At 41.4% G+C, this 115,343-nt stretch carries 109 protein-coding genes, 2 pseudogenes and 2 CRISPR repeat arrays (1 of these 113 running past the window's edge); of the genes and pseudogenes, 52 read left to right on the forward strand and 59 right to left on the reverse strand.

Translation table 11 applies throughout. The features are described 5' to 3' along the window. Both V7K27_RS35545 and V7K27_RS35550 read right to left on the reverse strand, forming a co-directional pair. On the reverse strand, positions 1 to 1,481 hold a 1,481-nt coding region (locus V7K27_RS35545; protein ID WP_334953553.1), incomplete at its 3' end, for an aspartate kinase. A 119-nt stretch (positions 1,482 to 1,600) separates the two neighbouring features. Next, the gene (locus V7K27_RS35550; protein WP_334953554.1) at positions 1,601 to 2,170 is read right to left on the reverse strand and encodes a Uma2 family endonuclease; all 570 of its coding nucleotides are present in this window, start codon (positions 2,168 to 2,170) and stop codon (positions 1,601 to 1,603) included. Between the two features lie 425 nt (positions 2,171 to 2,595). Between V7K27_RS35550 and V7K27_RS35555 the strand changes: the two genes are divergently transcribed. Together V7K27_RS35555 and V7K27_RS35560 are read left to right on the forward strand one after the other, a co-directional pair. Next, on the forward strand, positions 2,596 to 2,790 hold the full coding sequence (locus V7K27_RS35555; RefSeq protein ID WP_334953555.1) for a type II toxin-antitoxin system VapB family antitoxin: 195 nt from the start codon (positions 2,596 to 2,598) through the stop codon (positions 2,788 to 2,790). Positions 2,791 to 2,994: 204 nt separating this feature from the next. Further along, the gene (locus V7K27_RS35560; RefSeq protein WP_334953556.1) at positions 2,995 to 3,240 is read left to right on the forward strand and encodes an AbrB/MazE/SpoVT family DNA-binding domain-containing protein; all 246 of its coding nucleotides are present in this window, start codon (positions 2,995 to 2,997) and stop codon (positions 3,238 to 3,240) included. Between the two features lie 29 nt (positions 3,241 to 3,269). Here V7K27_RS35560 and V7K27_RS35565 read toward each other — a convergent pair whose 3' ends face one another. Continuing rightward, positions 3,270 to 3,458 carry a type II toxin-antitoxin system HicA family toxin gene (locus V7K27_RS35565; protein WP_334953558.1) on the reverse strand — a complete coding sequence of 63 codons (189 nt, stop codon included), beginning with the start codon at positions 3,456 to 3,458 and terminating at the stop codon, positions 3,270 to 3,272. A 2-nt stretch (positions 3,459 to 3,460) separates the two neighbouring features. Continuing rightward, positions 3,461 to 3,754, reverse strand: coding sequence for a type II toxin-antitoxin system HicB family antitoxin (locus V7K27_RS35570; RefSeq protein WP_334953559.1), 294 nt, complete (start codon positions 3,752 to 3,754; stop codon positions 3,461 to 3,463). Positions 3,755 to 3,913: 159 nt separating this feature from the next. Here V7K27_RS35570 and V7K27_RS35575 point away from each other — a divergent pair, with 159 nt between their 5' ends. Beyond that, complete coding sequence (locus V7K27_RS35575; protein WP_334953560.1) at positions 3,914 to 4,213, forward strand: type II toxin-antitoxin system HicB family antitoxin; 300 nt, start codon at positions 3,914 to 3,916, stop codon at positions 4,211 to 4,213. A 496-nt stretch (positions 4,214 to 4,709) separates the two neighbouring features. Here the strand turns inward: V7K27_RS35575 and V7K27_RS35580 are convergent, their stop codons facing one another. The 4 genes from V7K27_RS35580 to V7K27_RS35595 all read right to left on the reverse strand — a co-directional run bounded on the left by V7K27_RS35580 (position 4,710) and on the right by V7K27_RS35595 (position 9,032). After that, positions 4,710 to 7,049, reverse strand: a complete 2,340-nt coding sequence (locus tag V7K27_RS35580; RefSeq protein WP_334953561.1) for a tetratricopeptide repeat protein — start codon at positions 7,047 to 7,049, stop codon at positions 4,710 to 4,712. A 60-nt stretch (positions 7,050 to 7,109) separates the two neighbouring features. Next, a complete protein-coding gene (locus tag V7K27_RS35585; protein ID WP_334953563.1) occupies positions 7,110 to 7,550 on the reverse strand; it encodes a hypothetical protein in 441 nt (146 codons plus the stop codon). A gap of 244 nt (positions 7,551 to 7,794) precedes the next feature. After that, positions 7,795 to 8,727: a lysylphosphatidylglycerol synthase domain-containing protein gene (locus V7K27_RS35590; protein WP_334953565.1), complete on the reverse strand. Its 933-nt coding sequence runs from the start codon at positions 8,725 to 8,727 to the stop codon at positions 7,795 to 7,797. Between the two features lie 98 nt (positions 8,728 to 8,825). Beyond that, a complete protein-coding gene (locus V7K27_RS35595) occupies positions 8,826 to 9,032 on the reverse strand; it encodes a hypothetical protein (RefSeq protein ID WP_334953567.1) in 207 nt (68 codons plus the stop codon). A gap of 68 nt (positions 9,033 to 9,100) precedes the next feature. Here V7K27_RS35595 and V7K27_RS35600 point away from each other — a divergent pair, with 68 nt between their 5' ends. Together V7K27_RS35600 and V7K27_RS35605 are read left to right on the forward strand one after the other, a co-directional pair. Beyond that, positions 9,101 to 10,078 (forward strand): alpha/beta hydrolase, encoded by a 978-nt coding sequence (locus V7K27_RS35600; protein ID WP_334953568.1) that lies wholly within the window; start codon positions 9,101 to 9,103, stop codon positions 10,076 to 10,078. A gap of 138 nt (positions 10,079 to 10,216) precedes the next feature. After that, entirely contained in the window at positions 10,217 to 11,119 is a 903-nt protein-coding gene (locus V7K27_RS35605; protein ID WP_334953569.1) for an alpha/beta hydrolase, read from the forward strand. Here V7K27_RS35605 and V7K27_RS35610 read toward each other — a convergent pair. Continuing rightward, entirely contained in the window at positions 11,116 to 11,304 is a 189-nt protein-coding gene (locus V7K27_RS35610) for a hypothetical protein (RefSeq protein WP_334953570.1), read from the reverse strand. The genes V7K27_RS35605 and V7K27_RS35610 overlap by 4 nt on opposite strands. A gap of 7 nt (positions 11,305 to 11,311) precedes the next feature. On the opposite strand from V7K27_RS35610, the gene V7K27_RS35615 reads away from it, so the two are divergent. The 4 genes from V7K27_RS35615 to V7K27_RS35630 all read left to right on the forward strand — a co-directional run bounded on the left by V7K27_RS35615 (position 11,312) and on the right by V7K27_RS35630 (position 15,375). Then, the gene (locus V7K27_RS35615) at positions 11,312 to 12,982 is read left to right on the forward strand and encodes a phosphatidylglycerol lysyltransferase domain-containing protein (RefSeq protein WP_334953686.1); all 1,671 of its coding nucleotides are present in this window, start codon (positions 11,312 to 11,314) and stop codon (positions 12,980 to 12,982) included. Continuing rightward, the gene (locus tag V7K27_RS35620; protein ID WP_334953571.1) at positions 12,983 to 13,486 is read left to right on the forward strand and encodes a class I SAM-dependent methyltransferase; all 504 of its coding nucleotides are present in this window, start codon (positions 12,983 to 12,985) and stop codon (positions 13,484 to 13,486) included. Positions 13,487 to 13,511: 25 nt separating this feature from the next. Further along, positions 13,512 to 13,742 carry a hypothetical protein gene (locus tag V7K27_RS35625; RefSeq protein WP_334953573.1) on the forward strand — a complete coding sequence of 77 codons (231 nt, stop codon included), beginning with the start codon at positions 13,512 to 13,514 and terminating at the stop codon, positions 13,740 to 13,742. A gap of 241 nt (positions 13,743 to 13,983) precedes the next feature. Further along, positions 13,984 to 15,375 carry a hypothetical protein gene (locus tag V7K27_RS35630; RefSeq protein WP_334953574.1) on the forward strand — a complete coding sequence of 464 codons (1,392 nt, stop codon included), beginning with the start codon at positions 13,984 to 13,986 and terminating at the stop codon, positions 15,373 to 15,375. Positions 15,376 to 15,955: 580 nt separating this feature from the next. Here V7K27_RS35630 and V7K27_RS35635 read toward each other — a convergent pair. After that, positions 15,956 to 18,010, reverse strand: a complete 2,055-nt coding sequence (locus tag V7K27_RS35635) for a serine/threonine-protein kinase (RefSeq protein ID WP_334953575.1) — start codon at positions 18,008 to 18,010, stop codon at positions 15,956 to 15,958. Between the two features lie 73 nt (positions 18,011 to 18,083). Next, a complete protein-coding gene (locus V7K27_RS35640; protein ID WP_334953577.1) occupies positions 18,084 to 19,772 on the reverse strand; it encodes a serine/threonine-protein kinase in 1,689 nt (562 codons plus the stop codon). Between the two features lie 440 nt (positions 19,773 to 20,212). On the opposite strand from V7K27_RS35640, the gene V7K27_RS35645 reads away from it, so the two are divergent. Further along, positions 20,213 to 21,757 carry a phenylacetate--CoA ligase family protein gene (locus V7K27_RS35645; RefSeq protein WP_334953579.1) on the forward strand — a complete coding sequence of 515 codons (1,545 nt, stop codon included), beginning with the start codon at positions 20,213 to 20,215 and terminating at the stop codon, positions 21,755 to 21,757. 48 nt (positions 21,758 to 21,805) lie between these two features. Here V7K27_RS35645 and V7K27_RS35650 read toward each other — a convergent pair whose 3' ends face one another. Beyond that, on the reverse strand, positions 21,806 to 22,174 hold the full coding sequence (locus tag V7K27_RS35650) for a transposase (RefSeq protein ID WP_442947677.1): 369 nt from the start codon (positions 22,172 to 22,174) through the stop codon (positions 21,806 to 21,808). Positions 22,175 to 22,188: 14 nt separating this feature from the next. Beyond that, a complete protein-coding gene (locus V7K27_RS35655; protein ID WP_334953702.1) occupies positions 22,189 to 22,437 on the reverse strand; it encodes a hypothetical protein in 249 nt (82 codons plus the stop codon). A gap of 53 nt (positions 22,438 to 22,490) precedes the next feature. On the opposite strand from V7K27_RS35655, the gene V7K27_RS35660 reads away from it, so the two are divergent. From V7K27_RS35660 to V7K27_RS35670, 3 genes are all read left to right on the forward strand, one after another. Further along, positions 22,491 to 22,796 carry a hypothetical protein gene (locus V7K27_RS35660; protein WP_334953580.1) on the forward strand — a complete coding sequence of 102 codons (306 nt, stop codon included), beginning with the start codon at positions 22,491 to 22,493 and terminating at the stop codon, positions 22,794 to 22,796. A gap of 66 nt (positions 22,797 to 22,862) precedes the next feature. Next, positions 22,863 to 23,141, forward strand: coding sequence for a hypothetical protein (locus V7K27_RS35665; protein ID WP_229486677.1), 279 nt, complete (start codon positions 22,863 to 22,865; stop codon positions 23,139 to 23,141). Further along, entirely contained in the window at positions 23,134 to 23,289 is a 156-nt protein-coding gene (locus tag V7K27_RS35670) for a type II toxin-antitoxin system RelE family toxin (protein WP_223265139.1), read from the forward strand. Before V7K27_RS35665 ends, V7K27_RS35670 begins: the two co-directional genes overlap by 8 nt. Positions 23,290 to 23,552: 263 nt before the next feature. Here the strand turns inward: V7K27_RS35670 and V7K27_RS35675 are convergent, their stop codons facing one another. Continuing rightward, positions 23,553 to 26,603 carry an NACHT domain-containing protein gene (locus V7K27_RS35675; RefSeq protein WP_334953581.1) on the reverse strand — a complete coding sequence of 1,017 codons (3,051 nt, stop codon included), beginning with the start codon at positions 26,601 to 26,603 and terminating at the stop codon, positions 23,553 to 23,555. Positions 26,604 to 26,757: 154 nt separating this feature from the next. On the opposite strand from V7K27_RS35675, the gene V7K27_RS35680 reads away from it, so the two are divergent. The 5 genes from V7K27_RS35680 to V7K27_RS35700 all read left to right on the forward strand — a co-directional run bounded on the left by V7K27_RS35680 (position 26,758) and on the right by V7K27_RS35700 (position 28,842). Then, positions 26,758 to 27,018 (forward strand): hypothetical protein, encoded by a 261-nt coding sequence (locus V7K27_RS35680; protein WP_334953582.1) that lies wholly within the window; start codon positions 26,758 to 26,760, stop codon positions 27,016 to 27,018. Between the two features lie 183 nt (positions 27,019 to 27,201). After that, a complete protein-coding gene (locus V7K27_RS35685; RefSeq protein WP_334953584.1) occupies positions 27,202 to 27,555 on the forward strand; it encodes a hypothetical protein in 354 nt (117 codons plus the stop codon). A gap of 122 nt (positions 27,556 to 27,677) precedes the next feature. Beyond that, the gene (locus V7K27_RS35690; RefSeq protein ID WP_334953586.1) at positions 27,678 to 28,070 is read left to right on the forward strand and encodes a hypothetical protein; all 393 of its coding nucleotides are present in this window, start codon (positions 27,678 to 27,680) and stop codon (positions 28,068 to 28,070) included. A gap of 135 nt (positions 28,071 to 28,205) precedes the next feature. Continuing rightward, on the forward strand, positions 28,206 to 28,514 hold the full coding sequence (locus tag V7K27_RS35695) for a hypothetical protein (protein WP_334953587.1): 309 nt from the start codon (positions 28,206 to 28,208) through the stop codon (positions 28,512 to 28,514). A 187-nt stretch (positions 28,515 to 28,701) separates the two neighbouring features. Next, positions 28,702 to 28,842, forward strand: a complete 141-nt coding sequence (locus V7K27_RS35700; RefSeq protein ID WP_334953588.1) for a hypothetical protein — start codon at positions 28,702 to 28,704, stop codon at positions 28,840 to 28,842. Positions 28,843 to 29,119: 277 nt separating this feature from the next. On the opposite strand, the gene V7K27_RS35705 is transcribed toward V7K27_RS35700, so the two are convergent. Then, a complete protein-coding gene (locus V7K27_RS35705) occupies positions 29,120 to 29,707 on the reverse strand; it encodes a Uma2 family endonuclease (RefSeq protein WP_334953590.1) in 588 nt (195 codons plus the stop codon). 153 nt (positions 29,708 to 29,860) lie between these two features. Between V7K27_RS35705 and fni the strand changes: the two genes are divergently transcribed. After that, positions 29,861 to 30,910 (forward strand): type 2 isopentenyl-diphosphate Delta-isomerase, encoded by a 1,050-nt coding sequence (gene fni / locus V7K27_RS35710; protein ID WP_334953592.1) that lies wholly within the window; start codon positions 29,861 to 29,863, stop codon positions 30,908 to 30,910. A gap of 131 nt (positions 30,911 to 31,041) precedes the next feature. After that, complete coding sequence (gene sppA, locus V7K27_RS35715) at positions 31,042 to 32,877, forward strand: signal peptide peptidase SppA (protein ID WP_334953593.1); 1,836 nt, start codon at positions 31,042 to 31,044, stop codon at positions 32,875 to 32,877. Between the two features lie 290 nt (positions 32,878 to 33,167). On the opposite strand, the gene cas6 (V7K27_RS35720) is transcribed toward sppA, so the two are convergent. From cas6 (V7K27_RS35720) to cas3, 9 genes are all read right to left on the reverse strand, one after another. Beyond that, on the reverse strand, positions 33,168 to 34,352 hold the full coding sequence (gene cas6 / locus V7K27_RS35720) for a CRISPR-associated endoribonuclease Cas6 (protein WP_334953595.1): 1,185 nt from the start codon (positions 34,350 to 34,352) through the stop codon (positions 33,168 to 33,170). A 114-nt stretch (positions 34,353 to 34,466) separates the two neighbouring features. Then, a CRISPR array of direct repeats spans positions 34,467 to 36,190; the repeat unit is 37 nt; unit sequence GTTTCAGTCCCCGTGAGGGGATTTTGCGAGTAGAAAC. 221 nt (positions 36,191 to 36,411) lie between these two features. After that, positions 36,412 to 36,705, reverse strand: coding sequence for a CRISPR-associated endonuclease Cas2 (cas2, locus tag V7K27_RS35725; protein ID WP_334953596.1), 294 nt, complete (start codon positions 36,703 to 36,705; stop codon positions 36,412 to 36,414). A gap of 467 nt (positions 36,706 to 37,172) precedes the next feature. Beyond that, complete coding sequence (gene cas1d, locus V7K27_RS35730; protein WP_334953597.1) at positions 37,173 to 38,150, reverse strand: type I-D CRISPR-associated endonuclease Cas1d; 978 nt, start codon at positions 38,148 to 38,150, stop codon at positions 37,173 to 37,175. Between the two features lie 313 nt (positions 38,151 to 38,463). After that, positions 38,464 to 39,063, reverse strand: coding sequence for a CRISPR-associated protein Cas4 (gene cas4 / locus V7K27_RS35735; protein ID WP_334786192.1), 600 nt, complete (start codon positions 39,061 to 39,063; stop codon positions 38,464 to 38,466). Between the two features lie 258 nt (positions 39,064 to 39,321). Further along, positions 39,322 to 40,128 (reverse strand): CRISPR-associated endoribonuclease Cas6, encoded by an 807-nt coding sequence (cas6, locus tag V7K27_RS35740; protein ID WP_334953598.1) that lies wholly within the window; start codon positions 40,126 to 40,128, stop codon positions 39,322 to 39,324. Next, positions 40,097 to 40,822, reverse strand: a complete 726-nt coding sequence (cas5d, locus tag V7K27_RS35745) for a type I-D CRISPR-associated protein Cas5/Csc1 (RefSeq protein WP_334786190.1) — start codon at positions 40,820 to 40,822, stop codon at positions 40,097 to 40,099. The genes cas6 (V7K27_RS35740) and cas5d overlap by 32 nt, the downstream gene beginning before the upstream one ends. Positions 40,823 to 40,890: 68 nt before the next feature. Further along, positions 40,891 to 41,883 (reverse strand): type I-D CRISPR-associated protein Cas7/Csc2, encoded by a 993-nt coding sequence (gene cas7d, locus V7K27_RS35750; protein WP_334953599.1) that lies wholly within the window; start codon positions 41,881 to 41,883, stop codon positions 40,891 to 40,893. Next, complete coding sequence (cas10d, locus tag V7K27_RS35755; protein ID WP_334953600.1) at positions 41,880 to 44,840, reverse strand: type I-D CRISPR-associated protein Cas10d/Csc3; 2,961 nt, start codon at positions 44,838 to 44,840, stop codon at positions 41,880 to 41,882. Before cas10d ends, cas7d begins: the two co-directional genes overlap by 4 nt. Before the next feature lie 43 nt (positions 44,841 to 44,883). Next, positions 44,884 to 47,025, reverse strand: coding sequence for a type I-D CRISPR-associated helicase Cas3' (gene cas3, locus V7K27_RS35760; protein ID WP_334953601.1), 2,142 nt, complete (start codon positions 47,023 to 47,025; stop codon positions 44,884 to 44,886). A gap of 51 nt (positions 47,026 to 47,076) precedes the next feature. Here cas3 and V7K27_RS35765 point away from each other — a divergent pair, with 51 nt between their 5' ends. After that, positions 47,077 to 48,024, forward strand: coding sequence for a WYL domain-containing protein (locus V7K27_RS35765; protein WP_334953602.1), 948 nt, complete (start codon positions 47,077 to 47,079; stop codon positions 48,022 to 48,024). Positions 48,025 to 48,179: 155 nt separating this feature from the next. Next, positions 48,180 to 48,809, forward strand: coding sequence for a Uma2 family endonuclease (locus V7K27_RS35770; RefSeq protein WP_334953603.1), 630 nt, complete (start codon positions 48,180 to 48,182; stop codon positions 48,807 to 48,809). Positions 48,810 to 48,887: 78 nt separating this feature from the next. Here the strand turns inward: V7K27_RS35770 and csx2 are convergent, their stop codons facing one another. From csx2 to V7K27_RS35810, 8 genes are read right to left on the reverse strand one after another with little or no spacing between them, the layout of a single operon-like run. Next, entirely contained in the window at positions 48,888 to 50,120 is a 1,233-nt protein-coding gene (gene csx2 / locus V7K27_RS35775) for a TIGR02221 family CRISPR-associated protein (protein WP_334953604.1), read from the reverse strand. Between the two features lie 24 nt (positions 50,121 to 50,144). Next, complete coding sequence (locus V7K27_RS35780) at positions 50,145 to 52,472, reverse strand: TIGR03986 family type III CRISPR-associated RAMP protein (RefSeq protein WP_334953605.1); 2,328 nt, start codon at positions 52,470 to 52,472, stop codon at positions 50,145 to 50,147. Next, on the reverse strand, positions 52,472 to 53,029 hold the full coding sequence (gene csx19, locus V7K27_RS35785; protein WP_334953606.1) for a type III-D CRISPR-associated protein Csx19: 558 nt from the start codon (positions 53,027 to 53,029) through the stop codon (positions 52,472 to 52,474). The genes V7K27_RS35780 and csx19 overlap by 1 nt, the downstream gene beginning before the upstream one ends. Continuing rightward, positions 53,029 to 54,522 (reverse strand): RAMP superfamily CRISPR-associated protein, encoded by a 1,494-nt coding sequence (locus tag V7K27_RS35790; protein ID WP_334953607.1) that lies wholly within the window; start codon positions 54,520 to 54,522, stop codon positions 53,029 to 53,031. The genes csx19 and V7K27_RS35790 overlap by 1 nt, the downstream gene beginning before the upstream one ends. Then, on the reverse strand, positions 54,512 to 57,022 hold the full coding sequence (locus V7K27_RS35795; RefSeq protein ID WP_334953608.1) for an RAMP superfamily CRISPR-associated protein: 2,511 nt from the start codon (positions 57,020 to 57,022) through the stop codon (positions 54,512 to 54,514). The genes V7K27_RS35790 and V7K27_RS35795 overlap by 11 nt, the downstream gene beginning before the upstream one ends. Then, positions 57,006 to 58,724: a Cas10/Cmr2 second palm domain-containing protein gene (locus tag V7K27_RS35800; protein ID WP_334953609.1), complete on the reverse strand. Its 1,719-nt coding sequence runs from the start codon at positions 58,722 to 58,724 to the stop codon at positions 57,006 to 57,008. Before V7K27_RS35800 ends, V7K27_RS35795 begins: the two co-directional genes overlap by 17 nt. Before the next feature lie 56 nt (positions 58,725 to 58,780). Then, the gene (locus tag V7K27_RS35805; protein WP_334953610.1) at positions 58,781 to 59,725 is read right to left on the reverse strand and encodes a CRISPR-associated protein Csx3; all 945 of its coding nucleotides are present in this window, start codon (positions 59,723 to 59,725) and stop codon (positions 58,781 to 58,783) included. A gap of 44 nt (positions 59,726 to 59,769) precedes the next feature. Next, positions 59,770 to 60,075, reverse strand: coding sequence for a CRISPR-associated protein Csx3 (locus tag V7K27_RS35810; protein ID WP_334953612.1), 306 nt, complete (start codon positions 60,073 to 60,075; stop codon positions 59,770 to 59,772). Positions 60,076 to 60,093: 18 nt separating this feature from the next. Between V7K27_RS35810 and V7K27_RS35815 the strand changes: the two genes are divergently transcribed. Then, positions 60,094 to 61,551: a TIGR03985 family CRISPR-associated protein gene (locus tag V7K27_RS35815; RefSeq protein WP_442947678.1), complete on the forward strand. Its 1,458-nt coding sequence runs from the start codon at positions 60,094 to 60,096 to the stop codon at positions 61,549 to 61,551. An 8-nt stretch (positions 61,552 to 61,559) separates the two neighbouring features. Next, positions 61,560 to 62,138 carry an HD domain-containing protein gene (locus V7K27_RS35820; protein ID WP_334953613.1) on the forward strand — a complete coding sequence of 193 codons (579 nt, stop codon included), beginning with the start codon at positions 61,560 to 61,562 and terminating at the stop codon, positions 62,136 to 62,138. 74 nt (positions 62,139 to 62,212) lie between these two features. Then, positions 62,213 to 63,364: direct repeats of the CRISPR family, unit length 37 nt; unit sequence GTTTCAGTCCCCGTGAGGGGATTTTGTGAGTAGAAAC. A 239-nt stretch (positions 63,365 to 63,603) separates the two neighbouring features. Here the strand turns inward: V7K27_RS35820 and V7K27_RS35825 are convergent. Beyond that, positions 63,604 to 63,870 (reverse strand): annotated as a pseudogene (locus tag V7K27_RS35825) (D-alanine--D-alanine ligase family protein); the annotation flags it as partial. A gap of 139 nt (positions 63,871 to 64,009) precedes the next feature. On the opposite strand from V7K27_RS35825, the gene V7K27_RS35830 reads away from it, so the two are divergent. The 4 genes from V7K27_RS35830 to V7K27_RS35845 all read left to right on the forward strand — a co-directional run bounded on the left by V7K27_RS35830 (position 64,010) and on the right by V7K27_RS35845 (position 70,949). Beyond that, a complete protein-coding gene (locus V7K27_RS35830; protein WP_334953614.1) occupies positions 64,010 to 66,466 on the forward strand; it encodes a dynamin-like GTPase family protein in 2,457 nt (818 codons plus the stop codon). A gap of 186 nt (positions 66,467 to 66,652) precedes the next feature. Further along, positions 66,653 to 67,678 (forward strand): S66 peptidase family protein, encoded by a 1,026-nt coding sequence (locus V7K27_RS35835; protein WP_334953615.1) that lies wholly within the window; start codon positions 66,653 to 66,655, stop codon positions 67,676 to 67,678. Positions 67,679 to 68,590: 912 nt separating this feature from the next. Continuing rightward, positions 68,591 to 69,811, forward strand: a complete 1,221-nt coding sequence (locus V7K27_RS35840; RefSeq protein ID WP_334953616.1) for a phosphotransferase family protein — start codon at positions 68,591 to 68,593, stop codon at positions 69,809 to 69,811. Positions 69,812 to 69,830: 19 nt separating this feature from the next. Beyond that, the gene (locus V7K27_RS35845; RefSeq protein WP_442947679.1) at positions 69,831 to 70,949 is read left to right on the forward strand and encodes a T3SS effector HopA1 family protein; all 1,119 of its coding nucleotides are present in this window, start codon (positions 69,831 to 69,833) and stop codon (positions 70,947 to 70,949) included. Here the strand turns inward: V7K27_RS35845 and V7K27_RS35850 are convergent. Together V7K27_RS35850 and xth are read right to left on the reverse strand one after the other, a co-directional pair. Continuing rightward, positions 70,941 to 71,111 carry a hypothetical protein gene (locus V7K27_RS35850; RefSeq protein WP_334953617.1) on the reverse strand — a complete coding sequence of 57 codons (171 nt, stop codon included), beginning with the start codon at positions 71,109 to 71,111 and terminating at the stop codon, positions 70,941 to 70,943. The two genes, V7K27_RS35845 and V7K27_RS35850, sit on opposite strands and share 9 nt — an antisense overlap. A 16-nt stretch (positions 71,112 to 71,127) precedes the next feature. After that, positions 71,128 to 71,910 (reverse strand): exodeoxyribonuclease III, encoded by a 783-nt coding sequence (gene xth, locus V7K27_RS35855; RefSeq protein WP_334953619.1) that lies wholly within the window; start codon positions 71,908 to 71,910, stop codon positions 71,128 to 71,130. Between the two features lie 459 nt (positions 71,911 to 72,369). On the opposite strand from xth, the gene V7K27_RS35860 reads away from it, so the two are divergent. The 6 genes from V7K27_RS35860 to V7K27_RS35885 all read left to right on the forward strand — a co-directional run bounded on the left by V7K27_RS35860 (position 72,370) and on the right by V7K27_RS35885 (position 78,756). Beyond that, complete coding sequence (locus V7K27_RS35860) at positions 72,370 to 73,440, forward strand: glycosyltransferase family 4 protein (protein WP_334953620.1); 1,071 nt, start codon at positions 72,370 to 72,372, stop codon at positions 73,438 to 73,440. Between the two features lie 55 nt (positions 73,441 to 73,495). Continuing rightward, entirely contained in the window at positions 73,496 to 73,681 is a 186-nt protein-coding gene (locus V7K27_RS35865; protein WP_334939347.1) for a hypothetical protein, read from the forward strand. Between the two features lie 97 nt (positions 73,682 to 73,778). Next, complete coding sequence (locus tag V7K27_RS35870) at positions 73,779 to 74,801, forward strand: zinc-dependent alcohol dehydrogenase (RefSeq protein WP_334953694.1); 1,023 nt, start codon at positions 73,779 to 73,781, stop codon at positions 74,799 to 74,801. Between the two features lie 144 nt (positions 74,802 to 74,945). Next, on the forward strand, positions 74,946 to 75,308 hold the full coding sequence (locus tag V7K27_RS35875) for a hypothetical protein (protein WP_334953621.1): 363 nt from the start codon (positions 74,946 to 74,948) through the stop codon (positions 75,306 to 75,308). 181 nt (positions 75,309 to 75,489) lie between these two features. Then, positions 75,490 to 76,443, forward strand: coding sequence for an MDR/zinc-dependent alcohol dehydrogenase-like family protein (locus tag V7K27_RS35880; RefSeq protein WP_334953622.1), 954 nt, complete (start codon positions 75,490 to 75,492; stop codon positions 76,441 to 76,443). A 351-nt stretch (positions 76,444 to 76,794) separates the two neighbouring features. Then, complete coding sequence (locus tag V7K27_RS35885; RefSeq protein WP_334953623.1) at positions 76,795 to 78,756, forward strand: ABC transporter ATP-binding protein; 1,962 nt, start codon at positions 76,795 to 76,797, stop codon at positions 78,754 to 78,756. Positions 78,757 to 78,846: 90 nt separating this feature from the next. On the opposite strand, the gene V7K27_RS35890 is transcribed toward V7K27_RS35885, so the two are convergent. Further along, positions 78,847 to 80,040 carry a Coenzyme F420 hydrogenase/dehydrogenase, beta subunit C-terminal domain gene (locus V7K27_RS35890; protein ID WP_334953624.1) on the reverse strand — a complete coding sequence of 398 codons (1,194 nt, stop codon included), beginning with the start codon at positions 80,038 to 80,040 and terminating at the stop codon, positions 78,847 to 78,849. 211 nt (positions 80,041 to 80,251) lie between these two features. Between V7K27_RS35890 and V7K27_RS35895 the strand changes: the two genes are divergently transcribed. Together V7K27_RS35895 and V7K27_RS35900 are read left to right on the forward strand one after the other, a co-directional pair. Further along, positions 80,252 to 80,734 carry a DUF2243 domain-containing protein gene (locus V7K27_RS35895; protein ID WP_334953625.1) on the forward strand — a complete coding sequence of 161 codons (483 nt, stop codon included), beginning with the start codon at positions 80,252 to 80,254 and terminating at the stop codon, positions 80,732 to 80,734. 98 nt (positions 80,735 to 80,832) lie between these two features. Continuing rightward, on the forward strand, positions 80,833 to 81,438 hold the full coding sequence (locus V7K27_RS35900) for a DUF4129 domain-containing protein (RefSeq protein ID WP_334953626.1): 606 nt from the start codon (positions 80,833 to 80,835) through the stop codon (positions 81,436 to 81,438). A gap of 194 nt (positions 81,439 to 81,632) precedes the next feature. Here the strand turns inward: V7K27_RS35900 and V7K27_RS35905 are convergent, their stop codons facing one another. Beyond that, a complete protein-coding gene (locus V7K27_RS35905; RefSeq protein WP_334953627.1) occupies positions 81,633 to 82,913 on the reverse strand; it encodes an aspartate aminotransferase family protein in 1,281 nt (426 codons plus the stop codon). A 346-nt stretch (positions 82,914 to 83,259) separates the two neighbouring features. Next, positions 83,260 to 83,637 (reverse strand): hypothetical protein, encoded by a 378-nt coding sequence (locus V7K27_RS35910; protein ID WP_334953629.1) that lies wholly within the window; start codon positions 83,635 to 83,637, stop codon positions 83,260 to 83,262. 127 nt (positions 83,638 to 83,764) lie between these two features. Here V7K27_RS35910 and V7K27_RS35915 point away from each other — a divergent pair, with 127 nt between their 5' ends. The 4 genes from V7K27_RS35915 (at position 83,765) to V7K27_RS35930 (ending at position 87,350) form a co-directional block, all read left to right on the forward strand. Then, positions 83,765 to 83,944, forward strand: coding sequence for a hypothetical protein (locus V7K27_RS35915; protein ID WP_292798616.1), 180 nt, complete (start codon positions 83,765 to 83,767; stop codon positions 83,942 to 83,944). 299 nt (positions 83,945 to 84,243) lie between these two features. Beyond that, the gene (locus V7K27_RS35920) at positions 84,244 to 85,260 is read left to right on the forward strand and encodes a potassium channel family protein (RefSeq protein WP_334953630.1); all 1,017 of its coding nucleotides are present in this window, start codon (positions 84,244 to 84,246) and stop codon (positions 85,258 to 85,260) included. 93 nt (positions 85,261 to 85,353) lie between these two features. After that, the gene (locus V7K27_RS35925; RefSeq protein WP_334953632.1) at positions 85,354 to 86,385 is read left to right on the forward strand and encodes a leucine-rich repeat domain-containing protein; all 1,032 of its coding nucleotides are present in this window, start codon (positions 85,354 to 85,356) and stop codon (positions 86,383 to 86,385) included. A 203-nt stretch (positions 86,386 to 86,588) separates the two neighbouring features. Then, positions 86,589 to 87,350: a leucine-rich repeat domain-containing protein gene (locus V7K27_RS35930; RefSeq protein WP_334953633.1), complete on the forward strand. Its 762-nt coding sequence runs from the start codon at positions 86,589 to 86,591 to the stop codon at positions 87,348 to 87,350. 136 nt (positions 87,351 to 87,486) lie between these two features. Here the strand turns inward: V7K27_RS35930 and V7K27_RS35935 are convergent, their stop codons facing one another. The 3 genes from V7K27_RS35935 to V7K27_RS35945 all read right to left on the reverse strand — a co-directional run bounded on the left by V7K27_RS35935 (position 87,487) and on the right by V7K27_RS35945 (position 89,203). Then, on the reverse strand, positions 87,487 to 88,053 hold the full coding sequence (locus tag V7K27_RS35935; protein ID WP_334953634.1) for a GNAT family N-acetyltransferase: 567 nt from the start codon (positions 88,051 to 88,053) through the stop codon (positions 87,487 to 87,489). Between the two features lie 97 nt (positions 88,054 to 88,150). Further along, positions 88,151 to 88,708, reverse strand: coding sequence for a methylmalonic aciduria and homocystinuria type D protein (locus V7K27_RS35940; protein WP_334953635.1), 558 nt, complete (start codon positions 88,706 to 88,708; stop codon positions 88,151 to 88,153). A gap of 288 nt (positions 88,709 to 88,996) precedes the next feature. Then, positions 88,997 to 89,203: a glycogen debranching protein gene (locus V7K27_RS35945; RefSeq protein ID WP_334953636.1), complete on the reverse strand. Its 207-nt coding sequence runs from the start codon at positions 89,201 to 89,203 to the stop codon at positions 88,997 to 88,999. A 94-nt stretch (positions 89,204 to 89,297) separates the two neighbouring features. On the opposite strand from V7K27_RS35945, the gene V7K27_RS36670 reads away from it, so the two are divergent. Then, the gene (locus V7K27_RS36670; RefSeq protein WP_442947680.1) at positions 89,298 to 89,531 is read left to right on the forward strand and encodes a DUF6888 family protein; all 234 of its coding nucleotides are present in this window, start codon (positions 89,298 to 89,300) and stop codon (positions 89,529 to 89,531) included. 326 nt (positions 89,532 to 89,857) lie between these two features. Next, positions 89,858 to 90,046 carry a DUF6887 family protein gene (locus V7K27_RS35950; RefSeq protein ID WP_334953637.1) on the forward strand — a complete coding sequence of 63 codons (189 nt, stop codon included), beginning with the start codon at positions 89,858 to 89,860 and terminating at the stop codon, positions 90,044 to 90,046. Positions 90,047 to 90,059: 13 nt separating this feature from the next. On the opposite strand, the gene rsmH is transcribed toward V7K27_RS35950, so the two are convergent. Further along, positions 90,060 to 91,004 carry a 16S rRNA (cytosine(1402)-N(4))-methyltransferase RsmH gene (gene rsmH / locus V7K27_RS35955; protein WP_334953638.1) on the reverse strand — a complete coding sequence of 315 codons (945 nt, stop codon included), beginning with the start codon at positions 91,002 to 91,004 and terminating at the stop codon, positions 90,060 to 90,062. 559 nt (positions 91,005 to 91,563) lie between these two features. Here rsmH and V7K27_RS35960 point away from each other — a divergent pair. After that, entirely contained in the window at positions 91,564 to 91,842 is a 279-nt protein-coding gene (locus tag V7K27_RS35960) for a hypothetical protein (protein ID WP_334953640.1), read from the forward strand. Here V7K27_RS35960 and V7K27_RS35965 read toward each other — a convergent pair. The 6 genes from V7K27_RS35965 to V7K27_RS35990 form a co-directional block, all read right to left on the reverse strand. Then, positions 91,791 to 92,879 (reverse strand): AAA family ATPase, encoded by a 1,089-nt coding sequence (locus V7K27_RS35965; RefSeq protein ID WP_334953642.1) that lies wholly within the window; start codon positions 92,877 to 92,879, stop codon positions 91,791 to 91,793. The two genes, V7K27_RS35960 and V7K27_RS35965, sit on opposite strands and share 52 nt — an antisense overlap. Positions 92,880 to 93,074: 195 nt before the next feature. Further along, positions 93,075 to 93,968: a hypothetical protein gene (locus tag V7K27_RS35970; protein WP_334953643.1), complete on the reverse strand. Its 894-nt coding sequence runs from the start codon at positions 93,966 to 93,968 to the stop codon at positions 93,075 to 93,077. A gap of 272 nt (positions 93,969 to 94,240) precedes the next feature. Further along, positions 94,241 to 94,858, reverse strand: coding sequence for a Uma2 family endonuclease (locus V7K27_RS35975; RefSeq protein WP_334953644.1), 618 nt, complete (start codon positions 94,856 to 94,858; stop codon positions 94,241 to 94,243). Positions 94,859 to 95,031: 173 nt separating this feature from the next. Further along, positions 95,032 to 96,840: an ABC transporter ATP-binding protein gene (locus tag V7K27_RS35980; protein WP_334953696.1), complete on the reverse strand. Its 1,809-nt coding sequence runs from the start codon at positions 96,838 to 96,840 to the stop codon at positions 95,032 to 95,034. A 247-nt stretch (positions 96,841 to 97,087) separates the two neighbouring features. Beyond that, positions 97,088 to 97,195, reverse strand: a complete 108-nt coding sequence (locus V7K27_RS35985) for a hypothetical protein (RefSeq protein ID WP_334953697.1) — start codon at positions 97,193 to 97,195, stop codon at positions 97,088 to 97,090. Between the two features lie 90 nt (positions 97,196 to 97,285). Further along, positions 97,286 to 97,705, reverse strand: a complete 420-nt coding sequence (locus V7K27_RS35990; RefSeq protein ID WP_334953699.1) for a phage integrase N-terminal SAM-like domain-containing protein — start codon at positions 97,703 to 97,705, stop codon at positions 97,286 to 97,288. A 118-nt stretch (positions 97,706 to 97,823) separates the two neighbouring features. On the opposite strand from V7K27_RS35990, the gene V7K27_RS35995 reads away from it, so the two are divergent. From V7K27_RS35995 to V7K27_RS36005, 3 genes are all read left to right on the forward strand, one after another. Continuing rightward, the gene (locus V7K27_RS35995; protein ID WP_334953646.1) at positions 97,824 to 98,552 is read left to right on the forward strand and encodes a hypothetical protein; all 729 of its coding nucleotides are present in this window, start codon (positions 97,824 to 97,826) and stop codon (positions 98,550 to 98,552) included. Between the two features lie 435 nt (positions 98,553 to 98,987). Next, positions 98,988 to 99,224: a hypothetical protein gene (locus V7K27_RS36000; protein WP_334953648.1), complete on the forward strand. Its 237-nt coding sequence runs from the start codon at positions 98,988 to 98,990 to the stop codon at positions 99,222 to 99,224. Further along, positions 99,221 to 99,634 carry a type II toxin-antitoxin system VapC family toxin gene (locus tag V7K27_RS36005; protein WP_334953649.1) on the forward strand — a complete coding sequence of 138 codons (414 nt, stop codon included), beginning with the start codon at positions 99,221 to 99,223 and terminating at the stop codon, positions 99,632 to 99,634. The genes V7K27_RS36000 and V7K27_RS36005 overlap by 4 nt, the downstream gene beginning before the upstream one ends. 93 nt (positions 99,635 to 99,727) lie before the next feature. Here the strand turns inward: V7K27_RS36005 and V7K27_RS36010 are convergent, their stop codons facing one another. After that, positions 99,728 to 99,883, reverse strand: a complete 156-nt coding sequence (locus V7K27_RS36010; RefSeq protein WP_334953651.1) for a hypothetical protein — start codon at positions 99,881 to 99,883, stop codon at positions 99,728 to 99,730. A 121-nt stretch (positions 99,884 to 100,004) separates the two neighbouring features. Here V7K27_RS36010 and V7K27_RS36015 point away from each other — a divergent pair, with 121 nt between their 5' ends. Together V7K27_RS36015 and V7K27_RS36020 are read left to right on the forward strand one after the other, a co-directional pair. Beyond that, positions 100,005 to 100,307 carry a hypothetical protein gene (locus tag V7K27_RS36015; protein WP_334953653.1) on the forward strand — a complete coding sequence of 101 codons (303 nt, stop codon included), beginning with the start codon at positions 100,005 to 100,007 and terminating at the stop codon, positions 100,305 to 100,307. Further along, positions 100,304 to 100,756, forward strand: a complete 453-nt coding sequence (locus V7K27_RS36020; protein WP_334953655.1) for a hypothetical protein — start codon at positions 100,304 to 100,306, stop codon at positions 100,754 to 100,756. The genes V7K27_RS36015 and V7K27_RS36020 overlap by 4 nt, the downstream gene beginning before the upstream one ends. A 254-nt stretch (positions 100,757 to 101,010) precedes the next feature. On the opposite strand, the gene V7K27_RS36025 is transcribed toward V7K27_RS36020, so the two are convergent. After that, positions 101,011 to 101,412: a type II toxin-antitoxin system VapC family toxin gene (locus tag V7K27_RS36025; RefSeq protein ID WP_334953656.1), complete on the reverse strand. Its 402-nt coding sequence runs from the start codon at positions 101,410 to 101,412 to the stop codon at positions 101,011 to 101,013. Beyond that, complete coding sequence (locus V7K27_RS36030; RefSeq protein WP_334953657.1) at positions 101,409 to 101,654, reverse strand: type II toxin-antitoxin system Phd/YefM family antitoxin; 246 nt, start codon at positions 101,652 to 101,654, stop codon at positions 101,409 to 101,411. Before V7K27_RS36030 ends, V7K27_RS36025 begins: the two co-directional genes overlap by 4 nt. A 596-nt stretch (positions 101,655 to 102,250) precedes the next feature. Between V7K27_RS36030 and V7K27_RS36035 the strand changes: the two genes are divergently transcribed. Then, entirely contained in the window at positions 102,251 to 102,970 is a 720-nt protein-coding gene (locus tag V7K27_RS36035) for a PPC domain-containing protein (RefSeq protein ID WP_334953658.1), read from the forward strand. Positions 102,971 to 103,363: 393 nt separating this feature from the next. Here the strand turns inward: V7K27_RS36035 and V7K27_RS36040 are convergent, their stop codons facing one another. Further along, positions 103,364 to 104,494, reverse strand: coding sequence for an aldo/keto reductase (locus V7K27_RS36040; protein WP_334953659.1), 1,131 nt, complete (start codon positions 104,492 to 104,494; stop codon positions 103,364 to 103,366). A 182-nt stretch (positions 104,495 to 104,676) separates the two neighbouring features. Continuing rightward, positions 104,677 to 105,174, reverse strand: a complete 498-nt coding sequence (locus V7K27_RS36045; RefSeq protein ID WP_012406891.1) for a bifunctional nuclease family protein — start codon at positions 105,172 to 105,174, stop codon at positions 104,677 to 104,679. 340 nt (positions 105,175 to 105,514) lie between these two features. On the opposite strand from V7K27_RS36045, the gene V7K27_RS36050 reads away from it, so the two are divergent. After that, complete coding sequence (locus V7K27_RS36050; protein ID WP_334953660.1) at positions 105,515 to 106,195, forward strand: riboflavin synthase; 681 nt, start codon at positions 105,515 to 105,517, stop codon at positions 106,193 to 106,195. 113 nt (positions 106,196 to 106,308) lie between these two features. Here V7K27_RS36050 and V7K27_RS36055 read toward each other — a convergent pair whose 3' ends face one another. Continuing rightward, positions 106,309 to 107,889: a M23 family metallopeptidase gene (locus V7K27_RS36055; RefSeq protein ID WP_334953661.1), complete on the reverse strand. Its 1,581-nt coding sequence runs from the start codon at positions 107,887 to 107,889 to the stop codon at positions 106,309 to 106,311. A gap of 77 nt (positions 107,890 to 107,966) precedes the next feature. After that, positions 107,967 to 108,785 (reverse strand): biotin--[acetyl-CoA-carboxylase] ligase, encoded by an 819-nt coding sequence (locus tag V7K27_RS36060; RefSeq protein WP_334953662.1) that lies wholly within the window; start codon positions 108,783 to 108,785, stop codon positions 107,967 to 107,969. A gap of 78 nt (positions 108,786 to 108,863) precedes the next feature. Between V7K27_RS36060 and pgeF the strand changes: the two genes are divergently transcribed. After that, positions 108,864 to 109,649 carry a peptidoglycan editing factor PgeF gene (gene pgeF, locus V7K27_RS36065; RefSeq protein WP_334953663.1) on the forward strand — a complete coding sequence of 262 codons (786 nt, stop codon included), beginning with the start codon at positions 108,864 to 108,866 and terminating at the stop codon, positions 109,647 to 109,649. A gap of 401 nt (positions 109,650 to 110,050) precedes the next feature. Here the strand turns inward: pgeF and V7K27_RS36070 are convergent, their stop codons facing one another. Continuing rightward, the gene (locus V7K27_RS36070; protein WP_334953664.1) at positions 110,051 to 110,269 is read right to left on the reverse strand and encodes a hypothetical protein; all 219 of its coding nucleotides are present in this window, start codon (positions 110,267 to 110,269) and stop codon (positions 110,051 to 110,053) included. 133 nt (positions 110,270 to 110,402) lie between these two features. Continuing rightward, the gene (locus V7K27_RS36075) at positions 110,403 to 111,869 is read right to left on the reverse strand and encodes a glycosyltransferase family 87 protein (RefSeq protein WP_334953666.1); all 1,467 of its coding nucleotides are present in this window, start codon (positions 111,867 to 111,869) and stop codon (positions 110,403 to 110,405) included. A gap of 33 nt (positions 111,870 to 111,902) precedes the next feature. Between V7K27_RS36075 and V7K27_RS36080 the strand changes: the two are divergent. Next, positions 111,903 to 112,175, forward strand: a pseudogene (locus V7K27_RS36080) (laccase domain-containing protein); the annotation flags it as partial. Between the two features lie 251 nt (positions 112,176 to 112,426). Here the strand turns inward: V7K27_RS36080 and V7K27_RS36085 are convergent. Together V7K27_RS36085 and csaB are read right to left on the reverse strand one after the other, a co-directional pair. After that, positions 112,427 to 113,902: a glycosyltransferase family 87 protein gene (locus tag V7K27_RS36085; protein WP_334953667.1), complete on the reverse strand. Its 1,476-nt coding sequence runs from the start codon at positions 113,900 to 113,902 to the stop codon at positions 112,427 to 112,429. A 529-nt stretch (positions 113,903 to 114,431) separates the two neighbouring features. Further along, positions 114,432 to 115,343 carry the 3' portion of a polysaccharide pyruvyl transferase CsaB gene (csaB, locus tag V7K27_RS36090; protein ID WP_334953700.1) on the reverse strand. The gene runs 132 nt beyond the window's last position, so only the last 912 of its 1,044 coding nucleotides appear in the window; its start codon lies off the right edge, out of view; the stop codon is at positions 114,432 to 114,434.

Consider the following 115,343-nt stretch of genomic DNA (forward strand, 5'->3'; position numbering starts at 1 on the left):
GGGGATGAGGGGGATGAGGGGGATGAGGGGGATGAGGGGGATGAGGGGGATGAGGGGGATGAGGGGGATGAGGGGGATGAGGGGGATGAGGAAGATGAGGGGGATGAGGGGGATGAGGGGGATGAGGAAGATGAGGGGGATAAGAAAATTAATTTGTCTCTTCCTACTCCCTCATCTCCCCTTGCTTCCTCATCTCCCTCATCTCTTTTTGCCTCGCCTGCCTCTATTTCAAAGGCGGTGCGGAGTGCGGCGACAGCGCGATCGCATTCGGCGGCATGGACTACACAACTTACTTTCACTTCGCTGGTGGAAATCATCTGGATGTTTACGCCTGCTTCGGCTAAGGTGGCGAACATTTTTGCCGCTACACCGGGACGGCCAATCATTCCCGCGCCAGCAATGCTGACTTTGGCAATGTTATGTTCTATCATTACCTCCGCTTCGTCCAATTTGGGGTTAGATTGACTCCTCAGTGCTGGAGCGATCGCTGTTGTTACTGCTTCTGCCCGTTTTAATATTGGTGTGGTGACAGTAAAGGCAATGTCATTACTGTTACCTTCATGAATTGACTGAATAATCAAATCTACGTCTACTTTTTGCCGAGAAATTTCACCAAATAACCTTGCTGCTACGCCTGGTTTGTCGGGTACGCGCAACAAAGCTACTTTTGCTTGGTTAGTGTCAAATTCTACAGCATCTACTGGACGGGCAATTTCGAGATTGATTAGCGATCGCCCTTGGGGTTTGGCTGATGTTACCCAAGTGCCGGGGGCATCTGTCCAACTAGACCTGACCACCAGAGGTACACCATAGTTACGCGCAATTTCCACAGCACGGGGATGCAACACTTTTGCGCCCAAGCTAGCTAGTTCCAACATTTCATTGCAGCTGATGGCATCAATCAACTGAGCTTCGGGAACTAAGCGGGGGTCTGTAGTTAGAATCCCTGGAACATCTGTATAAATTTCGCAAAAATTCGCTTTTAATGCGGCTGCGATCGCCACTGCTGATGTGTCGGAACCACCACGCCCCAAAGTCGTAATTTCTATCTCTTCAGTGCTAGATGTGCCTTGAAAGCCAGCTACTACAACTACTTTACCTTCATTTATGTGGCGAGTTAGGCGAGTAGTTTCAATATGCAAAATTCGAGCGCGGCTGTGTTCGGCTTCGGTAACAATTCCTACCTGAGCGCCAGTCATCGAGATTGCTGGTTGTCCGAGTTCCTGCAATGCCATACTGAGTAAAGCGATCGTTACTTGTTCGCCAGTGGAAAGCAGCATATCCATTTCCCGGCGGTTAGGATTTCGAGAAATTTCATTAGCTAGTTTGACGAGTCCATCGGTGGTTTTCCCCATTGCCGAAACCACTACGACCAGAGAGTTTCCAGCTTTAACCGTTTTATAAACACGCTGTGCAACAGCTTGAATACGTTCGACTGAACCAACAGATGTACCACCGTATTTCTGAACTATGAGCGCCATAACTTTTTTTAATCAATTGTCCCTGCTTTGATCAATGCCCCCACCGGGTCAGGAAGCTTTGAAGGCTTATTAGTTACATAGTTTACTAAATATCGTGTAGCATACCGCATTATAATTGATTATTCAAAAACTACATCTTCGTAAAGTGCCGCCATTGTTTCCTCAAAATCCACGCTATTGAGTCGAAATGATTGATGCTCTGATGTGTAAGATTGTAAAACCCAGAGCCTCTGCTCATTGCGTCGAAAACACTCAACTCGCTGACGTTTTGTATTAATTAAAACATACTCTTGCAGACTTTCCAGTGTTTGATAATCGGCAAATTTGTCGCCCCGGTCAAAGGCTTCAGTAGAATTAGATAAAACTTCGACAATTAAACAGGGAAATCTTTTATAAGCTGGCGTTTCTTGATCTCGTTGGTCGCAAGTAACCATAACATCGGGATAATAAAAGCGATTCAGAGATTCAATTCGGGCTTTCATATCAACGATGTAAACACGCCTTCCAGAGCCGCGTACATGATTACGGAGGAGAGATGCAAGGTTAAGAGCAATAGTAACATGTGGGTCAAGCGCCCCAGCCATTGCGTAGATGTAGCCGTCGATGTATTCATGTTTGACAGGGTTTTGTTCCTCCATTTGGAGGTACTCTTCAGGAGTGAAGTAGTTTTGTTGGGGCGAGGCGATCATAGTTGAAACTTCAAGGTTTGAGTGAAGCTGATTTCTAGGGTAGCGTTTGCTGTTGATTGAAGTTGGTTTTTGAGAGAGAATTTTATAAGAAGAATTCAGAACTCAGGAGTCAGAATGAGCGTATGAATTCTGTACGAGTGGGTGATGAATATTGGTCAAAACCTCGCCACTAGTGGGCGAAAAACTGGTGGGCGAAAAAAATTAAAATATTCTCGCCTTAAAACTCTATCCCTTTATGGGTACAGTATTCACCAATTCTGAATTCTGAATTCTGACTCCTGACTCCTGTTTTATGTTAGGTCTAGACAGAATTACATTTGACCCTAGCATTATGGGTGGACAAGCTTGCATTTGATTGACGAACTCAATGCATACTAAATAGGATTAAATGATATGCTATTTGAATACAAATATCTAAACCTACCATGAAAACTGATTTTTTTATTGATGAAAAGCTCATAGATGAAGCAATTAAAGTAACTGGGCTTAAGACTAAACAAGAAGTAATTGAACTTGGACTGAAGACACTAATTAAACTAAAGCAACAAGAAAAAATAAAAGCTTATCGAGGTAATCTCCAATGGGAAGACAACCTTGATGAGATAAGAACAAATTCATGATTATTGTAGATTCAAGTGTATGGATAGACTATTTTAACGGTAGGGAAACCCCAGAAACAAATAAGCTAGATAGACTTTTGGGAGTAGAACCGCTTGCGATTGCTGATCTGATATTGACTGAGGTACTGAACGCTTTCTTGATGCTTTCTGGATTAGTCAATAGACGTTATCCTTAAGTAAGGAACTGATGTAAGGAACGTGCGTATGGCTAGCGCTACCATCACCAGCAAAGGACAGGTAACTATTCCCAAAGAAATTCGGGATTATCTTAACCTTGATCCAGGTAATAGGGTTGATTTTGTTATTGATGAAAATGGAACAGTTAAACTAATTCCCCTAAATATCCCTATCCAAAGTTTATCCGGGATTTTACACCGTCCGGGGATGAAAAGCGCAACTTTGGAAGAAATGGAAGCCGCAATCCAAGAAGGCTCAAGTGATTGGACTTGATACAAATATTTTAGTGCGCTAAATGGCACTTAAAAATTAGGTAATAAACCAGCTTGTTTACAAATCTCATTAGCAGTAATCCGATCAATGGTAGGATGCCGTTTTACCGGAATAGTTTTTATATCATTAGTATAAATAGAATGATTTCCTCCTTCCCTTAATAAATAAAAGCCATTTTCTTCTAAGTATTTAATTAGCTCCTTTCGTTTGACTGACACACTCAAACCTCTATAGGAATTTGTTCGAGCAAATAACCACCTGTGGGAATTTCTTTATTTTGTTGACGATAAGCAATAACCATTTCTTTTGTTGCGTCTTGCAACATAGCTCTGCATTCTTCTATGGTTTCTCCTTCTGTGATGACTTCTTGCCATTCAATGAGTTGTCCCATATATCCGCTATTAGTTTTTGTATATTTCGCAGTGTATGTAATTAACATTGCTGTGTTTGTGAAGATAATTATATGATTGATCGTAGCTGATTTTTTGTTGTGGGGGCAATTGCTCTCTATCATTCACAACCACATAATAGCGTAGGCGTAAGACATCGCTTGTAGATTTACGCTTTAAACTAGAGCGATCGCCCTGACAACACCATCATTCAACAGGGGTAAAGCGTCAGAGAAATCAATTTTTTAACGTAAGATTAAACTGGTAGCACAACACGAGATTTCATGGTGATAAGGTTTATTCTGAGCGACTATGTTGACCGAGCGATGTCTGGCGACAAGCCGCTTTGCGTCTACGCCCAGGCAATTTATGACAAGTTAGAAGATGGTACATTTACAGGTAGAATTCCTGTTTGCAAAGGAGTGATAGCCTTTGCATTGACTTTGCGCGAGTGTGAGGATGAATTACGCTCAACGTTGGAAGACTGGATTTTGCTTGGGTTAAAGCTGGGACATTCTCTACCAGTAATTGATAATATTGACCTCAACAAGGAGCCAACCCTTGAGCCGATGGATACCGTGTAAGCGTCGGGATTCATCTCTCAACTCTCACAAGCGATCGCTTGTCAATTTACACTATAAACTAAAGCGATGTCTCCGACGGGCGTAGCTGCGGCCAGCTTTCGGCTCAACGATATACCAAAATGAATGCGTGAATTACTCAAATGAGAAAGCAAACTGGGGTTTGAGTAAGTAAAAACTGCTTTTGCTTGTGGAAAACACTAAAATGCGAAAGTAAAAGCTGCTTTTGTTTGTGGAAAACACTAAAATGCGAGATTAAAAGCTGCTTTTGTTTGCGGAAAACACTAAAATGCGAGATTAAAAGCTGCTTTTGAAGAAGTAAAAGCTGCTTTTGTTTGTGGAAAACACTAAAATGCGAGATTAAAAGCTGCTTTTGAAAAAGTAAAAGCTGCTTTTGAGTAAATAATCAGGTATTTTTACTTAATTGAATATGAATTTTAGTCTAGGCGATCGCTTATTATAAGTTTTAGCATGGTATGCTTTGCCCAGAAGTCAAATTTTACTGTGGTGGGGAGAGGCGATCGCGCAAATATGCTAAATTTCCACGCACAGTAACAGTATTAGGATGATTCACCCCTAACCGTCGCTCCAAAATATCTAAAGCTTGGATGTAAAGGAGTTCGGCATCCCTGTATCTGCCTTGGGAGTCGTAGAGTCCCGCTAGGTTGTTGAGGCTAGTGGCGACATCTGGATGTTCTTCTCCCAGCAGCTTGCGCCTGAGTGCTAAAGCTTGGATGTAAAGGGGTTCGGCTTCGCTGTATCTGCCTTGGGAGTCGTAGAGTCCCGCTAGGTTGTTGAGGCTAGTGGCGACATCTGGATGTTCTTCTCCCGGCAGCTTGCGCCAGAGTGCTAAAGCTTGGATAAAAAGGGGTTCGGCTTCGCTGTATCTGCCTTGGAAACCGTAGAGTCCTGCTAGGTTGTTGAGGCTAGTGGCGACATCTGGATGTTCTTCTCCCAGCAGCTGGCGCCTGAGTGCTAAAGCTTGGATGTGAAGGGGTTCGGCTTCGCTGTATCTGCCTTGGGAAAGGTAGAGTCCCGCTAGGCTGTTGAGGCTTTGGGCGATATGTGGATGTTCTTCTCCTAGCAGCTTGCGGCTGAGTGCTAAAGCTTGGATTAAAAGGAGTTCGGCTTCGTTGTATCTGCCTTGGGAACGGTAGAGTCCCGCTAGGTTGTGAAGGCTTTGGGCGACATGTGGATGTTCTTCACCCAGCAGTTGACGCATGAGTGCTAAAGCTTGGATGAGAAGGGGTTCGGCATCGCTGTATCTGCCTTGGGAGTAGTAAAATAACGCTAGGTTGTTAAGGCTTTGGGCGACATCTGAATGTTCTTCTCCCAGCAACTTGCGCCTGAGTGCTAAAGCTTGGATGTAAAGGGGTTCGGCTTCGCTGTATCTGCCTTGGGAGTCGTAGAGTCCCGCTAGGTTATTGAGGCTTTGGGCGACATCTCGATGTTCTTCTCCCAGCAGCTTGCGCCTGAGTGCTAAAGCTTGGATGTGAAGGGGTTCGGCATCGCTGTATCTGCCTTGGGAGTTGTAGAGTAACGCTAGGTTGTTGAGGCTAATGGCGACAGATGGATGTTCTTCTCCCAAGCGCTTTTTAGTGACTTCTAGACATTGTTTAAACCAGGGTAAAGCTTGGTTATATAAACCTTGACCATTGTAAAATCTAGCGTTACCGACGAAAGGCCAAATCAAATCATCATCGCTGACGTATTGAATGAGATAATTAGCCACTTCAGCCAGATGAGGTATGGCGGGAGAAACGGCGGTGATTTGCTCAAGGGTGGGCGAGTCAGGAATATCTTGGGCGATCGCTACCATTATCTGACAAAGCGATCGCTTTAATTCTTCTGCTTGAGATAACCCTTTCAACTTCAGTTGGAAAAATTCTCGCAGCAGTGGATGAAGTTGGTAGATTTCCTCACCTTTGCGTTGGAGTAAATAGAACTTTAACAAATTGCGTCTGGCTTTTTTTTGCTCTTTAGCTTCATTTTGCTCAACCAAATTCCAAGGAATCGGAGCCAAGGCAAATAAACTCAGGAGACAACCTAAAACTTGAGCGTTTTCCTGCAAACGCCGCCAACTTAATTCAAAGGCAGCAGCTACGCCTAGTTTAGCGGTCATTTCTTGTGGAGCTTCGTCTACCGCTTCATTTGTCAGACCTTCATCTTTCAATTGTTGCAAGATTTCTGCTAGAGATAAATCCTCATCAAGTGCTAGATACCTCCCGACTAATTCCAAACCCAAAGGTAAATAACCGAGATGCTTACAAAGTCTTCTAGCAATCCAAGGCTCACGTTGCAGTCGTTCTCTACCCACCAACAATTTTAATAGCTTCATTGCCGCCAATGGTTTCAGCAAATCCAAGTCTAATCGCACTATGGGCGGCTGTAATTTTTCCCTTGTGGTCATCAGCACTTTAAACCGAGAAGATAGCGACTGGAAGTAGGGCTTAACTTCCTTGTATTCCGCGACATCATCCAGCACTAGCAGCACATCACCCCCCTCACGCCAATGCCGCCAGCAATATTGGACTTGCGCGAGTAATTTGTCTTGAGAATCTTGTGTTAAATACTCTGGTAGGTTTAAATCAAGGTGAGTTCTGGCAAACTGCACAATTTGAATGCCCACATCTTCAGTTGTTGCCAGCAACCAGCAAATTCCACCTTTGTAATTTTCACGGTGAGCGATCGCATATTGTAAGGCCAGTTCTGTTTTACCCAGTCCACCCATGCCTGCGATCGCTGCGATCGCAACTTGTTTATTATCCTGCAAAAGTTGGTGAAGATTTTGCAATTCTTCCTCACGCCCGACAAACTCCAGTACCCCACTCAGGGGCAAATTTTGCGGTATTTCAGTAGTGGGATTTAACTTTGCCCGTTCCCCTTCAGGCGACTTTAGTCAATCAGGGGAATTCTGATTGTAATTGATAGTAATGGGGCTATTGTCTACGCCTTGAAAAGTGGGAGCCTTACTATCAATGCTTTGAAAACCTTGGCCATCGTAAACATTCTGGACATTTTTACCTTGAACCTTGCCAATATTAATTTCGTGGTGAATTTCTTGAGCAAGGCTTTGAACTTCTTCACGAAATTGGGTGTCGGTGTCCATTTCGACCTGTAGTTCGGTAGAAACCAAGTCTAAATCTTCCTTAGAACCTTGTTCAGCCTTTGTTAAGGCTTCTTGCACTTTCGGCTTACCCTGGAACTTATCCCAAATTTTTTGACGTAGCAGTTTTAGCTTGTCCAGTGTACCTTCAGTTATCTTCTCTACGGTTTTTTCTATAGCTTTGGTGATTACCAAGGTTGCGATCGCAGCTGCTGTGAGTGATACTGGCTCCATAAGTTTGCCAAAATACACGATATTTTATTTATGGTTATCAGTTTAACAGCCTCTAAACACGTAATGGAGAGCAAATAGCATAATAATCATAAAACTAATTTAAGATATGAACCTCACAGCTTATAGCGTTTCCTAATCATACAAGGTACATCATAGTCCCCTCCTCGCTTGCGGGGAGGGGAGACAAAGCGTAGCTTTGGCGGGGTGGGGTTCTTATTTTTGATTTATGCAAGAGGTCTATGTTTTAAATTCCCCGTTTAAATCTAATTTCATAAAGTCCTAGCAAACCTGCTGCTAATAGCAAAGGTAAATAATAGTAGACTCCCCGATAAACTAGCATTGATCCCAAAACTGCCGCAGCCGAAACTTTTGAAGAGAGAATCAGCAAAATTATAGTTTCAAATACTCCCAAACCACCGGGGACATTACTAACAACACCTGCAAACATCGCTAGTAAGTAGATTCCCAAAAAGTCTAGATAGGACAAAGATATATTAGTAGGAAGCACAACATAAAGAACCGCCGCCGCCAGAATCCAGTCAAAACTAGAAATTGCGATTTGAGCCAGGGATATTTTCAAAGAAGGAAATCGAAATTCTTGTCCCCGAATTATTAATGGTTGTTGAATAAAAATACTTCCTAGCAAATAAGCAGCAACCAATAACAGAAAAATCACGCCGATGGGACGCACCGTGGCAAAAGGTAAATGTAATTGAGTGGGAATTTTGAGGGGGTTGATGAGGAACAAGCAACCTGCAACGGCAAACATTCCCAACCAAAAAGTAAAATTGGCGAAAGCAATTACTTGAGCGATCGCTCCTGCTGACACTCCCCAACTAGAGTAAAATCGATAACGGATAGCACTGCCAGTCAGCAAGGCAAAACCGATGGTATTACTAAACGCAGAGCTAATAAAGCTAGTTAGAGCAATCTTGTTCCAACTTAGGGAACGATTAATGTAGCTAAAACCTAAGATATCGTACCCAACCATCACTAGATAGCCCAAGGCTGTCAGCCAAACTGCCCAGCTTAAGCGACTTTTGGGAATAGCAGCTAGAGAGTTGAGGATATCACGATAATTATACTCATGCAATTCGTTAGCGATCGCCCACACAGAAAGCACCAGCAGCGATAAACCCAACAGTGTGCTAAATTTGAGTCGCAACTTTTTAAGCATTTTAAATGACTCCTGAATTCTGACTTCTGTAGGACTTACGCATCAAGTACGAAATGTAGGGGCAATTCATCAATTGCCCCTACAGTAAATTAAGGCTTTCACTGCCTTTTTGCGTAAGTCCTGAATTCTGAATTCTGACTCCTGACTTCTGACTCCTGACTCCTGACTCCTGAATTCTGAATTCTGAATTCTGACTCCTGAATTCTGACTCCTGACTCCTGACTCCTGAATTCTGACTCCTGAATTCTGAATTCTTCTTCAATAGCAGTCGCAAAATTTTCATCAGGTTGACACATAATTGACATATCATTTGCATAAGCTTTTGAAGATAAACACCAGCTACCAAAGTTGTTTTTATAGTGATAACTGATTAATGAACTACAAAAAATCTAAAATTCTCTTGCTAGTTTCAGTATTAACTCTAGTTGGCTGTAATTACAGTCAAAGTGTAACAGCAAAACCACCTCAACCGCAGGATTTACAAACAACGCCTTCCCTTATTTCAACCCAGCCCAATACTAGCGATTTAGCTACTCCTCTAACTTACAAGATTGAAACCTACAAGAGTCAAGTAATGGGCGCAAGTCGTACCTACGGCGTTTCTTTACCACCGGGCTATAAACAAAACCTAAAACAAAGTTATCCTGTAATCTTTCTCCTCCACGGTGGACATGGTTATCCCAGTGATTGGTTTATTCAGAACAAGGGACAAGCTCTCAAGACTGTGGAAAAACTTTATACTACAGGTAAGTTGCCACCCAGCATCATCATTACACCAGATGGCAACGACAAACGTGGCTCTAGTCGCTACTGGGACCCCCAATATATCGATGGCCCTAACGGTAAAGTCTCTACAGCCGTGGGGGATGAGTTAGTAAAAGTTGTGCAAAGCCGTTATCGGACACTAACTAATCCAGATTTTTGGGCGATAGGTGGTTTATCTTCTGGCGGTTGGGGAGCAATGAATGTGGGATTACACAACCTGGATCATTTCTCGATTTTATTTAGTCATAGTGGTTATTTTCAGGATAAAAGCGGTCCGAAGAATAGCCCAATATCTTATATCAAAACCATTCCCACACCAGCTAAAAGAAGATTGCGAATATACCTAGATTCAGGTAAATCAGATATTGAAGAACTCGGCGAAGCCAAAGGATTTACTGAAGTCCTAAATAATCTCAAAATTTATAATTCGTTTCGTCAGTTTCCTGGTAGTCACACTTGGCAATACTGGCGTGAACACTTAGCGGATTCTTTGACATTTGTGGGAAAACAATTTAGAGCTTCTGAGATAGCTCATAGAGATGAAAATTTAGGTTTTAATCGGGATAAAAATACTCGAAGTTATTAGAACTTTCAATGTAAATAAGGCGATTTTGCCAAAACGTTGACCAATGGATGTCAACGTGGAAAGCTTTGGTGCAATTTTTCAGCATATTCACTATAGTAAGTTCTAATGGAGGTGATTTTTTTTAACCGCTAAAAAAATATGAAGATTTCTAAATTTTTAATTGGCTTGGTAGGAGCGATCGCACTTCTCACGACCGCCGGTTATTATTATGTATTCATCTTAGGTGCGCCACAACTAGACCCGCCCCCAGAAGAGGCAGATACTGGGCTAAAGTTTCAATTAGCAACCTTCAACTCCCAAGCAATGGGTGCAGTCCGTAACTACGGTGTGATTTTGCCCCCTGGCTATAACAAAAATCAGCAAAAGCGCTACCCTGTGATATTCTTATTGCACGGTGGTCATGATGATGCTCGTGCTTACGCTGATAAATACGCACTTTTAGACGTACTGCATGAACTTTATCAAAGTGGAAAATTACCGCCATCGATTGTGATTACACCTGATGGTAATGATAATCGCGGTTCCAGTCCTTTGTATGATCCTGATTATTTTGATGGGCCGAATGGCAAAGTAGGGACTTTGATTGGTTCAGAATTAGTACAAATTGTCAAGTCGCGCTACCGCACTGTGGAAGAACCCCAGTTTTGGGCGCTGGGAGGTCTGTCTTCTGGGGGATGGGGGGCTTTTAATATTGGGTTACGCTATCTCAACAACTTCCAGATTTTGTTTAGCCATAGCGGTTATTTTACCGATAATAGTGGTTCACAAAATAGTCCCCAACAAATTGTGCAACAGCTACCAGTTGAAGATAGGAAGCGATTGCGTGTTTACCTGGATGCAGGTCTGAACGATACTAATTTGCGAGCTTCTACCAAAACCTTCAGCGAAACCTTAAAGAAATTAGGCATTGCTCACGTATTTTATGCATTTCCTGGAGGTCATGGTTTGTCTGGTGCAGATATAGGCTGGAACTACTTTCACAAACATCTCAAAGATTCGCTCTCGTATGTAGGTGAACAGTTTAAAAAAGTTAAGAATTAGGAGTGGGGAGTGGGGAGTGGGGAGTGGGGAGTGGGGAGTAGAGACGCGATTAATCGCGTCTGTACTGGAGTTAGGAGTTTTAACGCCAAAACAAATGACAAATGACAAATGACAAATGACAAATGACAAATGACAAATGACAAATGACAAATGACAAATGACAAATGACAAATGACAAATGACAAAGAACAAATGACTAATAATTTAAAAACTCAGATTGGACTTTGGAGTGCAGCTTTCCTTACAGGTTTAGTCGGAGTAGTAAATTTGTTGTCAGCAGTGACACCTACGCTATACGGGCGAAATCACTGGTTGAAGGAATTTTTACCATTTGAAATTCGTGCCAGTGGTCATATATTTGCAGCGTTGACTGGGTTTGTTTTACTAGCACTTGCTACTAACTTATTACGCCGAAAAAGAATCGCCTGGTTACTGACGATTACTTTACTAGTGATTTCCATTTTCAGCCACTTGCTGAAGGGATTGGACTATGAGGAAAGTCTACTCTCTGGAGTTTTGCTGGTGCAATTAATCTTGATGCGCCATTTTTTCACGGCGCAATCAGACCGTCCTTCAATTGCACGGGGAGTTCGAGCGCTGATCGGCGCTTTATTATTTACTCTGGCATACGGAACTATTGGATTTTACTTGTTAGACGGCAAGTTTTCCGAGAATTTTAATTGGCGGGAAGCGATAGTTCAGACTTTAGCGATGTTCTTCACCGAGGATAATTGGGGACTGCAACCAAAAAGCCGATTTGGAGATTTTTTTGCTAATTCTATCTATATTATTGCCGCAGTTACTATTACTTATGCAATAGTAATGCTATTGCAACCTGTGTTTTGGCGGAATCTCGCAACTACACATGAGCGACAAAAAGCTAAACAAATTGTTGAGCAATATGGATGTTCTTCTTTAGCAGCGTTCACACTTTTAAATGATAAAAGTTATTATTTCAGTCCTTCGGGTAATAGTGTAATTGCTTATGTTCCTAAAGGACGAGGCGCGATCGCTTTAGGAGATCCCATCGGCCCAATTGAAGACCGCAAAGAGACAATTATTGCTTTCCAGCAGTTTTGCCAGCGCAACGACTGGTATCCTGGGTTTTACCAAACGATGCCCGATGATGTTGAGCTTTACAAGTCGTTGGGGTTTAAGGTACTCAAGATTGGAGAAGAAGCGATCGTTGATCTAAAAAGTTTTACGTTACAAGGTAAAGCCGGGAAAAACTTTAGACCATCAATTAGTCGTTTAACTAAGCTAGGATACCAAATCGACTTTTATCAACCACCCATCGCCGATGCTTTGTTGCACCGACTCAAACCTGTCAGTGATGAATGGCTGAAAATGGTACAAGGTTCAGAAAAACAATTTTCTTTGGGTTGGTTTGAAGAAGCTTACCTGCGAGAGTGCGAGATTGCTGTGGTGCATAATCCTGAAGGTGAGATCAGCGCCTTTGCCAACATTCTCAGCGAGTATCAACTCAACGAAGCCACTATTGACATGATGCGACACCGCCCGTCGATTGAAAATGGCACAATGGACTTTCTATTTATTTCCCTACTCCAACATTTTAAAGAGGGTGGGTACGACAGCTTTAATTTCGGTCTTTCTGCCCTTGCGGGAGTTGGAGACTACCCAGAATCGCGCCGCTTGGAGAAAGTATTGCACTATCTTTATGGGCATTTGAATCGCTTCTATAATTTCAAGGGACTGCACGCCTACAGAGAGAAGTTTCGCCCCCGTTGGGAACCACGTTATTTGGTTTACCCCAGTTTAACCGCCTTACCCGATGTAGTTGTGGCATTGATTCGCGCAGATTCAGGCGATCGCCTTTTCGATTATTTCAAACCTGGAGCTTAAATGTGGACTCAAAAAATTCGGAATGATTTTGACCGAATTGCTTTGCATGAGCAACAAGGTTGGAATCACAACAGTCACTATGACAATTTTCTACTCAAACAGTTACCATCGCACTGTGAAAATGTTCTGGATATTGGGTGTGGAACTGGTTCATTCTCTCGTCTTTTAGCTCAACGCGCTGATAGAGTTATTGCAATAGATTTATCTCCCAAGATGATAGAAGTTGCTAAACAAAAATCTCGGCAGTATCCGAGAATAGATTATCAAGTTGCTGACATTTTGCAGTGGGAGTTTCCAGTAAAGCAATTTGACGCAATTGTGTCTATTGCAACTCTTCATCATTTGCCATTGGAGAACTTATTGCCCAATTTGCAAGCTGCCTTGAAGCCGGGTGGTAAGCTTGTAATTCTAGACTTACTAGAGCATGAAAGTATACAAGATAGATTGAGCGATTTCCTTGCTCTTCCCCTGAATTGGATATTTCAGGCGCTTAGGAACAGTTAAGCGATCGCCAGAAGCAGCGATCGCAATGAAAGAACATCTTCGCACAGACAAGTATCTGACTCTCTTACAAGCACAACGAATTTATACCAAGTCACTCAAGGTGCAATGGTTACAAAGCATTTATTCTGGCGTTATTCAGCAGTATGGCAGAAGTCGTCAGCAACACCATAACACCTCATTGCAGGGCAATATCTATCACGGGCGTAGCTGCAACAACTTGATATTTTTATGGTACAATTGTACTATAAAAGTCTGAATATCCGGTGAGTATGCAACGCGAAGTTTATCAGGCGATGCCCAAAGTTTGTAGTAATACCAATTCTGTATGAAGATGCGCTAAACCATATTTAAGCACAAGAAAGAAAAACAAAAAATTGAATTTGACAAAGAGTTAAGCCTTAACTGAATCGTATTGGGTTGTAACAGCTTTTCTGGAAGAATAATAGACTTCAGTAACCGTGGCTTGAAAATATTCTTGACCTTTATAAGGTGGCAATATGACAAATAATCAAATTTCTCTTGTAGAACTAATCCAAATTTTTGCAGAATATCGCCATAATATTATCGTCAATATCAAACACCTGCAAGAACATTATCAAAGAACAGGTATCAAGCGTGTTAAAGGTGTTAGAAACGAAAATGGGGAACTGCTTCAACCTTGGTTGAGAACAGAATATATGGATAATGCTGAGTATGTTGGTATGGGCGAGTTTCAGTTTAACCGCAATACTGCTACTATCAATATGCTTATAAAACGTAAAGTCAAACTTGCCAAATTTGAAGACCAAACCCCCACTCTTGAAGTAGCAGGTTTGTTGGTAAATGACCTCAATAGCTTTAATAACTACACGATTGTAAGTGACGGCAAAATCAATATAAAGTCGTTACAAGTCAAAATCAGCAGTAAAAAAGCCTTTGACTTACTAAAAGAAAACGGCATACTGGATGTAGAAGAATTTGACTTCAATGCTGAATATACCATTCAGTTAGATAACTTGCCGCTTGTAGCTGCTAATAGTTGTTATAGCAGTATTGATGGACTATTTAATGAACTAGCAGAAATTAAAGTACTGACTAGTATTATTTGCGCGCACTTAAAAAAGGAGTCAGATGTATTTATAGCGGCACAGTTAGATGAGTTTCAAAAGCACTATCTGTCTAAGAATATTTACATCAACTTTCCTACAACTAACGAATACACTGATATCAATGAAAGTTTAATTAGTGGAACTATTGACTCAAGGTTGAGCTATAAAATCGACATCGGTAGTCAAGATATTCTGAATCTCAGTAAGTTACCTTCGGCTAACAAATTTCTGAATAGAATGTATCGTCTTTATGACAAAGAAACTGGAGAAATTATCATAAAGGCGAGTTTTGAAATGGCATTTGATGAGAATCTCGCTGTTAGGCACAGGTTACTTTCATCACGCACCAAGATTACGAAAGTTGACGAGTTTATGAAACCAATTTTTGATGATTTTCTTGGGCTTGAGCAAAATGGCATAGTTGCAGGTATTCTTAAGAAAGTTGGTGCTGATAGTTTGGCGCAGTTATTGCAGGATAAACAAACTGGTAAGCAGATTAGCAAAGAAGAAATGGTTGCAGCTTTAACGACGGCAAATAAGAAGCTAGAACAATATGCAGAAAATATCTACCAAGATAAGATATCTCCCTTAGTATTTTATATTGGTTGTACTGGACTATTGCCAGATCAAATGGAAGCAAAAGCCATGACTGCTGAAGAAGCTGCTGCTAAATACCCCGATTTGCAATTTTCTAAAGATGAGCAAGAAGGTACTTTTTTTGCAGTCGGTGATAGTATGATCGGCATCTATGCAAAAACTGAATATTACAGCAAACTTACTTCTGTCTGTATTGACAATTAGATTGCATAGCAATTCTACTTTTTGGCCAATTTTGTAGGGTGTGTTAGCGCACAGAGTACGACCAGAGCTATTTGATTCTAGACAGAAACCGCCCAGAACTGAAGTTTAGGGCTTTTAGCTAAAGTCCGTTAAAACGGACTATAACCCAATACGCTTGGGTTAAGGATAATCGTAGGTTGGGTGGAACGTAGTGAAACCCAACAAACCCACGAAAATGTTGGGTTTCGTTCCTCCACCCAATCTACGCAGATGAAGGGTTTTTGGCGCTAACCCAAGCGTATTGGACTATAACCTATAACCTTTTCTTAGTCGTCTTTAGACGAATGAGTGCTATTAGACTCAGAATTCATTCTGAGGCGGACTAGATGAGAATGAAATAGCCCTGAGAGTACGACACCATCTTTAACTGTTGCGGTGCGTTAAGCTAAAACACATCTAAGAAAGCATATTGCAATTTTCTAAATATCTTGTGGGGTGGGCATCTTGCCCGCCTTAACTATGCAGCTTCAATGCCGATTAGCTTAGATGTTCCCTCTAACGCATCCTACGATTAATGGATCATCGGTTCCCTAAAATATAGCTAGAGCTTGGACTTTGTTTCTTGCGTCGGTGTCGGTTCAGGTGTGGCGGTTTCTGTGGGAGTGGGTGTGGGAGTTGGTGTAAGCGTGGGAGTTGGCGTTGGCGTGGGAGTTGGTGTAAGCGTGGGTGTTTCCGTGGGCGTTGGCGATGGGGGAGGAGTGGGATTTTCCACTGTAATGCTGAGTTGATAATCTACTGGTTTCGATGCTGTCGAAACCACGACAAACTCGTAAAATCCCTTTTCTGGTAATTTAGTTGACAAACTACGCTGGGTAGAATCTTCTAAAAATTGAATTTTGCCAGAGGGTGAATAGACTGATAACAAAACTTGGGAATTTGCTTCTAGCTTCAATTCCAGAGATTGCTCTTTGGCAAGTCCAGCAATAAATACTTTACCACCACCAGGTTGGAGAGTACCGCTAACTATTTTCCCAGTAGCGCCGGGATCAAAGACAAGTTTCTCGAAAGCGCTACCGGCGAGGATAGCACTAAGCCGATCGCTAACAAAACCGTACCAAACTTGTCCAATGGGCTGTTCTCGGAAATCTTTACCACGCTCATCAGGGAATACACTTAAGAAAGCAGCATTTCCCAAATCAGCTAAAGAACGACTACCAACGTTGATTTTGTTGACTTGTAGTTTCCAGCGATCGCGTTCAGCAGTTGTGTAAGTTCCCAATTTTTGACGTGCTTTGTTACTCAATGGTGCTAGTTTTTCTAACAATTCTGAGGCTGTTTGATCCCATTCTGCCCGCAAACTCTCATCTTCAGTAGCGTTGCTGAGAGTGCGTCCCCGTAAACTGGGGTTTCTGTCCCAAAAAACTTGATTCACCAAGTTAATATAGAATTTCTCATCAATACCCAATTGTTGACGGCGATCGCTTAATCTTTCTTTGCGTTCCCGTTCTGCTGGTGAATATTGCGCTAAGGGATCGGTTGGTTCTTCAGTTGGAATTGGGCTGGCTGTGGGTGTAGGTTTGACTTCCACTACATCGCGGCTGCTATTCATTCCCCACCAAATTAATCCAACACTACCAGCTAACGCCACCGCCGCAAGGAAGGTTTTTGTAGGTGTCCACCAGGGGGATGAGGGGGATGAGGGGGATGAGGGGGATGAGGGAGAGATGGCGACGGTGGCGGATGTGGGTTGTGGTGGGGTGGGATATTGAGTTGGGGGATAGTTAGCTGGGAGTGGGTTGAGGGCTTGGAGTACTTGACGGGCTGATTGATAGCGATCGCCTGGTCTGGGAGATAACATTTTATCTAGTACTTGTGCCAAAGTTTGACTCAGGCTAACTTCTCGGCGCCACTGCCAACTGAGAGTGTAGGCATCAATTAATTCTTGGGGTTGTTTTCCTGTCAGTAAAACCAGCATTGTTGCGGCCATTGCATACAAGTCGCTGTGGGGAGATACCATCCCAGTTTGCATCTGTTCTGGGGGTGCAAATCCTACTTTACCCAATAGGGTTGGTGCTGGGGGAGGTGCAACGACACCGGGTTGGTAATATTGGGAAGCAACGGTTGCTACTACTTGTTTGACACCGCCAAAATCAATTAACACTGGCAGTTGGTCAACAGTCCGAAGCATTAAGTTATCTGGAGAAATATCTCGATGAATTACTCCTAGTGAGTGGATGTATTCCAACACTGGCAAAATTAAAAGCAACAATTGGTGTACTTCCGCCTCTGTAAAGCGCAAACCCCTTTGTATCCGGGCATCTAACAACGAATTGTAAGTTTCCCCTTCGACATAATCTTGCACCAAAAACAGATATTCTTTGCCCCCTAAATTCATCCTCAGCAGTTCCCGGAAGCGGGGAATTTGGGGATGTTGCAGTTTATAAAGAACACTCGCTTCTCTCTCAAACAGTTCTTCAGCTTTTTGAACAACGTAAGCGGTTTGAACTTGGGGAGAAAATTCCTTTAAAACACAAAGTTCGCGGAAACGGTTGATATCTTCAGCTAAATAAGTGCGTCCAAAGCCACCTTGACCAATTTGACGCACAATTAGATAGCGATCGCCTAAAGTTAGTCCCGGTTGAATACTATAACTCATGTTTGTTATTTGTCATTTGTCATTTGTCATTTGTTATTTGTTATTTGTTATTAGTGACTCTTCCCCAGTCCCCTTATTTGCCAGATTGTACTTTACTGATTTGATCGGCTGCGATCGCATACCAAATTTGACCAAAAGTCTGTTGATTCAGTTTCCCACGCTCCTCACCAGGAAACAACCGATCAAATTTTTCATTTGTGTCTTTGTTCAGTTGATCAATTGTATAATTCCCAAACTGCCCCGATCGCGCAAGTCGTCTCCATGTTTCGTAATTTTGTGCAGTATATTTACCCAGTTTCCGACGTGCTGCTGTACTCAGATCAGCCTGTTCTAGTTTATTCAATAAATCGTCAGCGATACTTGACCATTCATCTCGTAAACCAGCATCTTCAGGTTTAGATGTCAAGCTACGTCCCTTTAATTCCGGTTTTTTTGTATAAAATAAATTATCTACAAAGGGAATAAAAAACCCTTCAGTAATTTCTAGCTGTTGACGACGACTGTTAATTTGTTGGAGGTCGTGATTTTTTCCTTTGTCGCTAACTGGTTTTCCGCTTGGATTTGGAAACTTGGGAATTTGCGGTAATGAAATTGATGGAATGGTGATTGAAGTTACAGTCCGAATGACTGCATTTCCTGCCGCCAAAGTTAATCCAACTAAAGCTGTCCCCCCTAAACTGATTACAAAAGGGCGAATCCAAACAGGCCAAGATATTGGTTTAGCGAGTGCTTGCGTTTGACTCTGGAATCTACTCACAATAGCACTGGCGCGTTGTCTTCCTGGAGCAACTACCATCGTCTTGATCTTGGTGGTAATATAATTACTTGGGGATTTTGTAGCAGTTGGCGATGGTAAATCTTTGAGGATTTGATCGGCTCGTTGGTAGCGATCGCTCGGTTTATAAGCCAGCATCTTTTTTAACACCGCTTCCAGTTGGGGACTAACTCGAATTTCCTTTCCCCATCCCCAAATTCCCTGATAGCTGTCGTATAATTTTTGTGGTTCTTTACCTGTGAGCAACACCAATGTCGTCACCGCCAAAGAATATAAATCACTACTTAAAAATACTTTACCCTGCCGTAGCTGTTCCTCTGGAGCGTAGCCCTTTTTACCTAGCAAAGTGTTATTTCCAACCAACTTAGTCCGCCAAAAACCTTGAGAAGCTGGCAATTGCTTGACACCACCAAAATCAATTAACACTGGCAGATGATCAGAACGTCGCCAAATTAGATTATCAGGAGTGATATCGCGGTGAACTACATCTTGTGAGTGGATGTAGGATAACACGGGTAAAATCTGTTGCAGAAGGGTGATTACTTCCTCTTCACTGAAGGTTTTTCCTTGACTTTCGCGCTGTTCTAATAATTGGTAATAATTGTCACCTTCCACATAATCTTGCACCAGAAAGAAAAAATCTTTAGTACCTATCTTCACTTGTAGCGAGGCGTGAAAACGCGGAATTTGCGAATGCTGGAGTTTTTTCAGAACATTTGCTTCTCGTTCAAATAACTCTTTAGCTTTTTGTAAATCTTGCTGTTTTTGTACTTGGGGTGCAAATTCCTTCAGCACACATGTTTGATCGGACTTATCTCTATCTTGGGCCAAATAGGTGCGTCCAAAGCCGCCCTGCCCTAGAAGACGGATAATCTGATAGCGATTATCCACAATCTGCCCCACAGCAAGAGGTAATGGTTCACCACAATGGGTACAAAAGCGGTTACTGCCATTATTTGTGTGTTGTTTACTGCAATAGAGCTGCATGGTGCCCAAGGATAAATTAAGGTTTTATTGACTAACTACAACGCGCATACCCTCATTTTCGGATATCCTACGAATTACGAATTATTTTAACGGTGTTGGTTCGACTTCAGGATAAACAACAAGCGTCGTAACCATTCCTCAACCTGAAGGTACGAGGCTTTGTCCCCCTCCCAACACTACTAACAATCGCTTGTTCACTTATGTTGCTTGCGGAACTTACGGGCGCGGTTACGTTTGACCAGAGGGTGTACTCACCCCCACACCTCGCGACTCAATTTACGTGGATACTCGCTATCTCACTTGGTTACTGCTTAAGCTTTGGAAACGAGTCAATTTCCTGCATTTAGCAATTTCACCGTATGCTAATTTTACAGTAAAGCCGTCCTCTAAGGCGTTGCCCTGAGCTTGCCGAAGGGACGGGGTTTCTACCCAAATTTCTGATGAACTGCAAACCACGACAGCAACAAGTAATTAAAGCATTTGAAGATTTTTTGTCTACCCCCCTAGAAACGGTACTGCAACGGCATCTCAACACTCCAACTTCAGCAGCTTTGAGTTTATTTCACGATGTGGCGGCTAATGTACCAGCTTACAAGGCTTTTTTAGCAGAAAGGGAAATTAATCCCGCAACTATTCAAAGCTTAGAGGAGTTTCAAAAACTACCAGCGATCGCTAAACAAAATTATATCCTGCGTTATCCCTTAGCTGACTTGTGCCGCAACGGACAATTAGAAGAGTGTGATATGATAGCTGCTTCATCAGGTTCCAGTGGTAAACCCACATTTTGGCCTCGTTTTTTCACAGATGAACTCCAAATCGCCACACGTTTTGAACAGATTTTTCACGATAGTTTCTATTCAGATACCAGACGTACCCTAGCAGTGATTTGTTTCACTTTAGGCACTTGGGTAGGTGGAATGTTTACTACTAATTGCTGTCGTTATCTTGCTAGCAAAGGTTATCCCATCACTGTAATTACTCCTGGTAACAACAAAGAAGAAATCTTGCGAGTTGTCCAAGAACTAGGTTCAGCATTTCAGCAAGTGGTGTTATTGGGATACCCGCCATTTTTAAAAGATGTGATTGATACTGGTATCGCTTGTAGTGTGGAGTGGCAGCAATATCAGATTAAATTAGTGATGGCGGGAGAAGTATTTAGTGAAGAATGGCGGAGTTTAGTTGGTGAAAGAGTTGGTTCACAAAATCCCTGTTATGATTTTGCATCACTTTACGGCACTGCGGATGCAGGAGTTTTAGGTAATGAAACACCGTTAAGTATTTGCATTCGCCGTTTTTTGGCAAAAAATCCCGATGCAGCTAGAGCTTTATTTGGGGAATCGCGTTTACCCACGTTAGTACAATATGATCCTTGCAGTCGCTTTTTTGAAGTTGAAGATGGCGGATTGCTGTTTTCGGGAGATAACGGTATTCCCTTAGTGCGTTATGACATCTTGGATACTGGCGGGATAATTAGTTATGATGCCATGCTGCAATTTTTAGCAGAATGGGGATTTAACCCTGTTGCAGCGTTAGAAAACTCAGCACTCCCCACTCCCCACTCCCCACTCCCCACTCCCCACTCCCTTAGAGGTATTCATCAGCTACCTTTCGTTTATGTCTTCGGTCGTTCTAACTTTACAGTTTCCTACTTTGGCGCAAATATCTATCCAGAAAATGTGACGGTGGGATTAGAACAACCAGGAATTCAAGAATGGGTGACGGGTAAATTTGTGTTGCAGGTGAAGGAAGATGCAGATAAGAATCGATTTTTATCTGTGGTTGTGGAGTTAGGAGCAGGGGTAGAGGGTAGTGAAGATCGAAGAGAAGCGATCGCATCTTCTATTCTTTCACAACTGCTACGTTTAAATAGCGAGTTTGCAAATTATGTTCCCGCAGAATATCAAACACCACAGGTTACATTAGCGCCAATGGGTGATTTTGAATATTTCCCCATTGGGGTGAAACATCGTTATACGCGTCAATAGTACTAGGCGCGATGAATCAAATACAAGAAGACGCGATGAATCGCGTCTCTACAAGGGGGGATGGGGTGGTTGTTCGCGATCGCGTTCCCAATTGATTGGGTTATTGATAATATATTGTCTAATTTGATCGAGGGCAAATTCATTACGAATTATGTTGTCATGAAACCTTCCTTCCCATCTAAAACCTTGAGAGATTTGATTAATTTCAAATGTACATCGTCCTTTGTACCACCTAACAATTTTAGAAAGAGAATTTTTAGACAACATCGGGTTAAATAACCCAGTAACCCCACCCGGTTCACCATCCCCCCTTGTAGAGACGCGATTCATCGCGTCTTCTTCCTGTGTTTGAATCGTTTGAATCGCGTCTTCTCGTATTTGATTAATAACCAAAATCCCGTGAATATGATTAGGCATGACGCAAAACGAATCTATCCGGCAATTAGAAAAATGATTAGGAATCTCGTACCACAATTTCTGAGCAATTTCTCCAATTGGCGATCGCTGCATTTCACCCTGCACACCTCACCAAAAAAGTATTTTTTACCGTCGGTGCAAATAGTAATGAAATATCCACCATCACTAGCATAATTCCATGCTGGCAAACGGGTTGAATCAATTCGATATTTACCTTTGTATTTGGGTTTGTTGTTTTCTGGTTGAGGCTCATCATTATTCATGATTACATCTTTGATATAAAAATTTATGCAATTATTGCTTTGCATTGATGTAATTGCCAACCGAAAAAACTCGGAATTATTTGCGCTATGTAAATGATGGGAAGGAAGAAGACGCCATGAATCGCGTCTCTACAAGGGGCGATCGCAAAAACGATGCCTGCGGCGGGCTACGCCTACGCATTCCCATTCTGTTTACAATATCTGTTTTACTAGGGGCGATCGCCTCTGCCACAGTTTCCCCTAAGATAACCAAAGCACCTGGAAGAATTTTGATAGCTTTGGTTCACAACGCAAGTTCGTTTGAATTTATAGTTGGTAGCTTAGGCACAATGAAGTTAAAAATCAAGTATAAAAGCTAGTTACTTCCATTATCTCCAGCGATCGCGGCATAATAAAAACTAAACCTTGAAATTATGAAGTAGGCAATGAATACTACCGATAATTCTCCGATGGATGATGGGTCATCAGCAGATTTGATCTCTGTCGCAGAGTTGCAGCAACAGCTTAATGACTTACTCCAGCAACTATCTCCAGAGCGATTACAGGTGCTGACTGATTTTGCTGCTTATTTGGCAAATGCTGAAAGCGAAGCTGCAACCCAAGAACTTTTGGCAATTCCTGGATTGTTAGAGCGAGTTAAGCAAAATCAAGTAACGCCTAAAGCCCAATACACCGCCTGGAGAACTCTTCGCTCTGATGTATGAAGTTATTCTTCATCCCGATGTCCAAGAAGTTTATGTCAATGCTGACAAAGCTTTTGCTAAGAAAATTGCCCGATGTTTGCAGCAGCTAGAACAAACTCCTCGATCGCACCCCAACATTAAAGCCCTGAAGGATCGCTCATCGCAGTGAGGTATATAAACCGTAAAGGCGATCGCTTAATCAATTCATCGCGGCGATCGCAAAAACGATGCCTGCGGCGGGCTACGCCTACGCATTTTCATTCTGTTTACAATGTCTGTTTTATTAGGTGCGATCGCATTCCCTGGATTGCGGAAATATCAGACGCGATAGATTTACGAGACGCTTACGAGATGCGATTCATTGCGTCTTTACAAGGGATTGCTACTTCTACATTTCGCTTATGTTTTGACTGGAGGAAGTATTTTTATTTCCTACTCTCCATCTTTCACTTTCTCTTGTTGATGCCAAGCTTGATAAAAAGCTGGGTAGGGCATATTTTCGGCGCAATGGTAAAGTGTCCAATAGCAATGAAAGTAGAAAGCACGATTATTTTGACAAACTGAATCTTGTAAGTAGCAACTTAACTTGGTAACTGCTAAAGAAAATAAATTATCTTTAAGGATTATTCCTAAACATGCAACAAGACTAACAAATCCAACTAAGCCATCATTGTCTATTAAATTAATGATAAACTTAAATACATTTTCATTGCCAATACCAATAGCTGTTAAAGCCGAGATAGCATGTTCTTTAATTGCATAATTTTCACGATATGCATGATTATTGATGATTAAAATCAGAATACTTATTAACTCTGGATTACCACTTCCAATTCTTCTTACATATTCAAGAGCCTTAAACAAAAGGTAGCGATCAGAGTCTTCGTTGGAACCCAGCGATCGCTTAATAACTTCAAGAATGGGAGAAATAGCCTCTGGATTACCAGTAATTATTTTCTCTAATCTCAACATTGTCTCACCCTTTTGTGAATTACTATCCTCAATATTGTTTAGGGAGTAAATTAAATCTATTATTTCTTCTCTACTACTCTGATTTTCTTCTTCGAGTGCCTCAGACAGCATTTCAATAGGTCGTGAATCCGAAAACACATGCTGTCTTATAACTTCAACTTGTTCATTAAATTCACGATTATTCAACCAAAAAAGTGGAACAAAGTAATCATCACTATTGTTAATTAGTTCCTTCAGAACTTTGCAAGCTTCAAAATTATCAGGAGAAAAATCTAATAAAGTTAATGCAACTTTACCAAGGATTTCTTTATCTTGACATAAGTGCAACAATTTAATGAGTTCAATAACAACTTTGCTGTGGTCAGTATCTCGAATTATTGTTTGAGCTTTTTTCTCAAGTGGAAAGAAAGACTGCCACGCTTGTTTAGTACTATCAAAGCAACCAAAAGCCCATTGAACTATCTGTGCTACTATTTCACCAGCACAACTACAATCCCTAAATTCTGCAATACCATTTGCTGCTAAAAAGTAGGCTTGAAACCAATAAAGTTTGTAAAAGCCATCATCAAATTCCACCAACGCCTGAATAAACTCTTCTTTTTCCTTCCTCCCCACATCCTCACGTCCCAACCACAGCAAAATCACTTCTTTCCACTGCGGGGCAAAAATGCGATAAACCCCTAGTGCGGGGTTGTCGGGAACATGATTCAGAAACTCGTGCCAATCAGCGATCGCCAACGCTGCAAAATATTCCTCAAATGTGGGATGGTAGAAAGCGTAAACTTTCTCTTTCGTTGCTGATTCCGCAGCCAGTCCAACTTCATTTAGCCATCCCAACTTTAACGCTAACCAAAATAAAGAATTTTGCTGTTTTGGATCACCTAATTCCTCACCCACAAACTTATGTGCTAGCCGAAACCGTGACGTTTCTTGATCAATTGCCCGTTTTGCCAAACGTCCCAACGCAGCGTTTAATTCGTCTTGCTGCTGTTCGGTGGTAGGGAAGCGGTTTTCTTTCCACTTGTAAACCTCTTCCACAAACTGCTGATAAAGTCCGGCTTTAGTTTCCGGTAAACCTTTATCTGAACCTTGCCAAGTGCTACACAACAGGGCTAACCGCAAAGGATTTTTAACTAAATCTTGGATGCGCTGACGTTCAGCTTTATCTAATTCCTGCCATAATTTTTCGCCTTTGTTACTCCCCCTCTCCTTAATAAGGAGAGGGGGCTGGGGGGTGAGGTTCCGAGGTTGAAACCAACGCTCAATAAACTCTTGCACTTGTTGCGGATATTCAAAATTGAGTAACCGATACGTCTCAAAATTTTCTAAAGCGCCCCCGTTTGCTTCCCAAACATTCACCCGACAAGTCAGCACAACCCGCGCATATTTCACCCATCCCGTCAACTGCTGGGAAATCTCAGTTAATGGTTGGAGTGAAGACATTTCATCTGCTGCATCCAACAACAACCACACACGATTATTCTTGAATAATTTCTCTAAAGTGTTTTCCTGTTCTTCTTTTACACGCACCACTCCTAAAGCATTCTTCAGCCAATCTTGCAACAGATAATTTTCTACACTCTTTCCTTGCAAGTCTGCCAAAGAAATCCAAATTGGTAAACCCAGATTATTGTTTAATATCCAAAAAGCTATAGTTTGCAACTGAGTAGTTTTTCCCGCACCCGGTTCCCCAATTAAAGCGATGCGCTGTCCTTGAGTTTTACCAACACCATCACGGATAATTTTCTCTAAAAAAGCCTCATGTTCAAATCGCTGCTTCTCTTCATAACTCGGTTCGTAAAGTTGCGAACCTTGTTCTGCGGAAATATCCTCGTTGCACTTCTTCGGTTTAGTACGCTCCACCAATGCTAAAGGTACATGAATTGCCTCTAGGTCAAATTTCATCTCTTCATCAGCAAACAGCAACTCATTTGTGGTGAGACGCTTGTGCTTTTCCAGCATAGCGCGGCAGATTTCTTGCCAATCCAAGCTATTATCTGTTGCTTGTACCTGGGGTGTTTCTTTTAAATTCGTCTTTTGGTATTCCTTCCACTTCTGCTTAACCACCTCCAGATTCTCTTTTATCGTCGCTGTCTGATGTTTTAGCGTCAGGGTAAATTTCCAATAACCTTTATTATTCGCGGCGTCTTTGGGTTCTCGCACTCTTAACTCCCCTAGCCAGTCAAGTGCAGTTTGAATCTCTTGCAATTCTCTATCTTCCTGAGAAACGTTAGATTCTGCTTTTTGCCGGGGAAGTTTTAAAATTTTGCCAGCATCTTTAATCTGTTTGAGTAAATATTCCTGCTTTGTACCAACTTCAGTTGTTTTGCTTCTGTTTCCTTTTGTCTGTTGGCTTTTATATCCGGTAATTCGCAGCTTATCAGCTTCCCAGACAACGCAAAGTGGAAGTTTTGACTCACAATCTTGCTTTTGTGACTGTTGCAGCAATGCTTCTACCAGACTGAGTAAATTTTCTAAAGCTGATTCATTTTTACGAATATTTCTTGACATCAGTCAAATAATTTTTAATTACCCAAACAAACAAGCTTACCCAAGCTGCAAAACCTGACGATACAAGCATTATAGACGCTGTGTGGGGGATTTGTCTGGGGAAATACCCAAAAAAATAATTGACCTTGTAAACGCAAAAATAAGGTGAATTCAGATGTCAGCTAAAAAACGTGGTAAAAGTGCAAGTCAAAGAGCGATGTCTACGACGGGCTACGCCTACGCATTCTTGCTAATTCTGCAAACTATATTAATTGGCGTAAATGCCGAAAACCGCCTTCAGCAAGGAGACTCCCCAATCGAGGTTTTAATCTGGATGATTAACCAGTGTATTCCAGTCCTGAAACAAGCCAGCAATTTGCAAGAAAAACAGAAAAAGAGCCTGTTACCCACACATCGCCCTTCTGAGGATAAATAATAGAGCTATAGTGTACGCACAAGTCGAATTACCCCCCTTAATCCCCCCTTATAAAGGGGGGAAACAAGAAATCTCCCCTTTATAAGAAAAAACTAACTGGCGTTCCGACTGCTGGTAGCGAGGGAAAACAAGAAATCTAGTTCCCTCCCCTTTACAAGGGGAGGGTTAGGGTGGGGTAAAACCTTGGTTAATCAGCTATTTCAGACTTGTGTGTACACCGTAGCCTTAGCAAGGCGCGGGGTGGGGTTCTTTGGGTTTAAAGCAGACAACCCCGTTGGTTCACAACACAACCCCGTTGGTTCAGAACACAACCCCATTGGTTCAGAACACAACCCCATTGGTTCAGAACACAACCCCATTGGTTCAGAACACAACCTCATTGGTTCAGAACACAACCCCATTGGTTCACAACACAACCTCATTGGTTCACAACACAACCTCATTCGTTCACAACACAACCCCATTGGTTCAGAACACAACCCCATTGGTTCACAACACAACCCCATTCTCAATCATTTGTTCTCTAGTGTCGTATAATTACTGAGCTAGCAATCAAATCTTATTGCAAAAAACACCTTATTTTGCCAGTTTTACTGAACCACTTTATTGTCCCATTGAGACATCCTAGAAAGATAAAGTTTAGTAAAAACTATCCATTAATGCCACGCCAACAAAAAAGCTCTCTCGTGCTAGAAAAAACCGAACAGAAAGTAATCGGCTTTAAATCGATTAATTCTAACCTCGATTTTGGTGATTCCATCAGCTTAAACCATTTAACCCAGTTAACTGGGCAACTCCGCAACCAGATAGACGAGTATAATATGATGCTAACTGCCCTTGACTCGGCAAAGGCAAAAATAGAAACCCTTGAAAAGGCCATTCGAGAAACTTCAGAACGCTTGGTTAGTGGTGTGGCGTTCAAGTATGGCAAAGATAGCCGGGAATACGAAATGACAGGCGGAGTACGCAAGAGCGATCGCATTCGTAAAGCCACCATCACACGGTTAAAATCCACCGCAGACTTAAAAGCGGCTGCTACACAAACGGCGTAACCAGCAACAAGTAGGCATTATTCACCGTGAATGATGCCCATGTTTTGCGTAGGCGTAGCCCAACCCACGCCTAAGAATAAGTCGCACACTATAATGGATAGGCTGATCGAATGCTTTAGTTGAAAGCTTACGTGTATGTCTTATCCAAAACTAAATGACGAAGAAATTATCCGGCGTGGTAAAGAATTATACGATAAACATATCCGTCCCAAAGTTGAGACAGCAGAGAATATTGGCAAATTGATTTCCATCAATGTTGAAACAGGTGAATATGAAATTGGCGATGATTTGTTGGTAACAAGCCGTTGTTTGCAAGCTAAACAGCCTGATGCTGCAATTTGGGCAGAAAGAATTGGTTATGATGCCGTGTATGCTGTTGGTGGTTCATTAGTTAGGACGTTAGAGTCATACACGGGACGGTGGTTGGGCTTCAAGCACGAATGAGTGTTTTGGTTTGTTTGGAAGACAAGTCAGATGTAGAAATTGAGTTTGTTATTGATACAGGGTTTGAAGGTTTTTTACCTTACCACCTGATCTGGTCGCAAAACTTAGCTTGCCGTATATAGCTAAAATTCAAGCAAATCTTGCCGACAACTCCAGGACTGCAACAAATGCTTATGCAATAAAGATTATGTGGAAGGGTGCGGAGCGAGAAGTTATTGTGTTGGCGATGGGTCGCCGTCCTCTCCTGGGAACTGCACTACTTACAGATTCTCATCTCAGCATTGATTTTTATGAAGGTGGTACTGTCTTGGTTGATGAAATTTTGTAATCTTGCCAAAGTAAAGGCATTCGTAAAGCCACCATTACGCGCTTAAAATCCACCACAGACTTAAAAGCAGCTTCTACACAGACGGCGTAACCAGCAACAAGTAAGCATCATTCACGGTGACTCCACATCTTGTACTTAGCCCTGGCGATTAGAAATCGCGGCTATACAAACAAAGTCCACCTCCGTGGACTAAGAGAAAATCAAAGGTTTTTAACCCACGGAGGTGGGTTTTGCCTGTGTAGCCGTGACTTCTAGTCGCCTGGTGCAAGAAGAAGTTTTATTCCTCAATCAACTCAAAATCAACCCGTTCGTAAATATCACGCAAGGCAATTTGAAATTCAATAGAATCTAAGACTAAAATTGCATCTTCACCTTCATATTCCTTAAAAATCCATTGACCTTCTGCTTGCTTTGCAAATTGTTCGACAGCAAAACTATACTGGTCAATCATAATATATTCTTGAAAACCAGGAATTGAACGATAATATTTAAATTTATCTATTTTGTCATAATTTTTAGTTGAATTTGATAAGACTTCAACAATTAATAAGGGATTAGTGATAATTGTTTTACCTGTTCCCTCATAAATAGGCTTACCTTTGATGACCATAACATCAGGATAAGTATTAATGCGATAACGAGGTATTGATAATTTAACATCAGCCATATATATGTCATAAGCTTGACCTTGGACTGTCAAGGGAAACTTGCGACAAAAATTAAGTGCAATTTTATTGTGGTTGGTTGTTCCCCCTGTCATAGGTATAATTTCTCCGTCTCTGTATTCATTTTTATATTCAGCTTTCTCTTCTAATTCCAAATATTCTTCTGGGCTGTAGTAGCGCTTTTCTGTTTGTAAAACCATATTAATTAACTCACAAAATGGGGAAATGAGTATGTTATCAATAGCGTAACGTACCCTGAAGATTGCGAAAATAAATATCTTTGTTGTCAAAAGACGGTTGCAGACAATGTAACAATAGCGATCGCAAGCAAATACTTTTAGCCATACCCACCAGTGAACGCCCCCACTAATATCTCTGCACAAACTCAGAATCGCAAAGCCGATCACATTCGGATCTGCTTAGAGGAAGATGTTCAGTCTGATCAAATCACTAATGGACTGGAACGTTATCGTTTCACCCATTCTTGTTTACCCGAACTAAACCACAATGATATTGATATCAGCACAACTTTCTTGGGGAAACACCTAGCCGCACCCTTGTTAATTTCTTCCATGACTGGCGGAACAGAACAAGCCGGAATCATTAACCAACGTTTGGCTCAAGTCGCGCAACATTACAAAATTGCAATGGGTGTTGGTTCCCAACGAGTAGCGGTAGAAAAACCCCAGGTGGCTGATACTTTTGCTGTCCGCAAGTATGCCCCCGATGTTCTGCTATTTGCAAACTTGGGGGCTGTGCAACTTAACTACAAGTACGGCTTAGATGAATGTTTGCGGGTAGTTGATATCATAGAGGCTGATGCTCTGATTTTACACATTAATCCTCTACAAGAGTGCATTCAATCTAAAGGTGATACTAATTTTCGGGGTTTGCTTGACAAGATATCTAAAATATGCTCTAAGCTTCCAGTGCCCGTGATTGCGAAGGAAGTTGGTAACGGCATTTCAGCAGCGATCGCCGAGAAACTCATTGCTGCTGGGGTAGCAGCAATTGATGTAGCTGGTGCGGGGGGAACTTCTTGGGCAAAAGTAGAAAGTGAACGGGCAGAAAATCCCTTACAACGTCGCTTAGGGAAGACTTTTGCCAATTGGGGTTTACCGACGGCAGAGTGCATTACAACTATTAGAGCAATCGCACCAGATGTGCCTTTAATAGCTTCGGGAGGTTTGCGTCATGGATTGGATGTTGCAGCTGCGATCGCCTTGGGAGCCGATATAGCTGGTTTAGCAATGCCTTTCCTGCAAGCAGCAGCAACATCAGAGACAGCAGTTTCCGAACTGGCTGAGGTATTAATCGCCGAAATCACCACAGTTTTATTTTGCACTGGCAACGCTACCTTGTATCAGTTAAAGCACTCTGGCAGTTTACAACGCATAGAATAGGTAAATGGGGCATTAGTCATTTGTCATTTGTCATTTGTCCTTTGTCATTAGTCATTAGTCCTTTGGTTATAACCAATGCCCAATGCCCCATGCCCCATGCCCAATGCCCAATGCCCAATAACTAATAACTAATGCGTAATTTTATCAAACAAACTTTTGCTAGTTTAGTTGGCACCTTACTAGGACTAATTATTTTCGGTGGTCTGGGAACCACTGGATTGTTTTTGCTGATATTGGCTGCTACCTCTTCTAAAGATATTGGGCCAAATGTGAAAGATAAGTCAGTGCTGGTTTTTGACTTGTCAATGAAAATTACTGATAGCGAACCTAGTTCCGGCGAAGTCTTTCAAAGCACAATATCAGGTGTGGATGACGAGAGAATGGCACTCCGCAAAATTGTGGAAACTTTGGAAAAGGCGCGGCGCGATCCGCGAATTGTCGGAATTTATCTGGATGCAAGTAGCACAAGCCAAATTAGTAGCGTTGGCTATGCCTCTCTGAAAGAAATTCGGAAAGCGCTTGAGGAGTTTCGCGCTGCGGGGAAAAAGATTGTGGCCTATGGCAGTGATTGGAGTAAAAAGGAATATTACCTTTGTTCTGTGGCAGATTCGATTATTGTTAATCCTCTGGGAATGATGGAAGTCAATGGTTTGAGTTCACAGCCGATGTTCTACGCGGGTGCATTACAGAAATATGGGATTGGTGTTCAAGTCGTGCGAGTGGGGAAATTTAAGGGAGCAGTTGAACCGTTTATCCTCACAAAGTTGAGTCCAGAAAACCGCGAACAAACTCAGAAATTGTTGGATGATGTTTGGGGAGAATGGCGCACTACTGTGGGCGCAAGTCGGAAAATTGAACCACAACAGTTGCAGGCGATCGCAGATAATCAGGTGCTACTAGAAGCTACACAAGCGAAAACTAGCGGTTTAGTTGATCGAGTAGCATACCCCGATGAAGTGGTAACTGACCTGAAAAAGTTAACAGATAGCGATAAAGATGACAAAACATTCCGACAAATTAGCTTGAATAGTTACGCCCAAGTTTCCGGCAAATCTTTGGGTGTAGAACGTAACTCAAAAAATCAAATTGCCGTTGTTTATGCTGAAGGCGAGATTGTCGATGGTAAAGGAGAAGATGGGCAAGTAGGAGGCGATCGCTTTGCCAAAATCTTTAACAAACTGCGGCAAGATAAGGATGTGAAGGCTGTTGTATTACGGATTAATAGTCCTGGTGGTAGTGCTACCGCAGCCGAAGTCATGCAGCGAGAAGTGAAATTAACTCGTGAGGTGAAACCAGTTGTAGTGTCAATGGGTGATGTCGCCGCCTCTGGTGGTTATTGGATTGCTAGCGACTCTAATCGCATTTTTGCCGAACCAAATACCATTACAGGCTCAATAGGGGTGTTTGGGATGCTATTTAATGGGCAAAAGCTGGCCAATGATAATGGCATTACTTGGGATTCGGTAAAAACTGCACGCTATGCTGATAGTCAAACAGTTTCGCGTCCGAAATCGCCTCAAGAGTTGCTACTTTATCAGCGCAATGTTAACCGCATTTATAATATGTTTTTGAATAAAGTTTCTCTAGGTCGGAAACTGCCAGGACAAAAAGTAGCAGAAATTGCTCAAGGAAGGGTTTGGTCGGGTGTGGCGGCCAAAGAAATTGGTTTGGTAGATGAAATTGGTGGTTTGAATAGTGCGATCGCTTATGCTGCTAACCAGGCGAAACTAGGAGAAGATTGGGAAGTTCAAGAATATCCTCGCACTAGCAGCTTTGGAGAACGGTTTTTTGGGCGTGCAACAGAAGAAGCGCGGACTGCTTTCGGGATTGAGAAAGCGCAACTCAAATCAGCGAATCCTCTCATTGATGAATTCCAGAAATTGCAACAGGAAGTAGGGATTCTGCAAAAGATGAATGATCCACAGGGGGTTTACGCCCGCTTGCCTTTCAACTTGAAGATTGAGTAGATGCTTTTTCTTAACCGAGTAGTATTGGAGCATTTACCCCCCTTAATCCCCCCTTATAAAGGGGGGAGACAGGAATTTCCCCTTTACAAGTCCTGAAATCAGGAAAGTACCACGCTTGGGCGTGGGAGGAGAAACAAGAATCTAGTTCCCTCCCCTTTACAAGGGGAGGGTTAGGGTGGGGTAAAACTGACGTGAAAAACCAGGTGAGTAAACTATTTCAGACTTGTGTATACAGCGTAGTCCGGCGGGGTGGGGTTGGGCGTGGTATGGGTAATTTGGCGGACATGATATTAGTCCCCGTTAGCGGAATTAGTTATTAGAAACTGCTCGTTGCTTTGCTGTTTGAGCGATTTTCTGGCTAATTTCACATAAGTTTTGACAGTCAACATCGGCATCTCTAAATCTTCAGCGATCGCCTTTAATGATTCCCCCATCTCCCGCCGTGCTAAAATCGTTGCCCAGGTGACAGCTATTTTATCAGCTCGCTCCCCTCCTGTGCGTTTGCGTTGGGCAGTGAATATGCTTGTTAGTTCCTCAATTCGCTCTGCTAGCAGATTTGTTAGCAACTGAGTTGATTTATTTGCCTGTTGCTCTACCCAATCTAACCGAGTTTGTCCTAGCCCGAAAGTGGTTTTATGTCCTGTGCCGCAGTAAGGAGCAAGTTGTACTAAAGCATAAAATAACTCGCTAAATTCAAAGTTAGCTAAAGCTGCTTTATTTAAACCAAATGAGATTGCGCCTGTGAAACCTGTCACCGATCCACGCTTACCAGCTGCCACTTTTTCTGATTGCAAGCGGTGTTGATGAATAATTACCCCTTCATCTATCCATTTGAGAAAAGATTCTTGTTCTATTGCGATCGCTGAAAAGTCATTCCAGCGACGTAGGTAGCTATGAAAAAGATTTTCTGGCACTGGCAAAGGAAAATGATTACCTTTGCGACGAAAACTTGTAGGTGAGATAAAACTCAGACTGATTGTAGAGGGTCTATCTGTAGATGATTGCAGTAGTTGTCTGTAGGTAGTGGGTATATGGGCAATGCTCACCTGTTTTATCTGTAGAGATGCACCTTTTAAATCTAAGCTTGGCGGTAGTTGGGTTAACCAGTGTTTGAGAAACTGTGCTACTCGTTGAGATAGAGCATTGACGTGCCAGTAGTAAATTTGGTTGGCTTCCAGTTTTAGTTGTTTGCCACTAGCTACAAATTGGCCTGACAGCGCTGAGATATTGAAGGGCTTTTCTGACTCTCCATCATGGAGATAGGCGGATAGTTGTGGGTCGAATTGTCGCACCTGGTCAAGAAACCACGCGTGGAGTCCGATTGTGTATTGCGAGTAAAGCAAAGCAGCAGCAGTTGACTCCAGTTCAAATACTAATCCTACCAATTCAGTCTCATCTGCCCATGTAAAAACAGAAGCTGGAGATTTTTGCTTCGACTTTAGTTTGCGAGTAGTGGATGTAGCTGCTCTTGGCATTGCTTAGGGCTATGCGAATAATCTTGAATATTGTACGCAATTTCCATCATCTTGGAGAAATTAATAAGTCTACAAAAACCTATTCTGAGCTATGAGAAAAAATAGCACTTCAACATTTCAGTCCCCGTGAGCGGATTTTGTTCGTGGAAACCTTTTATCAGGAGATAAAGTTAAGGAGACAGTTGTAATGTTTCAGTCCCCGTGAGGGGATTTTGCGAGTAGAAACTATTTCACTAGAAAGTTGAGCGCAAGTATCAGCCATTTTGTTTCAGTCCCCGTGAGGGGATTTTGCGAGTAGAAACCAAGAAATCATCGCCCAAATTAAAACTCTTGAAGTTCTGGGTGGTTTCAGTCCCCGTGAGGGGATTTTGCGAGTAGAAACAATCCGGGCATGATAGCTACTTCGGAACTAGAGAGTTTCAGTCCCCGTGAGGGGATTTTGCGAGTAGAAACCAGCAAGGAATGAAGAATAGTAAGTAAAGTTTATCGTTTCAGTCCCCGTGAGGGGATTTTGCGAGTAGAAACTTGAGTATTCTATAAAGCGCAATGCACACGACTGTGGGTTTCAGTCCCCGTGAGGGGATTTTGCGAGTAGAAACTAAGGGCAAATCACAATTCTCTCTCTTCTATGCAAGTTTCAGTCCCCGTGAGGGGATTTTGCGAGTAGAAACTATGACCCTATAAACTCTAGTGTCACCAGCTAAATGTTTCAGTCCCCGTGAGGGGATTTTGCGAGTAGAAACATATTGCTGTGGCAGTATACCCATTTCTGATTGCTAGTTTCAGTCCCCGTGAGGGGATTTTGCGAGTAGAAACCGCATATAAAAAAGCGGGACATTAAGCCCCGCCAGAAGTTTCAGTCCCCGTGAGGGGATTTTGCGAGTAGAAACTTCCTCTGGCTAATACCTGGATGGAAGCGGCAGCTGGTTTCAGTCCCCGTGAGGGGATTTTGCGAGTAGAAACACACAACTTCGCGGATAGATAAGCGGTTGTTCGCTATGTTTCAGTCCCCGTGAGGGGATTTTGCGAGTAGAAACCTTTTTTCAAGCTAGATGTCAATTTTGTTTTAGCTTTGTTTCAGTCCCCGTGAGGGGATTTTGCGAGTAGAAACTTTAATATGGACTCCTGCTAACCCTATAGAGTTCTTGTTTCAGTCCCCGTGAGGGGATTTTGCGAGTAGAAACCTAATTATTCTAGCTGGCAAGAAAGCTAATTGTGGTTTCAGTCCCCGTGAGGGGATTTTGCGAGTAGAAACAGAGGATATTCAAGCAACTTCAGCCAACTTTTGCCGCGTTTCAGTCCCCGTGAGGGGATTTTGCGAGTAGAAACGCGCGATCGCCACTGGTTTGCTGCATCAATACAAGCAAAGTTTCAGTCCCCGTGAGGGGATTTTGCGAGTAGAAACCAAAAAATTGGTACATCCCTCATAGAAATTTTGGTTTCAGTCCCCGTGAGGGGATTTTGCGAGTAGAAACTTTATGATGGGGGGATATTGCAAACTAGCTAAATGTTTCAGTCCCCGTGAGGGGATTTTGCGAGTAGAAACGAAATCAGCACAGGTAAGTCGTATCATTATGAAAAGTTTCAGTCCCCGTGAGGGGATTTTGCGAGTAGAAACGGTAAAAATCATTCTGAAAAAATGAACCCGTAAAATGTTTCAGTCCCCGTGAGGGGATTTTGCGAGTAGAAACCAAATCCATGAACCGATACTGAAAATGATAGCCAAAAGTTTCAGTCCCCGTGAGGGGATTTTGCGAGTAGAAACATAGCCACCTAAAATCTGACCTCCAGGTGGCTAAGTGTTTCAGTCCCCGTGAGGGGATTTTGCGAGTAGAAACCGCTCGGTGCTGAAACCTTTACAGAGCAAGCTTCCTGGGAGGCGTTTTGGCAGATCGAAAATTTTGGTCATTTTCAGCCTGCCTTATTGCAAGTAATTTGCAACATTCTGAATTCTTGAAACGCTGTAACTATTGATTTGTCAAGGTTCTGGCGATTTTGGCAGATCCCCCAGGGTTTTAGCCCCCGCTTCGACTTGCCAAACATCAAGCTGATACACTAATCATAATACTATTGTTTGCTCTTGTCGAGGAATTTCTGAACCGTATGTAATTGTTCGCTTGATTGCTCCAGCATCAAGTACATACAATCGTATCGAATCTTCTTCAGGCTTAACCAGTTTTTCTATCTTGGTTTGCAGTGTAGCAAATTGTATCGCAGTTAAAAAACACTCAAAAACGCTGTATTGTGTCCATTTCCCGTAACCAGACAACATCTTATGTAAACGAGTGCGACGTTTATTTGCAGCTTTGTTATCAGGTAGATCATAAATAATCAAATACAACAGGGTAGTCACGTCGCTTCGCTCCGAATTCAAAATTCAAAATTAATAATCCCCATATAGCCTTTCCTAATCACAGAGGTACATCATAGCCCCCTCCTCGCTTGCGGGGAGGGGGTTGGGGGTGGGGTTGAGAAGCGCTATAAATAAATTTAGAGGCTTCTATAAACTGAGGAGGAATTGCGATCGCGCCTTCAGGCACTAGGTTGAGAAGCGCTATAAATAAATTTAGAGGCTTCTATAGGACTAGTATTTGATTTATGAAAAAAATCAGTACACCCCGAAAAGGCTTCTTCCCCACTCCCCACTCCCTGTCAAGAGATCATGCAATCAATAATTAGGATCGCTCAATCTTCCCCACTCCCCACTCCCCACTCCCCACTCCCCACTCCCTGTCCACGCAAATAATTTCAAAAATCAAATATGATTCCTATATCATGAGTCTGTTTCCGTCATTGTCAAGATTTTTTGAGAAATGATAATCAACGTAAAGCTAAAGCTTTATAAGGAATCCCTTCTTGCAAATGGCGACTCAGTAGCCGCGCTTGTAGTTCAATGGCTCGCCGATAAGTGCATTTGTATTCAAAAACCGGATGTTTAAATTCATCATTCATTTTGCGCTCGAATGCCTCTAAGAAAGTTTTCCTAGCAGTATCCTTGAGCCGATATGCACCTAAACTTTCGTTAAAATCGTCAGGTTTAATTTCATGTTTATGTAATACTGCTAATACTACATTGTCAGAAATCAAAGCACGAAACTCTTCCATTAAGTCGAGAACCATTGCAGGCTGACCATGATGGACTTCGTGTAAATATCCAATATAAGGATCTAGCCCAGCAACATGAACCGCAGCTGTTACTTGAACTCGCAACAAACCATAGGCAAAACTGAGAAGTGAATTTACGGGGTCAGTAGGTGGACGACGATTTCGACCAGCAAAAGTCCAATCTTTTCCAACCATCCGTGGCCAGCAGGCAAAATATTCTCGTGCAGCTAAACCTTCAATTCCTCTGACCTGCTCTAGAGTTTTTTGGCTTTTGACGAGACTTTTACGTTCTTTGAGAGGATTATCTCGTTCATTATGACGATACAAAACCTGATATTGATTGTGAATTTTCGCTGCCACAATTGTTTTGACTAATTCTAAACGTCCGACGGGATGGTTATAAAGTTTATATTGTGCTAGTCGCAATTGACCGTTGCGTGAATAACCCGGAAGTGCGGAACCCAGATATTTACCAAAGCTGGAAAGATAGTGAATAGGCATACCCAATTCCAAAGCATAAACTAGAGCATCTCCTGTGACTTGAGGGTTGCCCATCAAGACAACTTGTTGGACGGTTTGTGCTGCAACACTCTGTTTTTTCCAAGAACCATCTGATTGTTTGAGAGCAACATTAAAAGCTTCGTAATTCTTGCTTAAAACGGCATCAGGTTGAGTGACGTAAAGAATTGTCATTTTAGAGTTGTGGTAATTAGTAGTGAATAAAAGTAAATACGGTTGGTGTTAGTGATATTTCGCCCCGGAAGATCCCCCCTTAAAAAGCTACTGTGTACACGCAAGTTTCTCTTGACGCAATTTATGGTTTATCGAATAGCCCCAAGAAACCTCACCCTGGTTCTGCTACGCAAAACCTGTCCCTCTCCTTAGTAAGGAGAGGGATGTTTGTCAGGACGGGTTGAGGGGCTAATTCGATGACTTGTGTGGACACCCTAGCCTTAATCCAAGGGTATTGGGATAAAAGTGATCAGGAAATTTGCTTCCGATGAATTCAATCATCAATTTCAGCAGTGGTTGACGCTCGTAACTGTTTAACTTCAAAAGGTAAACAAATGCCTTTTAGACTGCACGAAAGACATTTTTTGGTGTTGTCAATTGGTGCAGGCATAGGTTTATGATCTGCAAGTTGAGCAAGAGCGATCGCTTGCTCGGTCATTTGCCGTAGTTGAGGTGTAAGCTCTACTCTCTGTCTTCTGCGGTTAGCGTGATAAAATATTTCTCCGTAGGCGATGCTGCGATCGGTACGTTCTTCTATACACAAAGCAGCTGCACACAGTTGAAAATGGTCGTTTAGATGGTGTGCCATCTTTCCCTTTTTATATTCCACTGGGACAAGCTGGCGATCGCATTCTTCAACAGCATCAATTATACCTGCAATTTTTAGGCGATCGCTCCAGACCCATTGTTGTTGATGAATCAGCGTTTCCCCTTCCTGAATAGTTCCTTCTTCATTAATATTGCGGTGTATGTGGCGACCCAAGATAATATGTTCATTATCTTCCATTTCGCCTAACACATATTCCAGATAAAATCTGCGTGGGCAATATTCCCAAGCATTTAAATATGCCAATGGTAAGTAATCTTCAATCATTGTTTATCAATTCTTTCTTAAAGAATGTTTGAAAAGCCCTGGCGACTAGAAGTCACGGCTACATAGACAAAACCCACCTCCGTGGGTTAAAAAACCCTAAATTTTGCATTAGTCCACCTCCGTGGACTAAGCTTTGCGTAGTAGCAAATTCTATTCGCCTATAGCGTTTACTAATCACATGAGGTACATCATAGCCCCCTCCTCGCTTGCGGGGAGGGGGTTGGGGGGTGGGGTTCTTGTACTTCACTCAATTACGAATTACGAATTAACTAAACAGGTTTGACCCATACCCATCGCTGTTTTGCGTCCAACACCTGCAAAGTTAGCAAAATAAGCTAAAGTTGTCGCAATTTTCGCCTGTTCAGCATCTTGAAAGCGATATCTTACCCAACCTTTAGCACCTATTTCTGAACTACTTTCCAACTTCAAAGCATGAGTTTTTAGTTCATAAGCAGAAACTAAAGCTTTCCACTCCACAGATGCAAACTTCAGTTCTTCCGGTGTAAAAACATTCCAGCGCCGCAAGAGACTACCAAAAACCAATTCTGGTAAAGGGAAAAGCTGAATTTCTCGCTTCTGTTTAAAACTTGTAGGGGACAAAAATTTGAGGGTGATATCATCAGAGATTTTATCCATATTTGCCAGAATAGCGTAATCTGATAAATCTGCTAAAGGATGAGTTCCTGGTAAAGTATAGATATTGCGAATAACAAAAGAACATTGTCCCAAAAACAGAGGTTTATTACCCCATTGTTCTATACCCTTCAATAGTGGATCGATTAAATCACCATCAAGTAGAGAGATGCGAAAAGTAAAATCATCTCCCGGTTGTGTTCCTCGTTGGCGACGGTATCCCATCAATTCTGAGAGGCTGAAAGGAGTATCTTGACTATGATAAATCGCATCTGCAATTTGGGGATCTCCCAAACTCAGCCAGTCCATCACTTGAGTATGGAGCGCCCAGCTTGTAGCATCAATAATTTGCTGATTTGCAGCACCCAGTTGAATCACCAAAGCATATAAACTAGTGGATTTAGGAGGCGATGACAACAGTGCTGGCTCCATAAAAAACTCCAACAGGTAAACAGGTTTTATCAGGTAGTTGCCAATAGTTACCAGACAGTTGCGCCTGACTAACTAAACTCACAGGCGGCATCACAATTCGGTTATATAGTAACAATCTGGATGAGGTTGGCAAATCCAACGGATTTAAAGGATGCTTGGTGATATACTGTCCAGTTCGCTCTTTCAAATCTGCAATTTCTGTTGCTTCAACTCGCACCTTCGCTGCCCATTTACCTAACCTGATCCAACGAGGAATTTTGATAGATTCACGGCTGACAATATAGGTTTTATACTGACTGCCTACTGCTAATTCTTTAGCACGACCATAGTTAATTGGGTAATTGCGTTTTGCTCCGTCACCTCCAAATTGCACAGATTTACCATAGTAAGCAACTTGTGCTGCTTTGAAGGTATTCACCTGATAAGACCAAATTAGAGGTAATGCCGGAAATACATAGATTCCTGCTTTGTTAAGGTGCAAAAGATTTTGCTCTTGAGTAGCATCTAAGTAACTGGGTTTTTGAGCATTTACTCCCTTAAGTCGATAGAGTTTAGGAATGTACTCGATTTCAAATAAGGCAAAGCTCAATGCCCAATTGTGCAGATATTTTTCGGTTTCATAGAGAATACCCATTTCACGAGTTGCAAAAAATACGTTATCGTGGAGGGTTAATTTGCATTGGTAAAGAATCATAAGCTGGCGATTATGGATTAGGAAAGTAGTGTAAGCATTGCCTACACTACAAAATTTATCTTGTCAACCTATTTGCTTTTAGCTTTTTTACCAGCGATCGCACCATAGGTTTCAGCGTATACTTTAGTTTGCTGATACAGACTTGTGAGTGTATCCCGCAAGCGAGTTTCATCTTGATAAATTGCTGTCACTTCACCCAAAAAATCAGTTAATTGTGAACCGCTAATTACCTGAGTTTTGCGAATTGGTTCTTGATTAAGCAAGTTGGTTGCCACTTCAGTTGCTTTGATGATAATATCTGCTATGGGTGCATTTAAATCTGATTTTAAAGCATCATAAAGTGACTGGGTAAAATGTAAATTGCTGAAGATTTCACCATCACAAAGTACAATACCAATAATGTGATTCGCCATTGTCCCGGTGCGTGATTCTTGTGCGCCATAGCGACGAGTTCGCATCAAGTTACCCAACACATAAAGGAAACCTTCAAAAGTAGGGTCACGCAGAGTTTCAACAGTGGGGAAGGTAACTTCTGGTAATACATGATCTAACTCATTGATAGCACTCCGCATTTCCCCTTTCTCGCTCATAGTGCCACCTTCAAAGGGCGCATTAAAAGTAAAACTACGGTGAGATTGTTCGTAGGGACTTAGAGAAAAAGCTGAATCTGAGTAAACTTTAGATCGTTCTGAGCCACTATCACCGATCGCAAAACCATAGATAATACAATCGGGACACTTTTTACAGGAGTTTTCGCCATTATATTCACAGAATTTTTCCTTATCTGCGATATTGGCACTAGTTAATTCTAAAGAACGTAATAACTCACGACCTGAAAGACGTTCTGGTGTCACCTGCTTGCGCTTGAAAATCACCAAGCGACTTATAAAGTCTGGGTTCTCTAAACCAGCTTGAGTCCGGGCTGTATTCAAGACTCCATCAGTTTGAAAGACGGGAAAAGATTGGCTATGACGCACCATTAAAAAGTGGACATATTTACCAGATGCTAAACGGGGGAAAACTGTTTGAAATTCTGATTTTAAAGTGTTGATAAGGCTCATGCTACTTCTCCTGATAATTGAGTTTTTTCAGATTGTTTTTCTTGTAAAGCTAGCCAACGATAGGCAAATTCAGCACCAGATTTAATCCGGTTGCGGTTTTCTTGGAGTAAGGCGCGATCGCCTTTATAAAGTCCCAAGAATAACTCATCAACACAGGTAGTTATAAAGGCATGAATTGCCATCAATTCCTGTGCTTGTCGAGTCGGGAAATCTACTGATTTATCTAGCAAATACGGACGTTTATAAACTTCTTGCCGTTCTAAAGCATCTTTGAGTTGTCCCGCCGCTTGTAAGATCAAGTCTTCCCGATCTATTTGCTCTGGAACGGTGAGAATCATCTCTAAAGCTTTAGAGATAGGTAATAAAACTGCATGACTAGATTCATTAACTCTCACCTGATAAAACTGGCGATATTCTGTTACCAGTCGCTCAATTAACTTCAATTTTTCTTGCATATTTACGTTTCCTTTTACCCAGATTTGGGCATAATTCCAAATTCGTTTGACATCTTCATTACTTGGTTTGGTTTCACGAAATCTCTCATTTGCGATCGCAAACACATTTAATACATCGGTTGCCAAATCCCTCACCGTACCACTCAAGGCTTGCCAACGCGCATCTGGTGGTGAACTGCGGCATTCTAGATGTAAACTATAAGCCACAAGTAGCCGTTCTAATGTAGGTGCTAAATCCTGCAATCTTAGGCACGGTTTTACACCCAAAAGATTCCAAAACCCCGCCGGGCCATCAAGAATCACTGAATCGGGGAACTCTTGATCGCTGGCATAAAGCGGATCAGGGCTGCTAGTTGCCACAACTTTTACACCGAGAAGTATGGGTAAAGCTAATGCCAAAAAAGCGGGTGCTACCCAAGCATCTGTAGTGGTTTTACCTCTAGTAGTTGTATAAGTTATTGCCAGAAACGGCAAGTCTTTAGTAGAGTAACTGTCACCATATCGCCCTGCTTCTGCTTCATTTTCATCTCGCCAAGGCAAGTTTTGCAATCCGTTGTAATTCATCCCAGCATCTCGCCACTGTCTGCAAACTTCCCAGAGGTTAACTCTTTTGAGTTCTTTCACCAGTCGCCTAACTGCAACAGCAATTTGAGGCGAGTAGACATAAGCAGGAAAGATGTAGAGAAAAACAGGCTGTTGTTCTTCTAACTTTCCTGAAGGTACAGCCCAAAAAGCTTGACGCAACAACATTTCTAAAGACCAAATTTTCGATATACCGCGTTTGATTCGTCCGCCTCCCAAGCTGTTTTTATTACTATATTGTTGAGGTTTAAATAGCACCACAGTATCTAGTTGATCCTCTGCCTTTGACTCTCCTGAACTTAAAGAACAAATAGGTTGATTATTAACTTTTGCCTCCGAATATGCAGCTAATTCATTCTCAAAGTCAGTGGTTTGATGGCGAAGTCCTGAAACTTCCAAATACTGGGCTAAATAGTTAACAAAAGCCTCATGAGTGGGGCTAGTTATTCCCTTGAGTAAATTATTTTCTTCTGCCCAAATTGCCAAGCGATCGCCTAAATCTTTCAAAAAATTCCTAACCTGTTCTTCGTCTAAGGTGGCATGAGTTGCAATGTAATGAGCCGCAGCTTGATACCAACCATAATTCACACCTCCAGACTGCACTTGTGTTTGTTCTGGAGATATTTGATTTTGCAATTCCAAAGTTGTCAGTATCCAATTCGTATACTCTTGACAACCTTCAAAAAACTCTCGCTGTGCTAGGATAATAAACTCTGCTAGCCGATCAGCCCGGATGTCTGCGCCCTGTAACAAAAATTTTTGTTCTTCATCAGTTAGAGTTAACTTCTCCAACCGCTTGGGTGTAGCTGGAACTTTAACATTAGCGACTTTAACTTGCACCACATCAGGAAGTAGCCGAATCAAATCAGCAGGGGTAAAAAGTTCTAAAGTTTGGGGAGCAACTTTGAGTCCTTTACCATCACGGACAAATCCCACATCGCCACTTTTAAAATAGTCCGCTAATCCCTTTTGATTATTTTCAATATCTCCTTGGATTAGATTTTCCCATATAGATGTTTGAATGTCTGCGAAGTCCGGCGCATCGTAATTTTTAGGAGTCAAATACACAGCACCCTGAGCAAAATAGAGAATTGGTTCCCAATCAAGCTGACGAGCAAAACTCACGACTGCATTGTGGATTTGGTTCGTGATTAAACCTCGACAATCTCGGAGGCGATGGTAAGTTAGTTTTTTAGGAATAGTCAGCCAATCCAGATGATCTTGTAAGCGATCGCCCTTGGTAGTGATCGCAACATCTGCCGGATCGCCCATATGAACCGCCACATCCCCAAATGCCAGTAAATGCCGTAAGACATCATTTAAGCGGCGGTCATCTAGAGTGAATTCTCGCTCGTCATTTTCCCAGTTAGAAATAATCGGATTACTATCAATGCTAAATTGAGTATTCTGAGCTAAAAAAGCAATTTCTAATAAATATTCCTGCCATTGATGACAAAATTCTTGAAAATTTAGCTTCTCACCTAACTCTCGGCATAAGTTAAGAATTGCCTCAATCTCATGGGCTTTTGGTGGCGGTTGATCCTCTCCATGACCACGCACATATTTGTTATAATCGTGTAACGTTAAACCTAAACAAAGTAGTCGTTTTTCAACTTCTTCTAGTTGCAGATGTTTCGGTAAATGTCTACTCAAATTCCAAGCTGTTAAAAGTCCATTGAGGACATGAACTAATAAGCTTTGGTCGGGTTTAGCAGCCCAGCGTTCGGCATTTTCTTTGGCATAGCGATCGCCTTGTTTGACTAAAGTTTGATAATGGGCTGCTTCCGAACCGCCTAAAGCTGGTATTAATCCAAATTCTCGTTCCATTGCAGGTAGCACTGTATTGATAAACGAATACAAAATTGGGTCTGTGTCAGACGGAAGAGTTTCTATTAGTAGTGTTTGTAGTAGTGTTGGCATGGTGTTTAAAAATTACGAATTACGAATTACGAATTACGAATTATTAAAAGATGTAAGGTTTGGTGCGATCGCAGCGTGGAATTCGCCATTTCAGGGCTTCCAAAAGTAAAGCATCTTGGTTAAAAGCGCAAGCATGAAATTGTTCATCAGCATCTTCGAGGCGATATAGCCCAAAAGTGGGACTGAGATGAAGGGCGCGGCTAATATCCCAATGGCTGTTGGGTTGACTACGATTTACCTGCACTAGGAAAGTGAGTAATTTTTGTTTACCCAGACAACGAGTTACTTCAGCTTGTGGGTGTCCGGTAATGCTAAGTTTCTCAATGAGAGAGAGGGTACATTGTTTGAGTTCATCAGTACCGCGATCGCATACTAAGCTAATAGGAAATCGTTCATCTGACCATTGCCGAATTCTGAGGTAAACTTGAATATATTTCTCTGGAAATTCTGTAGTTGAATGATTCGCTTGTTTTGCAGCTTGTAAAAATCCTTCCCGGTTAATTACTTCGACTTCAGCATAAGGTAATAATCTCAGCAAATCGTAAGTATAGAAACGTCCTTCATCCCAAACAGCTGCTTGCAAATCCGAACCACCCCGAAACCGTAAAAGCTCCTGTTGGATTGCTTCACCTGTCTTAGTTTTGTCTTGTCCGAGAGCAAACCAATGTCCGCGTTTTTTATCCAGTTGCTCACCGTAAACATGGCGTAAATCCTCAGCCATACTATCTTTCAACTGCTGCATGACTCCATTTTTCTTAGGACTCATACTAAATAACATTCCTTGAGCTTGGAGAGCGCCCCAATGGTTGCGGTATTGCTCAAATCCTTTAGGAGGATCAAAAGCTTCTGCAATTATCTCTGTTAAATCTAACTCTTCATTTTTAGATTTAATTCGGCTGATAGTTTGTCCATCTTCTAGCTTTTCTTTTAGCCTCGCCATAATCCAAGGAGTCCGACTTGGTAATAAAACAAATGCTTTGTAATTCAAAAAACCAGCATGACGACCCAAGCGACCTAGACGTTGCATAAAGGTAGCAGAATCGCTAGTTTCAAAAATCAGCAGATGAATTTTGAAATCTACACCCACATCAACAGCACTTGTACCAATCACCAAAACAGGTTTAAGAGAATTCTGCAAATCTTGCTGTGCTAATGCTCTTTCTTGACGGTCAATTCGACCGCTAATTTCTCGGACAATAACATCAGGAAGTAATGCTTGCAATTGACGCACTGACCGACTAACAAGAGCTACAGAATTGAGAATAATTAATCCTCGTCCTTTTGGTTGCAAAATAGTGCGAATGGTTTCTACTTGCTGAATTAACCAAGCTAGGGAATCAGTATCTTGGTCTAATTGGACGAACTCCAAATTTACAGCTTGGGATATTTGCCGAAATCCTGGGGTACACTGACTAACGTAATTTCCTCCGACCTCTGCAACTTTAAATCCAGAAGTTTTGAGCATCTTGATAAACTCTGGTTTAGGAGTAGCGGAAGTAAATAGAAACCGCATCGGACGTTTCCGGGGGCGATTATGGCGAATTAATAACATAGCGTTGAGAATTGCGGCTTCTTGATGCACCCCAAAAATGTGAAACTCATCAGCAACGTATAAATCGGGGTTTCTAGCGAGGGTGAGCGGTAATTCCACCCCCCGATTGTAGGCGGGGTTATAGTAGCGAAAGTGAGCCACTAAATGAAAGATATCTGGGTTTGTCAGAATAACGTATTTTTGCTTAAATGATAGTAGCAGTTCTTTAAATTTGTTACCTTTATTTGATTCTTCAACTCGACGGGCTAATTCGGCTCCATAGAAAGTGTCTACCCATGTAATCCCCTCTGGTTGAAACTTTTCATAGTAGCCAATAACTTGCTTTTCTTGGTCAGTCACCAGTTCAATCGTTGGATATAGCCCAATAATCCGAAACCCAGGATTGAGCAACGCCACCAAATAAGCTGCCAAGGATTTTCCATCACCAGTAGCAGAGGTATTAAATATGACTTCTACCGTTCCACTGAGAATTTTTGCATAAGTCTGCGCTTGGTGAGAAGAGAGGGGACAGTCAGAACCGGGTGCAAAGTTGGGAGCTTGCTGTTTTACCTTGCAAATTTGCGTACATCCGAGAGGACAAGCACCGATTCCAAGATTGAGTTGAGAATAGAGCGGCAGTATAGAAACTTTCACAGTACCCTAGTGATGTAACTTTGCATCAATGTAACACTCGATAAAATAGAGATGTCATCAAAAAATGATGTTAACTCTAACCAGTTTCGGTTTGCCCTAGAAATTTTGAAGCTAATAGCTGAAAAACCTCGAAAAAAAGCCGAGTTAGAAAACCTGTTGTGCGATCGCGGCTTCTATTGTGGCGATTTATCTCAGAAAATTAGTCGCGTCATTGGTAAACTTAAAGACTGCGGTTTCGAGATTCAAGGTGTACCAAATCGTCCTTATAAACTAGTAGAGTCCGTATTTCCCGTAATCCTTTCAGCAGAACAGCGACAAGCCTTAGCAATGGCAGCAGACTTACTTGCAGACTTGGGATTTTCTGCCCCAGCCAGCCAAATTTACCGAATTGGCAATTTTAGTAAAAAAACTCAATCTCACAGTCTGACGGTAGACTTTCATCCCCCTGCTGATTACAGTGAATCCGGGCTGTCTGAAATTGTCCGCCAGTTGGAACAACGCTTTCAAGAGAAACGCCGCTTTGTGATTTGGTATCACAACAACAAAGGGAAAGAGACAATCTGGGATTTAGACAAATCAGAACTGAGATTGCACAATGGCACACTCTATTTATTCGCTTTGGCTCCAGACTTTCGTAGCTATCATATTGAAACTATTCCAAATATTGAGCAGAACTGTACATTTAGAGTTGATCGGATCACCAGAATTGGTGCAGCTTCCCAAACCCCTTGGACTTATAGCAAATTCCCGACCTTGGACATTATCTATCGACTTACGGGCGCTTTAGCAACTTACCAACCCCGTAGACCTCATGAAACAATCATTTCGCCAGAAGAAACTACAGACTACGTTGATATTTTGACCAAAGATGACTGTATATTTTGGTTCCACCAAAGAATGCTGCAATATGGTTCCAGTGCTAAAGTTTTAGATCCGCCTTGGGTTGCTAAACAAGTTAGAGACGTTCTTAAAAAAGCTCACGACAATTACTGTGGGTAATAGAGTTAGAGGGTTTGGAAATATTCATCAACTATCATTGATAGAATAAATCAGGATGAATTTTGATTGTCTTCAGTTATCAGTTGTAAATTTGATAAATTATACCAAATTTCTTACTGATTGCTGTTTATTACTCATTGATTTTGTGAGGAGTTATGCTGCCAACGGAACATCGCGCTGATCGGGTAGTTCTCTATAATATCAGTTGGCAACAATTTGAAAATTTATTAGTAGATTTAGGTGAAAGCCGTGCAACTAGGGTGGCTTATGATGACGGCACGTTAGAGATAATGACACCATTATCAGAACATGAATATTACAAAGAAATAATTGGTGACATCATCAAAGATACGGCTGAGGTTTTAGAACTAGACTATGAATGTTACGGCTCAAGTACCTGCAAACTAGAGCTAAAAAAGGCAGGGATAGAACCTGATAATTGTTTTTATTTCCAAAATGAAGCCTTAATTCGAGGTAAGCTCAAGTTTGATTTAAATCAAGATCCACCTCCTGATTTAGCTTTAGAAATTGATGTTACTAGTAAATCATTAGATCGCTTTCCTATTTATGCGCGGTTAGGTGTGCCTGAAATCTGGTGTTATGATTCTGGAGAAATCAAAATTTACCGGTTACAAGGTGAGGAATATTTCCAAAGAGAAAGGAGTTTAGTGTTTCCTAATTTAAAAATTCAAGAGATTCCCTCACTAATTGAAAGATATCGTATGGTAGGAAGACGGGTTTTCCGACAAGCAATCAGAGAGTGGGTAAGGGGACAGATGAGTTAGATAAGATACTGGGTGGAGGGTGCGATCGCTGTTTGGATATTCAATTATGAGTAAGCAGAGAATAGTATCTTGACAGTTCTATATGCTCTCAAAACAGTTTTCAAAATCCCAAGTTTTTGCAAGAGCGCAAAGAAGTGGTTTAATTTTCTCATTAGCTGTCTTGACAATTTTACTAACAGACATTGCTCCTTCTTGATGTCCGGCATGATCTAAGCCATTTCGCACAGGTCGGAGAGCATTCCATAACTGAATCAATTTATCCTTCTCAGCCCATGTATCATGGATTATTCTGCCGTACTCATTTAGTTCTTCAACAGTAAGATCATTACGGCTAACCATCTCAACACCAGATATGGCTCTGGCAATTAGATTTTCACGAGTACTAATTTTCAGGGTAAATGGCAAACCGAGACGGTGAGTTACTGCATTTATTAGCCACTCACGAGCTAAACTCATCGCCTCAATTAAACGATTGTTATTGTGATACCACATAATCAAACGGAATTGCGCCTCTAATGCTTTTTTAGTATCTTGCTGAAAGTCACCGATAAAATTACCAAAGGTATCAGTAATACGCTGTCGTAGCATTTCAAATGGTGGCGCTGTAAGCTGCAATTGTTCTTGTGCTTTTAGCAAATCAGACTCAAGACTTTGAGCTTTGTTTGCTAACTGTAATGGTTGACAAAGAAGGGTAGCAAGAGATACATCTGATAGTGTTGTTGCTGCTTTCTTCGTTATATTACTAGCTGCGCCATCTGGATTAAGTAGTTTAGCAAGTCTTTGTGCGTCACCAGTTTGAATGAATTGATCAGTAGCTGTAATCCAATCAAGCATTCCTACAAATTCTGATAAATCAATTACAGGTGCAGGTAAACCAGTTTTAAAATTACCTAATTCTAATGCACCATAGTAAATAGCATCAATAGTAACATTCTTACCTGCTTTCAAGTAAGCAGCGAATAAGAATACAAGAAAAGGTAAAGATCGAAGTCCATGAGTTATATCAAAAATAACATGATCATTTTCATTAACTTCTCCTGCAATTATTTTAAATGTTTGCCACATCTCTTCAGTGCTTCTGCCAGTTGGAATATCAATTGGTTTAATGCGTGAATCTCCCAAAGCCTCTAGAACAGGCCAAGTATTTTCTCTAGCCTTTTCTGTGACGCAAACTAACATTGTGTCATATTGGCAAAATTGTCGTAAGACCTCTGCAAAAACTCCGCCGACATATTCCTTTTTGTTATGAATATAGGTAGTTTGCAACGCACCGCGATCGCCTAAAAATGTGATAATATTTATTTTGCTCATTTTTTCTGTTCCTTATAATTGTTACTAAGGTAATAAGGGTAAACCAGTTTCATTCCAAAGTGCAGGTAATGAAACTTTAAGTCCACCAGTGCGTTCATTTTCAACAAACCATTTAAAAGCTTCTCCATCTGGATGAGGAGGTACAGGATTTTGTCCTGGTTGTTGACGTTTTCTAGGATAATGAACAGGTTTATTGTCATTAAACCCTTGACATCCACAACAAAATGCCTGAATAAAACGAACTTCTTCAAAAGATTTGCCCTTACCATAAACTTCAGTTACGGTATCTTTGAAAAGTTTTATTGATGTTTCTGCTTCCTTTGGGGATGAATTAGGAATTGAAGTTAGGTAAGAATAGAACTCGCGCCAATGTTCTCCTTTACGAAGGTCAGTTTTATCCCAATTAATAGCTAACTTTATGCTGCCAAAACCTAGCGGTTTTCCACCTCCTAAACGATTAGAATAATTTTCAGGAAGAGATAACAACCAAAGCAATGCGCCAAGTTCAACATCCGAAAGGTTAGTTACGTCAACATTAAAACTGAAACTGGTATTGGGTTTTACCCAAGCTTTAATAGAACGATTTTGATCATCTCTTTGTTCTATATTATTTTTTTTAGGTCTACGATATTCTTGGAAATGCTCCTCTTGTGGTTTTTGTGTTCTATCATCAACAGGATTCTTCCAATATTGTGCAGGTAAATTACTATGGTGAGGATAAACTTTGCGTCCTCTTAAAGCATAACTACTTTGATAAGTATCTTCTTTTGATATTCCTTTATCAAGTGGTGTTCCTTTGTTGTCTTTAGCTATGTAAAATCTGGCTTGTTGTGGTTTAGGTTCTCCAAGAATGGCGAGGGGAAAACCGTTATCTCCAAATGATTCTACAGAAGCATCTGAATTGCATTCTACTGAATTAACTCGTAAATTGCCTTTATAAGAACCTTGACCATCTTGATTAACCCAACCAAATACTCTATCTGCTGGAGAAAGAGAATTAATTTTAGTTGAAGGTTTGAGATTGCTGTCTAATAATTCATCAGGAGATACATTATATAATCGTCGAGAAATAGATACAGGAAATAACGCTGTAACTTTATTATTTTTAAGTTCTATATAACATAAAGTACCTTCTTCTAGCTCTAGTTCACTAGCTTCATAGATATGACGCGACCATCCTGTTTTTCCTGGTGTACCACCAAGATAATCTTGTGGGGTTTGATTATTCTTACGACGATTGTCTAAATCTTTGGCATGAGTTTCTTGATAATTATTGATAAGTTCTCGCCAGAGAGATTTAATGTCATCTGTAATAATTATTGTTTCATTGTCATTCCTCTCGACAAAAACTCGCTCATATTTTTTACCATTAATATTTGTACCTGTTACTAATACCCATCCTTTCAACCATTCACCCTCACCTGGATAAGTTGCATCCCATTTTCTAATTCGCGTTACTATCCCTTTATTAAGCCTTACCCAAACTTCATCACCATATTGAGGTAATTCGTTTGAGTCATCATACCTAACAGCTTCTCTACTCTCACCTTTATCTCGTAAATTACTACTTTTTTGATAGCGTGGTAATCTGGCTGTATTACCTAGCAGATCAGGTGTTTCCATTAGTCTTAAAACTAATTGATTATTTTTGCATTCAACTCTAGCAGGGATAAGATCATTTTTGGTAGACATCCTCAAAGCTAAACGGTCTTCATGCTTGGCAAATATTGAAAGTCGAGAATTAGTTATAGCTTCATAAGCCGATCGCAACATTCCTTTAATTGAAGTCGGTGGTAAATATGGTTTACCATCCGCATCTAGTCGAATTGGATAAATTTTGTGATCTGTTCCTTGTGCTTTTGCTGCATCAGGAATCAGTAAGGGTGTAACTGTGGTTAAGGTAACGGAAATTCTACCACTCCAGTAATTATCTAGATAAGAACTGTGTCCGCAAGGAGTGCGATCGCCTAATTCCCCATCTACGTTACGTGGAAGTGCAGGAACAAAGTTATAGGGGTTGTGAAAGTCTCCTGGTGTATTATTTTTAGGTGAACTATGAGATGAACGAACTGGTTGTGGTAGTGCTGTTACTTCTTTTTTTACTGTGGGAGTGACAGTTTGAGCAGATTCAAAAGGCTTACCTTTTTCGCGTATATTTTTTGGTTGTCCACCAATTTCTTCTAATTCAACTTCTACATTATTGAGTTTAGCGATCGCTGCTTTTTTAATTTCTAATAAATCTGTTGATAATGCAGAATCGGCAACTACACAACTACTGAATGCACCTTTACTATTAGTAAATTGCAATTGAACTTTTCCATTCTTGGTAACACTTAATTTTCCTGTTAACATTATTCCACCACCAATTTTAGTAATCTTTCTTCTACAACTGATACATTCCCATATTCCTCATCAGCTTTTAGATATTCAACAGCCTTCAAATAAACTCGTTGATTAGTAGTTAACCCTGTGACTGGAACATCTATAGAACCGATACGAGCAGTGGCTAGTTTTCCCCATCCCGAAGTTGATACCGTTTTAACTCCTTTACCCCATAAAATATATTGTTGCTTAACAGTATCTAATACCTCTATTTCAGAAATATCTTCATCTAAATAATTTGAAATATTTTGTTCAGAAATCAAAACTGCTTTACCTTCACCGTTCCATTCATTTAACCAACGTAACTCAAAATTTTGATTAAATGCTCGGAATTCAAAAACTTTATCAAGGGATAAAGACTCATTTTTTGCATTTTTTAAATCTCCATTTTGTTCAACTTTAGCAAATTGACAGCAAGTAGGAGAGTAAATAATAGCGACTCCTTCAGACAATGCTGTTTTACACTCTTCTATAGCTGATTTGAGAGTAATCTTGTCTTTTGTACATCTTCCGTATAAAATTACCATTAATTACCTGCCTTATTTTGTGCCTGAATCCAACTTTTCCAATCATTATTTAAAGTATCTAAAAATTCAGTATCTAAGCCAGTTAGACTACCATTTAGTAGAGTTAAATTTGTGAATTTAGTTAAATCAGATGGCAAATTTTTACCATCAATCACAATACTATTGACTTTAATTGAACCCATACCTCTATTTGTTCCATATCCTAAAGGAATACGACCATCTGCTAAATCACGTAAGCATAACAAAAGTAGAGAAATAGCAGATAATCTATTTTCATGAAGACGATTAATATCTAAAGTAAGATATATAGGTTGCCAGTTTATTTTCATCAAGTCTAAATTGCTGTATAACATACCATCAGCAGCGCCTCCAGTCCATCTATCTACTGCTACATGAAAAGCTTGTTGGACGTTTTGAAGATTAGCATTATCTAGTGCTTCTCTCAGATTTTTTTCGTTAGTAGCAGCTTCTATATTCCCCCAATCTGAAGGAGTAATAGGTTTGTTAGCATAGCAATCATCAATAAATAGTGAACTAATACCTTTTCTAGTTTCGTGATTGGCTTTTGCTCTTGTACCAAATAAATACTCAACCAAAGGAGCCTCGATTTGCTCCATAAAATTAGAAGATTCCTTTATTGATAAAGCACAAACAGTTCTAATAATACGTTCTGCTTGAAAACGTAAAGCACCTTTAATTGAACTACCTGGTAAAACAAAGGTAAGGCTATTTTCAACAGCACTAACTAAAGGAAGAATATCTACAGCAATGCCATTACCTTCAGCTTTTACCATTAACGGACTTTGTGGTTGCCAGTTAATTTCAAAAGTTAATTTTGGCTTTTGAGAAGGAGTGATCTTGCTTTGTAAAAAGCTATTAGTAACGATATCATCATTACCCTGCAATGCTTTTAATATACCGTCGCGTTGACTCAGCTTAGATTCATGGATGCTGAAATTAAGTAACTTGACTTTCCCTAATCCTCTTGTTTTTGCAGCACCTAACCGAATTTCCCCATTTTTCAAAGATTCAACCAATAAAGCCAAACTATTTTTATATTCTGTTGCCTTTTCAGATTCTAAAGGTACTTCCAAGGTGATATTTAATGGTATTTTAGAGCCTTTAGGTAGTATTGCACGGTCATATTTAACTTGTTCTGCGGCTGTACCCCATTCTCTGTTAATACCTACACCATCTCTAATTTCAGCATTTACACCCTGGATAGGTGCATCTTCAACAAGAATAAAACTAGCATGACCATCAGAATCTTCTTGTTCTTGAGAACCCCATACCTTATTTCCTTGCTGAGACTCTCCTATCCAACTACGAAAAGCCCCAGCTAAACTTGTTCCTGGAATGTAATATTGACCTTGACCATTAATAGCTAAAGGCAAATCTATTTGAGGATTACCGCCAACTCCGCCTACATGAATAGGACTTTGGGCAATTAATATACCACTAACTTTAATTCGAGATGATATTTTACGCGCCATAGAATTTTTCTCTTTGTTTTTGAGTGTTTTTTTGCTGATTTTCAAGCTTACGTTTATGAGCGCGGATACAAGCATCCATCAGAATTTGTACCGCTTCTGACCACAATTCTTGTTTCAGTTTTTCTTCTCCTGTTTTAGTCAGGGTAAATTCAGCAAATCCTTGTTTATGTCCTAATTTTGTTAAAGCTGATGATAGATGTTCCCAAGTTTCTGTAGGATTGGTGATTAATTGACGAAGTTTATCTAAACTACCACTTGGCCATTTATCAGCACGATTTTTAGTTTCCTGTAAATGTTGAATCCATCTTCTTATATCTGCATCTTCTGGTGATTCTAGGCGAGTCATAACTGAGCGTAAACTTCCCAGTTGACTCATAGGGGGTTGACTTTCTCCATTTTCAATTCTTATATCTAAAATTTGAGTACGAGAAGTATCGTCAGAAGCTAAAAGTAAAGATGCTCGATGAATAATTTCTCTCCAGGCTGCTTTTTCAATGATACGAGCATAATCAATAATATCTTGCTCATCTTCAAGATAATGATTGGAATTATTCGGAGAATCTTCTGGTTGATTATCTATTGCTTTTTCTTGTTGCTCTAGTGTTGAGATTGGTTTTATTAAGATTGGATCGTTAAAACAAATTTGACCATAGCCTTCTGCTCTCCGTTCACCGATACCTCTTGATTGAATCTGAGTTAATAATTGTGGCTCAAGTGTTTCTGTAAATTTAAAAACAACACAAGTTCCCGCAGCAAGTCCAACTAATGAAGGTCGAGGTAATCCCCAGCGTACTTGCCAAGAATCTATTCGATGTGTTCTCGCTATAAATGAAAGTTTTTTATCTTCACAAGATTTACGAGCGAGTTTAACTTGTAGATGAGTTTCTAACTCTTTTTGGAGATACTTTATGTCAGTTGTTGGTCGTAATCTTTCATCTCTCAACAATACATCAGAAAGTAACCATACGGTTAATTCATCATCGGTAGTTTCTAGGTCTTGGTGTTTAGATTCTTGATGATTTAGCAATGTTAAACATATCTCGCCATAATCATCTTTTTTTGATTGTCCAATACGATAATTACCATTTAAAGAATTGCGCCAATTTTTGGTATCTTTATCTAGAACATCTGCGATGGTTTTACTCAACTTCAATTTAGCTTGTAACTTAGTTCCTGGTTGAATAGCTTCATAACTATAAATGCCTCCTAAATCACTGGTAGGACGTTGAACTTTATCTTCAATAGTGTTATGAGTTCCCACAGTCATTTGGACTGTTTTATGTTTAGGCAGATCGTTTCCATCTGTAGAGCCAATATACCCTGCTCGATAACCTTTTAATTGTCCTTCTGGTTCATTTTCACAAAAGCGGTTATAGACTTTACCTCCTTTATCTAATCCACCTCCTAATTTTTCATAGAAAAGTGCTAAAGGAACAGGTCTTCCTTGCTGTTCATTTACTTCTAAAGTAGCGTTAGTTAGGATTATCTCACCATGAGCGATAGCATTACCTAAATCTACTCCTAGACCACTTATTTTTTTGACAATTAATCTTAGTAAATGAGTTCCAGGAATATAATCGAGTGTTTCAACTACGTTACCAACAGTTCGATTGGAAATAATCAAAGGAGATTTAGTAGTAATTCCTAAGCTGACTTCCACCCATTCTTTATTTTCAGTGTTGGGAATATTTTCTGTATTTGTTGCATCTTCTTTCTCTGATAAATCAGGAATTGATGTTGCTTGAGGATATTTTTGAATACAATTAATCCAATTAGTAAGCGTTTTGACACTTTCCTTAATTACTACTTGGCACTTTCCTGTTCCTCTGCGACGTTTACCACCTAGACGTTCTACAAACTTAGTTCCGGCAACTAACAAAGAATAAGCAACTTCTTTTTGGTCTTTACTTGCCGGCAAATTGAGTTCACATTCTGCTTCAAGTACAGTCCCACCTCTAACTACTTCTTCAAACCTGAGAAATTTTTCAATAGCACAGCCAGATTCAGCATCTATGCTAATTCCTGGCTTCACAAAAGTTACAGCATTTTTGAGACTAGGTTTACTGTTCAGAATTGCTCTTAAAGCCTTAGAAAAATATGCTGGACGTATTGATAAAGCCGCAGGACGAGGGGCTATTTCTATTGCTTCTTCTGCTAAAGCAGGTTGTTCTCCAAATAAATAATCTACCCACTGTTGCCAAGCACCATTTTCAATACCATTATCTAAACCAAAAGCTACTAATTCACAAGCATCTCGCAAAATCCCTGTAAGACTTTTAGCTGGTATATAGGGAAGTCCATCTTGGTCTTTTTGCACTAAGCTGTCAATATCTCCAGGTATTCCTGTACCAGAACCAATGTGCCAATCACTGGTAAATTTTATTTTAATAGTTAATTTTTCTAGTTTCAAAGGTGCGGTAGTAAATTTATTTGCTATGATGTTATTTGATGTTTGAGATGGGTTTATATGACTTTTTTTATATTTATCCTTTCTGCTCATTATTTTTCTCCTCTACATTTAAAAACTCTGCTGCATCTATAGCATCTAATAATCCAGTAATGTAAATTTCTGAATCTGTTTCTTCTTTTTGAAATAAAGAATCTTCGCTACCTGCTAGCGTAATAATTCCCTGCTCAATATAACGATTTTTTATTAATAAATACCTAGCATCAGCTATACTTTTACCTAAAAACAATCCTGCTCTAAGGTCGTGGATTTGGCTATTAGGTAATTGTCGCTTATTGTTATTATTCTCATCTTTAGCTAAAAGAACTTGTATTTTCTCTTTTAACTTATAAAATTGATGAAATCTAGCCCATTTTAAATCTTTTGCTCCTTGAATATCAGCTTCAGCAGTAACTACATAAGGACGGACGTGTAATTTTTGACCTTTGCTTTCTAGCTTGCTACGGATACTTTTGAAATCAATATTACTAGAATCATAAAGTATATGGAAATCAAAAGCAGAACAAGGATAAGGTTTCTCTGTTTCTGGATGAGTTACTTTTTTCTTAACTTCTTTGGCAGACTGCATCAATGATTCAGCTAATTTATAAGCTACTGAAAATGGAAATTTGGGTTTAATAATTGCTATTCCTGCACAAGCAGAAAGACGATTAACGCCTAATGCTTTTTCGGCAATTGCTGAAATAATTTTATTTTCACGAGTTTCTTCTTCAAAACTTTTTAGGAATATTTGAGTAAATTTGATAGCATTTTTACCATCACATACTACAGTTAAATCATCGCCTCCTAAGACTAATGGTATTACCATAACTAATTTTTTATCAGGAGAGTCAAAAGCATGAATAGCTGAATTAAAAGCCTTTTCTGTACAGATATCTAAAGCAATAGAAAATCTTCTTAATTTATCTACATAATTTCTATTGGCTTCTGCACAATTTTGATTGCAAATTTCTATATGCTTATTAAAATTTATAAAAATTTCTCCTAAACCATTTCCATCTGCATGAATAACAGATAACCATCTTCCCTCTTTATCGGGATATGCAATTAATTCTCGAATACTACCAGGAAAATTTATACCAGGGTTCTCTTTTTTTATTAATTCTCTAATTCGTTCCAACCCTTTTTCACTATAGTTGACTTTACTGCTACTAACTACAGACCTAATTACAGGCTTATTTTCAAAATCAAAGCCTATTTCAGAAGCAGGTAAGCCACTCGTAGAACATTCATCTATTACTGGTAAACGCAAAAACCGTAAATCAGGAGCGGGTCTTTGAGAGCGAAATGTTGCAAATTCTTGATGTATTTTACGATTGGCTTCTCCTAAAGTCTCCTGATACCAATCAAATCCATGTATAACACCACAGATATCTAAACCTGGTGCTTCAATTAGGGCTTTATGAGTGACATATTGAATAATTCGTTTAGCAGTTACCTTGTCTTTTATTAATAACAGTGCTTTACCTGAAGTTGCAATAATAACTTCAACCTTAACATCATCAGATGAAGTAATAGGTTTATTTAATGTTTCATCTAGTAGTTTATTTATGAGTTGATAATTATCTGCCCATAGCGTCCAAAGTGCAGAATTAGTTACTTGTTGAACAGCTTCTAAAACCCATTTTGTACCAGCTAGATATGTTAATTCAGAAGCACCAATGTTTTCCTTGAGCTTGTTAGTTGAAAAAATGTAGTTTTGATTTCCAGATGTCTCAATTAATACTAATTGCATAATCTATTTTTAGTTTTTAGAGATTGAATTTACAAATTTGTGTCAGCAATAAATCCTCAGATGGCGGATTTTTCTGATAACCCACCACACAACCCCACCAAAACCCGCGCCAAAGCCTGCACCATCGGACGAGAAGAAACATCCTCTCCCCGTGCGAGGTAATGAACGCTACCAGTTAATAACGGTGATTGGCTAACAATCTCATCTTCGTTACCGTGATAATCACTGTGAAGATTCGCAATGATATGTATATTCAAATCCCGACAAAACTCTTCCCATAGCGGAACTTCTTCCTTGCTGCGATCGCCAGCTAAAATTACTGCATGAGTCGCCTCACGCATGATGACTCGATTTTGTTCCGTGATTTTCCCGCCCACATCAATGATATTGAGTGGTGTATTAGCACTCCGTACCCAACCCGCAGCTTTGTGTGCAAACTCTGGGGTGAACTTGACTTTATACTCATCCTTCAATCGTCTTGCTAAATCTGGATCTCGCCGTGCGGCATCAGAAAACCATGCACCTTCGCCATCTGGACAAGCTGTAATCACATAAGGATACGGTGCGCCTTCAATCTGAGAGATTGCTTGCTTTAAACCTTCACGCAGACATGACTTACCAGACTGTGGCGGACCACAAAGTACAACTTTGAGAATTGGTTTACTCTTCTGGGGTTCATCCGTTTCAATTAGTTCGCCTATCTTGTATGCCGGAGTTTGTGTAGCCGCAACTATATAAGTTTTGTATCCTGGCCTACCAATCTTAGGATCAAAAACAGCGATCGCACCATAAAGCTGAGATATCTTATGGCCTATCAGATAACTCACAGCCACAGATGCTGGGCCATCAATCTTTAGTAGTTTTCCTCCTGAAAGTTCACCCGATACGACCATTTCATCTAAACGTGCTGCTGCATCCCGTATTACTTGATCGCCATTAGCATCTTTACCAAACTTGACTTTCAAAACGTCGCCTTCCAGACTTATGTGATACGCTGTCATAGAACTTATTAGTAACTACATTTACCTCCTCTATCAGTCAAATATCAATCAATTAAGTCTCCTAGTTTATACGATGGATTGTGTGTGATACAAATGACATATTTACCTAATTTCGGATCGTAAAAAGCAACTGCTCCGTAAATATGAGCAAGCTTATGTGCTAAAACGAATGCTACAGGAATAGAAATAGGCCCATTAATTTTGAGTAACGACCCTCCTGTGAGTTCTCCTGATGTTGCCATTTCCTCCAATCGGGCTGCTGCATCACGCACAATCTGGTCATTTTGAGCAGGTTCACCGAACTTAACACTTAGAATTCCGTCTTTTAGCTCAATTTTGTAAGTACTCATTACCTTTAGATTTATTTGATGGCTACATCATACACGCACCTGGAAGAAGTGTCTTCCAAGACGCTGTATCTTAATATTGTTATTTTTATCGAGATTCGGCTGGTGTCTGAACTAGTTTTTCAAGATATTCCCCAAGTAGAACTATTGCAGTGTTTAGGACGCGGATATCTCAAACAAAACCTGCTGCGGGCAATTCGGTTGTGGGTGTGGCTACGATCGCTCTACGCTGATAATCAAGACCGTGTAGTTTTAGATGATTCTTTCTCTTACGCAAACTGGCGCGATGCATTCTTTACTCCCACACATCCTAAAGGAGAAGAAATTCCTCTAATACATGACTCTGATTGCCCCTGTATCAAAACCACAGCTCAATGGTTGTTTAATGAAAAAACCGGAATAGTTGCTAGCCAGTGGCAGAAATCAATACTTGCTTACACTGGTATCGATGCATCGGCTTTAGACAAACTGTTGCAGCAGCGTTTGTTTGGCGTAACTCGGCGTTCGTTGCAAGCTGATTTGGAAATTCTCGCTCAACTGGGTTGGCTGGTATACAAATACCAGAAATATTACCGAGTGTACGAGTTTCCACCACGTCCCATAACTGCTAAAGATGACGTTACCGCTACCAAAATTGGTGCTTACGAATTGAACTTCATGCATGAAGATTTAGCAGCGATCGCAGAATATCATTCTCAAAAAATCAATGGTGTTCAACGCTTTTTTTTGAAACTCGATTATGTGATTCCCCATAGTACCCTGGATGCAGTTGAGGATTTGGAATGCGAGTTAAGACAACTTTGGGCTAAAACTCCAGTTCCACCGATTGAACTAACTTATGGTAGTGCCAGACTTAGGGATAAGGTTGATTGTATCGTTTATCCCGTATGCATCTACTACGTACAGAGGGCAGTTTATCTGTGTGCCTATGGTCAAAGCCCGCAAAAACAAAGTGATTGGTATAACTTTCGCCTTGACCATATTCAAAGTATGACTTGTTTAGAGTGGACAAACCTCAAACTACCTTTAAATCTACTACGGGACTATCAAAAGACATCTTTACCTACTCCAGATTATATTGCTTTAGAAATGTCTAAAGCTTGGGGATTTGATTTCTACTTGCCTTCGCAATTGATGTTACTGCGATTTGAGAGAGAGTTTTGCGATCGCTATATTAAAGGCACTGAACGCCACGAAACTTTTAAAGAAATCAGTTACGACGAAGTAAAGCGTCTAATTCAATGTGAAATCAAACAGCCTCAACAACAGCAGGCTTTACTAACAATTCTTAGCAAGCGATCGCCAACAGATGCTTACTATCAAGTATTCATCCGCTATCAAGATCACCAACACAGAGACAATAACATCGTCATGCGTTTACGAGCATGGCAACCAAAAGTTGAAGTCTTAACACCTTGGGATTTGCGACAAAGTTTTGCTGTTGATATCGCCACCCAATTTCAGATGTATCACAATTAACAATCAGTATGACAATACCAAAATTGACCGAAAGATTTGAAGCAGCACTAGTCTACGCAACCCGTCTCCATGCCAGCCAAACCCGCAAGATTAGCGGTATTCCTTACGTAGCTCACTTACTGAGTGTAGCAGCATTAGTACTAGAAGCTAGAGGAACTGAAGAAGAAGCGATCGCAGCTCTTTTGCACGATAGCATCGAAGATCAAGGCGGAAAATCCACTCGTGAAGAAATACGTCAGCGTTTTGGGGAGATAGTCTTAGCAATAGTCGATGGTTGCACAGAGTGGGATACACCACCCAAACCTCCCTGGCTAGAACGTAAACAGCGATATTTAGAAAACCTGCGCGATGCTTTGCCCTCTGTTCGACTAGTATCTCTAGCAGATAAATTACATAATGCTAGGTCTTTGCTTGCTGATTGGCAACAACATGGTGATGTCATCTGGGCTGATTTTAGCGCTGGGAAAGAGAAAACTTTGTGGTTCTACCAATCTCTAGTGCAGGTTTATCAAGAAACAGGCTCTGATTGGATGACAAAGGAATTAAAACGGGTTGTTAGTCAATTGTGCCAGGACAATCTTGTTTAAATTTTTCAATCCTATTTGAAAATTTGTTTGTCGAAACTTCGAGCCATCCATATATAATGACGACGATATAGAATGTTTCAGTCCCCGTGAGGGGATTTTGTGAGTAGAAACTTTGTGGAGTGTCACTCGTTACGGTGCAGCCGAAGTAGAGTTTCAGTCCCCGTGAGGGGATTTTGTGAGTAGAAACTTGGACTTAAATATGGATGCCCAACCATTACTGGTTTCAGTCCCCGTGAGGGGATTTTGTGAGTAGAAACCCCACCAAATCGAAGCTCAAAACATCTACAAGCTTGTTTCAGTCCCCGTGAGGGGATTTTGTGAGTAGAAACTCCCCTGGAAGCTACGACTAATCAAGAAGAGTATCTTTTAGTGTTTCAGTCCCCGTGAGGGGATTTTGTGAGTAGAAACGTCAGAACTATCTGTTGATGCTCGTAGACGAAAATGTTTCAGTCCCCGTGAGGGGATTTTGTGAGTAGAAACAATTTTAAATTATATCCGCGCAGCGGGTAAACGCATGTTTCAGTCCCCGTGAGGGGATTTTGTGAGTAGAAACTTTTAATTTATGTAATCATGAGCAAAAAGCAAGAAGATGGCAGTTTCAGTCCCCGTGAGGGGATTTTGTGAGTAGAAACTGATAAAAATCAATTTTTTAAATCAATTTGATAAAAAGTTTCAGTCCCCGTGAGGGGATTTTGTGAGTAGAAACCTGGGGCGATATGGCGAAGGCGCGTGTTGGTAATTTTATGTTTCAGTCCCCGTGAGGGGATTTTGTGAGTAGAAACCATCCTGGTAAAATTTCTCAAACCACTCAATCAGGGTTTCAGTCCCCGTGAGGGGATTTTGTGAGTAGAAACTTTTCAGGAATGCTCACATCTGCCGACATGGATTTGTTGTTTCAGTCCCCGTGAGGGGATTTTGTGAGTAGAAACGGCAATATTGGTCAGCCTCGTGGAAAAATGTCCACAAGTCATGTTTCAGTCCCCGTGAGGGGATTTTGTGAGTAGAAACTTGATTAGCAAACTAACTTTGCCTCAGTTAGTATATTGTTTCAGTCCCCGTGAGGGGATTTTGTGAGTAGAAACGCGGCCCTGGCAAATTTGCGGACGACTTTTTAATTGTTTCAGTCCCCGTGAGGGGATTTTGTGAGTAGAAACTTATCTGTCAAGCAAAAATATAAAAAGCAGTGAAAGTTTCAGTCCCCGTGAGGGGATTTTGTGAGTAGAAACCGCTCCATGCTGAAACTCTTATGGAGCAAGCTTCCTGGGAAGGGTTTTGACGGATCGAAAATTTTGGTCATTTTCAGCCACTCTTATTGCAAGTAATTTGCAACTTCCCGAATTATTGAAACGCTGTAATTATTTACTTGTCAAGGTTCTGGCGATTTTGGCAGATCCCCCAGGGTTTTAGCCCCCGCTTCGACTTGCCAAACATCAAGCTGATTACCTAATCATAAGACGCCTATCTATTATTGTCTAGAGTTTCTAGAATTTAATTTAACATTGCCCAACGTTTCATTAATAGCCGTTATTAATAACTCATTTAGAGGGATTCCGGCTGCTTTAGCCATAGAGGAAATCACACTTTTGGGGGCAAAAGAACAATACAACCCGGCTTCTAAGAACCAAGGTTGTCCTTTTGGGTCGATGGGGAAGTCAAATAAACTGTAGTGACGACAACCCAAAGCCTGATGACACTTCTTAGCCACTTGCTGAACCTTTTGGGTGATCGGGTCCTTTTGGATTTTAGATTATAAATCTAAAATTCGGTGATATCCAGCAGCCAAACCATATCAAACATCTCGGCAATTATACTGAGCCTCCAAGACAATAAATATTAATAATATATACATAAATATTGTCAGGATGCTAAATATGTCAGATTTACCGCTTCAGTGCCAAAATTTGAAAGAGCAGGTTGAGTCGATATTACAACTTTTACAGCAAGAACCAGCGCTACGTTCCCAAGATATTACACCTATACAAAGTTCCTTAAGTAAGGCAATTTCTCCCAAGTTTGAGATTGTGTTTGCGGGTGTGTTTAGTGCTGGGAAATCAATGCTAATCAATGCATTATTGGAGAGAGAATTACTCTACAGTGCAGAGGGACACGCTACAGGTACAGAATGCAAAATTGAGTATGCAGAAGTAGATAAAGAACGTGTTGTTTTGACGTTTTTAAGTGAAGCAGAGATTCGGGAACAAGCAGTTTCTTTGTGCCAGCAGCTAGGATTTAAGACAGTACCTAATATCAACCAAGCTGATGTAATTAACTTGCTACGTCAAGGTTGTGAAGTGATTATTCAGCAGGAGGGTGGTGAGAGTAAATCAGAACGTGCAAAACAGGCGAAAGCGTTAATCTTGTTGCTAGAGGGATATATAGCAAACCGCGATCGCATCAACACGGTTAATAATGCTACATACTCGATGGAGCAATTTAACTTTTTTAACCTGAAGGAAGCTGCTGGATATGCCCGCCGTGGTAGTAATAGTGCAGTATTGAAGCGGATAGAATATTACTGTAATCATCCACTGCTAAAAGATGGTAATGTTATTATTGATACGCCGGGTATCGATGCACCAGTAGAGAAAGATGCACAGCTAACTTATGCTAAAATTCAACATTCTGATACTTCGGCGGTGGTATGTGTGCTAAAACCGGCTTCGGCGGGTGACATGACAAAAGAAGAAACAGAACTTTTGGAATTAATGCGGGAGAATGGGGGAGTACGCGATCGCGTCTTCTATATCTTCAATCGCATCGATGAAACTTGGTACAATACCGAACTCCGACAACGATTAGATGATTTAATTAGTGGGCAATTTCGCAATACAAACAAGGTTTATAAAACCAGTGGATTATTAGGTTTTTACGGTAGTCAAATTAAACAGACAACTCAACGAGATAGATTTGGTTTAGATTCTGTTTTTGCAGAGAATCTTAAAGGTTTAGATGGTAAAGAAGAAACACCACAATTTGTCTATGCGTTTAACAACTATTGTGTAAATTCAGGAAAGCTGTCTTCCACTAAATTCCGTGTCTCTGTTAACGCCTTTGAAACCCCAAATGAAAATTATGTGCGGATTATGGGAGATTGGGGAAATGAACTTATAGAAAAGCTAATTCAAGATAGTGGTACTGAGGAATTTCGCACAGCGATCACTCGATATCTTGCTGAAGAAAAGCGTCCACAATTGTTTAAAAATCTTGCTGATGACTTGGAAGATGTTTGTATTAAACTGAAAAAACATTATCAGAGTGTACAACGTAATTTAGATAGTCAGCCCCAAGAAATTGAGACTATGAAGGCGCAAGAGTTGCAACGCCTAAATCAGCAACTCCAGCAAATTGGGAAAGAATTTAATCAGCATATCACAGAAGAAGTTAACCAAATAATTAATAATTCCTGTGATGCTTTTGAAGCAGATTTTAAGCAATTGCAATCACGAATGATTCGCCGTCTAGATGAGTTACTAGATAGTTTTTCTGTAGCTGATGCTTATCGACGTGCAACCATCAGCCATCCTCGCAACGCTACCGCGCCTTTAATTGCTATTTTAGTAGAGGCATTTTATTACTTAGCAAATCAATTAGAAGATATATTGATTGAATCTTCTCAGCAAGTAGTTGCAAATTATTTCCAGAGGTTGATTGAAAAGATTCGCAAGTCAGAATATTATCGCCAGTTATATCGTTTATTAGATCATGATGGCGGAATTGAACAACAGATCAGAATTTTAGAAAAAGGAGTTACTCAAGCATTGGTGAGTGCAGCTAGTGTAGAGTGCGATCGCTTTGTGCGAGAAAGTCCCAGATTTTATGATGAAGGCACTTTTTCTATATATCAATTTCGCCAAACTTTATTACAAACTTCTCAAGGTTACGACGCTGAAAGTATTGTAGAAGCAGAGCCAGCAATTAGGCAGTTATTGAAGTTAGATTTTGAGCCAAAAGTATCCCAAACTATTCGTAAATCTTTCCGTCAAACCATCAACCAAACCTTGAAAACTCAGTTGTTACCAATGGCAGATCAGCAAGCGGATGAAATTTTGCAGCTATACCCGCAGGCGCGTGCTTATTTAGAGAAAACATTGGAACAAGAGGCTGAAGAAAAAATTGCGAATAATCGCCGATTATTGAGTGTTGTTGAAGAAAATATGGAAGCATATAACTCAGCAGCTTCTAGTATCAATAGTTGTTTACAGGCGATGCAATTATATGACCATTTTTTGCCTGTAATTGGTAATGCAGATTATGGTACCCCTGGTTTATTAGACGCTGATGGTAAATTTGCTATTAATGGGTTAGTTAATGAGGTAGCAGAAGTTTAGTATTAATGTCAGTTAAACACAGATAATTTTGGATTTTTGTAGCTTGTAGTTAGTAACTTTCGCGGTGTCCAGATCCCCGACTTCTTTTAGAAGTCGGGGATCTAACTTTTTATGAATGATTTAGGCGTTGCTATAACCTATTAAAATTCGTTACTATCCCAATCCCTAATCCCCAACTCAATGATTATGACTATCAAACGCCGGGAATTTCTTACAACCTGTGGACTAGCTACCTTAGCCACCCAAATACCAGCATTTAGCGCCCAAGGTAAGCTATCTCCAAACACCATCCGCAAGCCACCCCGCCTGCAAGTGGGCGACACCGTAGGATTAATCGCCCCTGCGGGTATCGTTGATGCCAAAGACATCGAAACAGCGCAGCAATCAATTTCACAGTTAGGGTTAAAAGTCAAGCTGGGGGCACATATTTTAGATCGTTACGGCTATTTAGCAGGTAAAGATAGCGATCGCGCTGATGATGTAAACTTGATGTTTAGCGATCGCACCATAAAAGCAATTATTGCTATGCGTGGTGGTTGGGGTTGTAATCGCATTTTACCTCTACTCAACTACTCGCTGATCCGCTCCCATCCGAAAATTCTCATGGGGTACAGCGATATTACGACGCTGTTGTTAGCAATTAATGCCCGTAGTCAAGTGATTACTTTTCATGGGCCAGTTGCTACGTCTACTTGGAATCAATTTACAGTGGATTACTTCAAGCGCATCCTATTTAATGGTGAAGCGGTGACGATGCAAAATCTCAACCCTAGCGAAGTGCGAGTGGAGGCGATCGCACCGGGAAAGGCGAGAGGTAAACTTGTGGGTGGAAACTTATCAGTACTATCAGCAATGGTAGGTTCGCCTTATCTACCTTCCTGGAACAAAAGCATTCTGTTTGTGGAAGAAATTGGCGAGGATGTTTACCGTATAGATAGGATGCTGACACAGTTAAAAACTGCTGGGATACTTAATCAAATTGCTGGCTTTATCTTTGGGCAATGCACTAATTGTAGTCTTGGAGATGAACCGTCATTTACCTTAATGCAAGTATTGCAAGATCATATACTTCCTTTAAGGATTCCTGCTTGGTATGGTTCAATGATTGGTCATATTAAAGATAAATTTACCTTGCCAATCGGTGTGGAAGTGGAAATAGATGCTGAACTTGGGATAATACGAATGTTAGAGGCGGCTGTCAGTCTTGTTTAACGTGAGTTCGACAGGTTGTATCTTATCTGTCTAATTAGCCATTATAGAAACCATTTGACATCTTTCTTATGAGGTTTTGAATTAAGGTACTCCTCAGCATCTAAAATCCAAGCAGTTACGTATGAGGGGTTTCTACTGAAGCTAGAAGCATTTATTTTTGCATTTACTCTGAAACAAGCGAGGTATATTTATTCAAAGAAATGCGATACGAGTTTATCAACTTCTTTGGTTATGAAAAATTTATCAACGTTTTTATGAACAGGGACACTCATGTAGCCGTTGTCTACGATCGCCTTTAGTCATCTACAATTTGTAGGTGACACAAATAACGTAATCACAAGGTTTCCAGACTTAAATTCTGAAAATTAAAGAAAAAAATCATCACTAATTGCCTAAAAAGTCCGGTTTTTTTGGCCTTGTGATGATAAATAAAAATAATAGCGTTGAATGTCATGCTTCCGATCGCTAAGGATTACTGAAATTCTTCGCTGCTTTCATGATGACTACTGAACATCAAATTTTTGCTGGGGATGCTTCTTTACCACAAAAAAGTAGATGGAGCTACATCAAAAGGCTGAACTACAAAACTTACTCTAGTACAGCACGGCGTAAATAAGCCACCCATTTGTAATATCTGAAACCCTTGCTAAAACGTAATTACGAATTACGAATTACGAGAAGTGGTACTAGATGTATTTGTAAAGATGTCACGCTATCTAGGAGCAAATTTTAAAGGAATTGTAAAAGACTTGGTGCCATTTTGGCAGGTTTCTACCCAAAATATGGGATATTAGTAGATTGTACAAATCTTTATTGTTATTTACACATCAGTTACTATCTACCGAAAGCTGCTAAGACCAAGTAAATTTGACACAGATAAGTTTAAGTAATTCATGAAGTAGGAAATAATACATGGTATTATCACTGTCTTCTCATAACGTTATCCAGTATCTGCAAGACGCGGGTCTGTGTAGCTCAGAAGATGGCGCATCAGATAAATCTGAGTTGCCAGGAAGTAGTAAGAACAATTTCGATTTACTAGTGACTCTAGCAGATAATCGTAAACTGCTCGTTAAACAAGAACGTAACGTTAATAATAATGACGCGCCGCCTCATGAATTGTTTCAGGAGTGGCTATTTCACCAGTTGCTCCAGCAGTTTCCAGTTCTCGGCAATATTTCAGCGATCGCACCGTTGGTAGTGCATTTTGACGAAGAAAATTCTATCCTCGTCCGCAATTACCTGAGTGAATATCAAGAGCTTGCGATATTCTACCACAACAATGAGATTTTTCCACAAGAAATTGCTTCTGCGATCGGCACTACTTTGGCGGGACTGCATCGCGCAACCTTCAACCGCCGAGAATATAAGGATTTTATGGCAACTGCTCCCCAAGGAGAGTTTCGCTATGGCTTTTACAATCCGGCGCAAGGGGTTGGCTCAATTGAGCCGGAGATTTTTGGGACTGTTCCCACAGATGCACTGAAATTCTATGTTCTCTATCAACAATACGAGAGTTTGGAATCTGCGATCGCAGATTTGGCATCTAACTGGAATCCTTGCTGCTTGACTCACAACGACCTGAAATTGAACAACATTTTAGTTCATTCCAGGTGGGAGAAACTAGACAATTGTCTAGTACGACTAATTGATTGGTCAGCTTGTTCTTGGGGAGATCCAGCTTTTGATTTAGGAACTTTATTAGCAAGCTATTTAGGAATTTGGCTCAAGAGTCTGGTAGTAGACCCCACCATTGAGTTAGAAGAATCTCTACATTTAGCGTTGACACCGTTGGAGATTTTACAACCTTCAATTATTGCCCTAATTAGGGCTTATATAAATGCTTTTCCCATGATTTTGTCATACCGCAGTGATTTTATTTCGCGCGTTATCCAGTTTGCGGGACTGGCACTGATTCATCAAATACAGGAGATGATTACGTGTCGCAAATACTTTAATAATGCTGACATTTGTATGCTCCAAGTTGCTAAAAGTTTACTCACTATGCCGGAGCAAGCTGTGCTGACTATTTTCGGGATATCAGAGTCAGAAATCCATAAACTTCCTCAACCTGTAAAAGAGCCGCAGTTACTTCGCATTTATTACGAAAAAACTCGGCTTCGCGGTTGTTAATGGCAGGGAGCAGAATAATTTGAAGAAGAACACAGAATACAGAATTCAGAATTCAGAATTCAGAATCAATCAACCGCTAACTTCTCTATTGGACATTGCTAAGAATATCCAGATTGAGTCAAATTTTTGTATTTACCATCCTAATTATCAACCCTTTGCTCTGCCGAATAAAATAGCCGATAGATTTCAGCACAATTCTGTAGATTTACAACAGAAGTATCTCACTCTATTGCTGCGAAACTTTCTCTATGGAATCTATTACAATGGCTCGCTGCAAAGTACTTTAGTGGTCAATACTAATAGTACTAATCGCCCGCCAAAGCATAATTTAGCAGATAATTCCATTTTGGAGATTGATTGGAACTTTTACGAACAATTGCACGCCAGTAATCAGGGACTAGGTTACTTTGACCCGCAATGGCAGGTATTGCGGAAAGAACCTGATGGGACGATGGCGGTGACTAAAGGCGGTTTAACACTTTATGTTGAGCCAGACTGCCATCTAGAATCTAGTCAGAAATCTACGAAAGTGGGTGAGATGGTAGCAATCTGGATGCCCAAAAATCGTCTGCAAAATGGCTGTTATTTGGCAGTTAGTAATGTTGGACAGGAACGCCAGAGCAACCCTGATGCTGATTTGGGAGCAGGGCGAATTTACTTTAATTTTACGGCATTTGGTGCGATCGCTCTCATGGAAAGCTTGACACTGCGATTGAATGCAGCCTCGATTCCCTTTAGCTTTCAGGTTCTCCACAACCCTTCTGCATACGGACGCTATGATTCCGGGCTACTCTACTTTGAACTCCCCGACTATCCAGCAATCCGCGCAATCCTTCAGGTTATTTATCCAGAAAATCAATCCCATTTTCAGCCCGAAATTCCTTTGTTTACCAAATTTTTAGCACCAGGGTTAGGTTTCGCCGAAGAACCAACCCAAAAATTTGCAGCACAAGAAAGTTTTGGGATGAACCGTTGCCAAATTGTCGCTAATGCTTTGTTAGAAGCTTGGCAAAAAGGTAAGAATACGATGGAGGAACGGATGAGGGTTATTGAGCAACACTTTACGCGACACCTAATAGATTTGCGGCGTCCTTATCTCAATCCCAGTTCTGAGGATATATATAAGCCGTTAAATTGATGGGGAGTGGGGAGTGGGGAGTGGGGAGTGGGGAGTGGGGGATGAGGGAGATGGGGGAGATGGGGGAGATGGGGGAGATGGGGGAGATGGGGGAGATGGGGGAGATGGGGGAGCAGGGGGAGAGTTTCTGACAAATGACCAATGACAAATGACAAATGACAAATGCCTAATGCCCCATTCAAAATTCTACAATTACTGGCACATGATCGCTGGGTTGGGTTAATTTTCTGGGTGCGACATCGATGATGCAACTTTTAGCACGTTCATATAGTACGGGTGTGAGATAGTGATGGTCAATCCGCCAACCTAAGTTGCGACGGAAGGCGGCGGCGCGATAATCCCACCAGCTAAAATTTCCGCCTTCTGTAGTGAATTTGCGAAAAGCATCGGCAAATCCCAGTGCCAGAATAGCTCGTAAGGCTTGGCGCTCTGCTTCTGTTGCCATAATGTGATTTTCTGTACTCACTTGCTCGTGAATATCTTTGTCTTCCAGTGCGATGTTGAAGTCTCCACACACACAAATTTTAGGTTCTGACAGGACGAGCAATCGCAAATACTCGTGTAGCGCTGTCAACCAGCGCAGTTTGTATTCGTATTTTTCAGTTCCGACTGCTGCGCCATTGGGAACATATAAGTTCACAATCCGAACACCATCAATTACACCTGTAATCACCCGCTTTTGGTCATCCCATTCGTGGTGTAAATCTGGCAAAATCGCCCGAAACCCACTACTTACGTCTAGGAGTGGCTGGCGGCTAATCAGAGCTACACCGTTATAAGATTTTTGTCCTGATATATAAAGGTTATAGCCTAACTGCTCAAAAGGCGATCGCGGAAACTCGGCATCCACAACTTTGGTTTCTTGCAAGCAGAGAACATCAACAGGATTTAGGGTTAACCAATCGATAACCTGTTCAAGGCGAGTGCGAATTGAGTTGACGTTCCAAGTAGCGATTTTCATTCGTTAGTTATCAGAATTTTTGTAAATTACTAATTACACATCATGTAATTTTTGTACAATTACTTAATACTTATAATTTCTGTTCCATTTCCCAATTACGTTTAAACTAAGCTTTAATGACTTGATCCCATTCAGTATTTTAGTATTCTCAGCTACAAATTCTCCCATTTTGTAAGTTCTGCTACAAAAGATTTTACCTGATTATGATCCCCAAGACAGATGCAATAAGTAATCGATTAGCGATACGGTTATAAATGTAGCTCAGGGTTCACTTTTGCCGATAGTCGGTTAGATTTGTCGGTAGAAATTTTGGGGTACGGTTAACCGTTATTGCGCTTTTGGTAGCCCGTTAGGTTAATTTAAATGTCAAAAGAGTAAGTATAAATCCTCTTTACTCATAATATAATGATGTTGCTCATTATATAGAGGACAATTTCAGAGACTGAACCAAAACAACTTATGAAAATCGCTCAAGTCGCCCCCTTATGGGAAAGAGTTCCACCTCCTAATTATGGAGGAATCGAACTGGTAGTGAGTCGCTTGACTGATGAACTTGTTCGTCGCGGTCATGAGGTAACTTTGTTTGCTTCTGGCGATTCTCAAACTTTAGCTCACTTAGAAGCAGTTTATCCGCAGGCATTGCGCTTAGATCCAAAGATCAAAGAGTATGCAGTGTACGAAATGCTGGAACTGAGCCAAGTTTATCAAAGTGCTGCCCAATTCGATATTATCCATTCTCATGTAGGAATTTCGGCATTAGCTTTAGCGAGTTTGATAACAGCAACTTCTACAGTCCACACCCTGCACGGTAACTTTACAACAGACAACCGTCACGCATTTAGCTACCACCAAAATCAACCCTACGTCAGCATTAGTAACTCTCAGCGTCAAATCGATCTCAATTATATTGACACGGTTTATAACGGTATTGAGCTAGCAGATTATCCATTCGTAGCCCAACCGTCAGAACCTCCATATTTGGCGTTTCTAGGCCGTTTTTCGCCAGAGAAAGGGCCACAATATGCGATCGCTATTGCGAAACAGAGTGGTTGGCGCTTGAAGATGGCAGGAAAGGTTGATTTAGCAGACTCTAAGTTTTTTGAACAAGAGATTGCCCCCCTGATAGATGGTCAGCAAATCGAATATCTAGGCGAAATTAGCCACGCCGAAAAAGCTGAACTTCTGGGGAATGCTGCCATAACTCTTTTCCCCATTAACTGGCAAGAACCTTTTGGCTTAGTAATGATTGAATCAATGGCAACTGGTACACCAGTGATTGCCATGAATTTCGGCTCCGTACCAGAAGTGATTGCCCACAATAAAACAGGTTTTATCTGCAAAAGCTATGCAGAAATGGCGGCAATGATTCCACTAGCTTTGGAACTGAATCGTCAAACCTGTCGAAAATATGTGCAAAACAACTTTAGCGTTAGCCAAATGGTTAACGGATATGAAGCTGTTTACAGACAAATTATAAAAGACCGCATAGAATCGAATGGCCGCATTCGTGCTGCCAAAATCCAGTTTTAATCAACTGCTTTTTTATCCAGCTTAAACAATAACTTTTTTTAAGGAGCACATTGGTATGAGTACGAGAACTAACACCTGCCCATGTTGCGGTGGTTCCCTGCTGCGTCATGCCCGTCATGGTGAACTATATTGGTTTTGCCTGTCGTGCCGACAAGAAGTACCGCTATTAACTGCTACTCGTTTGCCTAATCTGGAAACCCGAAACACCGGAGTGGTTCCCCAGCCAGTGGTGAATACTTAGTTTTTTGACATATAAAGCCTAATAAAAATCGAGTTTACACCTATCAATTAGCTCCAACTGATAAAATCGGATGGAGCTAATTGATAGGTTTAAAATTTTGTTAGCAGCGTTACTTTATGGCCAAGAAGATTTACGCTTAGAGGAAGTTGCTGACCCCACTCCGGCGGCTGGTGAAGTTGTGATCCGAGTGGGGGTAGCAACAACTTGTGGTACAGATTTGAAAGTCTGGCGGCGTGGTGGTCATGCCAAGATGCTGAAACCGCCGTCGCTGTTTGGTCACGAAGCTGCTGGGCGAATAGTTGCCTTGGGTGCAGGTGTCACTGATTGGCAAGTAGGCGATCGCATTGTCGCTAATAATTCCGCCCCATGCTGCCGGTGTGTTTTTTGTCAACGTCAAGAGTATTCATTATGTCCGAACCTGACGTGGAATAATGGAACTTTTGCCGAATACCTGAAAATTCCCGCACCAATAGTACAGCATAATTTGTTACAAATTCCCGATGAGTTGCCGTGGGAATTGGCAGCGATGACGGAACCCTTAGCTTGTGTGTTGCATGGTATAGCCCGTTCTGATGTCAAAACCAAAGATCAAGTAGTCGTCTTAGGAGATGGGGCGATCGGGTTGATGTTTGTGGCGGCGTTGAGTGAGAAAGCTGAGGTTTTGCTGTGGGGAGGTAATAACCACAGGCTAGAAATTGGTCAGAAATTGGGTGCAATCCAGACCTTTAATTATCATCAAATCCCAGATATTCCCGGTGTGGTGAAAGAACTTACTCAAGGATGGGGCGCAGATGTAGTGATTGAAGCAACTGGTGTACCAAGTGTTTGGGAAACTGCGATCGCCTGCGCCCGTCCTGGTGCAACAGTCAACTTATTCGGTGGATGTCCACGAGATACTAGCATTACCGTCAATACAGAACAGTTACATTACAGCGAACTTACTATTAAAGGCGTGTTTCATAATACACCGGAGTATGTGCGGCAGGCGCTTGCACTGATTGCTAGTCGCAAAATTCCCTTTGAGTTACTTATTAGTGAACAGCGATCGTTAAAAGATTTAGAACAGGTGTTTTGTGAGATGAAGGCGCGTCAGGTTATTAAGGTAGCGATGATTCCTTAGTTTTTTATCAAGAAAGGTAGGAGGAAGGAAGTAAGGCAACGCAGGTTCTGTTATCACCGTAGGCATCGCCGATGTAGCGTAGGTACTGAACCCCACCCCCAACCCCCTCCCCGCAAGCGAGGAGGGGGCTATGATGTAACTCATGTGATTAGGAAACGCTATATAGCAAATGCGATCGCTGATGTCGCAAATGCGATCGCCAATGTAACAAATGCGATCGCCAATGTAACAAATGCCAGCGCCAATGTAACAAATGCGATCGCCGATCTAACAAATGCCAGCGCCGATCTAACAAATGCCAGCGCCGATCTAACAAATGCGATCGCTGATGTCGCAAATGCGATCGCTGATGTCGCAAATGCGATCGCCGATCTAACAAATGCGATCGCTGATGTCGCAAATGCGATCGCCGATCTAACAATGGCAGTCTTAATTACTTATACCTATTTGCCTGTAAAATCCTCACTTGATTGCGATCGCTTAATACAGACAGCTATTTTCAGGTAAATAGACCACGCGGTAAGGGCACAGCACTGCTGTGCCCCTACGACAGATGTGGTTCAAATACATGATTTCTGCTGTAAGTTAACACCTATATACAGATGTACGCCCCTACAGTCGATTGATTATGTTGCAAAGATTTTTGAAAATAGTATGACAAAATATTAGGCAAAGGATGTGAAGAAAAATGAAAGGACTTTGGCTCGAAAACAAACAGTTACAATTACGCACAGATATTGCCATTCCTGAACCACCACCGGGAGAAGCCTTGGTACGTGTCTTGCGTGCAGGTATCTGTAACACTGACCTGGAACTACTCAGAGGCTACTATCCTTACCGTGGTATTTTAGGTCATGAATTTGTCGGCATCGTCGAACAAGGACCAGAACACTTAGTTAACCAACGCGTAGTTGGAGAAATCAACGCTGTGTGTGGGCATTGTCGGTTTTGTCGCAGTGGACAACCAACTCACTGCGAAAATCGCACAGTTCTAGGTATTGTCAACCGTCATGGAGCCTTTGGTGAATATCTCTGTTTGCCGGTGGAGAACTTGCATCGCGTACCTGATAATGTGCCAACAGAAGTAGCAACATTTACTGAACCTTTAGCAGCAGCTTTGGAAATTCAGCAGCAAGTGCGATTGCATCCAAATGACCGCGTGCTAGTAGTTGGAGATGGCAAACTAGGGCAGTTGGTAGCCCAGACACTAGCCCTAACTGGCTGTGAACTCTTAGCTGTGGGGCGTCATCGAGACAAACTGGCTAACTTAGAAGCACGGGGAATAAAAACGAGTCTAGCCGACGCTGTTATAGATGGATATTTCGATATCTCAGTAGAGTGTACTGGCAACCCAGAAGGATTTGCGATCGCTCGTCGCGCTCTACGTCCTCGTGGCACGCTTGTACTTAAAAGTACTTATGCTGGCAACCTCAGCCTGGATGCTTCTTCTTTAGTAGTGGATGAAATCACCCTCATCGGCTCCCGTTGTGGTCCCTTTCCCCCAGCCCTCCAGCTACTAGCCACAGGACAAGTTGACGTGCAACCCCTGATTCATGCTACCTACCCCCTGATTGAAGGGCTTGCGGCTTTTGAACACGCTCAGAGTCCGGGTGTTTTGAAGATATTGTTAGAGATTGGTTAGGGGTTGGGTGTAGCTCTGTCGAGGTGAAATATATAGGACTCCTATTTGATTTTTCAACCAATCTCAGTAGTCTTGTAGTGGACCGTCTAGCCTAAAATGTTGCAAAAAAATTGTAGGTTGGGTGGAGGCTTTGCGTAACCCAACATCCTGATAATCAGTTGGGTTGCGCTCCGCTCCACCCAACCTACCTCTACGTCTAATGCATTTATTCCCTACTCCCCACTCCCCACTCCCTACTCCCAGCCTACGCAAGTTAGTTCAATAATCAAAGCGGTTTACTATTGATATCAGTGCGATCGCACTTGCTGATCATTTGAGTGAGAGTTTTGCGATTATTTGCTACTTTGAAACATGATGCAAATAATTGAAATTTCTCCATTCCAAGCATTTCGCCGCAGTGTGGCAACAGTCATGCAGGTAGTTCCAAAGGAGCTACGTTATGTAACAATTCTGTCATTACTGGGTGGTGCAGGCCCAGCGATCGCCATTTGGCTCAACAAGGTGATCATTGATGAAATTACCCGCTTATTGAGCATCGGCACAACGGAAAATGCGATCGCTCTGATACTTTCCCAACCACTGCTACTCTCAAGTATTGCCGGTTCCCTGCTAGTGAATTTGGTAAGTGATGCGATCGCAAACATCAATGCCTTTGTATATACTTCTCTGCGCGATCGCATTTCCGGCTTTGTCCAAGGACAAGTGATTGAAAAGATTGCCACTTTTGAAGATATTGCCCTGTTTGAAACACCCGATTTGCTCAATTTGGTGCAGTTGACCGAAAAGGGACTGCAACGACTTCCAGAGCTTTGTATCAGGCTTGTGACGATGTTAGAGGGAATTTTTATCTTCATTCCAGCCATACTGCTTTCGGTGTCCCTTGCTTGGTGGGTACCACTAATTTTGTTTAGCTGCGTTACCCCTGTGATGTATGTGCAGATGAAATACCGTAAGCAAGCTTGGGGAGTAGAAAGAACCCAAGCGAGTGTTCTTCGTGAAATGAACTTATATAAAACCGTTTTAACCGGAGAGACATACGCCAAAGAAATACGCTTGTTTAGCTTACAACCCTTACTGCTAGAACGCTGGCACGGGCTTTACCGGACTATTTTTCGGGCAATGGAACAAATCCGCCGTCGGGGGACAACAGCCGTTATTGGCTGGTCTTTATTGAGTGGTTTAGGTTTGGCGTTGCCATATATATACGTAGTCCAGGGAGTGATCGGTGGAACCCATACTTTGGGGGATTTGGCGCTTTACACCGGGGTAATTTTGGAAGTGCGTCGGAGTTTGGACAATCTGATGTCTGGCGGGTCAGAGTTGTATAATATTGCACTGGCAACGACACCTATTTTCCAGCTTTTGGAGTTAGAGCCACAGTTATCCCGTTCTCATCCAGAGTTGCAATCAAAGAAGGTATGGGGAGAAGTCAGGGAATCGGCTGCTAACAATCGGAACTTTCAAAAAAATGGAAATAATTCATCTGATCATCGGCAAGCTTTATCAGGTGTGAATGCAATTGAGTATGAAGCATCGCAGACAGGTATTTACATCAAAAATCTGTCCTTTAGCTATCCCAACAGCGATGCCTACGGCGGTAAACTACGCCCAATCCTGAAAAACATCAATCTGACGATTCACCCCAACGAGATGATTGTATTAGTGGGTGAGAATGGTGCTGGTAAGACCACATTAGCAAAGTTATTATGTCGCCTCTATGATCCTAGCCAAGGCGCGATTATTTGGAATGGGCAGGATTTGGCATCGCTCCCGTTAGAAGATTTGCGATCGCGGATTGATGTAGTTATGCAAGATTACGCTCGCTTTCCGACTACTGTGCGGGAGAATGTTGCTTTTGGAGATTTAGCGAAAATGCAGGATGACGAGGCGATCACAGAAGCGATCGCTGAGGCTGGTTTGGCTAAAGTAATTCAAAACCTCGATCGCGGTTTAGAAACCCTCTTGGGGAAACAACTAGAAGGCGGTATTGATTTATCAGGGGGACAATGGCAAAGATTAGCGATCGCTCGTGCTTTGTTGCGACTGTCTCCAGCCGAACTAGTCATACTTGACGAGCCAACAGCGAACCTTGATCCGAAGACAGAACATGAAATTTACAATATTTTGCAGAGCTTGGCGAAGGGTAGAATAGCCGTTGTAGTCAGCCATCGCCTCGCTTTGGCAAAACTAGCAGACCGAGTAGTAGTACTAGAACACGGTGAAATTATCGAGGTAGGCACTCATGACGAACTCATCGCACTAGGTGGACAGTATCACTTGATGTTCACTCGTCAAGCTAGTAGTTACAAGTGAGTGGGAGTGGGGAGAGTAAGAATTTTAGATTTTAGATTTTGGATTTTAGATTGAATTTAATCCAAAATCCAAAATTGAATTGCCCAATCTTTATTCTGGTAACTTATATTGCCCAACAATACGCTTGGCAAACTCTGGAACGTGCGCTTCTAATTTCTCTGGATGATTCCGCTTCACATACAAATAGTTCCGAGTAAAGTGAGAATCAATGGAAAACCGCGCATATTCTAAACCCTTGGGGCCGATTTTTTCGATAACGACACCCATAAGTTTTGCTGCCCACATGGGGAGGGTAACGCCTTTATCGTAAGCGGGAATACTTTGCTGTACAGCTTCCTTCCGGTTGCCTTTGGACATTACCGGCTGGGTGTCTAACTGGTCTTTCACCAAATCTAGCATTTCCTTACCTGTGTCATTTCTAACTACAATCCATTGCCAACCAAAGGGTGCGCCCATGTAACCAACGACTAAATCGGCTAGGGAGTTGACGTAATCAAAACAACTCATACAGGATGGGGCAAAGACATCTTTAAGTTTGTTGGTCTTCAAGCCAAAGAAAGGTACTGTTTCTGATGAGCCATCCTCATGTTTGAAGTGAACCCGGAAGTCTTGCATGAATTCGTAATGCACAACTGTATCAGGCGATCGGCTGGTGGTTTCTAAGAATTTTTGCAGTCCGGCGCGGTTAACATTATCTACGCAGGGCGTACCCAAAACATACAGCTTTTCTAAACCAAGTTGTTTTTCTACAGCTCGTAATGCCTGAATTTGGCAACCAACACCAATTACCAACAGCCGTTTCATCCCCGATTTTTCCACCTGTTCTAATACGGAAAGATTGGGCGAAAGTGTTGGTTTATTTACCCGCGCTGCTAGTATTTCTTCTGGAGTTCGGGCAATGATGGGCATGGGTTGAAAGCGGTCTTCTTTGGTGTTTTGCACACAGACGACACCTTCAACTAAGCCGCGATTCAGCATTTCAATGGCAATGCTGCTAACAATACCCGTCCATTGTGCGCCTGCGATCGCCTGCTGTTTCCGCGCCGCTATCATGTCTTGGTGAACACCAAAGTAGAGTTCATCAGGGTTTTCGAGATGGCGCGATCGCGTGTGTGTTTCTGCTTCAAGTTCGCCTATTTGCTGATTAATAAAAGCGCAGGCTTCCTTGACATAGTGAATATAGTATGTATCGCATAGTCCGCACTCGCTACAGAGTTCTTTAGCAGGGCGGCGGCTGGTAGGTTTTAAAGCTCTGGCTTTTTTGTGAGGAGAAACTGAGGTCATATAAATTTTTTGTTTTATTTCAGGAATCGCTTTTATTACAATACATTCATCGGCTATGAACTTCACGATGATCAAGGGTTTTCAAATCCCTAAACTTTCAGTTACCGTGAAAATAATATTTAAGTTTAATGATCGTACTTGCCTCAAGATAGAAGATATTTCTCACAAAAGAGTTGTATTTTGGTAAAAAAGCCTATCTATGAGGTTGACAATGGAGGCAAAAAGTGAAACCTTCAACCGACGCGCACCGCTAATTACTGCGGGAATTTTTCTTGGTGTGGGTCTTGGAGGATTTATTGATGGAATTTTACTGCATCAGCTCCTCCAGTGGCATCATATGGTCAGTAGCATTCGACCTCTGACAAACACGGCGAATATAGATTTGAACATGGTATGGGATGGGTTATTTCATGCCTTGGATTGGGTATTCACCGTAGTCGGACTTGTGTTGCTATGGCGTGCAGGAGGGCGTGATGATGTTCCTTGGTCATCACAGACTTTTATTGGGTCAATAGTGATTGGGACTGGGTTGTTTGACTTCGTTGAAGGTTTAATTGACCATCAAATTCTCGGTATCCATCATGTAAAACCAGGCCCAAATCAGTTAGCTTGGGATCTAGGATTTCTTGCATTCGGTGCGCTACTTATTGCTATCGGCTGGATAATGATCAAAAAACAGTCAGTAGTCAATTAATCATTGGGCAATTCAATTTTGGATTTTGGATTGACGATTTTGGATTAAATTTCAATCTAAAATCCAAAATCTAAAATCTAAAATTCTTACTCCCTCCTATGACAGATACTTTTGAAAAAACTAGCTGGAGTTGGCAGCTTTCTCAATTTCAACAACAAGCGGGAGAATGGTGGGAATACCAGTTTTACCGCTTTGAACATTCTTTGCCCGAATTGCCTACTGGATGGTCAATTAGCCCAAGGCTTGGTGAGTTGCTGAAATTCCTGTTTTGGGTGGTAATAGGCTTATTTATAGCTTGGGTGGGTTGGCGATTATGGCGAGAATTCAGTCCTTATGTATATTCTTGGCTGAATAGAAGTGGTAATGTCACTGATTTTCGCGGAAAAAATCGCTCTAGTGAGTCATCCATAGCCCTTTTGTTGGAGCGATCGCAAGAATTTTACCGTCAAGGTAACTACCGTGAGGCTTGCCGTTGTGTTTATTTAGCGATGTTGCAGAAGTTGGATCAAAAAGCGATCGCACCTCACAAACTCAGCCGCACAGATGGAGAATATCTACAATTGCTGCGATCGTCTGTGACTCCCATACAGCCTTATGAAACTTTAATTACTACCCACGAGCAATTATGTTTTGGTAATGCCGAGATTTTGCCAGACAATTATCAGCAGTGTCGTCAGGCTTTTCGGGAAATTTCCCAAGCATGAAAAAGCCTTGGCGAATAGAATTCACGCGCCACTTGCTTCAAGTCGGGGAACCCGCCCAACGCAGTGGCTTGGCTACACAGGCAAAGTCCGCCTGCGCGGACTAAGGAAAAACTGAGTGTTAACCCAGGTCGGTGGCTAAAGCTTCGTGTAGACGTGGTTTCTAACCGCCCTTTTAACTATATTTTCCAGATTGCCTACTTTGTGGCGATCGCAATCGCCTGATCCACAGCTTCCAAAGCAGTGTTTACTTCTGCCTCTGTCACAATTAGCGGTGGCACAAACCGAACTACTTTTGGCCCGGCTGGTACTAGTAATACGCCCTGGTTGATGGCAGCATTGACAATATCGGCTGCGGTTAGCCCAATGTCGGCTTGCAACTCCAAACCGTTGATTAAACCCCAACCCCGAACTTCGGCAATGTGCTGAGGATATTTCGCGGCGATCGCTCTCAATCCAGCCCGCAATTGTTCACCCCGATCTTCCACATTCTGCAAAATATTTTCCCGTTCCAATGTCTGGCAAACACTGAGTGCCACACCACACACAAAAGGATTTCCGCCAAAGGTGCTGGCGTGTTCCCCTGGTTGAAAAATATCGCAGAATTTTTTGCTCATCATTGCACCGATGGGAATACCGCCACCTAAGCCTTTGGCACTGGTGAAGATATCCGGTTCAACGCCGAGATGTTCGTAACCCCATAACTTGCCACTGCGCCCCATGCCAACTTGTACTTCATCAAAAATCAATAAAATGCCAGTTTCGTCGCAAATCTGCCGGAGCTTTTTGAAATAGGCAATATCTCCGGGACGCACACCGCCTTCTCCCTGCAATGGCTCGATCAGAATCGCTGCTACCCGATAATCGCCTTCATCCAACTCGCTAATCGCTACTTCCACAGCGTTAATATCGTTGTAATTTACATAGTGGAACCCAGGAACCAAGGGATCAAAATACTTTTGATACTTCGGTTGTGCTGTGGCAGTAACGGTTGCTAAAGTCCGTCCGTGGAAACTGGCATGGGCGGTTAAAATAATCGGGTGTTCAATGTCTAATACTGTGTGGGCATATTTCCGCGCCAGTTTAATAGCGGCTTCGTTAGCTTCAGCTCCAGAGTTGCAGAAAAATACGCGATCGGCACAGGAATGATCAACGATCCATTTTGCCAATTCACCTTGCTCAGGAATGTAGTACAAATTAGAGACATGGTGCAGCTTTTGGATTTGGCGTGTCACTGCTTCTACCATAGCTGGGTGGGCGTGTCCTAAAGTACAAGTGGCAATTCCCGCCACAAAGTCCAGATATTCTCGCCCCTGTGTATCCCAAACCCGGCATCCAGCACCCCGTTCTAGGGCTAAGGGAAACCGCGCGTAGGTGGACATGACAGCTTCATTAAAGCTATCTGCATCAAAGGGACTAGATGCTGACCCTGAATCTGGGGGGATGGTGGCTTGGTCAACGAGAGTTTGTAGGCTCACTACCGCTCCTCCTGAAAGTTTTTCATTATATAGTTATTTACTAGTTTCCTAGAAATCCCTAAAAAATACTTTTTATTTAGCACAACTCGTACTTCTTCTTAAGTTAACGCTTATATAACCTCAAAGTGCATTAGACGTAGACGTAGGTTGGGTGGAGCGGAGCGTAACCCAACTGATTATCAGGATGTTGGGTTACGCAAAGCCTCCACCCAACCTACAATTTTTTTTTGCAACTTATATCACCTCAAACGCTTGGCGGTGGTGAAAAAACTTTGTACTCAAGACTTGAGCAATTGAAAGCCACAGATCCCCGACTTCTTTAAGAAGTCGGGGATCTTGCCGATCGCTATTGACTCAGCAAGCCAACGGCAATCTCAAGGTGCATCTTAGCTTTGTGCAAATTTAGCAGGTTCTCCTGATCAAACCGATCAGGGTAAGCCATCCTCCTACCTTCCAAGGTTATTTTAATCAGTGCTGCTTGCTCATCTGTGGGTGAATTCATTTCATCTATCACCCCTTCAAAAAATTGAATGATGCTAAATCCAGGAGATTTTAATCCCCTTCCTTCTCTCATCTGCTGGAGTGCTAGCTGAGGAAATGCCATCAGAGAAGTCATGTAGCTGACTTTGTATGCTGCACTTCCTGTAGGCTTAATACCGTATCGACGGCATAAGTCGCGTAATTCTGGGATGGTTTTGATTTCTAACTCGGAACGCGTGAACATAAAATAGAATTACCTCTTGGTAAAAGTGGTATCGGTGGTGAACCGTTTGTCAGACTGAGAACACCACCGATTTAAAACTTTATATCGTTGTTAACATCGATTCAATCGTTATTTACATCTCTCAATAATGCCTAACCCCAAGGGTAAACCTGAAAATTTCGGAAATCAACCAAGCAAAGAACTAACCGAACAACTCAACTTTCGGGTTACTAAGGATATGAAGGAAGAGGTGAAAGCACAAGATGACCCCCCAGAGTTCTGTAGACGCGCTATCCAGGAAGCACTAGACAAGAAAAAAGATAAGTAGTCCTGAGTTATTTAGATAACTTGTAGTTTAAATATACTAAAAAGGACGAATGCTATAAAGTTAGTAGAAAACTAGAAAAATTAGCCTAAAAGTACTATTGTTACGTTATTCTCAATACTTGATTACCAGCATTAAAAATCTGCTCTGCGGTTAAATGAAATGTTGTACTTAGTTTAAATATACTAAAAAGGACGAATGCTAAAAAGTTAGCAGAAAACTAGAAAAAGTAGGTTAAAAGTACTATTGTTACCTCATTCTCAACACTTGAGCAAAAATATCAACGTATCCAAAAGGAGTTAATGGCCGGGGCGATCGCTCTCGGCGGTGTTTTCTTCATTGGCACTTTGTGGTATCGAATAATAGAGGGCTGGTCATGGGAAGATGCGGCTTACATGACAGTTATCACTTTAGCGACTGTGGGATATGGAGAGACGCACCCACTGAATAGCCGAGGACGGTTGTTTACAATTGCCCTGATTTTGTTGGGTGTAGTCAATATCGGTTACATTGTCAACAGATTTACAGAAGCGATCATTGAAGGCTACTTTCACGAAGGAATTCGGCTACAACAGCAGAGGCGGTTAATGGAATCCCTATCAGATCATTACATCATCTGTGGATTTAGTCGGACTGGTCGTCAAATTGCCAAGGAATTTCAGGCAGAAGATGTACTTTTTGTGGTGATTGATTCGGAAATGGAATCTGTGCAAAGGGCGCAGATGGAAGGTTACACAGCATACCAAGGTGACGCTACGTTAGATGAGACACTTTTGAAAGTTGGCATTGAAAGAGCGACTTGTATCGTTGCAGCACTTCCTTCCGATGCCGAAAATTTATATATTGTATTATCAGCAAAAACACTAAATTCGGGAATTCGGGCGATCGCACGGGCGAGTACAGAAGAGGCTTTGCAGAAGTTACAACGCGGTGGCGCAGATGAAGTGATATCCCCCTATATTACTGGTGGGAAGCGCATGGCTGCTGCGGCTCTCAGACCCCAAGTGTTGGACTTTGTAGACGGGATTTTGACAGGTACAGACCGTCAGTTGTATATGGAAGAATTTTTACTCGACCCGGCTTTTTGTCCTTTTGTGGGTCAGAGTTTGCAAAAAGCGAGATTGCGATCGCAAACTGGGGCATTAGTTCTGGCAATTCGCCGCCTTGATGGGACTTTAATTGGTGGCCCCACTGGCGATACGGTGTTAATGCCGGGAGATCGGCTGATTGGGATGGGTACAGCAGATCAGTTGCGGAGTCTTAACCAAATTCTCGGCCCAATTGGTTCTCAGAAATTGCGTAAACCGAAAAAAAAATAGCTGATTTTATTTTTTCTTAATTACTTTTTTATACTAAATTTAGGTAATTCTTGCATAGTGTAATTGCATAAGCGGATAGTATAAGATTATGCAATGAAACTTACTTTAGCGATCGCCACAATATTTACTTTTACTTTGGGATTTTACACCACACAGACTATTGCTGCTCCTCTGGCAAATCCCAAAAGCTTTACAGATTGGTGTCAGCAGAAATCAACTTTACCTCCACAGACAAAACATACTGTTGAGGTACTGTTAAAAATCGCCCAAACTCAAAATTGCAAGCAGGCGAACCAAAAGCTGACTAATTTGACTAAACTCTCCCTCAACTCAAATGAAATCAGTGATATCAAGCCTTTGTCTACTCTGACTAATTTGACTTCTCTCGACCTCGGCTCAAATGAAATCAGCGATATCAAGCATTTGTCATCTCTGACTAATTTGACTTCTCTCAACCTTAACTCAAATGAAATCAGCGATATCAAGCCTTTGTCTGCTCTGACAAAATTGACTTTTCTCTCCCTCCACTCAAATAAAATCAGTGATATCAAGCATTTGTCTGCTCTGACAAAATTGACTTCTATCGACCTCGGTATAAATGAAATCAGCGATATCAAGCCTTTGTCTGCTCTGACTAATTTGACTTCTATCAACCTCGACACAAATGAAGTTAGCAATATTAAGCCTTTGTCCGCTCTGACTAATTTGACTGCTCTCGGACTCCGCTCAAATAAAATCAGCGATATCAAGCCTTTGTCCACTCTGACTAATTTAACTTCTCTCTCTCTCCGCTCAAATGAAGTCAGCAATATTAAGCCTTTGTCCACTCTGACTAATTTGACTTATCTCTACCTCAACTCAAATGAAATCATCGATATCAAGCCTTTGTCTAATCTGACTAATTTGACTATTCTCTCCCTTGAATCAAATGAAATCAGCAATGTCAAGCCTTTGTCCGCTCTGACAAAATTGACTGAACTCTCCCTTAACTCAAATAAAATCAGCGATATAAAGGCTTTATCTGCTTTGACAAAATTGACTTTTCTGAATATTAAGAATAACGCGATCGCACCCCAAATATGTCCTGTAAAACCAGAATCTATTTGTCAATTTGATGAGCTTTAAATGAGACGACTAACTCACTTTGTCTATCGTGCTATAGCAATCCTATCTGATTTGTGAAAATTATCGGTGTCCAGATCCCCGACTTCTTTGAGAAGTCGGGGATCTAACTTTTCACGAATGATTTAGGATTGCTATATGCTTTTAGTGACTGATTCCATTTATAAACTAGCAAATAGTCTACTAAATCAAGATAAAAAATCACAATGAAACTTACATTAAGCATCGCCACAATATTTACTTTTACTTTGGTATTTTACACCACACAGACTATTGCTGCTCCTCTAGCAACTCCCAAAAGCTTTACAGATTGGTGCCAGCAGAAATCAACTTTACCTCCACAGACAAAACATACTGTTGAGGTACTGTTAAAAATTGCCCAGACTCAAAATTGCAAACAGGCTAACCAAAAGCTGACTAATTTGACTTGTCTCAACCTCGACTTCAATGAAATCAGTGATATCAAGCCTTTGTCCGCTCTGACAAACTTGACTTTTCTCTCCCTCAATTTCAATAAAATCAGCGATATCAAGCCTTTGTCCAATCTGACTAATTTGACTTATCTCTCTCTCGGCTCAAATAAAATTAGCGATATCAAGCCCTTGTCCGCTCTGACAAAGTTGACTTCTCTCCCCCTCAGCTTAAATGAAATCAGCGATATCAAGCCTTTGTCCGCTCTAACAAAATTGACTTTTCTCGGCCTCAACTTCAATAAAATCAGTGATATCAAGCCTTTGTCCGCTCTGACAAAATTGGCTTTTCTCAACCTCGACTCAAATGAAATCAATGATATCAAGCCTTTGTCTACTCTGATTAATTTGACTTATCTTGACCTGGAATCAAATAAAGTCAACAATATCAACATTTTGTCCGCTTTGACAAAATTTAATTTTCTTATTATTAAAAGTAACCCGATCGCACGCAAAATATGTCCTGTAAAACCAGAATCTATTTGTAAATTTGATTAGCTTCAGAACTGAGAGCCGTCAGATTAACTCTGAAAGAGTAACCCAAATATAAAGGAGAGCGATCGCAATTAATAAGGTTTCCTCTATTAGAATGATTTACTTCTTCGGTCTTTTAACTTCTGCTTTCTTTTGGAGTTCACTTACCAGTTAATACCCACTGGAAAAATCTGCATATAACTGTCAAACTGTCTGATGGCAACTGTTCTCCCTCAGTAGTTGAAGAGAGCCATTTTTGCATACGGATACACAGTGGATAAATTCCACTACTTGAATTTAGATAAGCTTTGCCAAACTCTTGATAGCCAGATGCTTCATAAAAACGTTTGGCAGTGATTGAAGCACAGACAGCTAATGTATTGACATTTTGGGAACAAGCTTCGCTTTCTATTGCTTTTAGCAACTCTGTGCCAATTCCTTGTCGCACATATTGAGGATGGACATAAAGTGCATTCACCCAATATCTGGAATAGGCAGAAAAACCCACAATTTTTTCACCAATTTCAGCAACAAAAACTATATCTTTTCTTCCTTCTGTTTGTGATTGTTCTAACTCTGCATAATGCAATAATACTTGAATCTGTTCAGGACTATAATCTCTACAACAAAGTATCTGTATGGCATCTCTTTGGATATCAAAAATCTGATTTCTATCTTGCGGTTGGGCTAGACGAATTTTGATGTGATTAGGCTGCGTTTTAGTCATTACTAGGTTTTAACACATCTTTGCTAATCAATGACAAATGACAAATGACAAATGACAAATGACAAATGACAAATGACAAATGACAAATGACCAATGACTAATAATCAATTTCTCTCCACCCATGCATGGCTGCTATGCTTTTAGTAACCAATTCGATCGCAATTGGGGGAGCTTCTGATATCAAAATGCTAGGATAAACTGCTGCACCCCAGTCGGGATGCACTAACACACGACATTGATTTTTAATCACTGGATAGTTGAGCAAAGCTTTGACAACTGCTGTATCATCATGGGGAATTGCTCCGGGATGGGACAATAAAGGATAGCCTGTACGAGGGTCGATCAGGTCGGTTAAATAGCCGCGATCGCGCAGATTAAATGCTAAATCGCAGCCAAATCTCATAAACTTTTCTCGCAAGCGTTCTTTCTCTGTCTCTACTTCTACCGTCCTTTCCACTAGTTGATAACGCGATTGCTGTAAGACAATCACTACTCGTAAAAATGGCTGCCGTTTCCAATCTGGTAATATCCGTTCGCAGTTGGCACAGATATATTGACTGGGAGGATGAATTGAAATTTGAACCGCTTGTCCCGTTTCGGCAACTAAGTTAATGGGACAGGCTTGCTCCGAAGTGTAAACCTTGGGATAGTTCACTAAATTGATTCGGTTTATGCAAGTTTTTTAATTTAATCTCCGGTATAGATGATAGCTCTTAAAAGTTCCAAAAAATCATCAATCTTCTCTAATATGTCAGTTTTTTTGTCAGCAGTTGTTAATAAGTTGATAATTTTAATCCGAATTTTATCCTTTATTAACCTGTTCTAATGGGATTTGCAGCGATCGCTGTAGGCGTTAGCATAGATGCAGCGTGGGGTAGACAAGCGATGCCTACGCCGGATCTCCGAAAATTTGGCCGATCAAAATCCCCAAAAATGACCCGAATTAATCGAGTTTTAAAGAATTCACTGGCACCTCATCCCAAGAATCGACTGTCCGCAATCGTGCTACCCAACCTGCTGCCTTTTGTGTCTCAGTTAAATTATTCTCATAGGAATCATGACAATCTTTAGCTTGAGATTCATTACAACAGGCAATACAGGCATGAATCATCCCAGACGGATCAATTTGCTCATTTACCCAAATAGTCATGGAGTATTCCCTCGAAAAGTCTAGCGAAAAAAGCTATTCGTCATTTTAGAATACTATCAATCAGTCGGGGTACAAATGTTTTGGAGTTCAGATTATTCCTACACCAGAACAAAAAACACAGTGCTACATATTGTGCTGCTGGTTTACTAAGCTTTACTTGCCTATAAATATCGTTCGGATGGATGAACGGACAGAAAATCTATTCTTCTTGGCAGGTGAGGAAAATATTATAAGGGAAATGCCGAAAACCCTTGAGAAACAGCAACACAGTTGCGTTTTTCGTACTTTAGGCTGCGTGTTGAAGGCTAAAAAAGGCGTTTACGCCTGAGCCAATATATAGTATAATTCAACTCAACAGGAACGGTAATTAACCTGTATAAAAACCCAACTGCCTAACGGCAATCTGCACCTTGACAATTGAAGATATGGGGTTCTATTCCATAGTTCTAGCTCCTTCCCAGGAATAGGTAAAATCTTCATGGAGACTAGACAATCAGAATTTAAATCAAGCAAATTTTTGGAGTAATCCAACTACCGAGGGGCACTCGGAAAGTTAACGCTTGGGGAGAGAACCACCTCTGGGTTAGATACCGCAAGGGGTCTAATTTAAGTGGACTCGCTGAACCAAGAATCTCCGTGGCTTCAGCCCGGAGAGTGTCAAATGATTACGTTCTTGCTCATCGGGAAGATCAGGAAGCCTTCTACGCTTATGTGGATAAGCTGCATGTCGAAGGTAATTGGATTGAAATGCCGCCGTTACAGTCAGAACAGGATTTAGAAAATTATCCTAAGTTCATTGAGCGTATTCGCAGCAGTTCTGAACCACGAGATGGAGCCGGTTAAGCCTGCATTGTAGTTACAGCAGCTTTTGGGCTATTCTCAGTTTCGCCGATCGCGATCGCGGATTATGACCAATTTCCTCTTCCTTAGCAATAATCGGCTTTTTTGTCAAGACCTTTAATAAAGGTGAATTTCTTAAACCATGTTTCACCGGGCGGTCTTCCAAACTGTGAAAACTGATAATCGCAATTCTGCCACCGGGGACAAGGGCATTTGGGGCTTTATCCAAAAAGGTTTCTAGGGATTTTAACTCATCGTTGACGACAATTCGCAGAGCTTGAAAAACACGGGTAGCCGGGTGAATTCTACCATAACGGTATTTGGGAGGAACTGAGGAAGCGATCGCATCAGCCAATTCAACAGTTGTGTGCAACGGACGCCGTTCTACAATGCGTCTCGCAATGCGCCGCGACAATCTCTCTTCACCGTATTTAAAGAAAATGTCTGCTAAATCTGCTTCATCCCAATTATTAATCACATCAGCAGCAGTTAGCGATCGCCCTCGATCCATTCGCATATCCAAATTTGCGGCTTGGCGAAAGCTGAAACCCCGTTCTGGCTGATCTAAATGGTAAGAACTCACCCCCAAATCGGCGATAATACCGTCAAAAGTATTAGGCGTAAACTCGTAGTCAGCAAAGTTGCAATGAATAAATTGTATGCGAGCCTCCTTCGCAGGAACTTCTCCTGACGGAGACGCTTCGCTAACGCTAACGCTATATTCAGCTAAATTCTTCTGCGCTGCTGCTAAAGCATCTTCATCCTGGTCAACAGCCGTTACCCGCACATCCGCCGCAGCTTCTAAGATCAGGCGACTATGACCACCACCGCCTACCGTCACATCTAAATAATGCCCGCCCGGACGCACCGCTAAACCCTCAATTACTTCTCGCCCCAAAACGGGAATATGGGAAAAAGCCAATTCTTCTAAATCTAGCGGTGTTTGTGAATCTGATTTCATCTTTAATAAAGCTCGTGATATATGCTTCATCGTATGTCCGGCCTGAATAACAGTCTAAACCAACTAATTTCGGTATAAGGTTTGCGAATATCTAGATTTGGTTTATGAGATTTTGCCAAACAACAGGATAACAGCAATCGAACACCCGCTCGATTTTGAGGGTTACGACACACAAATTCCACATTACTAGAGATAGCAGTATCATCTATAGGAATCATATTTGATTTCTGAAAAAATCTCGGTAGTCTTGTAGTAGACCCTATTGGCTAAAATTTTGCAAAAAAATTGTAGGTTGGGTGGAGGCTTTGCGTAACCCAACATCCTGATATATGTTCTGACTTTTCCCGTTATCTCCTTGATGGAGCGATCGCTTACTATACCCCTAGCCTAAAGCCCTATTCTCTCGTGATTGCTTTTCATCAGTCTTCGGGTTAAGTAGCACCATAGTGATTTTATCTAAGTTGGTGGGGAAGGGGCGATCGCTCTTTTGTAGAGAAGGAGTGATACACCAAGATTATTTCTGGGAATACTAAGACTAAGTCTATTTTGACAAACAATTATGAATAATCTTTTCACTCAGAAACCAGAACCACATTTGTTTAAGGGAGGAGATGCCTCAGATTATAAGGTAGTCGAAGGTGAAGCAGGTACTTGGGGTACTCGCCATAGAGCAAGTGGAGAGACTATTCAATCCGTTAGACCACCAGCTATTGATATGTTTAACATTGCTAATCTAGGAGTAAATATACTCAATCTTGGTGTAGGCATTTACAATGCTGCCCAACTTCACAAGGTCAAAAAGAAAACACTTGTTTCTTTACCTTTTTCAATTCTGTGAATTCTAATACCATCCTCATTTGCATCTTCCTGCTGTGCAATACTGGCTAAACTTGTCCAACAATCACTATTGTGAGTAGTTGCGAAAACTTGCACATTTAATCTTTTGGTTGTTTCCCAAATCAGTTTCCACATATCAGACATTGCCGTAAAATGTAGTCCAGTATCAATCTCATCAACAAATAAGTATCCATCTTTAGCACACACTGTAGCTAGTGCTAGTCCTAAAATACGCCAAATACCATCACCCATACTGCCAATTGGTACACGCTGATTACTATCAGAAAGAAGCACACGGAAACCACCCCGCGAATCTAAGGAATACCTGGACTTTCGAGAACTAACGGGAGCAATCCGTTGAATTTTAGAGTCTATTCTATGAAGTGCTTGCTCTACAAGTTTTTCTTCAGGCGTTAGTGCTATCTGATCAAATAGTTCAATCATCTTCTCAGTTCCTAAAGAAGATGATGTGACGAATTGGGTATTTGGTAGTGGATTTTTACCATTTCGACGGAATCGTTGAACATAACCTAAATCCAAACCACTATTATTTGATAAGGGAAAGGTCAAAATTTCTGTTTCCTCACCACGAGTCCAGTTGATACCCAAATTAAGACCCTTTATTTGAATTGAAGATTCATTGAAACTACTAGATTCTCCATTGAATTCTTTACCAAAATCATCATCAAGATGAAAGTAACGCGCTCCTATATTAACAGTAATCTCTTCTTTAATGTTATCATTCATACCGGATATACAAAATTTGCTGTCTGGTTGAATCTCATGTGCATAAAAAAGATGACAAATATCAAGCTCACGATTTTTTCTTTGATTATCATTCCAAGAATATTCACCTCGGTTAGTCATAACCTCAGCAAGTGGCTCAAGATTAGTCCGTGAGCATAGAAGTTGAATAGCTTCTAGTATTGATGTTTTACCACTATTGTTTTTACCAACAAGTAGGTTGACTCTACCAATTTTCTGAAGCTCGAAAGATTGGAAACCACGGAAATTCTCTATTTTTATCGTCTTCAACATAATTTTGCTAGCCGGAGACAACAAAGAGTTAATGACTGGTATTAGTATAAGCAGTCCTAACACTCCTCACTCTAGCAAAAACAGGCGATGCCTGCGGCGGGCTACGCCTACGCTTAAAATCTTGTGAATAAGTAGGCATTAATGCGATTATTTTAGTCTTTATTGAGATTAAGGTCTTTGATTGACAATATGTGCTTACCCTGATGGGTAACAGTATGCTTTAACACCAATCCAGTCACCTTCCTGAGTTTCGCCTAGCCAGCAAAGATTTGTCCCTAGAAAATTATATGTTCTCAGGTTTTTTAAATGTAGCCGTAGAATATCATCAACATCTGGAAAACTAGTACCGCCAAATCTTCGAGTACTAATAATACCTATGGAATATAGCAGTTTTCTTAAGAGCAATTCTTTGGTTACTGCAACTTCCCAAGTAATATCATTGAATATGTAAAATGGATTGGGATCAAAAGATTTTCTACCTTGTATAAATGCGAGGTAATGAGAAAGACATGACTGATATAGCACTTTCATAAATCCTGCTATTTCTTGCAAAAACTTGTGTGTATTTTGTCCAAATAAATTGGATGTTTTTGGGAAGAAATCTTCATCGCTAGTTGCTAGAAAATCAACAGGATATCTGTTAGCTAGACCAATCCAATCACCGTCTATTGTTCTTCCTATGTAGCATTTTCCAGCATTGCAGTAGCCATCTTTGGTGTCTATGTGAGAATGAAGAAGAGTCTTATCAATAGTTATTTTATAAATTTCCAAATCTGGCAAAAAAGACAACAAAAATTCTCCAAATTCTAGATAAATGTGATAGAGTTCCAAAACACATCTTTCTTCATCTACTATAACAGTCCAATTATTTGATGCTGCTTTGACTAACTGGCTACATCTTGTATATATCTCTTCAATCCAATCTACTTCTAACGGTAATAACTTAAACATATTTTCTAGACTGAACTCACCCTTATCGGCTACCTCCCAAATAAAAGTTCCCACTGATGAATCTCCTGCACATGAGTAGTTTAAACCCTCTGTAGCTCTGTTCAGTTGAGCAATAATGTTTGTATTAGTCGCCTTCATAGTTAATTCAATATTTAGATATTCAACAGCTTACACCAACTTATTAAAAATTGCCCTATCACTACTCTTAAAGCACTATCTTACCAACAGCCTCACAGGAACTTAATTTTTCTGTAATTAAGCACTCTTTTCAATTCACCAAATCTTTTCGGGTCACTTTAGCAAAAACAGGCGATGTCTACGACGGGCTACGCCTACGCCCTTGTCAAGTAAGATAAATTACGCGATATCTTCTCTGCAAGACGCGAACGATGGGCTGCGCCTACGCACCCTTACCCCAATTCCTCAACGTCAGCACTTTCCCGTTCCGATTCAACAAGCTCAAACTTCACTTTGTTGTATAAATCTTGCAAAGAAATCTCAAAGGGTACGGTTGCAAGTGCGATCGCATCATCTTCTTCATCATATTCACGAAGCGCCCATTGCTTTTTCCCAGTTTTGGAAAATTGATCTACATGAATCCGAGTTTGGTCAATTAATAAATATTCTTGGAAAGTGGAAATAGTTCGGTAAGCCTGAAATTTATCTTCGCGATCGTAGTTTTTAGTAGATTTAGACAAAACCTCAACAATAACTTGGGGATTTGTAATAATATCTGTACGGTTGTTGAAAAATTCTGGTTCACCGACTATTACTGTCACATCTGGATACGTGTAGATACGCTTTTGGTGTATCCACAGACGCATATCGCTATTAAACACTTCGTATTCTTGTTGTCTGAACGCGAAGTTTAACACAGCATAGAAATTACCAGCTATACGATTGTGATTTACTGTTCCACCCGCCATAGAAATTATTTGCCCATCAATGTATTCACTTTTGTACTCAGCAGCTTCTTCTAGCTCTAAATATTCCTCTGGAGTATAATATCGCTGTTGTGTTATTTGCATAATTTTATCAGGTAGCAATGTTTAACGATACGGAGCGTCTAGGCACGAAAGAGATTTTACCCATGTTTACCGAACAGTTTAACGTGGTTAGATAGAGATGTTATGTACTTTGTACAAAGTGTGCGTAGGCGCAGCTCAACCTAGGCATCGCTATCTAAATTCACAAAGACTGCTTATTGATAACCAGCTGCTTGTAACAGAAACAACTTGGCATAACGTCCCCCTAGCTGTAACAACTCTTCGTGACTTCCCTGTTCTATAACTTCCCCGTCTTCTATAACTACGATTTTGTCAGCCATTCGTACCGTCGAGAAGCGATGGGAAATCAAAAGTACCGTCTGATTTTGAGTAGTAGCGCGAAAATGATTGAAAATCTCAAACTCAGCTTGGGCATCTATTGCTGATGTTGGTTCATCCAATACTAAGATATCTGCTTGCGATCGCATAAAAGCACGAGATAAAGCAATTTTCTGCCACTGTCCCCCCGAAAGTTCCTGTCCTCCCTTAAACCAACGACCAAGCTGAGTCTGAAAGCTTTCGGGTAATTGGTCAATAAAAGATTGCGCCATGCCTTTTTGGGCAGCAGTTTGCCAACTGGTTTTGTTTTCGAGATATTCGACATCGCCCACGCCAATATTCTCTCCCACAGTGAACTGGTAGCGGACAAAGTTCTGAAAAATTACACCAATGCGGCGCCGCAACACATCCACATCCCACTCTTGTAAGTCCAAGCCATCTAAGAAAATTCGCCCAGAGTCCGGGGTATAGAGTCGGGTAAGTAGTTTGATTAAGGTAGTCTTACCAGAACCGTTTTCACCCACAATTGCCAGTTTATCTCTGGGTTTCAAGTGTAGCGAAATGTTTCTCAACGCTGGCTTGGAACTTCCTGGATAAGTAAATGATACGTTCTCAAAACGGATACCATCTTCGGGATTTAAACCAATAGTTGCCTTCCCCCAAGACTTTGGTACTTCCTCTTCCAGGAAATCATAGAGATTTGATAGATATAGGTTGTCCTCATACATCCCTCCAATAGAAGTCAGGGCATTGGAAAAAGTAGATTGTCCTTGGCGAAACACTGTGATATACAGCGTCATATCTCCCAAGGAAATCTTACCGAGAACTGTTTCCAGCACAATCCAAGCGTAAGCTACGTAAAAAGCACCAGTACTGACTAAACTTAGGAGATACCCCCACAATCCTCGCCGCAGAGTCAAATCGCGGTCTTCGCCATAGAGTTGATCGAACAGGTCGTGGTAACGTCCTAGCAACATCTCTCCCAGCTGGTAGAGTTTGACTTCTGTGACAAAATCTTCTCTTGCTAGCAGGTTTTCTAAGTAGTGCTGTTGACGAGTTTCGGGCGCACGCCAACTAAACAAGCGAAAGGCTTCTCCAGCAAACTTAGTTTCCGCAATAAATACGGGCATAGCTGCCACAATCAGCATTACCACCGCCCAAACTGAGAAATTTACTAGCAAAATACCGTAGGTGACAAGGGAAAGAGCATTTTGCACTAACCCAAATGTGCGGTTTACTAAGGAAAGAGGACGAACCGATGCTTCTCGTCGTGCATTGGTCAATTTGTCATAGAATTCTGAGTCTTCAAACTGCCTAAGATCTAGTGTCAGCGCCTTTTCTAATATGAGTACATTCACTCGTTGACCCATTAGCGCCCGCAATAGCGATTGACAAATAATCAGTCCCCGTTGACTGCCTGCTAGTAAAATTACAGCGATCGCTTCTAATCCTACATACCACAGAGAGGGATAAATATTCACAAAACCATTGCTGTGTGAATTAACTTGAGAGGCAAACACCACCGCATCAACAATTAACTTACCAATGTAAGATATCGCCGCCGGTAAAAGACCACCAACTATTGTTAAACTAGCCAGAAGAATAGTCAGCGATCGGCTAGTAGTCCATACTAAGTTTACAGCCCGTCCACTGTAGCGGAAAACCGTCAGTGATTGGCGTAAGATATTTCTTTTTTTTTAATTTTCATATTTCTTTGCGCGAGATACCCCAGCTTGGGCGGATCTACCTAACTCTATATTAATCTTTATAAATTTTACATTTTTATCAGAATGTTGGCTGAAAACCCCGAAGTTGAAACCTAAAAACTAGTTTTGTAGGGTGTGTTATGCCGTAGGCTGACGCACTAGGGTGTTAACTTTGTACCATTTTAGGTGTTCAAAATTCATGCAAAATATATATATGCCAGTAGTTCTAATCAAGCGGACTACGAACAGCTTTGCCACCCCTATTAAGTATATGGGTGTAAATCATCGTGGTTTTTACATCCTTGTGTCCGAGTAATTCCTGCACTGTGCGGATGTCGTAACCGTTTTATAATAAATGGGTAGCAAAACTGTGGCGAAACGTATGACAACCCACTTTTTTTTGAATACCAGCTTGGCGAACCCCTTATTTTAACGCTTTTTGTAAACTAGTTTCGTGAAGGTGATGACGACGAACTTCACATCCTGTGCCATAAAGTAACTTAATTAAAAGTTGATGTACGCCGGATAATTTTTGAATAATTGCTAAAACTTCATCTTTTGTCAAAACGGTTGGTAAATATTTAGATTTCTTTGCACGAACCGCATCGACTTTCAAATCTAAATCTTGTTTTAATACCTCTTTGTAGAGAAAAAGAACAACATGAAGTGCTTGGTTCTGCGTTGATGCAGCCACATTTTTATTTACAGCAAGATGTGTTAAAAATTCTTCAATTTCCTTACTCCCCATATCTTTAGGATGGCGCTTATTATAAAAAAGGATATAGGGTTGTTGGTGAGCGCGAAAGCACCCAGGAGGTTGTCTGTTGTGGCAGTTAGTTGAGATGGTTTATAGGATATGCAAAGTATCTAGAAGGCGATCGATGAGGCTGAGAGGTGATTGAAACTGCGTTTAAGGTTATTTACGATTGTTGATTTTTATCAATATATCTTTGGAGGTGTCATTGTTTATAAACAATGAGTGGGAATTTTTATTGAGAGGTTCGCCACAAACCTTATGGGATCTGTCTCAAAAAATAGGGAGCAATTACTTTCATATTTATGAAGTGCCAGATTTTTGGAATGATTGCTCAGTAAACGACTATAGACTTAAAAGTATATATTGCAACGACGAGAACGATTATAAAATTGTATGGCAGATAGGTTACGAGCTAATTTCTCTTTTTAATGGGGCACGCTCATTGTTCGACAGTAGTTACTGGAAGGTTGAGATAGAGCAGTTATGGAATAATGGCTTAAGGCAGGATTACTATGAAAATCCTGATTGCTTTGGTTTGCTAGGGAAACCAGATATTTCAGAAGAAGCTGTAGCCCATGAACTTCAAAAAGCAAAGTCTGATATTCGTCTTGTGTTGCTGAACAAAGCAACTGAAGATGAAGGCATATATCTGATTTTTAAATATTTCAACATGGAGAACAACTGGGTTACATACTACAAGATTCTCGAATCTATAGAGTACCTTTCAAAAAAAGAAGAAATAACTCTGTCTATTGATTCAGAAGCCAGAAAAAGATTTACTAATGTTGCAAATAACTATTCACTGTCCGGCATTCATTCTCGTCATGGCTTTAAGGAGAATCTTAAGGAGAATCGAACATCAGCGATGAAACTCAATGAAGCTCATGATTTCATTCGTGATGTAGCAAAACAGTACATTAAAACAAAAATATAACAGTTAATGAAGACAGTAGTGCAAGGTTCAGAAGAGAGTAGTTGGTTGGGTCAACAGCCAGCTAACACGTCATGGCAGCGGACGGTTGAAAGCTGCTGGCAGGGAATTCAAGGTTATCTGCCACCGCTGAACTCAATCGTTAGCCTACTAAGATATCTGCTTCGGCAGAGTATTAAGGTTGTCTGCAAGATACTGTATTACTTTGTGAATCGGCTTAGAAGTGAGTGCAATTAAAAAGCAATGAATCCAGAAAATATTGCAATTATAGTATCTGTTATTGCAACAGTTGCAAGTGCCGCTGTTTCAAGTTGATGCGTTAATAAAATGTAACGCACCTTTTTTCAACTATTGCTCGCTATTATTAGGGCTGTTGCCACGCCTGACGGCTAAAGGTAATGGTCGGGCTATACTAAAATAGCCCTCAGCCTTTAGAGAATGATGCCACAAGAACTCGAAGCCGTATTTGATGGAACAGCCCTTCAACTAGAAGTACCCTTAAACCTAGCCGCAGGTACGAGGGTGCGAATTATCGTTGAAAGTGTTTTACCTAATGAAGTAAAACCACATAAAACGTTTCTTCAAACTGCTCAGTCTTTAAAGTTACAGGGTAAGCCAGATTGGTCAGAAAAAATTGATCAATACTTGTATGGAGAAACCCTTTCTGAACAATGACTGAAGTTTTTTTAGATACTTCTTTTGCGATCGCATTATCTTCGGTCACCGATCAAAATCATGTACTTGCTGTTAAGCTTGCTAATCAAATTGAGACTAACAGAACCCGTTTAGTGACAACTCAGGCGATCTTGCTAGAAATAGGTAATGCGCTTTCAAAGCAAAGATACAGAGCGGCAGCAATCCAACTTTTGGAATCCCTCGAAACTGATCCCAGTGTCGAAGTTGTTTTATTAACCAATAGCCTATACAGATCAGCATTCAATTTGTTTAAGCAACGAGAAGACAAAGAATGGGGTTTAGTAGACTGTATATCATTCATCGTGATGCAGGATCGAGGAATCACTGACGCACTGACTGCCGATACTCATTTTCAGCAGGCAGGATTTCGGGCATTATTAAAAGAATGACTACCTTACATTAAGCCTAACAAATCATTGGAGCGGACTGTCGAGAGATATTGGTGTATTGCGAAGATGGTTTGCAGCCGCTCAATTTAGCCGTTATACGTCGTTATACATATAGCTCCAGAGGGTGCAATTGCACAGGTCAAAGTAGGGCGATCGCCTATCGCCGTAGGCGGGGTTGACAACAGGAAACCCAGCATCACTTTTCTCTGGCAGTACTAACCAGAAGCCAGATTGCACTTTAAGCTGCAACCGTGGATGCGATCGCGAGGCTAAAATGAGAGGGCGATCGCCTTTAGCTTAATGTCAATTCTCTGTACTCCATCGGTATCTGCGTTAAAATTAAGCCAATAGTCATTGCGATCTTTAATCTATGGCAGACTGTTCTAACTCAGGTATAATATCTCTCAAATTGCTGCTTCATGAAGTTGAAGCAACTCCCAGAGAGTATTGGGCAGATTTACTGGAAACCTTGCGCCAGTTTCGGCAGAGAATTCCATTAGATACCTCACCTATTGTCAATACCGAGCAATCACGGAAAAATCAAGCCGCGATCGACCTTTTGGATTCTTGGCTTGATGATGATGAAGACGCTTCTGAACATCAACAGGCTTGGGACTTTTTGAAAACTGCTCTCGATGAAGATCGTTTATCCGATCGTCCCTTGTTTCCATGAGTCGTCTGATTTTACTGGATTCTGGTCCATTAGGAATGGTGACGAATCCCAAAGCCAAAGGTATTCCTCTTGCTTGTCAACTGTGGCTAAAGTCTCTTTTACGACGAGGGGAAAGGGTTGCAATTCCCGAAATTGCAGATTATGAAGTGCGCCGAGAGTTGCTTCGGGCAGGCTTGCTGCAAAGTTTGCGCCGTCTCGATAATTTGAAGCAGACTCTCGAATATATTCCGATTCAGACAGATACAATATTGCTAGCTGCAAGCCTTTGGGCCCAAGCAAGACAAACCGGACAACCCACCGCAGATCCCAAGGCATTGGATGGAGATGTTATTTTGTCTTCTCAAGCGCGTCTTCTCTGTGATGAGACGACAGAGGGGATCATTGCGACAACTAATGTGGCTCATCTGAACCGATTCATTACTGCGTTAGATTGGCAATCGATTGATTGAATTCGTTACAAATTCTTGTAAAGCTCAACTCGATCTGTGTAGCGATCGCAGCATAACAATTCAAATGCAGCGGACGGTTGAGAGCTACTGGTGTTGAGTCTGAGGTTAGCTGCCGTCGCTGATTTGAGCCGTTATACGTCGTTATACATATAGCTCCAGAGGGTGCAATTGCACAGGTCAAAGTAGGGCGATCGCTCATCACCAAAGGAGGGGTTGCCGATAGCGGAATGGCAATCCCGCGATACGACTAACTTTCACGAATTGGCTGCCCAAAGAATTGAAACATCGCTGTACTGCCTGAGTGTTGTATCAGCACTCACAAGTGTCATGCCTTCCAACTGTGCCTGTGCAATCAACATTCTGTCAAACGGATCTCGGTGATGCAAAGGCAATGCAGCCGCTCGTAAAGCGTGAGTTGCTGTAATTTCTAACGATTTCACACCTAACTGACCCATACGGCTAGAAATGTAGCTATCTGGTGGTTCTGGCAATGGTAGCTTTCCAATCGCAACTTTGATACCTATTTCCCAAATGCTAGCAACAGAGAACCACAACTCGTTTGTTTGATCGGCAATGTTTGTAATTGCTTCCTCATTCAACCGCTCTGGCTGGGCAAACCACCACAACCAGCATTGAGTATCCAACAAGAGTTTCACTCTTCATTACCCTCAAATGCTGCCAAGATTTCCTCTGGCAAAGGAGCATCAAAGTCATCTGGCACAATAAAACGCCCTCGATCCAGCCCTAAACTGGTTCGCCGATTAGATGAGATATGAAACGGAACCAACTTTGCAATTGGGATGCCTCGGTTTGAAATAATAATTTCTTCCCCAAGTTCTACACGGGACAACAGGCGTGAGAGGTTTGTTTTGGCTTGATGGATATTTACAGTTTCCATTTTCTTATGAAACTAAGTCTATAAACTTAGTTTAGTCTAATCAAATCTTGTAATACAAGACTCTTTAAGTATTGCTCTCAGACAACTTGGCAGACAGCGCGGCATAACAATATGCTTGGAGCGGACTGCCGAAATATCTTGGTGCTGAGTTCGAGGTTACTTACAGCCGCTCAAGCGAACTGTTATACGTCGTTATACATATAGCTCCAGAGGGTGCAATTGCACAGGTCAAAGTAGGGCGATCGCCTAGGGCAAGTATTGACTTTGCAATTGATGCTTCAATTGCAAAGTCAATACTTGCTCAATCTCTGCCTTCTACGCCAATGCAACAAATTTTCAATTTCGTGGGGGTGCAAAAACGCCGATTATTCATCCGCTTTTTCGGTCAGAATACCTAACATGAATTCTGACGACTGGCGCCAATATTGTTGTTCGATAAAATAGCGAAACACTTTTCAAACAACCTCTTACGGCACATATTATGCTATGATTATGTTCCTAACATTTTAGTTAGGGGGAGCATTGCTCTCTTGGTTTTTCTATCTGCCTCGTATTATGTATCATAAATCACTTTTAATATCTAAGGAAGTAAGAAAATGGCAGCAGAATTTAGCCTTGGTACACTCAGTGATAACGCAACCATTGTTAATAACTTTGTTGGCGACAGCGACCCGCAAGACACCTTTAGTTTCAGCCTAGCTACTAGCGGTAACATCAACGTGGCTCTCACGGGCTTGAGCGCTGATGTTGATGTCAAAGTTTTCCAGGACTTGAACGGTAATGGAATTGTTGATGCTGGTGACACGCAGGTTGGTAGTTCATCTGGTGATGGCACCTCGGATGATTCAATTAACATTGCAAACCAGGCGGCAGGAGCTTACGTAGCTCAAGTTAATCGGTATTCTACTAACAATAGTAATTATGATTTGAGCCTATCAACCACTCCCTTTGGATCAGCCAGTAACCTCCTGCCCAGCGATGTCCTAATTGGCCCTCTAACGAGTTCCAGAAGCTTTAAAGACTCCTTGAGCAACAATGATACCTCTGATATCTATAATTTCGTTGTGAACACGGCTGGCAGTTTCACGTTTACCCTCCATCCGATCAAGTCTGAGGATCCTGATCTCCGACTTATTCAGGATATTAATAGCAATTTCGTGGTTGATCCTGGCGAGGTCATTACCACTTCAGATCTTGGTTCCGGCTCAAATGATGTAATTACCAATTTTTTGAATCCTGGTGATAACTACTTTGTCCAGGTCTATCAATCTTCCGGCGACCCGATCAACTACAGCCTGACTGCGGCTCCTGTATAGCTAACTGTGAGATGATGTTTGAAAAGTATTGACTAACTCCCCAGTTATGCAAACTATTCGACTGTTAGCATAGAAAAGTCAGGATAGCTTTTACAGCAGAATTCAGAATTAAGGAGCAAAGCCGGAGACGCTCGTCGGCTTGGCGTCAGAATTCAGAAGTAAAACAGGCTTTATACCTGGGTTTGAGACGAATCGTTGTGTACTTCACTTTCCTTGAAATCTGCTGTATGTCAGCATTGCAATGTATTAAGTTCTACTGAATGCCGTTCAAGGACTTTTCTTTTTTGGTTTTTGCCATTGTTGCGATAGTCAATGGTTCCACTTGTTTATTTTATTTTCTGGAAGTCCTTAACGGATATTCAGAATTCTGAATTCTGACTCCTGTTTAGATTTTTATCCCCACAATCTCCTACCTGCTTTCCCATTTAATCTTTCGTGAGTATCTTCTAATAAAGCCGGAATATCTAACTTTTCTGGACAGCGAGGCAAACAGTCACCGCATTCTGTACATCGGTTGCCTTTCATTCCAGGGAACCAGTGACCGGCATTTTCAAACATTCCATAACGATATTGTCCATAGTCTTTCATGTCGTATGCCACTGCGAGATTACGTAACCGCAATACCTCTGGAATATTTATATTTTCTGGGCAGGGCAAACAATCATAACACTGGCTACACTTATCAGTTCCCAAAGCAACTTTTTGATGATTTTCTAATTGCTGGAAAGCAGAAATTTCTGCTGATATTAACTCTCCATCATGGTCAGCGACTCGCAAAGGTTCCCTTAATTCATCTGGGTTTGCTGGCCCTATACTCAAAGTAGTAATAGGCTTATCAGCAAGTAAAAATCGATAACTTAATTCTAAGGGTGAATACGGCTGACATAGGTCTTTTAGGATTTGGGGTGGCGTGTAGAGGCGTCCTCCCTTATCAGCAGGGGAAATTATGAAAACGCCCATATCTTTCTCAGCTGCTAGCTGAATCGCTGGTGCGTTTCTTTGGAAAAAATAGTAATAATGCAGATTGACAAATTCAAAAAAATCTGTATTTATTGCAGCCTGAATTACCTCTAATGATCCGTGGGTAGAAAAACCAACGTGTCGCACTCGACCATCAGCAACAGCTTCTTCTACAGCTTGCATACAGCCATTTTTGGCTTGCACCCATTCCAAATGTTCCCAAGTGTTCAACCCATGAATACCTAAGCAATCTAAATAATCTAGCTGTAATCGTTCTAGCGACTCGTCGATGCACCGACGCATGGTGTCAGCATCTGCTGTGGCTGAGATTTTGGTAGTGACGTGAAGCCTCGTTCGGGGTACTGACAACCCAACTTTTAGCGCCCTACCAAGATACTCCTCACTTTTGCCATAACCTCTGGCGGTTTCTAGATGATTAATTCCTAGCGCTAAGGCTTGTTCGATGGTCTGGTGAGCATTTTCAAAAGAAGCCAAGTAGCGCATTGTTCCCAGAGAAAAAACCGAGAGGTGCAGATTCGTTTTCCCAAAGCGTCGGTATTGCATCTTTAACAAAAAATTAGGAGTTAGAAGTTAGGAGAGACGCGATTAATCGCGTCTGTACAGGAGTTAGAAGTTGAAGGAAGTAATTCATAACTTTAACTCCTAACTTTTTTTGCTTAGGAGTTAGGAGTTGAAGCAAAATCACTCATAACTCCTAACTCATAACTCATAACTCATAACTTTATTTAGCTGTCGCCATTACCAAAGCGCTTAATCAAATCTTCAGGACGGAGATTGGAAATAAATTCACGGAAGGCTTGCTGTTCGGCTTCATCTGCATCGCGATCAACAGGGATAGAAGCATCGGCAATCACTTCTTCCATGACCCAGATGGGGGTATTTGTACGGAGGGCAATGGCGATCGCATCGCTAGGACGTGCGTCAATTTCTTTTTTGACTTCGCCTTGCTGGACAATTAAAGCTGCATAAAATGTATCCTTTTGTAGGGAATGAATAATCACCTTTTCTAGAGTCATGTTCCAAGTCTCCAGAAGATTCACAATCAGGTCGTGGGTTAAGGGTCTAGGAGGCTTCTGATTCTCCAGTGCGCCCATAATTGCCCTAGCCTGTTCCTGACCAATGTAAATTGGCAAAGCCCGCCGATCTGAAGAATCTTTCAAAAGTACGATCGGGCTGCGAGTTATGGCATCTAATGCTATGCCAGCGACTTTCATTTCAATCATTGCCTAAGCCTCTACAATCCTTTGAGAGCCTTGGATGCTGTGTAATAAATAGCACCATTTCTTGGGCGGTTTGACGACAGGAATAAACATAAGCATTCGTTCTCTATAATTGCTTCTATTAAACTCCGAACTTGTGGTGAAAACCAGAGTAAGTCAAATTGGTCTTCTTAGACAATAACCTTCTTACCCAAGTATGCCTTGTGAAGGATGCTAATGTGTTAATATCCCTATCCGAAAAAAAGTCAAAAAATATACTTGGATATTTGAGATTTCTGTGACAATTACCAATTGATTTCAGCCAAAATTAGGCAATAAATAGAGTTAGTTTGACAAAAAAGCCGTGTTTACAGGATTAATCCAGGCATTAGGAACGATGGAACCCTTAGGGGGCGATTCTTGGCAAATTACTTGTGTAAGCCAGTCGGGTGAAGTAATTATGCAGGATTTGGCTTATGGTGACAGTGTTGCTGTAGATGGTGTTTGCCTGACAGTGGAAAAAGTTTTAAAAGACGGGTTTATTGCCACTGCTTCACCGGAAACTCTACGCCGCACGACGTTGGGAGGTGAACAAACCCAACAGAGATATGTCAATTTAGAAGCGTCGCTAAGAGTCGGTGGCAAAGTTGGCGGTCATTTTGTGATGGGTCATGTAGACGGCATCGGTCGATTGCTAGTGACAGAACAAACGGCTAGCTCTTGGGAAATGTCCTTTATTGCATCCGAGGCGATCGCACGGTACATTGTCCCTAAAGGTAGTATAGCGGTCAATGGCATCAGCCTCACAGTCGCCGCATATCAGCCAGAACTCTCCCAATTCAAAGTGGCGGTAATTCCCCTCACATACACCGAGACAAATCTTCGCTATTTAGTTTCTGGGAGTTTAGTGAATCTAGAAGGGGATATTCTCGGCAAATACGTCGAAAAATTCCTTTACTCTGGCAACCCACACACCACAGCCCCTGATGAAACTAGTATAGATGGCATTACGCCCACATTCTTAGCAGAACATGGGTATCTCTAATTGGGGAATAGGGAGTAGGGAGTAGGGAGTGGGGTATTGAGAATGGGGCATGGGGCATTGGTTTCTCCCTCATCCCCCTCATCTCCCTCATCTCCCTCATCCCCGGTCCCCTTCTAGCCGCCTGGTTGTTGGCTTACCTGGGCGGTTTGCAAGCCGCGCACTAACTGGCTGAGGGCGGACTGTAATTGCACACCTGGGTCAACAGCAACCCACCCATCTTGTGTTAGGTGACGGACTTCAAAATGCAGGTGAGGACCTGTGGAAGCCCCAGTGCTGCCAACTCGCCCGATGACAGTTCCAGGTTGTACCCACTGACCGGGTTGAACAAGGATTTCTGACATGTGACCGTAAAGAGTTTGTTCAGCAGATTTGTGATTTAGGATAACGGTTAAACCATAACCACCCATCCAGTTAGCAGTTTCCACTTGACCAGCAGCAGCTGCCAAAACTGGTGTTCCCGTAGGCGCACCCAAGTCTGTACCAGCATGGAAGCGTTGATTACCTGTGATTGGATGAACTCGCCAACCAAACAACGAGGTAATGGGAGCGGGAATAGACAATGGATACATCAGTCCCGTACCACTATAGGCGACTCTCCCCGTGTAGGGGATTTGCGGCAATACTGATGCCAGTGAGAAGTCGTAAGCTACTGTGCTGGGGCGGGGTGCAATGTTGCCATCTGCCATTGGTGGAGGTAAAGTCCCACCGCTCGGCGTGATGGGAGTTGCACTCACTGTTGTGGGGCTGAACTCGCCGGGATTCGGGATAAACCGATTCGGGCGAAATGCGCTCTTAGTGTTACCGCTAGAATCACTTTGAGTAGGACGCCATCTGCTAGTGTTGCCAGTAGTTGCAACCTGACGCACTGGTGGAACGTTTGCTAATTGTGCGTTTTGACTTCTTCTGAGCCAAGTAGGTGCTGGTTTACCATTAGAATCAGCTACATTCCTTTGGGGTACTTTGGCGCAAACGCCGCCTAATACGCTTTGTCCTGACGGCAAAATGGCTCGGCAACCACTGGAACGGTCTGTGAGAATTACGGAATTTGGTGCTTGATAAGTACCTGTAGCACCACTGTCATAACTATTAGGATCAATATAGGCGTTATTATAATCCTTGGTTTTCTCCGCCGTTGCACTGACAGTACTGTTCGAGTTATTTGATGGTTGAGCAACTTCTGGAAGTTTTTCAGGTAAAGAGCGGGCAGGGGTATTGGGTTTTTCCTGTCTCACCCTTGCAGGAGTAACCTGGGAGGTTTCTACTTTCGGCTTTGACTGCCTGATAATTACAACAGGTTCAGCAACTTCGATTTTGGGTGTAGACTGGCTAACTGGCTCTTTTGATTGAGCAACCTCTGGCTTACCTAATCTCTGTCTGAGTTTGGCTCGCCGTTGGGAAAATTCCGGTTGCGCTGACACTGCTTCTGGTGCAACAGCCTGTTTTTTTAAGCCGAGCGGAGTCGAGACTTTAACTGGATTTGTAACTGCTGTTGGCTGGGAACTTTCAACAGTGGGAACGATGTTATCTATTTGTGTTTCCGTTTGGGCAAACACGAAGCCGCCACTGAGGAGGCTAACGCTACTCAGCCAACAGAGGCTCTGTGCTGGTAGCGTCGAGGCAAAGCGTTTTTTCGTCAGACCTCGCCGCGATAAGTAATGCAAACGATCATGGGCAGAATTATTGCGCTGCGTCATTTGTTCTCTCAGTTGTGTGTAATTAGCCTAAAGAGATGATGTCAGTCAAAGAGCTAAATTTTGAACAAACCTCAAATTTAAACGGAAGATTTATGGTACCCCAAACTGATTGTACCGGGTTCAATATAAATTTCCGGTGTAATTAGTTCCTTTGTATCATGAGTTTCTAAATCAACTCGTAAATTTCCTTGAGATGTCACCCCAACTACAATACCTGAAAGATTATTAACGTACACCCGATCGCCCATGTTTGTAAGCAAGTCTAGATAGCGAGACAAGAGTATGTTTACTCCTTCTTGGCAAAGGCACTCCATACCGGATTCTATTCCCAATAAGACTGTAGAGGTTAGCATTTCCAGACAAGAAATTGGTCTGAAATCTTGGGAAGCTTGCCACGATTCCAGATTGATTCCAGTTTCGGGTACTGAGTTTGTCCAGTTAATACCAACACCAATTACTGCTTGCGTAATTTGTCCTTTGTTTACTTTGGTTTCTGTCAAAATGCCGCCTAGTTTGCGACCATTTAAAACTAAATCATTGGGCCATTTTATCCCAACATCTATACCGCGCTGGCGCAATTGAGACGCAATTCCCCAAGCGGTAGCAAAAGTTAGCTGGTAGCTGTCAGTAGCCTCTATTTTATGGTCGAAAGAAATCGCCACGGAAAGATATAATCCCCCAATAGGAGAAATCCACTGGCGTCCCCATTGTCCCCGCCCAGCAGATTGCTCAGTTGCGATTACTACTGTTCCTGAAATAGCTCCTTGGTTGAGCAAGTCCCAAAGAGTTTGGTTAGTTGAGGAGACGCTTTCAAAAAAGTGGAGGGAAAATGGTATATGTGTATACTTACGCCCTGCTTTCAGGGCTGCTTCCAAGTTTTGCAGATTAAATCCCACAGCAGTTAACCCAAATTCCGTTGTTCAAGTTAGCATTGATTGGCTGATGAGTGATGTTCCGTTTAGGTTTGGTTGAAGATGCACACTTGGTACTGGCGCAATTGGCAAGGACTGCCCTATCTAACTTGTAGTATTCTGGAAGGTTGGCATCACGGCTTCTTTACCCAGCAGTTTTGGCCGCGATCGCCACAAGTTATCACAGAAGTATTGCAACCAGAGGCATCAGTCTATCGCTTAAAGCAGGTTCATGGCAATACTGTTCTCACCCCCCAAGAAATTGACAGCCTCTTAAGCACTCATGAAGAGGATTTAGCATCGGCAGATGGTTTAATTAGCGAACAGCCTCTACAAGCACTCTGGGTAGCTAGTGCAGATTGTACACCTGTGCTGATTGGGGATATCAAAACTGGACAGGTGGCAGCATTACACGCAGGCTGGCGGGGGACTGCTAAAAAGATTGTGCCTCTTGCGATCGCTCGGTTACAATCTCAAGGCAGTAAACTCGATGATTTGAGAATTGCAATGGGTCCGGCGATCGCTGGTGAGGTTTACCAAGTCTCTATCGATGTGGCTGCCGAAATTGGCGTTAGCATTATACCACATAACGAGGAAGAAAAAATTATAACTGCATTACATGAACTACCAAATTCACCTTTGCTAGAAGATCCCAATGCTGGAAAGGTACGGCTGGATGTCCGACGAGTGAATATTTTACAACTGGAAAATATGGGAATTAGTGCAGAACAAATTGCGATCGCACCTTATTGTACTTTCCAAACTCCAGAGCATTTCTTTTCTTACCGCCGAGAGAAAGAGAAAAAAGTTCAATGGTCAGGGATTGTTAGTGGCAAAACAAATCAGTAATCCCTATTTTCAAATTAGATTCTCGTCTGATACCATTTCAGACAAACCCTGATACATATAGATTTCTCGTAGGGGCACAGCATTGCTCATTGGTGTCAACTTAACGTGAAAGCCAGCCTAAAACCAGCTTTTAGAGATAGTCTCGTTCCCAGTCTCTGACTGGGAATGCCCGTCGGAGAGGCTCCGCCTCCGTAACTTGCGGCAAAGCCACCAGGATCTGCATTTCTAGCCAGAGGCTAGAAACGAGGTTTTAAAGGGGTTTGAGCTTAAGTTGACACGCATGAGCATTGCTGTGCCCCTACCAACGTATTTGTATCATTATTAAAGTGAAACTGTATGAGATCGGAACTTGGATATGGAAAATATTCTTGCTAAGTCTTGACTGAATTGGTTTAGGGAACTTAACTGCTCACCACTATCTCAAGGGTTAATATTCCTTTCGGTTTGTTAACGATCAACTGCATGATGTCCAGCCACAAGCAACCTATGATGGTATCAGGGATATCATCTCCAACATGAACAGGAATTACAAATTCAGTTCCGTCAATGATGAGTTTGCCTTCATAGACATCAAATCGTGCTTCCCCTCGTGCTGTCTGCATCTCGATTTGTGCGCTCATTAATCGTCATAACTAAAATTTTCCCTGTTCATATCTAGATAAAAACTTAAGGACTAGAGCCGCCTTACTACAAACCTTTAATTATTCATGCCCACTTACTTATGACTCCTGATGTTCTAATTTGACACCGGATTCAATGATTCAATGATTCAAATTTCATAACCTGTTTTTGACGCAGGGAACTAATTGCTAAAACTAAAATACTCACGGTGATTCCTAAAATCGCATAACTCGGTAGAGCGAAGATAGTTACTTTCATCAAGTAGGGCAATTCCCCTGCTTTCACATTCCAGTGATTTGCTAGAGAGCCGATGAGCCAGCCATGAATAACTGCTGTTTGTATTGCAAGACAGCAAACTCCTGCTAACCAAACAGACATTCTTTTCATAGAGAATGCACAATACCTAATTTGATACAGCAAATCATTTAGCAAAAAAACAACAGCAGGTATTAACATCACAGAACTAGTTTCCTGTGAATAGTTGATGGCAATACTCAAGCAAGAAATTAGCACCATTTCTGCTAAGTAGATTTTCTTTGACCAGGCTGTGAAAGATTGTTGTAAATACCAATACCAACCCACTAAACCAATAAGTATCAGAACAATTAAGTCTGACAAAAGCTTGGCAAAGAATGGATTATTGGGAAAGAATCTCGGACCCACGACCATCAAATCGAGGCGACTAATCGAAATATAGGGGCTAACTGATGGATCATTTAGCCAGAGTGAAAATCCCCTAGATGCATCCGATAGGAATTGTGTCAAAGAATTCCCCGTCAAGGCTAGACCTAAAAATACTAGAGAAGTTACTGTGACAACAGATATAAAAACTAGAGAAAACCGTCTTTTAAGTAGAAAATATAGAACGAATAATGCAGCTAATGTTGGTTTACAAAGGGCAAGCCCCAAGCAAATTCCTGCTGGAATATCCTGATGTTTTCTAGCCAAGATAAACATCCATAAGATCAGAACTGCAACGAAAATGGCAACATTACCAACATGAAGATCGTCAACTAAGCCATAAATCAAGGCAACCGAGATTGTGCAAATAGTTCTGAAAGCTGGCGACTTTGACTCCAGCAGGATATTCGCTCCCCATAAGGCCAAACCGATTGCTAATATATGCATTACAACCCAGATTGTAAATGCTGTATTGAGCGAAAAATAACCGAGAAACCAGATCAGGGGAATGATATTAGGTGGATAGACAAAGGGTGGAATAAATCCACACACGTTAGTTAAGGTACAGAAACTTTGGTTAAAAATCTCGACATTAAAGGGACTCAAATGCTGATGAGCCAATTTACTCGCCACATAATACGACTTAAAATCCCATAAGGGTGGATTGGGTTGATTTAGGAAATAAATTAGCCAACCTGTATAACAGAGGAATCTTGTAACGACTAAGACAACACCTGCTTGGACGAGAAAGTTAACAATCGGTTGACTAAAAAATTGCATCAACTGTTGGATTACAGAAGATTTTAAGAATAAAGAATTTTTCCAGGCTGCTTTTTCATCATCTAATCGCCAATTATTTTTGAGAACTAAAGCAACTACAATTACTATAAGTAGGTTCCAAAAGCCAAAGCTTATCATCAGAATGATCTAAATAATTAATTATTAATTTCCAGCATTATACCAGATCACGACGAGCAAAAAAAATTATAATTGCATTACATGAGCTACTAAATTCACCTTTGCTAGAAGATCCCAATCCAGGTAAGGTACGGCTGGATGTCCGGCGAGTGAATAGCTTACAGGAAAATTTGGGGATTAGTGTAGAATAAATTGCGATCGCACCTTGCACCTGATTGTACTTTCCAAACTCCAGGGCATTTCTTTTCTTACCGCCGGGAGAAAGAGAAGAAAGTGCAGTGGTCAAGTATTGTTAGTAGGACTTAGACAAAAAACACCCAAAAAAGAGCTTCAAATCTAAGTAAATAGGCCAGAATAAATCAAACTATGTTACGCAATGTAAATTTAATTATTCACGCCCACTTACTTACAGCAGATTTCAAGGAAAGTGAAGTACACAACGATTCGTCTCAAAGACAGGTATGAAGCCTGTTTTACTTCTGAATTCTGACGCCAAGGCAGGAGCGTCTCCGGCTTTGCTCCTTAATTCTGAATTCTGCTGTATGACTCCTAATGTACTAAGTTGACATCCAATTCAAAGGTTTAAATTTCACACCCTGTTTTTGACGCAGGGAACTAATTGCTAAGACTAAAATACTCAGGGTGATTCCTAAAATCGCATAACTTGGTAGAGCGAAGATTGTTACTTTGATAATGTATGGCAATTCCCCTGCTTTTACATTCCATCGTTTTGCTAGAGAACCGATGAGCCAGCCATGAATGACTCCTGTTTGTACCGCTAGACAGCAAACCCCTGCTAACCAAACAGACATTCTTTTCCTAGAAAATGTACAATGCCTAATCTGATGCAGCAAATCATTTAGCAAAAAAACAACAGCAGGTATTAACATCACAGAACTAGTTTGCTGTGAATAGTTGATGGCAATACTCAAACAAGAAACTAGTACCATTTCTGCTAAGTAGATTTTCTTTGACCAGGCTGTGAGAGATTGTTGTAGATACCAATACCAACCCACCAAACCAACAAGTATTAAAACAATGAAGTCTGAGAATAGCTTTGCCAGCAATGGATTATTGGGGAATAATCTTGGACCCACAACCATCAAATCAAGGCGACTAATCGAAAGATAGGGACTATTCGATGGATCATTTATCCAGAGTGAAAATCCCCTAGATGCATCTGGTAGGAATTGTGTCAAAGAATTGCCCGTCAAGGCTAGACCTAAAAATATTAGAGAAGTTGCTGTGACAACAGATACAACAACTAGAGAAAACCGTCTTTTAAGTAGAAAATACAGAATGAATAATACAGCTAATGTTGGTTTACAAACGGCAATACCTAAGCAAATTCCGGCTGGAATATCCTGATGTTTTCTAGCCAAGATAAACATCCATAAGATCAAAACTACAACGAAAATCGCAATATTCCCAACTTGAAGATCGCGAACTAAGCCATAAATTAAGGCAACCGAGATTGTGCAAATAGTTCTGAAAGCTGGCGACTTCGATTCCAGCAGGATATTCGCTCCCCACAAGGCCAAACCGATTGCTAATATATGCATTGCAATCCAGATTGTAAATGCAGTGTTGCTCGAAAAATAACCGAGAAACCAGATCAGAGGAATAATATTAGGTGGATAGACAAAGGGTGGAATAAAACCACACGTCTTAGTTAGGGTACAGAAACTTTGGTTAAAAATCTCGACATTAAAGGGACTCAAATGCTGATGAGCCAATTTACTCGCCACATAAAACCACTTAAAATCCCATAAAGGTGGATCTGGTTGATTTAGTAAATAAACTAGCCAACCTGTATAACAAAGGAATCTTGTAACGACTAATACAACACTTGCTTGGATCAGAAAGTTAACAATTGGTTGACGGAAAAATTGCATCAACCGTTGGATTACAGAAGATTTTAAGAATAAAGAATTTTTCCACACTGCCTTCTCATCATCTAATCGCCAATTATTTTTGAGAACTAAAGCAACTACAATTACTATAAATAGGTTCCAAAAGCCAAAGCTTATCATCAAATGATCTCACTAATTATTTCTGTATATCCTACATAATATCGCTGAAGTCATTCGTAATAAACGATACTATAGTATTTTCATGATAAATTTACAAAACTTTGACAATTACTCTCTTCCCGCCATAATAGGATGTTTGAAAAGTCGTAGAGTATACCAAAAAGCCTGCTTGCATTCCTCTCCCCGCTTCGGCTACGGTGTACACATAAGTCTCTCTAGACACAATTTACGGTTTATCGAATAGCTTAAGAAAACCTCACCCTGGTTTATGTTAGGCAAAACCTGTCCCTCTCCTTAGCAAGGAGAGGGATTAAAGTCATGACAGGGTAATTTGAAGACTTGTGTGTACACGGTAGCCCCGCTTCGGAAAAAGGCTTTTAAACCCCGATTCCCTTGTAGGTAAGGCTTGTTCGGGGGGTTAGGTTTCTGAGGTTTTGGTGTTAGCAATAATACTTTTGAAACCTCCTCTAAGATTACCTGTAGCGGTTCTCGGTTGCGTGCAATATGCCCAGTTATTGGGGTTTTGGTCTTAATTATTACAAAAAGCTTGGCTGAATAACTCGCGGTGCATTAATGCCCGATCTACTAAAGATTGGATTTGCTCTGGTGATAACGGCTCACCATTGGCGTAATGCTCCATCCAAGTCAGACCAATCAAATTGGGGTCATCGGGTAAACTTGCTAAATCCCATCCAGCCATTTCCAAGTCTTCCATAAGCCGATTTACTTTCGGGTCATAACTGAGAGCAAAGCAGCGACAACCTTCAGAGGCTGCCATAATTAAGCTGTGCAGGCGCATCCCAATTGCCATCTCGACACCGCGAAACACACCTTTCAAAAGTTGCGGATCTTCAAGACATAAAATCTGGCTGACATCTTTAAGGTGTGGTTGAATAGCTTCGGCAATACTTAAATCTTCACTTTTTTGAAATGGTAGTAATAAAATAAATGCTTGTGTGGCTTTTTGAAAGTCAACCAAAGCACGGGTTAAATTTGCTAGACGTGTTTCTGTAAGTTGGGGATGCGATCGCAACGTTACCGCAACTCTCGGCGCAGGTAAATCCCAAAGTCCCGGTACTGGTTTTGACTCCAACGCCCAAACCGGGTCAGGAGCTATAATACAAGGAATTTGCCAATCAGATAATAAAGCAGCACTGGCGCGATCGCGGACACTGATTTTGGTACAATTACTAAAGGTTCGCCTTGCCAACCAGCGAGTTTGCGGACGCACCAAAGGGCCAATACCCTGCGCCCAAGCAATGGTTTTCAAACCCATTTTCTGCGCCAATGCCATCAGTCCCCCATAATAAAATGGGCTGACAGTACTGGTAATATCTTGAATGAGACTCCCGCCGCCCCAAATGAAGGCATCGCAAGAGCGCAAAGCTTGCAGTACAGGTAAGGGAGCCATGCGATCGTAGGTTTCTACATTGTAGCGATC

The sequence above is a fragment of the Nostoc sp. genome, assembly GCF_036919575.1.
Classification (GTDB): domain Bacteria; phylum Cyanobacteriota; class Cyanobacteriia; order Cyanobacteriales; family Nostocaceae; genus Nostoc.

What these genes read in the sequence shown, in the direction of transcription:
- V7K27_RS35550 (WP_334953554.1), bottom strand. Translation starts at nt 2,170, where the DNA reads ATGATCGCCTCGCCCCAACAAAACTACTTCACTCCTGAAGAGTACCTC.
- V7K27_RS35555 (WP_334953555.1), top strand. Translation starts at nt 2,596, where the DNA reads ATGAAAACTGATTTTTTTATTGATGAAAAGCTCATAGATGAAGCAATT.
- V7K27_RS35560 (WP_334953556.1), top strand. Translation starts at nt 2,995, where the DNA reads ATGGCTAGCGCTACCATCACCAGCAAAGGACAGGTAACTATTCCCAAA.
- V7K27_RS35570 (WP_334953559.1), bottom strand. Translation starts at nt 3,754, where the DNA reads ATGATAGAGAGCAATTGCCCCCACAACAAAAAATCAGCTACGATCAAT.
- V7K27_RS35575 (WP_334953560.1), top strand. Translation starts at nt 3,914, where the DNA reads ATGGTGATAAGGTTTATTCTGAGCGACTATGTTGACCGAGCGATGTCT.
- V7K27_RS35585 (WP_334953563.1), bottom strand. Translation starts at nt 7,550, where the DNA reads ATGGAGCCAGTATCACTCACAGCAGCTGCGATCGCAACCTTGGTAATC.
- V7K27_RS35590 (WP_334953565.1), bottom strand. Translation starts at nt 8,727, where the DNA reads ATGCTTAAAAAGTTGCGACTCAAATTTAGCACACTGTTGGGTTTATCG.
- V7K27_RS35595 (WP_334953567.1), bottom strand. Translation starts at nt 9,032, where the DNA reads ATGTCAATTATGTGTCAACCTGATGAAAATTTTGCGACTGCTATTGAA.
- V7K27_RS35600 (WP_334953568.1), top strand. Translation starts at nt 9,101, where the DNA reads ATGAACTACAAAAAATCTAAAATTCTCTTGCTAGTTTCAGTATTAACT.
- V7K27_RS35605 (WP_334953569.1), top strand. Translation starts at nt 10,217, where the DNA reads ATGAAGATTTCTAAATTTTTAATTGGCTTGGTAGGAGCGATCGCACTT.
- V7K27_RS35615 (WP_334953686.1), top strand. Translation starts at nt 11,312, where the DNA reads ATGACTAATAATTTAAAAACTCAGATTGGACTTTGGAGTGCAGCTTTC.
- V7K27_RS35620 (WP_334953571.1), top strand. Translation starts at nt 12,983, where the DNA reads ATGTGGACTCAAAAAATTCGGAATGATTTTGACCGAATTGCTTTGCAT.
- V7K27_RS35625 (WP_334953573.1), top strand. Translation starts at nt 13,512, where the DNA reads ATGAAAGAACATCTTCGCACAGACAAGTATCTGACTCTCTTACAAGCA.
- V7K27_RS35630 (WP_334953574.1), top strand. Translation starts at nt 13,984, where the DNA reads ATGACAAATAATCAAATTTCTCTTGTAGAACTAATCCAAATTTTTGCA.
- V7K27_RS35635 (WP_334953575.1), bottom strand. Translation starts at nt 18,010, where the DNA reads ATGAGTTATAGTATTCAACCGGGACTAACTTTAGGCGATCGCTATCTA.
- V7K27_RS35640 (WP_334953577.1), bottom strand. Translation starts at nt 19,772, where the DNA reads ATGCAGCTCTATTGCAGTAAACAACACACAAATAATGGCAGTAACCGC.
- V7K27_RS35645 (WP_334953579.1), top strand. Translation starts at nt 20,213, where the DNA reads ATGAACTGCAAACCACGACAGCAACAAGTAATTAAAGCATTTGAAGAT.
- V7K27_RS35650 (WP_442947677.1), bottom strand. Translation starts at nt 22,174, where the DNA reads ATGCCTAATCATATTCACGGGATTTTGGTTATTAATCAAATACGAGAA.
- V7K27_RS35655 (WP_334953702.1), bottom strand. Translation starts at nt 22,437, where the DNA reads ATGAATAATGATGAGCCTCAACCAGAAAACAACAAACCCAAATACAAA.
- V7K27_RS35665 (WP_229486677.1), top strand. Translation starts at nt 22,863, where the DNA reads ATGAATACTACCGATAATTCTCCGATGGATGATGGGTCATCAGCAGAT.
- V7K27_RS35670 (WP_223265139.1), top strand. Translation starts at nt 23,134, where the DNA reads ATGTATGAAGTTATTCTTCATCCCGATGTCCAAGAAGTTTATGTCAAT.
- V7K27_RS35675 (WP_334953581.1), bottom strand. Translation starts at nt 26,603, where the DNA reads ATGTCAAGAAATATTCGTAAAAATGAATCAGCTTTAGAAAATTTACTC.
- V7K27_RS35680 (WP_334953582.1), top strand. Translation starts at nt 26,758, where the DNA reads ATGTCAGCTAAAAAACGTGGTAAAAGTGCAAGTCAAAGAGCGATGTCT.
- V7K27_RS35690 (WP_334953586.1), top strand. Translation starts at nt 27,678, where the DNA reads ATGCCACGCCAACAAAAAAGCTCTCTCGTGCTAGAAAAAACCGAACAG.
- V7K27_RS35695 (WP_334953587.1), top strand. Translation starts at nt 28,206, where the DNA reads ATGTCTTATCCAAAACTAAATGACGAAGAAATTATCCGGCGTGGTAAA.
- V7K27_RS35700 (WP_334953588.1), top strand. Translation starts at nt 28,702, where the DNA reads ATGTGGAAGGGTGCGGAGCGAGAAGTTATTGTGTTGGCGATGGGTCGC.
- V7K27_RS35705 (WP_334953590.1), bottom strand. Translation starts at nt 29,707, where the DNA reads ATGGTTTTACAAACAGAAAAGCGCTACTACAGCCCAGAAGAATATTTG.
- sppA (WP_334953593.1), top strand. Translation starts at nt 31,042, where the DNA reads ATGCGTAATTTTATCAAACAAACTTTTGCTAGTTTAGTTGGCACCTTA.
- cas6 (WP_334953595.1), bottom strand. Translation starts at nt 34,352, where the DNA reads ATGCCAAGAGCAGCTACATCCACTACTCGCAAACTAAAGTCGAAGCAA.
- cas1d (WP_334953597.1), bottom strand. Translation starts at nt 38,150, where the DNA reads ATGACAATTCTTTACGTCACTCAACCTGATGCCGTTTTAAGCAAGAAT.
- cas4 (WP_334786192.1), bottom strand. Translation starts at nt 39,063, where the DNA reads ATGATTGAAGATTACTTACCATTGGCATATTTAAATGCTTGGGAATAT.
- cas6 (WP_334953598.1), bottom strand. Translation starts at nt 40,128, where the DNA reads ATGGAGCCAGCACTGTTGTCATCGCCTCCTAAATCCACTAGTTTATAT.
- cas5d (WP_334786190.1), bottom strand. Translation starts at nt 40,822, where the DNA reads ATGATTCTTTACCAATGCAAATTAACCCTCCACGATAACGTATTTTTT.
- cas7d (WP_334953599.1), bottom strand. Translation starts at nt 41,883, where the DNA reads ATGAGCCTTATCAACACTTTAAAATCAGAATTTCAAACAGTTTTCCCC.
- cas10d (WP_334953600.1), bottom strand. Translation starts at nt 44,840, where the DNA reads ATGCCAACACTACTACAAACACTACTAATAGAAACTCTTCCGTCTGAC.
- V7K27_RS35765 (WP_334953602.1), top strand. Translation starts at nt 47,077, where the DNA reads ATGTCATCAAAAAATGATGTTAACTCTAACCAGTTTCGGTTTGCCCTA.
- V7K27_RS35770 (WP_334953603.1), top strand. Translation starts at nt 48,180, where the DNA reads ATGCTGCCAACGGAACATCGCGCTGATCGGGTAGTTCTCTATAATATC.
- csx2 (WP_334953604.1), bottom strand. Translation starts at nt 50,120, where the DNA reads ATGAGCAAAATAAATATTATCACATTTTTAGGCGATCGCGGTGCGTTG.
- V7K27_RS35780 (WP_334953605.1), bottom strand. Translation starts at nt 52,472, where the DNA reads ATGTTAACAGGAAAATTAAGTGTTACCAAGAATGGAAAAGTTCAATTG.
- csx19 (WP_334953606.1), bottom strand. Translation starts at nt 53,029, where the DNA reads ATGGTAATTTTATACGGAAGATGTACAAAAGACAAGATTACTCTCAAA.
- V7K27_RS35790 (WP_334953607.1), bottom strand. Translation starts at nt 54,522, where the DNA reads ATGGCGCGTAAAATATCATCTCGAATTAAAGTTAGTGGTATATTAATT.
- V7K27_RS35795 (WP_334953608.1), bottom strand. Translation starts at nt 57,022, where the DNA reads ATGAGCAGAAAGGATAAATATAAAAAAAGTCATATAAACCCATCTCAA.
- V7K27_RS35800 (WP_334953609.1), bottom strand. Translation starts at nt 58,724, where the DNA reads ATGCAATTAGTATTAATTGAGACATCTGGAAATCAAAACTACATTTTT.
- V7K27_RS35805 (WP_334953610.1), bottom strand. Translation starts at nt 59,725, where the DNA reads ATGACAGCGTATCACATAAGTCTGGAAGGCGACGTTTTGAAAGTCAAG.
- V7K27_RS35810 (WP_334953612.1), bottom strand. Translation starts at nt 60,075, where the DNA reads ATGAGTACTTACAAAATTGAGCTAAAAGACGGAATTCTAAGTGTTAAG.
- V7K27_RS35815 (WP_442947678.1), top strand. Translation starts at nt 60,094, where the DNA reads ATGGCTACATCATACACGCACCTGGAAGAAGTGTCTTCCAAGACGCTG.
- V7K27_RS35820 (WP_334953613.1), top strand. Translation starts at nt 61,560, where the DNA reads ATGACAATACCAAAATTGACCGAAAGATTTGAAGCAGCACTAGTCTAC.
- V7K27_RS35830 (WP_334953614.1), top strand. Translation starts at nt 64,010, where the DNA reads ATGTCAGATTTACCGCTTCAGTGCCAAAATTTGAAAGAGCAGGTTGAG.
- V7K27_RS35835 (WP_334953615.1), top strand. Translation starts at nt 66,653, where the DNA reads ATGACTATCAAACGCCGGGAATTTCTTACAACCTGTGGACTAGCTACC.
- V7K27_RS35840 (WP_334953616.1), top strand. Translation starts at nt 68,591, where the DNA reads ATGGTATTATCACTGTCTTCTCATAACGTTATCCAGTATCTGCAAGAC.
- xth (WP_334953619.1), bottom strand. Translation starts at nt 71,910, where the DNA reads ATGAAAATCGCTACTTGGAACGTCAACTCAATTCGCACTCGCCTTGAA.
- V7K27_RS35860 (WP_334953620.1), top strand. Translation starts at nt 72,370, where the DNA reads ATGAAAATCGCTCAAGTCGCCCCCTTATGGGAAAGAGTTCCACCTCCT.
- V7K27_RS35865 (WP_334939347.1), top strand. Translation starts at nt 73,496, where the DNA reads ATGAGTACGAGAACTAACACCTGCCCATGTTGCGGTGGTTCCCTGCTG.
- V7K27_RS35880 (WP_334953622.1), top strand. Translation starts at nt 75,490, where the DNA reads ATGAAAGGACTTTGGCTCGAAAACAAACAGTTACAATTACGCACAGAT.
- V7K27_RS35885 (WP_334953623.1), top strand. Translation starts at nt 76,795, where the DNA reads ATGATGCAAATAATTGAAATTTCTCCATTCCAAGCATTTCGCCGCAGT.
- V7K27_RS35890 (WP_334953624.1), bottom strand. Translation starts at nt 80,040, where the DNA reads ATGACCTCAGTTTCTCCTCACAAAAAAGCCAGAGCTTTAAAACCTACC.
- V7K27_RS35895 (WP_334953625.1), top strand. Translation starts at nt 80,252, where the DNA reads ATGGAGGCAAAAAGTGAAACCTTCAACCGACGCGCACCGCTAATTACT.
- V7K27_RS35900 (WP_334953626.1), top strand. Translation starts at nt 80,833, where the DNA reads ATGACAGATACTTTTGAAAAAACTAGCTGGAGTTGGCAGCTTTCTCAA.
- V7K27_RS35910 (WP_334953629.1), bottom strand. Translation starts at nt 83,637, where the DNA reads ATGTTCACGCGTTCCGAGTTAGAAATCAAAACCATCCCAGAATTACGC.
- V7K27_RS35915 (WP_292798616.1), top strand. Translation starts at nt 83,765, where the DNA reads ATGCCTAACCCCAAGGGTAAACCTGAAAATTTCGGAAATCAACCAAGC.
- V7K27_RS35920 (WP_334953630.1), top strand. Translation starts at nt 84,244, where the DNA reads ATGGCCGGGGCGATCGCTCTCGGCGGTGTTTTCTTCATTGGCACTTTG.
- V7K27_RS35925 (WP_334953632.1), top strand. Translation starts at nt 85,354, where the DNA reads ATGAAACTTACTTTAGCGATCGCCACAATATTTACTTTTACTTTGGGA.
- V7K27_RS35930 (WP_334953633.1), top strand. Translation starts at nt 86,589, where the DNA reads ATGAAACTTACATTAAGCATCGCCACAATATTTACTTTTACTTTGGTA.
- V7K27_RS35935 (WP_334953634.1), bottom strand. Translation starts at nt 88,053, where the DNA reads ATGACTAAAACGCAGCCTAATCACATCAAAATTCGTCTAGCCCAACCG.
- V7K27_RS35945 (WP_334953636.1), bottom strand. Translation starts at nt 89,203, where the DNA reads ATGACTATTTGGGTAAATGAGCAAATTGATCCGTCTGGGATGATTCAT.
- rsmH (WP_334953638.1), bottom strand. Translation starts at nt 91,004, where the DNA reads ATGAAATCAGATTCACAAACACCGCTAGATTTAGAAGAATTGGCTTTT.
- V7K27_RS35960 (WP_334953640.1), top strand. Translation starts at nt 91,564, where the DNA reads ATGAATAATCTTTTCACTCAGAAACCAGAACCACATTTGTTTAAGGGA.
- V7K27_RS35965 (WP_334953642.1), bottom strand. Translation starts at nt 92,879, where the DNA reads ATGTTGAAGACGATAAAAATAGAGAATTTCCGTGGTTTCCAATCTTTC.
- V7K27_RS35970 (WP_334953643.1), bottom strand. Translation starts at nt 93,968, where the DNA reads ATGAAGGCGACTAATACAAACATTATTGCTCAACTGAACAGAGCTACA.
- V7K27_RS35975 (WP_334953644.1), bottom strand. Translation starts at nt 94,858, where the DNA reads ATGCAAATAACACAACAGCGATATTATACTCCAGAGGAATATTTAGAG.
- V7K27_RS36000 (WP_334953648.1), top strand. Translation starts at nt 98,988, where the DNA reads ATGATGCCACAAGAACTCGAAGCCGTATTTGATGGAACAGCCCTTCAA.
- V7K27_RS36005 (WP_334953649.1), top strand. Translation starts at nt 99,221, where the DNA reads ATGACTGAAGTTTTTTTAGATACTTCTTTTGCGATCGCATTATCTTCG.
- V7K27_RS36015 (WP_334953653.1), top strand. Translation starts at nt 100,005, where the DNA reads ATGGCAGACTGTTCTAACTCAGGTATAATATCTCTCAAATTGCTGCTT.
- V7K27_RS36020 (WP_334953655.1), top strand. Translation starts at nt 100,304, where the DNA reads ATGAGTCGTCTGATTTTACTGGATTCTGGTCCATTAGGAATGGTGACG.
- V7K27_RS36030 (WP_334953657.1), bottom strand. Translation starts at nt 101,654, where the DNA reads ATGGAAACTGTAAATATCCATCAAGCCAAAACAAACCTCTCACGCCTG.
- V7K27_RS36035 (WP_334953658.1), top strand. Translation starts at nt 102,251, where the DNA reads ATGGCAGCAGAATTTAGCCTTGGTACACTCAGTGATAACGCAACCATT.
- V7K27_RS36040 (WP_334953659.1), bottom strand. Translation starts at nt 104,494, where the DNA reads ATGCAATACCGACGCTTTGGGAAAACGAATCTGCACCTCTCGGTTTTT.
- V7K27_RS36045 (WP_012406891.1), bottom strand. Translation starts at nt 105,174, where the DNA reads ATGATTGAAATGAAAGTCGCTGGCATAGCATTAGATGCCATAACTCGC.
- V7K27_RS36055 (WP_334953661.1), bottom strand. Translation starts at nt 107,889, where the DNA reads ATGACGCAGCGCAATAATTCTGCCCATGATCGTTTGCATTACTTATCG.
- pgeF (WP_334953663.1), top strand. Translation starts at nt 108,864, where the DNA reads ATGCACACTTGGTACTGGCGCAATTGGCAAGGACTGCCCTATCTAACT.
- V7K27_RS36070 (WP_334953664.1), bottom strand. Translation starts at nt 110,269, where the DNA reads ATGAGCGCACAAATCGAGATGCAGACAGCACGAGGGGAAGCACGATTT.
- V7K27_RS36075 (WP_334953666.1), bottom strand. Translation starts at nt 111,869, where the DNA reads ATGATAAGCTTTGGCTTTTGGAACCTACTTATAGTAATTGTAGTTGCT.
- V7K27_RS36085 (WP_334953667.1), bottom strand. Translation starts at nt 113,902, where the DNA reads ATGATAAGCTTTGGCTTTTGGAACCTATTTATAGTAATTGTAGTTGCT.